Annotated in this window: 102 protein-coding genes (1 of these 102 only partly in view); 62 read left to right on the top strand and 40 right to left on the bottom strand. The window is 63.3% G+C overall.

The window, feature by feature from the left end:
* The 4 genes from Q7J58_RS08505 to Q7J58_RS08520 all read right to left on the bottom strand — a co-directional run.
* Positions 1-293, bottom strand: a 293-nt coding sequence (locus tag Q7J58_RS08505) for a transposase family protein (protein WP_304826178.1), incomplete at its 3' end; no start/stop codon positions are given.
* 500 nt (positions 294-793) lie between these two features.
* Positions 794-1,573 carry a peptidylprolyl isomerase gene (locus tag Q7J58_RS08510; protein WP_304826181.1) on the bottom strand — a complete coding sequence of 260 codons (780 nt, stop codon included), beginning with the start codon at positions 1,571-1,573 and terminating at the stop codon, positions 794-796.
* Positions 1,574-1,708: 135 nt separating this feature from the next.
* Positions 1,709-1,987, bottom strand: a complete 279-nt coding sequence (locus Q7J58_RS08515) for a BolA family protein (protein ID WP_304826184.1) — start codon at positions 1,985-1,987, stop codon at positions 1,709-1,711.
* Complete coding sequence (locus tag Q7J58_RS08520) at positions 1,984-2,532, bottom strand: septation protein A (protein WP_304826187.1); 549 nt, start codon at positions 2,530-2,532, stop codon at positions 1,984-1,986. The genes Q7J58_RS08515 and Q7J58_RS08520 overlap by 4 nt, the downstream gene beginning before the upstream one ends.
* Here Q7J58_RS08520 and Q7J58_RS08525 point away from each other — a divergent pair.
* The 4 genes from Q7J58_RS08525 (at position 2,473) to Q7J58_RS08540 (ending at position 7,180) form a co-directional block, all read left to right on the top strand.
* Positions 2,473-3,648: a DUF533 domain-containing protein gene (locus Q7J58_RS08525; RefSeq protein ID WP_304826189.1), complete on the top strand. Its 1,176-nt coding sequence runs from the start codon at positions 2,473-2,475 to the stop codon at positions 3,646-3,648. The two genes, Q7J58_RS08520 and Q7J58_RS08525, sit on opposite strands and share 60 nt — an antisense overlap.
* Before the next feature lie 35 nt (positions 3,649-3,683).
* Positions 3,684-4,004 (top strand): hypothetical protein, encoded by a 321-nt coding sequence (locus Q7J58_RS08530; protein WP_304826191.1) that lies wholly within the window; start codon positions 3,684-3,686, stop codon positions 4,002-4,004.
* Complete coding sequence (locus Q7J58_RS08535; protein WP_304826194.1) at positions 4,001-4,603, top strand: DedA family protein; 603 nt, start codon at positions 4,001-4,003, stop codon at positions 4,601-4,603. The genes Q7J58_RS08530 and Q7J58_RS08535 overlap by 4 nt, the downstream gene beginning before the upstream one ends.
* A 213-nt stretch (positions 4,604-4,816) precedes the next feature.
* Positions 4,817-7,180 (top strand): hypothetical protein, encoded by a 2,364-nt coding sequence (locus Q7J58_RS08540; RefSeq protein ID WP_304826197.1) that lies wholly within the window; start codon positions 4,817-4,819, stop codon positions 7,178-7,180.
* 7 nt (positions 7,181-7,187) lie between these two features.
* Here the strand turns inward: Q7J58_RS08540 and Q7J58_RS08545 are convergent, their stop codons facing one another.
* The 4 genes from Q7J58_RS08545 to Q7J58_RS08560 form a co-directional block, all read right to left on the bottom strand.
* Complete coding sequence (locus Q7J58_RS08545) at positions 7,188-8,231, bottom strand: LLM class flavin-dependent oxidoreductase (RefSeq protein ID WP_304826200.1); 1,044 nt, start codon at positions 8,229-8,231, stop codon at positions 7,188-7,190.
* Between the two features lie 180 nt (positions 8,232-8,411).
* A complete protein-coding gene (gene cysK / locus Q7J58_RS08550; protein ID WP_304826202.1) occupies positions 8,412-9,332 on the bottom strand; it encodes a cysteine synthase A in 921 nt (306 codons plus the stop codon).
* Positions 9,333-9,370: 38 nt separating this feature from the next.
* Positions 9,371-9,787 (bottom strand): peptide-methionine (R)-S-oxide reductase MsrB, encoded by a 417-nt coding sequence (msrB, locus tag Q7J58_RS08555; protein WP_304826205.1) that lies wholly within the window; start codon positions 9,785-9,787, stop codon positions 9,371-9,373.
* A 66-nt stretch (positions 9,788-9,853) separates the two neighbouring features.
* On the bottom strand, positions 9,854-11,365 hold the full coding sequence (locus Q7J58_RS08560) for a YdiU family protein (RefSeq protein WP_304826208.1): 1,512 nt from the start codon (positions 11,363-11,365) through the stop codon (positions 9,854-9,856).
* A 242-nt stretch (positions 11,366-11,607) separates the two neighbouring features.
* Between Q7J58_RS08560 and Q7J58_RS08565 the strand changes: the two genes are divergently transcribed.
* The 18 genes from Q7J58_RS08565 (at position 11,608) to Q7J58_RS08650 (ending at position 31,502) form a co-directional block, all read left to right on the top strand.
* Positions 11,608-13,251, top strand: coding sequence for a 3-(methylthio)propionyl-CoA ligase (locus Q7J58_RS08565; protein WP_304826211.1), 1,644 nt, complete (start codon positions 11,608-11,610; stop codon positions 13,249-13,251).
* A 34-nt stretch (positions 13,252-13,285) separates the two neighbouring features.
* The gene (locus tag Q7J58_RS08570) at positions 13,286-14,623 is read left to right on the top strand and encodes an ABC transporter substrate-binding protein (RefSeq protein WP_304826213.1); all 1,338 of its coding nucleotides are present in this window, start codon (positions 13,286-13,288) and stop codon (positions 14,621-14,623) included.
* Positions 14,624-14,773: 150 nt separating this feature from the next.
* Positions 14,774-16,003 (top strand): branched-chain amino acid ABC transporter substrate-binding protein, encoded by a 1,230-nt coding sequence (locus Q7J58_RS08575; protein WP_304826216.1) that lies wholly within the window; start codon positions 14,774-14,776, stop codon positions 16,001-16,003.
* A 155-nt stretch (positions 16,004-16,158) separates the two neighbouring features.
* Complete coding sequence (locus Q7J58_RS08580; protein WP_304826219.1) at positions 16,159-17,184, top strand: branched-chain amino acid ABC transporter permease; 1,026 nt, start codon at positions 16,159-16,161, stop codon at positions 17,182-17,184.
* A 4-nt stretch (positions 17,185-17,188) separates the two neighbouring features.
* Positions 17,189-18,481, top strand: coding sequence for a branched-chain amino acid ABC transporter permease (locus Q7J58_RS08585; RefSeq protein ID WP_304826222.1), 1,293 nt, complete (start codon positions 17,189-17,191; stop codon positions 18,479-18,481).
* Between the two features lie 53 nt (positions 18,482-18,534).
* Positions 18,535-19,329, top strand: coding sequence for an ABC transporter ATP-binding protein (locus Q7J58_RS08590; protein WP_304826515.1), 795 nt, complete (start codon positions 18,535-18,537; stop codon positions 19,327-19,329).
* 13 nt (positions 19,330-19,342) lie between these two features.
* Entirely contained in the window at positions 19,343-20,038 is a 696-nt protein-coding gene (locus Q7J58_RS08595; protein ID WP_304826225.1) for an ABC transporter ATP-binding protein, read from the top strand.
* A 199-nt stretch (positions 20,039-20,237) separates the two neighbouring features.
* Entirely contained in the window at positions 20,238-22,346 is a 2,109-nt protein-coding gene (locus Q7J58_RS08600) for a 3-hydroxyacyl-CoA dehydrogenase NAD-binding domain-containing protein (protein ID WP_304826228.1), read from the top strand.
* A 131-nt stretch (positions 22,347-22,477) separates the two neighbouring features.
* The gene (locus Q7J58_RS08605) at positions 22,478-23,653 is read left to right on the top strand and encodes an acetyl-CoA C-acyltransferase (protein ID WP_304826231.1); all 1,176 of its coding nucleotides are present in this window, start codon (positions 22,478-22,480) and stop codon (positions 23,651-23,653) included.
* A 48-nt stretch (positions 23,654-23,701) separates the two neighbouring features.
* Positions 23,702-24,103 (top strand): PaaI family thioesterase, encoded by a 402-nt coding sequence (locus Q7J58_RS08610; protein ID WP_304826518.1) that lies wholly within the window; start codon positions 23,702-23,704, stop codon positions 24,101-24,103.
* Between the two features lie 63 nt (positions 24,104-24,166).
* Entirely contained in the window at positions 24,167-25,528 is a 1,362-nt protein-coding gene (locus Q7J58_RS08615) for an acyclic terpene utilization AtuA family protein (protein WP_304826233.1), read from the top strand.
* A 1-nt stretch (position 25,529) separates the two neighbouring features.
* Entirely contained in the window at positions 25,530-25,862 is a 333-nt protein-coding gene (locus tag Q7J58_RS08620; RefSeq protein ID WP_304826236.1) for a hypothetical protein, read from the top strand.
* Between the two features lie 47 nt (positions 25,863-25,909).
* The gene (locus Q7J58_RS08625; protein WP_304826239.1) at positions 25,910-26,878 is read left to right on the top strand and encodes a tripartite tricarboxylate transporter substrate binding protein; all 969 of its coding nucleotides are present in this window, start codon (positions 25,910-25,912) and stop codon (positions 26,876-26,878) included.
* A gap of 151 nt (positions 26,879-27,029) precedes the next feature.
* On the top strand, positions 27,030-28,853 hold the full coding sequence (locus tag Q7J58_RS08630) for an acyl-CoA dehydrogenase (protein ID WP_304826242.1): 1,824 nt from the start codon (positions 27,030-27,032) through the stop codon (positions 28,851-28,853).
* Positions 28,853-29,155, top strand: a complete 303-nt coding sequence (locus Q7J58_RS08635; RefSeq protein ID WP_304826245.1) for a Dabb family protein — start codon at positions 28,853-28,855, stop codon at positions 29,153-29,155. The genes Q7J58_RS08630 and Q7J58_RS08635 overlap by 1 nt, the downstream gene beginning before the upstream one ends.
* Before the next feature lie 80 nt (positions 29,156-29,235).
* The gene (locus tag Q7J58_RS08640) at positions 29,236-30,027 is read left to right on the top strand and encodes an SDR family oxidoreductase (protein WP_304826248.1); all 792 of its coding nucleotides are present in this window, start codon (positions 29,236-29,238) and stop codon (positions 30,025-30,027) included.
* Complete coding sequence (locus tag Q7J58_RS08645) at positions 30,028-30,456, top strand: PaaI family thioesterase (RefSeq protein WP_304826251.1); 429 nt, start codon at positions 30,028-30,030, stop codon at positions 30,454-30,456.
* A gap of 29 nt (positions 30,457-30,485) precedes the next feature.
* The gene (locus Q7J58_RS08650) at positions 30,486-31,502 is read left to right on the top strand and encodes an NADP-dependent oxidoreductase (protein ID WP_304826253.1); all 1,017 of its coding nucleotides are present in this window, start codon (positions 30,486-30,488) and stop codon (positions 31,500-31,502) included.
* 39 nt (positions 31,503-31,541) lie between these two features.
* Here the strand turns inward: Q7J58_RS08650 and Q7J58_RS08655 are convergent, their stop codons facing one another.
* The 3 genes from Q7J58_RS08655 to Q7J58_RS08665 are packed head-to-tail and all read right to left on the bottom strand — an operon-like array spanning position 31,542 to position 35,296.
* A complete protein-coding gene (locus tag Q7J58_RS08655) occupies positions 31,542-33,389 on the bottom strand; it encodes a TRAP transporter large permease subunit (RefSeq protein ID WP_304826256.1) in 1,848 nt (615 codons plus the stop codon).
* 3 nt (positions 33,390-33,392) lie between these two features.
* Positions 33,393-34,400: a TRAP transporter substrate-binding protein DctP gene (gene dctP, locus Q7J58_RS08660; RefSeq protein ID WP_304826258.1), complete on the bottom strand. Its 1,008-nt coding sequence runs from the start codon at positions 34,398-34,400 to the stop codon at positions 33,393-33,395.
* A 14-nt stretch (positions 34,401-34,414) separates the two neighbouring features.
* Positions 34,415-35,296, bottom strand: coding sequence for a TRAP transporter TatT component family protein (locus Q7J58_RS08665; RefSeq protein WP_304826261.1), 882 nt, complete (start codon positions 35,294-35,296; stop codon positions 34,415-34,417).
* A 191-nt stretch (positions 35,297-35,487) separates the two neighbouring features.
* Between Q7J58_RS08665 and Q7J58_RS08670 the strand changes: the two genes are divergently transcribed.
* The 7 genes from Q7J58_RS08670 (at position 35,488) to Q7J58_RS08700 (ending at position 42,190) form a co-directional block, all read left to right on the top strand.
* Positions 35,488-37,194 carry an alkaline phosphatase D family protein gene (locus Q7J58_RS08670; RefSeq protein ID WP_304826264.1) on the top strand — a complete coding sequence of 569 codons (1,707 nt, stop codon included), beginning with the start codon at positions 35,488-35,490 and terminating at the stop codon, positions 37,192-37,194.
* Positions 37,195-37,303: 109 nt separating this feature from the next.
* Positions 37,304-39,013, top strand: a complete 1,710-nt coding sequence (locus Q7J58_RS08675) for an acyl-CoA dehydrogenase family protein (RefSeq protein ID WP_304826267.1) — start codon at positions 37,304-37,306, stop codon at positions 39,011-39,013.
* 34 nt (positions 39,014-39,047) lie between these two features.
* On the top strand, positions 39,048-39,983 hold the full coding sequence (locus Q7J58_RS08680; protein WP_304826270.1) for a glutathione S-transferase family protein: 936 nt from the start codon (positions 39,048-39,050) through the stop codon (positions 39,981-39,983).
* A gap of 11 nt (positions 39,984-39,994) precedes the next feature.
* Positions 39,995-40,474 (top strand): GNAT family N-acetyltransferase, encoded by a 480-nt coding sequence (locus Q7J58_RS08685; protein ID WP_304826273.1) that lies wholly within the window; start codon positions 39,995-39,997, stop codon positions 40,472-40,474.
* Between the two features lie 23 nt (positions 40,475-40,497).
* A complete protein-coding gene (locus Q7J58_RS08690; protein ID WP_304826276.1) occupies positions 40,498-41,406 on the top strand; it encodes an SDR family oxidoreductase in 909 nt (302 codons plus the stop codon).
* A gap of 77 nt (positions 41,407-41,483) precedes the next feature.
* Positions 41,484-41,786 carry a type II toxin-antitoxin system MqsR family toxin gene (locus Q7J58_RS08695; protein WP_304826278.1) on the top strand — a complete coding sequence of 101 codons (303 nt, stop codon included), beginning with the start codon at positions 41,484-41,486 and terminating at the stop codon, positions 41,784-41,786.
* A 2-nt stretch (positions 41,787-41,788) separates the two neighbouring features.
* Complete coding sequence (locus Q7J58_RS08700) at positions 41,789-42,190, top strand: type II toxin-antitoxin system MqsA family antitoxin (protein ID WP_304826281.1); 402 nt, start codon at positions 41,789-41,791, stop codon at positions 42,188-42,190.
* Positions 42,191-42,233: 43 nt separating this feature from the next.
* Here Q7J58_RS08700 and Q7J58_RS08705 read toward each other — a convergent pair whose 3' ends face one another.
* Complete coding sequence (locus Q7J58_RS08705) at positions 42,234-43,349, bottom strand: DUF72 domain-containing protein (RefSeq protein ID WP_304826284.1); 1,116 nt, start codon at positions 43,347-43,349, stop codon at positions 42,234-42,236.
* Positions 43,350-43,372: 23 nt separating this feature from the next.
* Positions 43,373-44,944 carry a Fic family protein gene (locus Q7J58_RS08710; protein WP_304826287.1) on the bottom strand — a complete coding sequence of 524 codons (1,572 nt, stop codon included), beginning with the start codon at positions 44,942-44,944 and terminating at the stop codon, positions 43,373-43,375.
* 737 nt (positions 44,945-45,681) lie between these two features.
* On the opposite strand from Q7J58_RS08710, the gene Q7J58_RS08715 reads away from it, so the two are divergent.
* From Q7J58_RS08715 to Q7J58_RS08750, 8 genes are all read left to right on the top strand, one after another.
* The gene (locus Q7J58_RS08715) at positions 45,682-46,659 is read left to right on the top strand and encodes a hypothetical protein (RefSeq protein ID WP_304826290.1); all 978 of its coding nucleotides are present in this window, start codon (positions 45,682-45,684) and stop codon (positions 46,657-46,659) included.
* A 206-nt stretch (positions 46,660-46,865) separates the two neighbouring features.
* Complete coding sequence (locus tag Q7J58_RS08720; protein ID WP_304826293.1) at positions 46,866-47,300, top strand: hypothetical protein; 435 nt, start codon at positions 46,866-46,868, stop codon at positions 47,298-47,300.
* A 482-nt stretch (positions 47,301-47,782) separates the two neighbouring features.
* Positions 47,783-48,565: an NERD domain-containing protein gene (locus tag Q7J58_RS08725; protein WP_304826296.1), complete on the top strand. Its 783-nt coding sequence runs from the start codon at positions 47,783-47,785 to the stop codon at positions 48,563-48,565.
* Between the two features lie 137 nt (positions 48,566-48,702).
* Positions 48,703-49,743 (top strand): PDDEXK nuclease domain-containing protein, encoded by a 1,041-nt coding sequence (locus Q7J58_RS08730; RefSeq protein WP_304826299.1) that lies wholly within the window; start codon positions 48,703-48,705, stop codon positions 49,741-49,743.
* A 138-nt stretch (positions 49,744-49,881) separates the two neighbouring features.
* The gene (locus Q7J58_RS08735; protein ID WP_304826301.1) at positions 49,882-52,296 is read left to right on the top strand and encodes a Tex family protein; all 2,415 of its coding nucleotides are present in this window, start codon (positions 49,882-49,884) and stop codon (positions 52,294-52,296) included.
* 75 nt (positions 52,297-52,371) lie between these two features.
* Positions 52,372-52,566: a type II toxin-antitoxin system VapB family antitoxin gene (locus tag Q7J58_RS08740; protein ID WP_304826304.1), complete on the top strand. Its 195-nt coding sequence runs from the start codon at positions 52,372-52,374 to the stop codon at positions 52,564-52,566.
* 246 nt (positions 52,567-52,812) lie between these two features.
* Positions 52,813-53,916 (top strand): patatin-like phospholipase family protein, encoded by a 1,104-nt coding sequence (locus Q7J58_RS08745; RefSeq protein ID WP_304826307.1) that lies wholly within the window; start codon positions 52,813-52,815, stop codon positions 53,914-53,916.
* Positions 53,917-53,988: 72 nt separating this feature from the next.
* Positions 53,989-54,993, top strand: coding sequence for a rhodanese-related sulfurtransferase (locus Q7J58_RS08750; protein WP_304826309.1), 1,005 nt, complete (start codon positions 53,989-53,991; stop codon positions 54,991-54,993).
* 9 nt (positions 54,994-55,002) lie between these two features.
* Here the strand turns inward: Q7J58_RS08750 and Q7J58_RS08755 are convergent, their stop codons facing one another.
* On the bottom strand, positions 55,003-56,139 hold the full coding sequence (locus tag Q7J58_RS08755; RefSeq protein WP_304826312.1) for an iron-containing alcohol dehydrogenase: 1,137 nt from the start codon (positions 56,137-56,139) through the stop codon (positions 55,003-55,005).
* A 111-nt stretch (positions 56,140-56,250) separates the two neighbouring features.
* On the opposite strand from Q7J58_RS08755, the gene Q7J58_RS08760 reads away from it, so the two are divergent.
* Positions 56,251-57,234 (top strand): alpha/beta hydrolase, encoded by a 984-nt coding sequence (locus Q7J58_RS08760; protein ID WP_304826315.1) that lies wholly within the window; start codon positions 56,251-56,253, stop codon positions 57,232-57,234.
* Positions 57,235-58,101 (top strand): YbgC/FadM family acyl-CoA thioesterase, encoded by an 867-nt coding sequence (locus Q7J58_RS08765; protein WP_304826318.1) that lies wholly within the window; start codon positions 57,235-57,237, stop codon positions 58,099-58,101.
* A gap of 41 nt (positions 58,102-58,142) precedes the next feature.
* Here Q7J58_RS08765 and Q7J58_RS08770 read toward each other — a convergent pair whose 3' ends face one another.
* Entirely contained in the window at positions 58,143-59,087 is a 945-nt protein-coding gene (locus Q7J58_RS08770) for a site-specific integrase (protein ID WP_304826320.1), read from the bottom strand.
* 347 nt (positions 59,088-59,434) lie between these two features.
* Here Q7J58_RS08770 and Q7J58_RS08775 point away from each other — a divergent pair, with 347 nt between their 5' ends.
* A complete protein-coding gene (locus tag Q7J58_RS08775; protein ID WP_304826323.1) occupies positions 59,435-60,541 on the top strand; it encodes a DNA-binding protein in 1,107 nt (368 codons plus the stop codon).
* Positions 60,542-60,558: 17 nt separating this feature from the next.
* On the opposite strand, the gene Q7J58_RS08780 is transcribed toward Q7J58_RS08775, so the two are convergent.
* Positions 60,559-61,440, bottom strand: coding sequence for an NRDE family protein (locus tag Q7J58_RS08780; RefSeq protein ID WP_304826326.1), 882 nt, complete (start codon positions 61,438-61,440; stop codon positions 60,559-60,561).
* Positions 61,441-61,453: 13 nt separating this feature from the next.
* Complete coding sequence (locus tag Q7J58_RS08785; protein WP_304826329.1) at positions 61,454-62,419, bottom strand: folate-binding protein; 966 nt, start codon at positions 62,417-62,419, stop codon at positions 61,454-61,456.
* Between the two features lie 111 nt (positions 62,420-62,530).
* Between Q7J58_RS08785 and mltG the strand changes: the two genes are divergently transcribed.
* The 13 genes from mltG (at position 62,531) to Q7J58_RS08850 (ending at position 74,146) form a co-directional block, all read left to right on the top strand.
* Positions 62,531-63,541 (top strand): endolytic transglycosylase MltG, encoded by a 1,011-nt coding sequence (mltG, locus tag Q7J58_RS08790; RefSeq protein ID WP_304826521.1) that lies wholly within the window; start codon positions 62,531-62,533, stop codon positions 63,539-63,541.
* A 40-nt stretch (positions 63,542-63,581) separates the two neighbouring features.
* Positions 63,582-64,241: a dTMP kinase gene (gene tmk / locus Q7J58_RS08795; RefSeq protein ID WP_304826331.1), complete on the top strand. Its 660-nt coding sequence runs from the start codon at positions 63,582-63,584 to the stop codon at positions 64,239-64,241.
* Complete coding sequence (locus tag Q7J58_RS08800) at positions 64,238-65,299, top strand: DNA polymerase III subunit delta' (protein ID WP_304826334.1); 1,062 nt, start codon at positions 64,238-64,240, stop codon at positions 65,297-65,299. The genes tmk and Q7J58_RS08800 overlap by 4 nt, the downstream gene beginning before the upstream one ends.
* Positions 65,300-65,360: 61 nt before the next feature.
* Positions 65,361-65,732 (top strand): PilZ domain-containing protein, encoded by a 372-nt coding sequence (locus Q7J58_RS08805; protein WP_304826337.1) that lies wholly within the window; start codon positions 65,361-65,363, stop codon positions 65,730-65,732.
* 90 nt (positions 65,733-65,822) lie between these two features.
* The gene (locus tag Q7J58_RS08810) at positions 65,823-66,638 is read left to right on the top strand and encodes a TatD family hydrolase (protein WP_304826340.1); all 816 of its coding nucleotides are present in this window, start codon (positions 65,823-65,825) and stop codon (positions 66,636-66,638) included.
* On the top strand, positions 66,574-67,341 hold the full coding sequence (locus tag Q7J58_RS08815; protein WP_304826342.1) for an ankyrin repeat domain-containing protein: 768 nt from the start codon (positions 66,574-66,576) through the stop codon (positions 67,339-67,341). Before Q7J58_RS08810 ends, Q7J58_RS08815 begins: the two co-directional genes overlap by 65 nt.
* Before the next feature lie 138 nt (positions 67,342-67,479).
* Positions 67,480-67,968, top strand: coding sequence for a tripartite tricarboxylate transporter TctB family protein (locus Q7J58_RS08820; protein WP_304826345.1), 489 nt, complete (start codon positions 67,480-67,482; stop codon positions 67,966-67,968).
* Between the two features lie 15 nt (positions 67,969-67,983).
* Complete coding sequence (locus Q7J58_RS08825) at positions 67,984-69,495, top strand: tripartite tricarboxylate transporter permease (RefSeq protein WP_304826348.1); 1,512 nt, start codon at positions 67,984-67,986, stop codon at positions 69,493-69,495.
* A 375-nt stretch (positions 69,496-69,870) separates the two neighbouring features.
* A complete protein-coding gene (locus tag Q7J58_RS08830) occupies positions 69,871-70,716 on the top strand; it encodes an ABC transporter substrate-binding protein (RefSeq protein WP_304826351.1) in 846 nt (281 codons plus the stop codon).
* 3 nt (positions 70,717-70,719) lie between these two features.
* Positions 70,720-71,406 (top strand): ABC transporter permease subunit, encoded by a 687-nt coding sequence (locus Q7J58_RS08835; RefSeq protein WP_304826354.1) that lies wholly within the window; start codon positions 70,720-70,722, stop codon positions 71,404-71,406.
* A gap of 12 nt (positions 71,407-71,418) precedes the next feature.
* Complete coding sequence (locus Q7J58_RS08840) at positions 71,419-72,132, top strand: ABC transporter permease subunit (RefSeq protein ID WP_304826357.1); 714 nt, start codon at positions 71,419-71,421, stop codon at positions 72,130-72,132.
* Positions 72,133-72,222: 90 nt separating this feature from the next.
* On the top strand, positions 72,223-73,305 hold the full coding sequence (locus tag Q7J58_RS08845; protein ID WP_304826359.1) for a M14 family metallopeptidase: 1,083 nt from the start codon (positions 72,223-72,225) through the stop codon (positions 73,303-73,305).
* Between the two features lie 40 nt (positions 73,306-73,345).
* Entirely contained in the window at positions 73,346-74,146 is an 801-nt protein-coding gene (locus tag Q7J58_RS08850; RefSeq protein WP_304826362.1) for an ATP-binding cassette domain-containing protein, read from the top strand.
* A gap of 17 nt (positions 74,147-74,163) precedes the next feature.
* On the opposite strand, the gene Q7J58_RS08855 is transcribed toward Q7J58_RS08850, so the two are convergent.
* Entirely contained in the window at positions 74,164-75,108 is a 945-nt protein-coding gene (locus Q7J58_RS08855; RefSeq protein ID WP_304826365.1) for an adenylate/guanylate cyclase domain-containing protein, read from the bottom strand.
* A gap of 357 nt (positions 75,109-75,465) precedes the next feature.
* Between Q7J58_RS08855 and Q7J58_RS08860 the strand changes: the two genes are divergently transcribed.
* A complete protein-coding gene (locus Q7J58_RS08860; RefSeq protein ID WP_304826368.1) occupies positions 75,466-75,798 on the top strand; it encodes a hypothetical protein in 333 nt (110 codons plus the stop codon).
* Positions 75,799-75,853: 55 nt separating this feature from the next.
* Here the strand turns inward: Q7J58_RS08860 and Q7J58_RS08865 are convergent, their stop codons facing one another.
* From Q7J58_RS08865 to Q7J58_RS08880, 4 genes are all read right to left on the bottom strand, one after another.
* A complete protein-coding gene (locus Q7J58_RS08865; RefSeq protein ID WP_304826371.1) occupies positions 75,854-76,807 on the bottom strand; it encodes an LD-carboxypeptidase in 954 nt (317 codons plus the stop codon).
* A 120-nt stretch (positions 76,808-76,927) separates the two neighbouring features.
* On the bottom strand, positions 76,928-78,346 hold the full coding sequence (gene tadA, locus Q7J58_RS08870; protein WP_304826374.1) for a tRNA adenosine(34) deaminase TadA: 1,419 nt from the start codon (positions 78,344-78,346) through the stop codon (positions 76,928-76,930).
* A gap of 62 nt (positions 78,347-78,408) precedes the next feature.
* Entirely contained in the window at positions 78,409-81,576 is a 3,168-nt protein-coding gene (locus tag Q7J58_RS08875) for an efflux RND transporter permease subunit (RefSeq protein ID WP_304826377.1), read from the bottom strand.
* Positions 81,577-81,584: 8 nt separating this feature from the next.
* Complete coding sequence (locus Q7J58_RS08880) at positions 81,585-82,697, bottom strand: efflux RND transporter periplasmic adaptor subunit (RefSeq protein ID WP_304826380.1); 1,113 nt, start codon at positions 82,695-82,697, stop codon at positions 81,585-81,587.
* Between the two features lie 261 nt (positions 82,698-82,958).
* Here Q7J58_RS08880 and hpnC point away from each other — a divergent pair, with 261 nt between their 5' ends.
* The 5 genes from hpnC (at position 82,959) to hpnE (ending at position 90,614) form a co-directional block, all read left to right on the top strand.
* On the top strand, positions 82,959-83,879 hold the full coding sequence (gene hpnC / locus Q7J58_RS08885; protein WP_304826383.1) for a squalene synthase HpnC: 921 nt from the start codon (positions 82,959-82,961) through the stop codon (positions 83,877-83,879).
* 22 nt (positions 83,880-83,901) lie between these two features.
* The gene (locus Q7J58_RS08890; RefSeq protein WP_304826386.1) at positions 83,902-85,020 is read left to right on the top strand and encodes an efflux RND transporter periplasmic adaptor subunit; all 1,119 of its coding nucleotides are present in this window, start codon (positions 83,902-83,904) and stop codon (positions 85,018-85,020) included.
* Positions 85,021-85,032: 12 nt separating this feature from the next.
* A complete protein-coding gene (locus tag Q7J58_RS08895; RefSeq protein WP_304826388.1) occupies positions 85,033-88,191 on the top strand; it encodes an efflux RND transporter permease subunit in 3,159 nt (1,052 codons plus the stop codon).
* A 109-nt stretch (positions 88,192-88,300) separates the two neighbouring features.
* On the top strand, positions 88,301-89,167 hold the full coding sequence (gene hpnD / locus Q7J58_RS08900; RefSeq protein ID WP_304826391.1) for a presqualene diphosphate synthase HpnD: 867 nt from the start codon (positions 88,301-88,303) through the stop codon (positions 89,165-89,167).
* Positions 89,168-89,228: 61 nt separating this feature from the next.
* Entirely contained in the window at positions 89,229-90,614 is a 1,386-nt protein-coding gene (hpnE, locus tag Q7J58_RS08905; RefSeq protein ID WP_304826394.1) for a hydroxysqualene dehydroxylase HpnE, read from the top strand.
* Here the strand turns inward: hpnE and Q7J58_RS08910 are convergent.
* Positions 90,605-94,123 (bottom strand): YhaN family protein, encoded by a 3,519-nt coding sequence (locus tag Q7J58_RS08910; RefSeq protein ID WP_304826397.1) that lies wholly within the window; start codon positions 94,121-94,123, stop codon positions 90,605-90,607. The genes hpnE and Q7J58_RS08910 overlap by 10 nt on opposite strands.
* A 15-nt stretch (positions 94,124-94,138) precedes the next feature.
* Positions 94,139-95,446 (bottom strand): metallophosphoesterase, encoded by a 1,308-nt coding sequence (locus tag Q7J58_RS08915; RefSeq protein ID WP_304826400.1) that lies wholly within the window; start codon positions 95,444-95,446, stop codon positions 94,139-94,141.
* 167 nt (positions 95,447-95,613) lie between these two features.
* Here Q7J58_RS08915 and Q7J58_RS08920 point away from each other — a divergent pair, with 167 nt between their 5' ends.
* Entirely contained in the window at positions 95,614-98,043 is a 2,430-nt protein-coding gene (locus Q7J58_RS08920) for an AAA family ATPase (RefSeq protein ID WP_304826403.1), read from the top strand.
* A gap of 131 nt (positions 98,044-98,174) precedes the next feature.
* Positions 98,175-98,648 carry an SH3 domain-containing protein gene (locus Q7J58_RS08925; protein ID WP_304826406.1) on the top strand — a complete coding sequence of 158 codons (474 nt, stop codon included), beginning with the start codon at positions 98,175-98,177 and terminating at the stop codon, positions 98,646-98,648.
* Positions 98,649-98,717: 69 nt separating this feature from the next.
* Here Q7J58_RS08925 and Q7J58_RS08930 read toward each other — a convergent pair whose 3' ends face one another.
* From Q7J58_RS08930 to Q7J58_RS08950, 5 genes are all read right to left on the bottom strand, one after another.
* Positions 98,718-99,821 (bottom strand): glycine betaine/L-proline ABC transporter ATP-binding protein, encoded by a 1,104-nt coding sequence (locus Q7J58_RS08930; protein ID WP_304826408.1) that lies wholly within the window; start codon positions 99,819-99,821, stop codon positions 98,718-98,720.
* Positions 99,814-100,701, bottom strand: a complete 888-nt coding sequence (locus Q7J58_RS08935; protein ID WP_304826411.1) for a proline/glycine betaine ABC transporter permease — start codon at positions 100,699-100,701, stop codon at positions 99,814-99,816. Before Q7J58_RS08935 ends, Q7J58_RS08930 begins: the two co-directional genes overlap by 8 nt.
* Positions 100,702-100,818: 117 nt before the next feature.
* Complete coding sequence (locus tag Q7J58_RS08940) at positions 100,819-101,856, bottom strand: ABC transporter substrate-binding protein (protein ID WP_304826414.1); 1,038 nt, start codon at positions 101,854-101,856, stop codon at positions 100,819-100,821.
* A 290-nt stretch (positions 101,857-102,146) separates the two neighbouring features.
* On the bottom strand, positions 102,147-102,812 hold the full coding sequence (locus tag Q7J58_RS08945) for a glutathione S-transferase family protein (protein WP_304826416.1): 666 nt from the start codon (positions 102,810-102,812) through the stop codon (positions 102,147-102,149).
* A gap of 34 nt (positions 102,813-102,846) precedes the next feature.
* On the bottom strand, positions 102,847-103,590 hold the full coding sequence (locus Q7J58_RS08950) for an HAD-IA family hydrolase (RefSeq protein WP_304826419.1): 744 nt from the start codon (positions 103,588-103,590) through the stop codon (positions 102,847-102,849).
* 19 nt (positions 103,591-103,609) lie between these two features.
* Here Q7J58_RS08950 and hemH point away from each other — a divergent pair, with 19 nt between their 5' ends.
* Positions 103,610-104,701, top strand: a complete 1,092-nt coding sequence (hemH, locus tag Q7J58_RS08955) for a ferrochelatase (protein ID WP_304826422.1) — start codon at positions 103,610-103,612, stop codon at positions 104,699-104,701.
* Between the two features lie 312 nt (positions 104,702-105,013).
* Here the strand turns inward: hemH and Q7J58_RS08960 are convergent, their stop codons facing one another.
* The 11 genes from Q7J58_RS08960 to Q7J58_RS09010 form a co-directional block, all read right to left on the bottom strand.
* Positions 105,014-105,949, bottom strand: coding sequence for a DNA adenine methylase (locus tag Q7J58_RS08960; protein WP_304826425.1), 936 nt, complete (start codon positions 105,947-105,949; stop codon positions 105,014-105,016).
* Entirely contained in the window at positions 105,939-107,405 is a 1,467-nt protein-coding gene (locus tag Q7J58_RS08965; protein WP_304826428.1) for a hypothetical protein, read from the bottom strand. The genes Q7J58_RS08960 and Q7J58_RS08965 overlap by 11 nt, the downstream gene beginning before the upstream one ends.
* 269 nt (positions 107,406-107,674) lie before the next feature.
* Positions 107,675-108,013 carry a type II toxin-antitoxin system RelE/ParE family toxin gene (locus Q7J58_RS08970; protein ID WP_304826430.1) on the bottom strand — a complete coding sequence of 113 codons (339 nt, stop codon included), beginning with the start codon at positions 108,011-108,013 and terminating at the stop codon, positions 107,675-107,677.
* Positions 108,010-108,279 (bottom strand): type II toxin-antitoxin system ParD family antitoxin, encoded by a 270-nt coding sequence (locus Q7J58_RS08975; RefSeq protein WP_304826433.1) that lies wholly within the window; start codon positions 108,277-108,279, stop codon positions 108,010-108,012. The genes Q7J58_RS08970 and Q7J58_RS08975 overlap by 4 nt, the downstream gene beginning before the upstream one ends.
* Positions 108,280-108,693: 414 nt before the next feature.
* Positions 108,694-109,032, bottom strand: a complete 339-nt coding sequence (locus tag Q7J58_RS08980; protein ID WP_304826436.1) for an XRE family transcriptional regulator — start codon at positions 109,030-109,032, stop codon at positions 108,694-108,696.
* Between the two features lie 46 nt (positions 109,033-109,078).
* Positions 109,079-109,390, bottom strand: coding sequence for a type II toxin-antitoxin system RelE/ParE family toxin (locus Q7J58_RS08985; protein ID WP_304826524.1), 312 nt, complete (start codon positions 109,388-109,390; stop codon positions 109,079-109,081).
* 259 nt (positions 109,391-109,649) lie between these two features.
* Positions 109,650-110,522: an alpha/beta hydrolase gene (locus Q7J58_RS08990; RefSeq protein ID WP_304826439.1), complete on the bottom strand. Its 873-nt coding sequence runs from the start codon at positions 110,520-110,522 to the stop codon at positions 109,650-109,652.
* Positions 110,523-110,571: 49 nt separating this feature from the next.
* A complete protein-coding gene (locus Q7J58_RS08995; RefSeq protein WP_304826441.1) occupies positions 110,572-111,714 on the bottom strand; it encodes a branched-chain amino acid ABC transporter permease in 1,143 nt (380 codons plus the stop codon).
* A gap of 40 nt (positions 111,715-111,754) precedes the next feature.
* Complete coding sequence (locus Q7J58_RS09000) at positions 111,755-112,741, bottom strand: branched-chain amino acid ABC transporter permease (RefSeq protein ID WP_304826444.1); 987 nt, start codon at positions 112,739-112,741, stop codon at positions 111,755-111,757.
* Positions 112,738-113,556 carry an ABC transporter ATP-binding protein gene (locus Q7J58_RS09005; protein WP_304826447.1) on the bottom strand — a complete coding sequence of 273 codons (819 nt, stop codon included), beginning with the start codon at positions 113,554-113,556 and terminating at the stop codon, positions 112,738-112,740. Before Q7J58_RS09005 ends, Q7J58_RS09000 begins: the two co-directional genes overlap by 4 nt.
* Positions 113,553-114,006, bottom strand: the 3' portion of a protein-coding gene (locus Q7J58_RS09010) for an ABC transporter ATP-binding protein (protein WP_304826450.1). The gene runs 314 nt beyond the window's last position; 454 of the gene's 768 nt are visible here — the last part of the coding sequence; its start codon lies off the right edge, out of view — the gene reads right to left on this strand; the stop codon is at positions 113,553-113,555. The genes Q7J58_RS09005 and Q7J58_RS09010 overlap by 4 nt, the downstream gene beginning before the upstream one ends.

A 114,006-nucleotide genomic window follows, 5' to 3' on the forward strand; every position in this document is an offset into this window, starting at 1 on the left:
CACGGAACCGGCACCAATGTGGTCTTGCCACAGGCGGTGCAGGCCACGCGGGGTACATCGGCGTGCAGCCACGCTTCGTACTGAAAGAAGTCCAGGTGCCGCCAGGATTTGCTGATCCTGTCGTGTACGCCTTGGTCAGCCTGGCCGCAGTGTGGACAACTCAGACGCTTGGCGTTGCATTGGACATCGAAGTCGATGCGGTGCTTGGCTGTATCGAGTTCGACGTGCTTGACTTGCCAGGGCGATTGCAAACCAAGGGCTGTGGTGAACAGGGCTTCTGTACTCAGGATCATGCTATTTGTTGTGGTCATTGAACTGATATCCGCAAATTTACGCTATCCATGAACCCCAGCACACCCAGCTCGGTCAGGTCAAGTTCCACTCAGAACGTCATAGAGCCGTCAAGGCCAGAAGTTCCGCCCTGACCCTGAAAAGTTCGCCAACGACCCCGTAAAAAAGAATGGCGCAATCGGCGAACTTCAAGCCGCCGACATCCTAGCCAAACACGACAACCTGCAAATCGTGCATTTGCCACCGGGAACTGGGAACACTCTAAGCAAAGCCGGTGGTCGGCCGGATAAACGGTGCCCGTGGCCGCCATGGCATAGCTGCGTCTGGGGTTGGGGTCAGCTCGTTCCGCTTTTGAGTTGTGCAACAAAGCCCCGCCACCGCCAAAGGCCCGATCAAAGCAAGAACCAGCGCTTTGTCAACGGTGACTGATGGCTACATGTGAAAAAAGCGGCCAAGGCCGCTTTTTTTAGAATTAAAAGTCCAACGCCCAAAGCGTTCAAACTCACTCCACCTTGGCTTTTTCACGCAGGTTTTGCTGAAATTCAGACAGCTTTTGCTGTTGCATCTGCTGCGCAATCTGCGGCTTCACCTCGTCAAAGCTGGGCAGCTGGGCCTGGCGCACATCGTCCACGCGGATGATGTGCCAGCCAAACTGGCTCTTCACCGGTGCGTCGGTCATCTGGCCCTTGCCCAGCTTCACCATGGCTTCGGAAAACTCGGTCACGTAGCTGCCAGCGGCCGCCCAGTCCAGATCGCCGCCGTTGGCACCGGAGCCTGGGTCTTTGGACTGCTTCTTGGCAATGTCTTCAAACTTGGCTCCGCCCTTGATGGACGCGATGATGGCCTTGGCTTCGTCTTCTTTTTCCACCAGGATGTGGCGGGCACGGAATTCCTGGCCCGCGTTGGCGGCGGCAAACTTGTCGTACTCGGCTTTGATCTCGGCGTCGGTCACCGGGTTTTTCTTCTGGTGGTCGGCAAACAGGGCACGGATCATGATGGTCTGGCGGGCCAGTTCCATCTGGGTTTTGTACTCGGCGCTGGTTGCAATGCCGCGCTTCTGGGCTTCTTGCATGAAGATTTCACGCAACACCACTTCTTCCTTCAATTGGGCGCGCACCGCGTCGTCCACTGGACGGCCCGAAGCCGCCACTTGCTGGGCCAGCGCTTCCACGCGTGCGGTGGGCACGGCCTTGCCGTTCACGATGGCCACGTTTTGGGCCGCAGCCCAGGGAGCGGCTGCAATCAAAGCGGCCGCGGTCAGGGCCGACAGGGAAAATTTCATGGTGTTCCTCGGGGGGTGAAAAAAAGGTGGGAGCCGACGCGCAGGGCCGGGTTTCAGCAAAAAGGTTTCAAGATGCAAGCGGGCATGTCGGGGCAGAGGGCGGGTTTACAAGCCCACCCAGCGGTGGCCTGGGGTTCAAGCCTTGATTTCAATGGCCAACGCGTGCAGGCCGGCGTCGGTGAAATTTCGCAGCGCATCATACACAAGGGGGTGTTGGGCAACGCGGCTGCGTCCGGCAAAGGCTGGGCCGCCAATGCGCACCCGGAAATGGGTGCCGTAACCCAAGTCGTTGGCGCCCGCGTGGCCCGCGTGTGCGGCGCTTTCATCGATCACGTCCAGCCAGGTGGGAGCCAAAGCCTCGCGCAACCGGGCTTCCAGCGCGGGGGCGGTGGGAATGCAGTTTTGATCGCTCATGATTTTTCAGCCCCGTTGCTGTCGTCTTTGATGTAGCGCGCAATGTAGAGGCCCTGGCCCACGATGAACACCACCGGGAAGATGTAACCCCAGAGCTTGAAGTTCACCCAGTCTTCGGTCGAATAGTAGGCGGCCACATAGCCATTGATGGCGGCCATGAACAAGAAGTAGCCCACCCAGATCACGGTGAGCCTGCCCCACACGGCGGTGGGCAGAGTCAGCTGGCTGCCCAGCAGAATTTGCAGAAAGTTCTTCTTCCAGCCCCAGAGGGCGGCGCCCAGTACGATAGCCATGCTGGCGTAGAGCACCGTGGGTTTCCACTTGATGAAGCGCTCGTCTTGCAGCACCAGGGTGAGCACGCCAAACACCAGCACCAGCACCAGCGTTACCTTTTGCATGGTTTGGAGCTTGCGGTCAATGCCATAGATGATGCCGGTCTGCAGCACGGTGGCCGCCATGAGCACGGCGGTGGCGGTGTAAATGTCTTGCAGCTTGTAAGCGGCCACAAACAAGGCTATGGGGAAAAAGTCAATAAGAAATCGCATGGGCCGATTATCGGGGTTGCAGCGAAGGTGGGTGGCGGCGCCCAGGAAGCAACCACAACCGACGGCCCCGAACGTGACCGCGGAACTCGGTGCCTCCCCCGTGCTCAACAGCATGGCCATTCAACCTCATATCCACGCCCTATGAACACCTCAGAACAAAAAGCCATTCTCACCGTGTCGTTGCTCGCCGCTTTTGCCGACGGCCACAAGGCCGACGCCGAGCGCGAGGCGATTCGCCGCCTGGCCGACTCCCTGGGGCACGAATCGGGCGGGGCTGGTCTCGCCCAGTTGTACCAGGACGTGTTGCTCAAGCGCGTGTCGCTGGCCGACGCGGTGGCCGGGTTGACCGATCCCGGACAGCGCCAGTTGGCCTATGAAATGGCGGTGTGTGTGTGCGACGCCGATGGCCGCCAAAGCCCGGCCGAGACCGCTTTTCTGGCCGATCTGAAGGCTCGCCTGAAGCTGGACGCGGGTGAGGCGCAGGCCTTTGAACGGGAAGAGGGCGCGCTGCTGGACGCCACGGATGCGGCCGTGCCTGTGCTTGCCGCCGCGCCACAGGCAGCCAACAAACCGCCAGCGCCCGTGCAGCAGGTTCCTTCAGCGCTGGACGTCGATCTGGACCAGTCCATCTTGAACCACGCCATGCTCAACGGCGCGCTGGAGTTGCTGCCGCAGTCGTGGGCGTCCATGGCCATCATTCCGCTGCAGGTGAAGATGGTGTACGGCATTGGCAAAGCCCACGGCGTGGAGCTGGACCAGGGCCACATCCGCGAGTTCATTGCGGCGGTGGGCGTGGGCCTGACCTCGCAGTACCTGGAGCAATTGGGCCGCAAATTGCTGGGCGGCCTGCTGGGCAAAGTCGCCGGGCGCACGGTCGGCCGCCTGGGCGGTGCTGCCACGGGCATGGCGTTTTCGTTCGCCACCACCTATGCCCTGGGCCAGGTGGCCAAGCGCTATTACGCTGGGGGCCGGGTGATGAGCACCGCTTTGTTGCAAGAAACATTTCAAGGGTTGCTGGGCCCCGCCAAACAGATGCAGGCGCAGTATCTGCCGCAAATCCAGCAAAAAGCCCAGACGCTGGATGCGGCCAAGGTGCTGGCGATGGTGCGCGGGTGACACGGTTCAATGGATGGCGCCGCTGGGCCGGCCTGATGGCGCTGGTTCTCGGCGCTTTGTTGGTGACTTTTTTTGGCGCACGTGCCTGGCATCAATGGACGTACGCGCAGCGGGTCGCCAGTGGCGAGGTGCACGTGCAGACGCTGCGCGGCTGGATGACCCTGTCCTACATAGCACGGGTGTACCACGTCCCAGAAGCTGAGTTGCGCGCAGCCCTGGGCGCTCCAAGTACGGGTTTTGACGAGCGCAGCCTGAAGGACTGGCTGGCCCAGTCGGGCACCGATCCTGTAGAGGGACGGCGGCGTGTGGAAGCGCTGATCTTGCAAGCATCGGCGCGCCAGGGGACCCCGCCTTGAGCGAAATCAGCGATCTGTTGCTGACGCTGTTGTTGAACCAGGGCGCAGCCTTGCTCGCAGGGGTGTTGTTTTTTGCCGCGCTGGGGGTGCCGCTGCCCGCGACGTTGTTGTTGCTGGCCACCGGTGCCTTTGTGCGGCATGGCGTTTTGCCCGTGGTGTGGACGGTGGCTGTTGCGTGGCTGGGGGCTGTGCTGGGCGATGCCTGCAGCTACCTGCTCGGTCGCTGGGGTGCTCACCGTCTGCCGGTGCGGATCACCACTGGGCCTGCCTGGCAGCGGGCAAGCACCTTGTTTGGGCGCTGGGGTGCAAGCAGTGTGTTTCTCACCCGCTTCCTGCTGACGCCACTGGCCTTGCCCGTGAATTTGCTGGCGGGCTCGACCCGCTATGGTTTATCCCGTTTTTTGGCGGCTGTGGTGTTGGGTGAAGCGGTCTGGGTGGTGCTTTTTGTCGGTCTGGGTTACACCTTTGCCGACCGTTGGGAATGGCTCGCACAGTTCGCCGGGGACTTGGTGGGTGTCTTGCTCGGTGCGGTGGTGCTGGGCTTGGGTGCGTTTCTGCTGTTGCGTCGGGCGCAGCGGGCCCATGCTGGCTCCGTGTGAGGGCTTGTTTGTGAGCAAGTGACAGGGCGACAGGCTCACCCTGTGAGACGGATTCGGCGCAGAATGAATTTTGAGCACGAAGCACGAACACACCCAGGGACGCACGCCATGTCTGTATATGAGAACTCCGAATCTCCAACCCGTCGGGGTCTGTTGACCCCTGTTGCCTTGGGCAGGCCGTTGGTCCGGTTCGCCGCATGGGTGAGCGTGTGCTTGGTCATTGCCTTTGGCTTGGTGGGGTGCGGCGGTGGGTCCAGCGCAGACACGGGAACGCCCGCCCCCAACACCCCCACCGCCACGGAACTGGCCCAGGCGGCAGCGGCCCAGTTCAGTGCCACCGTGCTCACCGAAACCACCCAGGTCAGCCTGAGTTGGAAAGACACCGTCCAGGGCGCCAGCGCTTACCGGGTGGAACGGCTACAAACCGCCACCCAATGGAGCGGCCTGCAAACCGTTCCTGCGCAAGGCGGCAGCGGCCAGACCCTGGCGACCACCACGGCCGCAACCGCACAAGGCACCTACCGGGTGGTGGCCGTGCTGGCCAGCCGCACCGTGGTGTTGCGCACCGGCTCCGGGGCCGACAGCGTGGTGGTGCAGACCAGTGCCACCGCACCTTCCAACGACAACCCACCGCTGGACACCGCCTGGCTGGCCTCGGTGGGCATTCGGCTGGGGCCTGATGACGCCTTGAGCGAACCGGTGGGTGGCACGGTGCCGCTGTCGTTGCGCATGCCTTCGGGGTGGACGCCGCGCTCGGTGAAGTGGTACGCCAACCTGCAGGCTTTGCCCGCAGCAGGCACCGCGGCCACGGGCTTTGCCACCCTCTGGAACACGCAGGGGCTGGTGGATGGGACGTACCTCATCACCGCGCGGGTTGAGGTGCAAGCCGACAGCTTTGTCGAATGGCGCCGCACGGTGCAGGTGAGAGCCACCACGGTGGCGGCCTCGATCACGGTGTCGGGCACACAGGGTGTGGTGTCGGTGCAGGTGGGGGCCAGTTCCACCCACGGCATTGCGTCGGTGCGCACCTGGCTGAACGCCACCGACCTGGGCACGCTCACATCGCCCAATGGCTGCAGCGGGCGCGACTGCACGACCCTCAACGCTTTTGTGTACAGCCTGGACACGCGCACCCTGCCCGCGGGCGCCTACACACTGACCAGCACCGTCACCGACACCCGGGGCGATGCGGTCACGGTGAGCCGCAGCGTGAACTTTGCCAACCCGCCCGTGCTGGCCATCACCCAGCCCCGCGATGGGCAGTGGGTGCATGGCCAGTTGTTGGTGGAGGGCAGCTCCACCGCCGAGCACAGCGTGAGCACCCGCATCACCCTGGGCAATGTTCCGGTGGCCACCAGCACATCCCCCAGCTGGAGCGCCACCTATTCGCTGGCGGGTCTGCCCGCCGGGTCGTACCTGCTGACCGTGCGTGCCACCGATGCCCAGGGGTTGTCCAGCACCCAGCAACGCACCGTGGTGGTGGTTTCCGACCCGCTGATGGTGCAGGCGCCGCTTTTTGACATGGGTGCCTCTGCCCGGTTGATCGCAGCGCAGGGCGGCGATGTGCTGTGGCAGGCGGGCGACGGAACGGTCAACCGGCGCAAGGCCAACGGTGACAACGTCGAGATGAGCGGCTCTTCAGGCCTTCGGTACGCCAACGATTGGCAACTGGACCAAGGCCATGTGGTGGCTTATGGGCAAGGCAATGACTGTGCTTCACCGCTGTTTGTGTGTGTGTACGCCTGGGGGCCGGACGGGCAGCGGCGCAACCTGTCTGCGCTGGTGAGCGGCAGCCGCTCGTACGACCAGCACCCGGTGCTGCGCTATCCGTGGGTGATGTGGATCGCCCAGTCCAGCACCAGCCGCTATGCGGTGCAGCACCTGAATCCACACACAGGGGCTGTGGCCCAGTACCAGATTGCGCAGCCTGCCAGCGTCACCGGCACGCTGGGCAACTGGCAGTACGACCTGGCTGTGTCGCCCCAGCTGGGTGCAGCCGACGCGCTGACCGCGTTTTTCTGGGGAACGCTGTCCACCAGCGGCAGCCCTGTGGGGCCACGGGCCGACGTGTTTCGCTGGGATTCGACCAGCCAAAGCACCCAGGCCCTGACGGCATCGGATGACCAGCAGGTGTATGTGCAGACCGATGGCCAGCGGGTGGCGTGGCAAAAGCGTGCGCCGGGCAGTGTGGACGCGCCATACCACCTGCAGGTGGCATCGGCCACAGCCACCACCGCAGCCGCCACCACGCTCAGCACCGACATGACGCGGTTTGTGCTGAAAGACGGTCTGCTGGCCTGGCACGAAGGGGTTTCTGGCGCGGTGACGGGCCAACGCTTGAGGGTCCACACCGGCACCGAAGCGGTCACGCTGTCCACCGACCGCACGGCCAGCTTGCTGGCAGTGGCCGGGCAGGCGGTGGTGTGGTCAGAAGGTGGAAAGCTCTACGCCTGGCGGGCTGCCACGGGAACGCGGTTGCTGCTGGACGCGACCCCGGGGGGGCTTGTCAGCGATGGAACCGCGGTTTACCTGGCCTCTGGCCAGCAGGGCAGCGTGTACCGGTTGGTCTTGCCCTGACGCGTCCTCAAGCGGTTGTGGCTGTCAGGGCGGGCTGCGCTGGCGGGCCACCGGCCATCACCTCAGCCGCAATGCTCAGCGAACGCAGCCGCAGCTCGGGCTCGTAGACATCGCTGACCAGCATGAACTCGTCGGCATCGGTGGCTTGCGCCAGCGCTGCAAAGCCTTCGCGCACCGTGTCAGGCCCGCCAATCACGGCGGCGGCCAGAAAGTCGGCAATGCCGGCGCGCTCTTGCGGGTGCAGGTGCTCCATGAAGCCGTGCACCGGCGGCGGCAGCTGGCCGCGCCGCCCGGTGAGGATGCCCAGTACGCGCTGGTAGGTGCTGCTGGCCAGGTACTCGGCTTCGTCGTCGGTGGGGGCGGCGATAAGGGGCACACCCACCACCACGTAGGGTTTGTCCAGCGCGGCGGACGGCCTGAACTGGCTGCGGTACACATCGAGCGCCTGCAGCAGCAAACGCGGTGCAAAGTGCGAGGCAAAGGCGAAGGGCAGGCCGCGCTGGGCCGCCAGTTGCGCTGAAAACAGGCTGGAGCCCAGCAGCCAGATGGGCACGTTGGTGCCGGCGCCGGGCATGGCCATGAGCCGCTGGCCGGGTTGCGCCGGGCCCAGCAGCTGCTGGAGTTCGGCCACGTCGCGCGGAAAGTCGGCTTCGGTTTCCACCCGGTCGCGGCGCAGGGCACGCATGGTCAGGGGATCGGTGCCGGGCGCTCGGCCCAGACCCAGGTCGATGCGGCCCGGGTACAGCTCGGCCAGGGTGCCAAAGGCTTCGGCCACCACCAGCGGCGCGTGGTTGGGCAGCATGACGCCGCCCGAGCCCACGCGCATGCGTTGGGTGCCGCCCGCAATGTGGCCCACCAGCACGGCGGTGGCCGAACTGGCAATGCCGCTCATGTTGTGGTGTTCGGCCAGCCAGTAGCGCTTGAACCCCAGCATTTCAGCGTGCTGCGCGGTGCGCAGCGCCACGGCCAGCGCGTCGGCCACGCTGCGGCCCTCGCGCACGGCCACCAGGTCGAGCATCGACAGGGACATGTCGGTCAGTGTTTTCGTCATTGGTTCTCCATGGTGCAGCAGCACCGCCATCCGGCAAGATCAGGAATCCACAGCGCCGGAGCGCTGCCCGCCACGCACGAAAAAACGCCACCCAAGGGCACCGCCGGGCTGGCTTTGCCAGACGGCCAGTGCCGCCCCCTTGAGGGGGGTGACGCGAAGCGGCGCGGGGGGTATTTCAAGTCAAGCCGGCAGGAAGCCGTCCACCGACAGGTAACGCTCGCCAGTGTCGTAGTTGAAGCCCAGTACCACGGCGTTGGCCGGCAGTTCGGGCAGTTTTTGGGCAATGGCGGCCAGCGTGGCGCCGGAAGAAATGCCCACCAGCATGCCTTCTTCGCGGGCGCAGCGGCGCGCCATCTCGCGGGCGGGTTCGGCGTCGACCTGGATCACGCCGTCGAGCAGGGTGGTGTTCAGGTTGCCAGGAATGAAGCCGGCGCCAATACCTTGGATGGGGTGGGGCGCTGGGCTGCCACCCGAGATGACGGGCGACGCCACCGGCTCCACCGCGTACACCTTGAGCTGCGGCCAGTGGGCCTTGAGCACCTGGGCGCAACCGCTGAGGTGGCCACCGGTGCCCACGCCGGTGATGAGGGCGTCGATGCCCTCGGGAAAGTCGGCCAGAATTTCTTGCGCCGTGGTGCGCGCGTGCACGGCGGTGTTGGCGGGGTTGTTGAACTGCTGCGGCATCCAGGCACCGGGTGTGGCGGCCACAATGTCTTCGGCGCGGGCAATGGATCCCTTCATGCCTTTTTCGCGCGGCGTGAGGTCAAACGAGGCGCCGTAGGCCAGCATGAGGCGGCGGCGCTCAACCGACATGCTGTCGGGCATGACGAGGATGAGTTTGTAACCCTTGACGGCGGCCACCATGGCCAGGCCGATGCCGGTGTTGCCCGAGGTGGGCTCGACGATGGTGCCGCCGGGCTGCAGGGCACCGCTGGCTTCGGCGTCTTCCACCATGGCCAGCGCAATGCGGTCTTTGATGGAACCGCCGGGGTTGCCGCGCTCGGACTTGATCCACACCTGCTGGGTGGCGCCAGCAAACAGCCGCTGCAGGCGCACATGCGGTGTGTTGCCGATGGTTTGAAGGATGTTTTGGGCTTTCATGGGGGGTGTCCTGTGTGGGTTGGCCGCTTATTCGCTGCTTATTCGCTGCTTTTGGCCTGGTGTTCCAGCGAGGCCGAGTTCATGCAGTAGCGCAGGCCGGTGGGGGCGGGGCCGTCTTCAAACACGTGGCCCAGGTGCGCACCGCACTGGCTGCACACGGTTTCTACCCGGGTCATGCCCAGGCTGCGGTCGGTGATTTCGGTGATGGCGCCGGGAATGGCCTGGGAAAAACTGGGCCAGCCACAACCGGCGTCGAACTTGGTGTCGGCGTCAAACAGGGGGTTGCCGCAGCAGATGCAGTGGTAACTGCCGTCGGCCCAGACCTGTTCGAATTTGCCGGTGAAGGGCCGTTCGGTGGCGGCGTGGCGGGTGACTTCAAACGCGTGGCGCTCGGCGCCTTTGCTGGCCAGCAGGTCGCGCCATTCGGCTTCGGTTTTTTGAATGGGGTAGGTCATATCAATCTCCTCAGGGGCACCGGTACGGGCGTTCAAGCGGTCGCGCACCGGCAGGGTTGGGTCGTTTCAGGACGAGCAGCTGATTTCAATGTGAGTGGCCCATTCTGGCGGAAAGTCGGACAGGTCGTCGCAGCCGGGCAGGGCGTCAAACGGTTGTTCCAGCGCCGCCTGCAAACGCTGCAGGCGAGAAAAGTCGCCCTCGCGGGCGCGCTGAATGGCGATTTCACCCAGGTGGTTGCGCAGCACCACCTGCGGGTTGGTGCGCAGCATGCTGGCTTGGGTGGCCAGCGGGTCAAAGCCGGGCTGGCTTTGCAGCCGGGTGCGCCAGGCTTGCGCCCAGGCATCGAAAGCGTCACGCTGCAAAAACAGGTCGCGCACGGGCTCCAGGGCGCGGCGCGCGTCGGCTTCTGCCGCACCCGGTGCCGCAAAGTCCGCCACCGCGTGGCTCAGGCGGCGCCAGGCGATCGTGAAGTCCACCGCGTCTTTCGCCATGAGTTGCATGAATTGCTCGGTCAGCGCTTCGTCACCGGGGAGCAACTGGGCCAGGCCCAGCTTGGCGCCCATGCGCTGCTGCAAGGCCGCCGGGAACACGGTTTTGAAGGGTTCCAGGGCGTCCAGCGCCTGTTGCTGCTCGTCCATCAGAGGCAGCAGCGCCTGGCCCAGGCAAAACAGGTTCCAGTAGGCGATGTTGGGCTGGCGGTGGTAGGCGTAGCGCCCACCGCTGTCGGTGTGGTTACAGATGTGGGCCGGGTTGAAGGCGTCCATGAACTGGAACGGACCGTAGTCGATGGTCAGTCCCAGGATGCTCATGTTGTCGGTGTTCATCACGCCGTGGCAAAAGCCCACCGCCTGCCACTGCGCCACCATGTGGGCGGTGCGCTCGCTCACGGCTTCGAGCAGGTGGGCGTAGGGGTTGCCTGCGCGCTCGCGGCAGTGTGGGTAGAAATGGTCGATCACGAAATCGGCCAGCTGGCGCAGCTGCGCGTGCTGGCCGCTGTGTGAAAAATGCTCGAAATGGCCGAATCGGATGAAGCTGGGTGCGGTGCGCGTGACCACGGCGGCGGTCTCGATCTCTTCACGGCGCACCGGTGCATCCGACCCGGTGATGCACAGCGCCCGGCTGGTGGGAATGCCCAGCGCGTGCATGGCCTCGCTGCACAAAAACTCGCGTATGGAACTGCGCAGCACGGCGCGGCCGTCGCCCATGCGGGAATAGGGCGTGAGCCCGGCGCCCTTGAGCTGTACCTCCCGCGGGCCCTGCGGCGTGGCCAGTTCGCCCAGCAAAATGGCGCGGCCGTCGCCCAGCTGGCCAGCCCAGTGGCCAAACTGGTGACCGCTGTACACGCTGGCCAGCGGGCGCATGCCGGGCAACAGCTGGTTGCCGGTGAAGGCGTGCAGGGCTTCTTCGCTCTGCAGCCAGGCGGGGTCCAGGCCCAGTTCGTGCGCCAGGGCCTGGCTGGTGCCGACCCAGTAAGGCGCGGGCAGCGGGGTGGGGCGCAGTTCGGTGTGAAAGTCGGGGCCGAGTTCGGCGAAGCGGTGGGACCAGCGGCTGGGGAGGTCGGCAAATGGAGCGTGCATGGATTTCATTGTCCCCGAGACGACTTGAGCCCACACGCGGGCGGGCTATCCGGGGCAACCCGGGTGCAGCCTGCCGGCCAGCTGCGGCATGATACGAACGATTGTTCTTTTTTTACAGGACATGCGCAAAACCGCCTGGGTGTTGTTCCTTCGCCTTGCCGCACAGCTTGTGTTGCCGGCGGCTCCCAGCCCTGACCGTTTTGCACAAGTCTTTTTTTAGTTTGCCACCCAAGGAGAACCCCATGCTGGGACAAATGCAAAGCCAACCGTTGCTGATTTCATCGCTCATCACCCACGCCGAGCGCCACCACGCCAGCACCGAAATCGTTTCACGCCGCGTGGAAGGCGACATCCACCGCAGCAACTGGGGCCAGATCGCCCGCCGCGCGCGCCAGGTGGCCAACGCGCTGGACAGCCTGCACCTGGCCTTTGGCGACCGCGTGGCCACGCTGGCCTGGAACGGCTACCGCCACCTGGAGCTGTACTTTGGCGTCAGCGGCACCGGCCGGGTGCTGCACACCCTGAACCCGCGCCTGCACCCCGAACAACTGGCCTGGATCATCAACCATGCCGACGACCGCGCCATTTGCTTTGACATGACGTTCCTGCCGCTGGTGCAGGCCGTGGCGGCCAAGTGTCCCGGGGTGAAGCACTGGGTGGCCTTGTGCGATGCCGACAAGTTGCCCGCCGAGAGTGGCCTACCCGGCCTGTTGAGCTACGAAGCCTGGATGGGCACCCAGACCGACAGCTACCTCTGGCCCGACCTGGACGAAAACAGCGCATCGAGCATGTGCTACACGAGCGGCACCACGGGCAACCCCAAGGCCGCGCTGTATTCGCACCGCTCCACGCTGCTGCACGCGTACGGTGCGGCGCTGCCCGATGCGTTGGGTTGCTCGGCCCGCGACAGCATCCTGCCGGTGGTGCCGATGTTCCACGTCAACGCCTGGGGCCTGCCGTACTCGGCCGCGGCCGTGGGTTGCAAGCTGGTGTTCCCCGGGCCGGCGATGGACGGCAAGTCGGTCTACGAACTGATCGAATCCGAGAAAGTGAGCATGGCCGCGGGTGTGCCCACGGTGTGGCAGATGCTGCTCGGCCACCTGCAGGCCGGCGGCCTGAAGTTCAGCACCCTCAAGCGCACGGTGATCGGCGGCTCGGCCTGCCCACCGGCGATGATCAACGCCTTCAACGACACCTATGGCGTGGAGGTGCTGCACGCCTGGGGCATGACGGAAATGTCGCCGCTGGGCACGGTGTGCACGCTGAAGAACGCGCAACTCGCCCTGTCGCCCGAGGAACAACTCAAGGTGCGCCTCAAGCAGGGCCGGGCGGTCTACGGTGTGGACATGAAGATCGTGGACGAAGCGGGCAAAGAATTGCCCTGGGACGGCAAGACCTATGGCGACCTGCTGGTGCGCGGCCCCTGGATCATTGCCAGCTATTTCAAGGGCGAGGGCGGCGACCCGTTGCGTTACGACGCCGCCGGCAAAGGCTGGTTCCCCACCGGCGACGTGGCCACCATCGACGCCGACGGCTTCATGCAGATCACCGACCGCAGCAAGGACGTGATCAAGTCCGGCGGCGAGTGGATCAGCTCCATCGACGTGGAGAACATCGCCATGGCGCACCCGGCCGTGGCCATGGCCGCCTGTGTGGGCATGAAGCACCCCAAGTGGGACGAGCGCCCCATTGTCGTGGTGGTGAAAAAACCCGGTGCCGAGGTGTCGCGCGACGAACTGCTGGCGTTTTACGAAGGCAAGATCGCCAAGTGGCAGGTGCCCGACGATGTGGTGTTTGTCGACGCCATTCCCCTGGGCGCCACCGGCAAGATGCAGAAGATGACGCTGCGCCAGCAGCTCAAGGATTACGTGCTGCCGGGGCTGTGAGCCGACCTCGCGCGCTTGGGTCGACAATGGGTCCATGACGAAACCGCCGCCGTTTTCGCACCCGCAAGCCCAACCGGCCGCCCAAACCGCCGTGGCGCGGCACACGGTGCGACCGCCGCGGCGCCGCTGGTTGGGTGCGCTGTGCTCGGGTGCGTTGGTGTTGTTCGCCGCCTGGGACGCGCAAGCGGCCAACCCGCTGCCCTTGCAGGGCCAGACGGTGCGCATTGCCTTCATCGATCCGCTGTCGGGGCCGGCGGCCGACATTGGCCGCAACAGCCTGCGCAGCTGGCAGTTCATGGCAGAGCACAAAAGCGGTGCCGCCAACCCGGCGGGTGTGCGCTTTGTGGTGGCTGGGTTTGACAACAAAGGCTCACCGCAGGAAAGCCTGAACGCGCTCAAGGCCGCCATCGACCAGGGATTTCGGTACATCGTGCAAGGCAACGGCTCGGGTGTGGCCGCGGCGCTCTCCAGCGCCATCGCTCGGCACAACCTGCGCAGCCCCGAACGCGCTGTGCTCTACATCAACTACGCGGCCATGGACCCGGAGTTGACCAACGAAAAATGCAATTTCTGGCATTTCCGTATCGACTCCGACACCGCCATGAAAATGCGCGCCATGACCGGTTTCATGGCTGCGCAACCCGAGCTGCGTCGGGTCTACCTGCTCAACCAGAACTATGCGCACGGGCAGCAGTTTTCGCGTTATTTCCGCGAAACCATGGCGCAACAGCGCTCCGACGTGCAGATCGTCGGTGACAGCCTGCACCCGCCTTTTCAAGGCCACGATTTCACCGCCGATGTGCGCAATATCCAGGCCTCGGGTGCCCAGGCATTGGCCACGGGCAACTGGGGCGCTGACCTGCGCGACCTGGTGAAAGCGCTGCACAAGCAGGGCGTTTATCTGCCCATCTACGCGTATTACCCGGCACTCAAGGGCGTGCCCGCGGTGTTGGCCGATACCGCCGGGCGCATGCCGGTGTACCAGGTGGCCCACAACCACAGCAACCAGCCAGGCCCGATTCATGCGCTGGCCGCCGCTTTTCGCCAACAGCACGGTGAAGATCTGACGATTTACGCCAGCTACGACGGCATCGAAATGCTGAGCCACGCCATGGCGCACGTGGGCTCCACCAACCCCGCGCAGGTGGCGGGGCGTCTGAGCGGCATGATTTTCAAAGGCTTCAACGGACCTGTGCAGATGCGTGCTGACGACCACCAGCTGCTCAAAGGTCTCTATGTGTCGCGGTGGCAAAAAGTGGATGCCACCTACCCCCGAAGCGCCGAGGAAACGGGCTATACCTTCGCCCCCGTGCAGTACATGGACGCGACCCAGATCAGTGGTCCCACACGCTGCCAGATGCAGCGCCCCTGAAGCGCCCAACGGGTGCTCCGAATGTATGCAAATGCTACGGTTGTGCTAGCGCACAGTCACTTGCGCGATAGCGTCTAGGGGCAATCCCTGAGCGCTACCCCACACCAAAAAGGTACGCTGAGGTTTTCCTCACCACCCAGGAGACCGTCCATGAATTTCGCTCTTAAATCGATAGCCGTTGCCGCGCTGTCCCTCACGCTGTCCAGTGCGTTCGCCCAGAAGGGCGAGACGGTCAAGATCGGCTGGATCGATCCCCAGACGGGCCTGATGGGTCCGGTGGGCAACAACCAACTCAAGAGCTGGCAGTTCTTTGCTGAAAAGTACTCACAAAACAACCCCGCCGGCGTGAAGTTCGAGGTCGTGGGTTTTGACAACAAGCTCAGCCCCGCCGAGAGCCTGACGGCCATGCAGGCGGCCATTGACCAGGGCGTGCGTTACCTGGCCCAGGGCAACGGCTCGTCGGTGGCCGGCGCCCTGATCGACGCGGTGAACCGCCACAACGCGCGCAACCCCGGCAAAGAAGTGATCTTTCTGAACTACGCGGCGGTGGACCCCGACTTCACCAACAGCAAGTGCAGCTACTGGCACTTCCGCTTCGACGCCGACACGTCCATGAAGATGGAAGCCCTGACCACCTACATGAAGGACAAGTCGGACGTCAAGAAGGTCTACTTGTTCAATCAGAACTATTCGCACGGTCACCAGGTGGCGAAGTTTGCGAAGGAAAACCTTAACCGCAAGCGCCCCGACATCCAGATCGTGGGTGAAGAACTGCACCCCTTGGCCCAGGTGCGCGACTTCGCCCCCTACATTGCCAAGATCAAGGCTTCGGGTGCGGACACCGTGATCACCGGCAACTGGGGCTCCGACCTGGCGCTGCTGGTCAAGGCGGCCAACGAAGGCGGCTACGACGGCAAGTTCTACACCTATTACACGGGCGTGACCGGCACCCCCACCGCGTTGGGCAAGGGCGGCGAAGGCCGCGTGTACCAGGTGGCCTACAACCACTACAACATGGGCGAGCCCATGAAGACCTGGATGGCCGAGTTCAACCAGCGCTTCAAGGACGACATGTACACCGCGGCGATTCCCAACGTCTACGCGGCGCTGGGTGATGCCATGGCCAAGGCCAAGTCGACCGATCCGGTCAAGGTGGCGGCCGCGCTGTCGGGCCTCAAGTTCAAGGGCTTCAACGGCGAGGTCGAAATCCGCAAGCTGGACCACCAGCTGCAGCAGCCGCTGTACATCACGCGCTGGCAAAAGACCGATGCCAAGCACCCCTACAGCCCCGAAAACACCGGCATGACGCTGATGCCTGTGCAGGAATACCCGGCCTATGTGGCCAGCACCCCCACCAGCTGCCAGATGAAGCGTCCCTGATTCCCGGGTGTGACCCCTTGCCTTCGGGCCGCGAGCACATGCGGCCCGAAGGTATGCTGTCCGGCTGATTCGTCAAGCGGTCCACCTGCGGGGTGACTGCCGCTCATTTCATAGTTCTCATGGGCCTTCGGCACAGGCCCGGAAAGTCGCACTCCATGGAGTTCTTCATCATCTCCATGCTCAACGGGTTGAGCTATGGGCTCCTGCTGTTCATGCTGAGTTCGGGCCTGACCCTGATCTTCAGCATGATGGGCGTTCTCAATTTCGCCCACGCCAGCTTTTACATGCTGGGCGCCTACATCGGTTATTCGATCGGGCAGGTGGTGGGCTTCTGGCCGGCGCTGCTGATCGCACCGCTCGCCGTGGGCATGCTGGGCGCTTTGTTTGAGCGGCTCAGCCTGCGCAAGGTGCACAAGTTCGGGCATGTGCCCGAGCTGCTCGTCACCTTCGGCCTGTCCTACATCATTCTCGAACTGGTGCAGCTGGTGTGGGGCCGCACGGCGGTGCAGTTCCGTCCGCCCGAAGTGCTGCAGGGCTCGGCGCTCACGCTGGTGAGCCACGCCACCGACGGCCTGAGCCTGGTCTGGGGCCGGGCGCCGGCCGAGATGTGCGGCGCAGCGGTTCAGACCATCTGCTCGCCATTCCCCGCCACCCGTGCGTTCATGATGTTGGTCGCCGTCGTGATGCTGGCCAGCGTCTGGCTGCTGCTCACCCGCACCCGCGTGGGGCTGGTGATTCAGGCCGCACTCACCCACCCCGAAACGGTGGAGACCCTGGGCCACAACGTGCCGCGTGTGTTCATGCTGGTGTTCGGCGCCGGTACCGGGCTGGCCGGGCTGGCCGGCCTCATTGGCGGCAGCACCTGCGTGACCGAGCCGGCCATGGCCGCCACGCTGGGTTCGCTCATTTTTGTGGTGGTGGTGGTGGGCGGTCTGGGGTCGCTTTCCGGCGCCTTTCTCGCGTCGATCATCATTGGCGTGGTGCAAACCTTTGCTGTGGCGCTGGACCATTCGCTGATTGGCCTGTTCCAGGGCATGGGGCTGCAGCTGTCTGACGCCTGGCAAGACAACTCGGTGCTCAAGCTCACCATCTCGCAGGTGGCGCCCATCCTGCCTTATCTGTTCCTTGTCCTGGTGCTGATCTTCCGGCCCAAGGGCCTGTTGGGCACCCGGGAGACCTGACACCATGGCATCCACTCACTACAGTTTCAAACCCTACAACGTCGGCCGTTGGGTGATCTGGTCGCTCTTTGCGCTGGTTCTCCTGTTCGCGCCCAAGGTGTTCACCAGCAACCTGTCGGTGTCCATGCTGGCGCAGATGGGCATCGCGATCATTGCCTGCCTGTCCTACAACATGCTGCTGGGGCAGGGCGGCATGCTCAGCTTCGGGCATGCGGTGTACACCGGGCTGGGTTCCTACATGGCCATCCATGCCCTGCTCCGGGTGTCCGAAGGGGCGCTTTCGCTGCCGGTGAGCATGGTGCCCCTGGTGGGCGGACTGGCGGGCCTGTTTTTTGGCATTTTGTTTGGGTATGTCACCACCAAAAAAGCCGGTACCACGTTCGCCATGATCACCCTGGGCATGGGCGAACTGGTGTTTGCCATGTCGCTCATGTTCTCGGAATTTTTCGGTGGCGAAGCCGGCGTCACAGCCGACCGCATGGTGGGCGATGCGGTCATGGGCATCACCTACGGCCCGGGCGTGCAGGTGTACTACCTGATTGCGGTCTACACCTTTGTCAGTGTGGCGCTGATGTTTGCCTTCACCCGCACCCCGCTGGGCCGCATTCTCAATGCCGTGCGCGACAACCCCGAGCGCGTCGAGTTCATTGGCTACAACACCCAGATGGTGCGTTATCTGGCGTTCATCATTGCCGGCTTCTTTGCGGGTATTTCCGGTGGTTTGGCCGCGATCCAGTTCGAAATCGTCACCGCCGAGGTGGTGGGACCGATCCGGTCGGGTGGTTACCTGCTGTTCACCTTCCTGGGTGGCGCCACGTTCTTTTTCGGGCCCATCATCGGCGGCATTCTCATGGTGCTGGCCTTTGTGCTGTTCTCTGAAATCACCAAAGCCTGGCTGCTCTACCTGGGCCTCATCTTCCTGTTCATGGTCATGTACGCCCCGGGTGGCATTGCCAGCCTGATCATGATGAACCTGCGGGTGGCCGCCTTTGGCCGGCTGCGCGAGCTGTGGGTGAGCTACCTGGCCCTGGCGCTGACCGCGCTGGTGGTGCTGGCCGGCGCGGGTGCGCTGATCGAAATGGTCTACCACCTGCAGCTCAGCACCGCCATGGGCGACACCGTGAAGTTTCTGGGTGTGACCCTGCACACGCACGCGGCCGACAGCTGGTTTGGCGGCGTGTTCGTCATGCTCACCGGCATGGGCCTGTTTGAACTCACGCGGCGCATGTTCATGCAGCAGTGGTCGGCCATTCAGACCGACATTGAAAAAGAAATCAAGCGCCGGGAGACCCAATGAGCATCCACCGATCCACCCCTGCCCCGTCCGAGGCTGCGCACTTCGAGCAGTCGATGAGCCACGTCCACGCCGGTGGCTTTGCCCTGGAGCTGCGCGACTTGCGCAAGAATTTCGGTAAAACGGAGATCATCCGCGGTGTCGACCTGGCGGTGCGCAGCGGCGAACGCGTGGCCATCATTGGCCCCAACGGCGCCGGCAAATCCACCTTGTTCAACCTGATCTCGGGCCGGTTTGCCCCCACCAGCGGCGACGTCCTGCTCGGCGGGCAGCGCGTCAACGGCAAGAAGCCTTTCGAGATCAACCGCATGGGGCTCTCGCGCAGCTTCCAGATCACCAACATCTTCCCCAAGCTCAGCGTGTTTGAAAATCTGCGCTGCGGCGTGCTCTGGAGCCTGGGTTACAAGTACAGCCTGTTCCGCTTTCTGGCCGATCTGGACGATGCCAACGCGCGTGCCGAAGAGCTCATGCAGATGATCCGCCTGGACAAGAAGCGCGACGTGCTGGCCATGAACCTCACCTACGCCGAACAGCGCGCGCTGGAGATCGGCATCACCATCGCGGGCGGTGCCGGCGTGATCTTGCTCGACGAGCCCACGGCCGGCATGAGCAAGAGCGAGACCACCCGCTTCATCGACCTGATCCGCGAGGTGACGGTGGGCAAAACCCTGCTCACGGTGGAGCACGACATGGGCGTGGTGATTGGCCTGGCCGACAAGATTGCGGTGGTGGTGTACGGCGAGGTGATCGCCTTCGACACGCCCGAGGCGGTGCGGGCGAACCCCAAGGTGCAAGAGGCGTATCTGGGTTCGGTGCTGGCCGATGAACAAGCGGCCTCCGTGGGCCACTGAAAAGGCGCGAACCATGCTGAAAATTGAAAACCTTCACGCCTATTACGGCAAAAGCCACGTGCTGCACGGTGTGTCGTTCGAGGTGGGCAAAGGCGAGATCGTGGCTTTGCTGGGCCGCAACGGTTCGGGCCGCTCCACCACCGCCAAAGCCATCATGGGCCTGGTGGACTGCACCGGCACCATCGCCTGGAAAGACCAGTCCATTCAGGGCAAAAAACCGTTTGAAATTGCCCATTTGGGCCTGGGCTATGTGCCGGAAAACCGCGACATTTTTCCCAAGCTCACGGTACACCAAAACCTGCTGCTCGGGCAAAAGGGCAAAGGTCAGGGCTCGCGCTGGAGCTTTGACGACATGTACGCCATTTTTCCCCGCCTGAAAGAGCGCGAACACACCGAAGCCGGCGTGCTCTCGGGCGGCGAGCAGCAAATGCTCACGCTGTGCCGCACCCTCATGGGCGACCCGGATCTGATCATCATTGACGAGCCGACCGAAGGCCTGGCGCCCAAAATCGTGGAGCTGGTGGGGCAGTACCTGCAAACCCTCAAGGCGCGTGGTGTGTCGGTGTTGCTGATCGAACAGAAACTCACCATTGCCATGGCCATTTCAGACCGGGCGCTGGTCATGGGCCACGGCAGCATCGTGTTCCAGGGCACGCCGGACAGCCTGCGGGCCGATCCGTACACGCGCAAGGAATGGCTGGAGGTCTAGAGTTCCCCCCGCGCCGCTTCGCGTCACCCCCAAAGGGGGCGAAGCCAGTTCCGCGGCATCCTGCATGGGAGCACGCGCCCCGGCTGCGGCACCGAGACCCGCAGGGGACAAGCGGGCCTTGCCGCATTGCACAAACTGCCTAAAATCGCACGACCGTTCTTTTTTTGCCTGTTTTCCCGTATCCAACAGAGGAGATTCCATGAGCGCTGAGTACCAGGTCCACGGCGACGTCGCCGTCATCACGCTGAACAACCCGCCGGTCAACGGCCTGGGCTTGTCCACCCGCCAGGCCATCGTCGATGGGCTTGAAAAGGCCGAAAACGACGCCGCAGTCAAGGCCATCGTGCTGACCGGTGCCGGCAAGGCCTTTTCAGGCGGTGCCGACATCCGCGAGTTCGGTTCGCCCAAGGCGATCCAGGAGCCGAATCTGCTGTCGGTGATCGTCCGCGTGGAAAACACCACCAAGCCGGTGATCGCCGCCCTGCACAGCGTGGCCATGGGCGGCGGTCTGGAGCTGGCGCTGGGTGCGCATTACCGCATCGCTGCCCCCGGCTGCAACGTGGCTTTGCCCGAGGTGAAGCTGGGCCTGATTCCTGGCGCCGGTGGCACGCAACGCCTGCCGCGCGTGCTGGGTGTGGAAGCCGCGCTGAACATGATCGTCAGCGGCGAGCCGGTCAAGAGCGAGATGCTGGCCCAGCTGCCCGGCCAGAAGCTGTTTGACAAGCTGGCCGCCTCGCCCGAGTCGCTGGCCGAAGAAGCCCTGGCCTTCGCCCGCGAGATGGCCGCCAAACACGCCGACGGTTCTGCCTTCCCGCTGGTGCGCAACCTGCCCTGCAAACACAAGGACGGCGACGCCTATTTCCAGTTCGCGCGCAACATGGTCAAAGGCATGGCCAAGCACTTCCCCGCGCCCGCCAAGTGCGTGGACGCCATGGAAGCCGCGACCCAGAAGAAATTCGTGGATGGCATGGCCTTCGAGCGCGAGATCTTCATCAACCTGATGTGGACGCCCGAGTGCCGTTCGCTGCGCCACCTGTTCGTGGCCGAGCGCGCCGCGAGCAAGATTCCCGACGTGCCGGAAGACACGGCCAAGCGCACCATCGCGTCGGTGGCCGTGATCGGTGCCGGCACCATGGGCGGCGGTATTTCCATGAATTTCCTCAACGCCGGCATTCCGGTGAAGATGCTGGAGATGAAGCAGGAGGCGCTGGACCGGGGTGTGGCCACCATCCGCAAGAACTACGAAGCCCAGGTGAAAAAGGGCAAGCTCAAGCAGGACAAGTACGAACAGCGCATGGCCTTGCTGAGCACCACGCTGAGCTACGACGAGATCGGCGCGGCCGACCTGGTGATTGAAGCCGTGTTCGAAGAGATTGGCGTCAAGGAAGCGGTGTTCAAGGAACTCGACCGCGTGATGAAGCCCGGCGCCATTCTGGCCAGCAACACCTCGACGCTGGACGTGAACGCCATCGCCCACTTCACGAAACGCCCGCAAGACGTGGTGGGCATGCACTTCTTCAGCCCGGCCAACGTGATGAAGCTGCTCGAAGTGGTGCGCGGTGACGCGACCGCCAAAGACGTGCTGGCCACGGTGATGGCGGTGGCCAAGAAGATCAAGAAGACGGCGGTGGTGTCCGGCGTCTGCGACGGCTTCATCGGCAACCGCATGATCGAACAGTACGGCAGACAGGGTGGCTTTTTGCTGGACGAGGGCTGCACGCCCGCGCAGGTGGACAAGGCGGTGGAGAAATTTGGCTTTGCCATGGGCCCGTTCCGCATGGGGGACCTGGCCGGCAACGACATCGGTTGGGCCATTCGCAAGCGCCGCTACCAGGAAAAGCCGGACATGAAGTACAGCAAAACCGCCGACCTGCTGTGCGAGAAAGGCCGCTTTGGCCAAAAAACCGGCGCTGGCTGGTACGACTACGTGCCGGGCAAGCGCGATGCGATTCCGAATGCCGAGGTCGAGCAGATGATCGCCGACCACCGCGCCGCGATGGGCATCACGCCGCGCAAGATTTCGGACGAAGAAATCGTTCAGCGTCTGGTGTTCTCGCTGGTCAACGAAGCCGCGCACATCCTGGAAGAGGGCATTGCCAACAAGGCCAGCGACATCGACGTGGTCTACATCTTTGGCTACGGCTTCCCGGTGTACCGCGGCGGCCCGCTGAACTACGCCAACGAAGTGGGCCTGTTCAACGTGGTGCAGGCCATGAAGCGCTTTGCCAAAAACCCGCTGGACGATGCGAAGTTCTGGGAGCCTGCGCCTTTGCTGGCCCGATTGGCCGCTGAAGGCAAAACCTTCTGAAGATGAACACCCCCTGCGCCGCTTCGCGTCTTCCCCCAAGGGGGACGCTCCCAGTGACCCGGCAAAGCCGGCTCCATGGGAGCCCTGGAAGCGGCGGTTTCGCTCCATTTGAATTTCACTAGGAACCCATCATGACCAATGCCGTCATCGTTTCCACCGCCCGCACGCCCCTGGCCAAGAGCTGGAAGGGCGCCTTCAACATGACCCACGGCGCCACGCTCGGCGGCCACGCGGTGCAGCACGCTGTTGCGCGCGCTGGCATCGACGCTGCTGAAGTCGAAGACGTGATCATGGGTTGCGCCAACCCCGAGGGCGCCACCGGCGCCAACATCGCGCGCCAGATCGCCTTGAAAGCCGGCCTGCCCATCACCGCATCGGGCATGACCGTCAACCGCTTCTGCTCGTCCGGCCTGCAGACCATTGCGCTGGCCGCGCAGCGCATCATCGCCGGCGAGGGCGATGTGTACGTGGCCGGGGGCGTGGAAAGCATTTCCTGCGTGCAGCAGGAGATGAACCAGCACATGCTCAAAGACCTGGCGCTGGAAAAGCAGAAGTCCGAGATCTACTGGAACATGCTGCAAACCGCCGAGCAAGTGGCCAAGCGCTACGGCATCGGCCGCGACGCCATGGACGAATACGGCGCCGCCAGCCAGCAGCGCGCCACTGCTGCTCTCGAAGCCGGCCTGTTCAAAGCCGAAATTGCGCCCATGACGGTCACCGCTGGTGTGGCCGACAAGGTCATGGGTCTGATGACCAAGCAGGTCACGATCGAGAACGACGAAGGCATTCGCGCAGGCACCACGAAAGAAGGCATCTCCGGCCTGCGTTCGGCCCTGCCGGGTGGCCTGGTCACCGCCGGCAACGCCAGCCAGTTTTCAGACGGCGCCGGTGCCTGTGTGCTCATGAACGAAACCCTGGCTGAAAAGCGCGGCCTGCAGCCGTTGGGCCGCTTCCTGGGTTTTGCCGTGGCTGGTTGCGAGCCCGACGAAATGGGCATCGGCCCCGTGTTCGCCATTCCCAAAGTGCTGGCCCGCCTGGGTTTGACGATGGACGACATTGATCTGTGGGAGCTGAACGAAGCGTTTGCGGTGCAGGTGCTGTACTGCCGCGACAAGCTGGGCATTCCGCACGACCGCCTCAACGTCAATGGCGGCGCCATCGCCGTGGGCCACCCCTACGGCGTGTCGGGCCAGCGCCTGACCGGCCACGCGCTGATCGAAGGCAAGCGCCGCGGTGCCAAGCGCGTGTGCGTGACCATGTGCATCGGCGGCGGCATGGGTGCTGCGGGTGTGTTTGAAGTCTTGTAAGGACTTCCGGTGAGCGACGTCACCGTCAGCCCCGAGGTGTTTCTGGCGATGGGTCGCGAGGTCCTGGCCTCGCAGCCTTTTTCCACACTCATCGGTGCCGAGCTGGCGGCGCTCTCGCCAGGCCGTTGCGAACTGCAGGTGCCGATCACGGAAGCGGTCAAGCAGCAGCACGGCTTCGTGCACGGTGGCGTGCTCAGCTACGCCGCCGACAACGCGCTCACCTACGCGGGCGGCACGGCCCTGCGCGTGCCGGTGGTCACCTCCGAGTTCAAGATCAACTACCTGCGCCCGGCCATCGGCGAGCGCCTGATCGCGCGCGCCGAAGCCGTGCACACCGGCAAGTCGCAGGCGGTCTGCCGCTGCGATGTGTTCGTGGTGAAAGACGGGGAAGAGAAGCTCTGTGCGGTGGCGCAGGGCACGATCGCCGCGCTGCCCGCGTCGCCAACCTGAGCGGGCGCCGGTGCCGGGGTTCACCCCATGTCCACCGCTCGCCTGTCGCACCATACTGCCACGATGACTCCCTACCGCATCGGCTCCGGTGCCGGCTACGCCGGTGACCGCATCGACCCCGCGCTGGACCTGGCCGAGCGCGGTGAACTGGATGCCCTGGTGTTCGAGTGCCTGGCCGAGCGCACCATCGCCCTGGCCCAGCTGCGCCGTGCCCACGATCCGCAGGCCGGGTACGACCCGATGCTGAAAGCCCGCATGCGCGCCGTGCTGCCGGCCTGTGTGCGCAACGGCGTGACCCTCATCACCAACATGGGCGCTGCGAACCCGATGGCGGCCGGGCAGGCCGTGCTGGACGTGGCGCGCGAACTGGGCCTGCCGCGCCTGCGCGTGGCGGTGGTGACGGGCGACGACGTGTTGCCCTGGATGCTGGCGAACGATGTGCCGCTGATGGACACGCCCGACAGCGTGCGTTCGCTGGATGGGCGCCTGATTTCTGCCAACGCTTATCTGGGCGCCGATGCTTTGTTGCCCGCGCTGCAGGCGGATGCGAACGTGATCATCACCGGTCGCGTGGCCGATCCCTCGCTGTTTCTGGCGCCGCTCATGGCGCACTTTGGCTGGGCCGACGACGACTGGCACCACCTCGGTCAGGGTCTGCTGGTCGGGCACCTGCTCGAATGCGCGGCCCAGGTCAGCGGCGGCTACCTGGCCGACCCGGGCCATGTGGACGTGCCCGATCTGCACCGCGTGGGTTTCCCGCTGGCCGAGGTCTCGGCCGATGGCAGTGCCGTCATCACCAAGCTGCCGGGCACCGGCGGGCGCGTAGACCGGCTCAGCTGCACCGCGCAGCTGCTGTACGAAGTGGAAGACCCCGCGCATTACCTGCAGGCCGATGTGGTGGGGGATTTCTCCGGCGTGCGTTTCAGCCAACTGGCGCCCGACCGGGTGCAGGCCCAAGGCGCCAGCGGCCGCGCCCGGCCCGAGCAGCTGAAAGCCACGCTGGGTTACCGCGACGGTTTCATCGGCGAGGGCCAGATCTCCTACGCCGGCCCGGGCGCCCGCGCGCGTGGCGAACTGGCGCTGTCCATCCTGCGCCACCGGCTGGACGACGCCACGTTGTCCCACGGCCTCAGCGGTCTGGAACACCGCGCCGAGCTGATCGGCGTGAACGCGATGCACGGCCCTCAGCTGGGCGCGGACCGCGAACCCTACGAGGTGCGCGTGCGCCTGGCGGTGCGCTGCGCCAACCGTGCGCAGGCCGAAGCCGTGGGCCAGGAAGTGGAGGCGCTCTACCTCAACGGCCCGGCGGGTGGCGGCGGCGTGACGCAGTCGGTGCGCGAGGTGATCGCCGCCGCCTCGGCCCTGGTGCCGCGCAACGCGGTACAGCCGCGCTGCGACATCCTCGAACTGAGCGCGGAAGCTTGACATGACAGTACCGTCAAAAAAAACAGCCCCCCACCGCACGCTGCGCGACATCGCACTCGCCCGCTCGGGCGACAAGGGCAACCGCGCCACGCTCAGCGTGATCGCGCTGGAGCCGGCCGACTACCCCGAGATGGAGCGCCTGCTCAGCGTCGAGCGGGTGCAGGCCCACTTTGCGGGCGTCGTGCAAGGCCCGGTGCAGCGCTACACCTTGCCCGATCTTGCCGCGGTGCATTTCGTGATGTTCGACGCCCTGGGCGGCGGCGTCACGCGCTCGCTGGCCCTCGATGCCCACGGTAAAACCCTGGGTGCGGCGGTGCTGGATCTGCCGCTCTGAGCCCTACACTGACCCCGCCTTTTTACAACCACCCGAAGGAGACTCTGATGCGTTCTGTGTTCCGACTGCTTGCCACCGCCGCCGCCGCGCTGGCGTGTTCATCCGCCGCGCTGGCACAGGCCTGGCCCGACAAACCCATCAAGGCCGTGGTGCCCTTCGCGGCGGGCAGCGCCACCGACACCATCGGCCGGGCCTTTGCACAGAAGATGCAGGAAGCCCTGGGCCAGCCCATCGTGATCGACAACAAGCCCGGCGTGAACGGCATGCTGGGTGCTGATGCGGTGGCCAAGGCAGCGCCCGACGGTTACACCATCCTGATCGGCACCAACAGCACCAACGCAGCGCTCAAGAGCCTGATGAAGCAGCTGCCCTACGATCAGGACAAGGCTTTTGCGCCCGTGGCCTACATGGGCTCGGTGCCATTGATCATGTCGGTCAACAACGATGTGCCGGCCAAGACGCTGAAGGAACTGGTGGACATGGCCAAGGCCAAACCCGGCAGCATCAACTTCGCCAGTGCCAGCACCTCGCAACTGGTGTCCACCGAGATGATGGCCGGCATGGCCGGCATCCAGCTCACCAACGTGCCTTACAAGAGCGGACCGGCGGCGATGACGGACCTGCTGGGGGGTGTGGTGCACATGTTCAGCGCCGACTTTGCCGTGATGCTGCCGCAGGTGAAGGCGGGCAAGGTGCGTGGCCTGGCCGTCACATCCTCCAAACGCTCGCCCGCCGTGCCCGACCTGCCGACGGTCAACGAAGCCCTGGGTCTCAAAGACTACGAGCTGATCGCCTACTTTGCGGTGTTTGCGCCGGCTGGCACGCCCGCCGACATCGTGGCCAAGCTCAACAAGGCGGTGAACGAAGCGGCCAACAGCAAAGAGATTCAGGATCGGTTCGCCGGCATCGGCTTTGCCGTGGACCCAGGCACACCCGCAGACCTGGCCAAGCGCAGCGTGACCGAAACCGCCAAATGGGCCAAGGCGATCCGCGACGCAAAAATCGAACCCCAGTAACGGGTGCGCGGGGCGGTGCCGGCTGGCACTGTCCCGCAGCGGACTGTCTCGCGAGGGACGAAATTCACGGTCCTGTCGGGACTTGCCTCTTGTTCTCGCGCCTGCAGGCGGCACACTTGAAATCCACTGCCACTCCGCACGAACCGTTGCCATGAGCCTTCGCCCCACCATCGATTTTTTGCTTCACAACTGGCTCGGTGTCGAATCGCTCAACCAGCGTGAGCGTTTCGCTGACCACAGCCGTGAAACCTTTGACGCGGTGCTGGACACCTGTGAACGCATTGCGCGGGAAAAATACGCGCCCTTCAACCGCCTGGTAGACACGCAGGAACCGCACTTTGACGGCGAGCAGGTGACGCTGCCGCAGGCCACGCACGACGCGCACAAGGCCTATGCCGAGAGCGGCATGCTGAGTGCGGCGCAAGACTACGACGTGGGCGGCATGCAATTGCCCTACACGGTGGAAGCGGCATCGAATGCATTTTTTGCCATGGCCTCGGTCAGCATGGGCAGCGGTATGCTGACCACGGGCAACGCCAACCTGCTGATGAAACACGGCACCGAGGCGCAGAAGCGCGTGTTTGCGCTGAACGAATTCAACGGCCGATTTTCCGGCACCATGTGCCTGAGCGAACCGCAGGCGGGTTCCAGCCTGAGCGACGTGGTGACCCGCGCCGTGCCCGACGGCGAGGGCTTTGAGGCCGATCCACTCGGCCCGCGCTACCGGCTCAAGGGCAACAAAATGTGGATTTCGGCCGGCGAACACGAGCTGACCGAAAACATCATCCACCTGGTGCTGGCCAAAATTCCGGACAAGCACGGCCAGCTGGTGCCGGGCGTCAAAGGCATTTCGCTGTTCATCGTGCCGAAGAAGCTGGTGGACACCGAAGGTACCCTGACCGGTGAACGCAACGATGTGGCGCTGGCTGGCCTGAACCACAAATGCGGCTGGCGCGGCACCACCAACCCGCTGCTGAACTTTGGCGAGGGCAAGTACCCCGTGAAAGGCGAAGCGGGCGCCGTGGGCTACCGGGTGGGCCAGCCGGGCAGGGGCCTGCAGTGCATGTTCCACATGATGAACGAGGCCCGCATTGGCGTGGGCATGGCGGCCACCATGCTGGGCATGGCGGGCTACCACGCGAGCCTGGACTACGCAAAAAACCGGCCACAGGGCCGCCCCATTTCCAGTGGCGGCAAAGACGCCGCCGCGCCGCAGGTTCGCATCATCGAACACGCCGACGTGAAGCGCATGCTGCTGGCGCAGAAGAGCTACTGCGAAGGCGCGCTGGCGCTGGAGCTGTATTGCGCCCGCCTGGTGGACGAGATGCACACCGCCACGTCAGACGTGGCCGACGACGCGCGCCTGCTGCTCGAAGTGCTCACCCCCATCGCCAAAAGCTGGCCCAGCGAGTGGTGCCTGGAGGCCAACAGCCTGGCCATTCAGGTGCACGGCGGCTACGGCTACACGCGCGATTTCCCGGTGGAACAATACTGGCGCGACAACCGCCTGAACATGATCCACGAGGGCACCCACGGCATCCAGGCCATGGACCTGCTGGGCCGCAAGGTGCTGATGGAAAACGGCAAGGGCCTGCAGTTGCTGGCCGGTCGCATCAACGCCACCATCGAACGCGCCATTCAACAGCCCGAACTGGCCGCACACGCCCACGCCTTGGGTGCCGCCCTGGCGCAGGTGGGCGCTGCCACGAAGGCCGCCTGGGCCACCGGCAACCCGCAAGACGCGCTGGCCAACGCCGTGCCTTACATGCAGGCCTTTGGCCACACGGTGCTGGCCTGGATCTGGCTGGACGTGGCGCTGGCCGCGCACGCAGCGGCAGATTCACCGGCCCGCACCGGGCGCCTGGGCGCCATGCGTTTCTTTTTCCACTACGAACTGCCCAAAATTGGCGCCTGGCTGCAGGTGGTGAGCCACCGCGACCCGACTTGCGCGAACCTGCCCGAGGAGGCTTTCTGATGCTGCACCACATCGTCATGTGGAAACTGAAAGACCACGCCGAGGGCGCGGACCGCTCGACCAATGTGCGCAAGGCCCAAGCATTGCTGCAAGCCTGCGCCGCGCTGGTGCCAGGCGTTGTGAGGTTTGAGGTGGGCACGGCCCAGCCCGGGCTGGAATGCACCTACGACCTGGTGCTCAACACCACCTTCACCGACCACGCCGCCCTGGCGGCCTACCAGAATCACCCCGACCATGTGGCGATCAAGCCGTTCATGAAGGCGGTGGTGCAAGAGCGCCAGTGCATGGATTACGAGACTTGAGATAAACGGCTGAGAACGTGCCCCCACCCCAACCCTCCCCCAGCGGGGGAGGGAGCCTTACAAACCCACAAGGAGACAACATGACCCGAAACATCCAGCAACTCTTCGACCTCACAGGCAAAACAGCCCTCATCACCGGTGGCTCTCGCGGCCTGGGCCTGCAAATGGCTCATGCGCTGGGCGAAGCCGGTGCCCGGGTGGTGATCAGCTCGCGCAAGGCCACCGATCTGGAAGAAGCCACGGCCGAGCTGCAGGCTGCGGGCCTGGATGCGCGCTGGATCGCCGCCGACTGCTCGCTCGAGGAAGACATTCGCCGCCTCACCAGCGAAACCCTGCAGCGCGTGGGCGACGTGGACATTTTGGTGAACAACGCCGGCGCCGCCTGGGGCGCCCCGGCCGAAGACCACCCGCTCGAAGCCTGGGACAAGGTGATGAACCTGAACGTGCGCAGCTACTTTTTGCTGAGCCAGCTGATCGCGAAGGCCAGCATGATCCCGCGCAAGAGCGGCAGCATCATCAACACCGCCTCCATCGCCGGCCTGGGCGGCAACCCCTCGGGCATGAAAACCATTGCCTACAACACGTCCAAAGGCGCGGTGATCAACTTCACCCGTGCGCTGGCCGCCGAGTGGGGCGAACATGGCATCCGCGTCAACGCCATCTGCCCGGGCTTCTTCCCCAGCAAAATGACACAAGGCACGCTCAAGGCCATGGGCGAAGAGAAGCTGGCTTCGCACGCGCCCCTGCGCCGCCTGGGCGACGACGAAGACCTGAAGGGTTTGACGGTGCTCTACGCCTCCGACGCCGGCAAACACATCACCGGTCAGTGGCTGGCGGTGGACGGTGGCGTCAGCGTGATCACGGGAGGCTGAGTGGAATTTTCGGTTCACATCCCTTTTGTCGAACATCTCGGCTTTGAATTGCGCACGTTCGAAGGCGGCGAGGCGGAAATCGCTTTTGCGCCCCGGCCCGAGCATGAAAACTCGTTCAACGTGGTGCACGGCGGCGCCAGCATGACCCTGCTGGACGTGGTGATGGCGCACGCCGCGCGCAGCGTGGAGCCCGCCATGGGCTGCGTCACCATCGAGATGAAAACCAGTTTCATGCGTGCCGCCAAAGGCCCACTGCTGGCCAAAGGGCGCCTGTTGCACCGCACCGCCACCATGGCGTTCACCGAAGGCAGCATTTTTGACGCGGCCGGCAAGCTCTGCGCCCACGCCACCGGCACGTTCAAGTTCGTGGCCCGCCTGCCTGTGGGTGGTAAATCCACCCAAGCCCTCAACACCATCAAGACCGACTGATCGGCCTTTTACCCCCGGAGACACCCCCCATGCCCACCAACCAACAAATCGTGCTCGACAACCGCCCCCAAGGCGAAGCCACGGTCAGCAACTTCAAGCTGGTCACCACCGAAACCCCGGCTTTGGCCGACGGACAGGTGCTGGTGCGCCACCACTACCTGAGCCTGGACCCCTACATGCGCGGGCGCATGAACGACAGCAAAAGCTACGCGGCCTCGCAGCCGCTGGGTGAGGTCATGATCGGCGGCACCGTGGGCGAGGTGGTTGAATCCAAACACCCCAAGCTCAAGGCGGGTGACCCGGTGGTCGGCATGGGTGGCTGGCAGCAATACAGCGTGGTGGACGCCACGCAACCCGGCGCGCTGCGCAAGGTGGACACCACCCACGTGCCGCTGTCGTATTACCTGGGCGCGGTCGGCATGCCCGGCGTGACCGCCTGGTACGGCCTGGTGAAGATCATCAACCCCCAAGCCGGTGAAACCATGGTGGTGAGCGCCGCCACGGGCGCGGTGGGCAGCGCCTTTGCCGCCCTGGCCAAGGCGCGCGGCTGCCGCGTGGTGGGCATTGCCGGTGGGCCGGACAAGTGTGCTTATGCGGTCGATGAATTGGGTTTTGATGCCTGCATCGACTACAAGCTGCACCCAGACATGTATTCGCTGGCCAAGGCGCTCAAGCAGGCCTGCCCGAACGGCGTTGACGGCTATTTTGAAAACGTCGGGGGCATGGTGCTCGACGCGGTGTTGCTGCGCATGAACGCCTTTGGCCGCATCGCCGTGTGCGGCATGATCGCCGGCTACGACGGCCAGCCCCTGCCGCTGGCCAACCCGGCGCTGATTCTGGTGAACCGCCTGAAGATGGAGGGCTTCATCGTCAGCGAGCACATGGAGGTGTGGCCCGAAGCCCTGACCGAGCTGGGCACGCTGGTGGCCACCGGCAAGCTGCGCCCGCGCGAGACCATTGCGCAGGGCATCGAGAACGCGCCCGAGGCTTTCCTGGGCTTGCTCAAAGGCAAGAACTTTGGCAAGCAGCTGGTCAAGCTGATTTGAGTGGTTGGGCGGGCAGAACAACGAGCACGTGTTCTGCGTTTAAACGCCCAGCACCACACCCGGCAGCCAAGTCGACAAAAACGGCAGCAGCGACAACGTAAGCACACCCAAAAAGATGGCCAGTGCTGCGGGCAGCACGGCCACCGCCACCTCGCGCAGCGATTTGCGGAACATGGCCGATGAAAAATACAGGTTCATGCCCGAGGGCGGCGTCAAATAGGCCAGCTCCAGATTGGCCAAAAAGATGATGCCGAAATGCACCGGGTGGATGCCGTAGGCCAGCGCAATGGGCAGCAGCAGCGGCACCAGCACCACGATGGCGGCGTAAATTTCCATCAGTGCGCCGGCCAGCAGCAAGAACAGGTTGAGCGCAATCAAAAACGCCCATTTGTTGGGCAACACCGATTGCACCCATTCAATGGCCAGGTCGGGAATGCCCGCGTCCACCAGGTAATTGGTCAGTCCCAGCGCCATGCCCAAAATGAGCATGATGCCGCCGATGACTTGCGCGCATTCGGTGAATACGCGCAACACGCCGCGCCCGTCCAGTTCGCGGTGCAGCAGGCATTGCGTCAGCAGCGCATAGGCGGCGGTCAAGGCGGCGCTTTCGGTGGGGGTGGCAAAGCCGCCCACCAGCGAGCCCACGGCCACCACGGGCGCCAAAATTTCCCACTTGGCGGCCCAGGCCGCGCTGCGGGCGCCGGCCATGTCGGGGCGCGCTGCGGCCAAGGCTTCGGATTGGGTAGTCAGGCCGCCTCGGCGCAAATAGCCGCCCACCACCAGCAGAAAAAACACCATCACCAGCGCGGGCAACACGCCGGCCAGAAACATGGTGTTGATGGGCACGCGGGCGATGATGGCGTACATGATGAGCGGCACCGACGGCGCCAGCAGCACGCCCAGCGCGCTGGCGCTGGTGACCAACCCAATGCCGCGCCGCTCGGGAAACCCGGCCTTCATCAGCAAGGGCAGCAACAGGCCGCCCAGCGCCAAGATGGTGACGCCACTGCCGCCGGTGAGCGCTGTGAAGCACGAACACAGCACCGCAGCGGCCACCGCCGTGCCTTTCACCCCGCCGCCAAACAGCGCGGTGAACAGCACGCCCAACCGGGCCGCTGCGCCGGTGCGGGCAAACACCAGACCGGCCAGCGTGAACAGCGGCAGCGCGGGCAACGACGGGTTGACCGTGATTTGGTAATGGCTCAGCGGCACGGCGGCCAGCGGTTGGCCTTCGCTCCAAAACAGCGCCAGCGCCAGCCCGCCCAACACGGTAAACACCGGCGCGCCGCACAACAGCAACAGCAGCAGACCCAAGGCAAAAGGCCACAGCGCCAGCGTGTGGCCGTCAAACTGCCCGGCAAACAGCCAACCCAGCAGCGGCAACAGCAGCGTTGCCACACGCAGCGAAAGTTGAAAGCGCCCTTCAGGCCATTCCAGCCGCCAGGCAAAGCGCAGCCCCAGCCACACAAACCCCAAGGGCATGGCCGCAATGAACACAACGCCCGGTATGCCGTAGGCAATGGGGCGCGGCACCTGCATTTCGGCCAGCCAAAAACTGGCGCTGGCCTGCGCCAGCATGCCGCAGAGCAGCGCCGAACCGGTGCGTGCCCACAGGGCCGCCAGGCGGCGCAGGCGCGGGTCGGCTGAGCCCGCCAAGCCAGCACCCAGCGACGTGAGGTGCCCGCCGCGTTCGGCCACCAGGGCGCCAAACATGGCCAACACCAGCCCGGCGTGTTGCACAAACACGGGCGCGTTGGCAATGCCCATGCCCAGCAGCGGGCGCATCAGCATCTCAATGAGCGGCAGGGCCAGCATCAGCGCCAGCGCAGCCCCGGCCAACACGGCGTCAAACGGCCACAGCGCCGGGCGGCGCAGCACGGTCACCATGGCTCAGCGCTTGCCAGCGCGGTAGTCTTTCAGATGCCCCACCACCTCGTCAAAGGTGTCGGCAGGCACCATGCGCCCGCGTATCTGCGGGTGCAGGCGCTCGGCCAGCGCGGTCCAGGCCTGCAGTTGTTCGGCGTTCGGGGTGTTCACCGTGAGCCCGCGTTTTTGCATGGCGGCCACGGCTTCGTCCACCTCTTTGCGTGCCTGCGCGCGAATTTCAACACCCGCTTTGGCGCTCGCGGCGCGCATGGCTTGCTGGGTGGCGGGTGTCATCGCGTCCCACGACTTTTTGGTGACGACAAAGGCGCCCACAATCGGCGCCCAGTTCAGGTCGAGCATGTGCCCGGCGGTGTTGTAAACCTGCGTGGCCAGCGCGAAATAGGGCGTGGAGGGCACGGCGTCGATCATGCCGGTCTGGATGGCGGGCAGGATGTCGGCGGTTTCCAGTGGCACCGGCGTGTAGCCCAGCCGCTTCATGATTTCTTGCTGCTCCACCTCGCCGCCCCAGGCAAAAAACTTCATCGACTTGTAGTCGTCGGGGTGGCGTGCGGGTTTTTTTGAGAAAAACCGCACCCAGCCCGCATCGCCCCAGGCCAGCACCACAAAGCCCTGCGCCAAAAACTTCTGCTCCATCGCCGGGCGAATTTTTTCGCGCACATAGTCCACCTCTTCCCAGCTGCGAAACATCAGCGGCATGGCCTGCAACGCGGCAATGGACGGCTCAATTTCGCGCAAGCCGACCACCGACATCAGCGCACCCTGCATCTGGCCAATGCGCATGCGCCGCACCATGTCGGCCTCGCCGCCTTGGCTGCCGTCGGGAAACACCAGGTATTTGCCGCCGCCTTGCGCCGTGCGCCAGGCTTCGCCCACCAGCATCAGCTGGCGGTGGTACAGCGAGTTTTTGGGCACCAGGGTGCCTATGCGCAGCTGTTGTTCTTGGGCCGACACCCCGGGTGCCGCCGTCAGCAGCGAGGCGCCCATCAGCAGCGCGGCAAGCAGTTTTTTCATGCGTTGTTTCAAAATTAAAAAAGATCGGGAGATTGCTCAAGCAGCCAGGTCGCGCGCCGCCGCATGATCTGGTTTTGCAGCGTCAGCGGGCTGCCCGTGGCGTCGGGCACGGCCAGGGCTTGTTGCAGCAGTTGCTCAAAGGCTGAGCGGTCACCGGCGGGCAGGGCCAGGCCCTCGGCCTTGGCCACAAACGCCGCCACGCTGCGCCCTTGGGCCAGGTGCAAGGCTTCGTCAAACCAGCGCGCCGCCTGCGCTTTGTCGCCACCGGGGCGCGAGGCTTCAAGGGTGGCTCGCAAACTGGTCAGGGCACCATTGCCCCAGCCGGGCGCGGAGGCGTCGGCCAGTGCAGCCAGGCGCACCACCAGCGGCAGGTCGGCCACCACATCAGGCTGGTCTTTGGACTGGGCAATCCAGCTGCCCCAGGCGGCGGCCGCCCAATAGGCCAGCCCAACATCGTCCGGGGCCAGCCGCAGCGGCGCCTGTGGGTTGGCCAGTGCTTGCACCAAGCCGGGGTGGCGTTGCTCCAGTGCCGTGATGGCGTGGTTTCTGGCCCGTTGGTACAAAGCAGCGGCGCGCTGGCGCAGGCGGTGCGCGGCAGCGCTGTCTTGCGCTTCCAGGCGGTCGGCCTCCAGCGCCACAAAGGCGTAGGTGTATTCGGTCATGCGCGCGGCCAGGCCCTCGGCCAAGGCGCCATGCCCCGGGGTTTGGGCCAGCACCGCTTCAGACAATTTGAAATAAAACGGTGCCGCATCGCGGGCCAGTTCGGGGTCGTTTTCGGCCCCTTGGCTCTGGCCCGCCAGCTCGCTGGCCAGGCTGTTGATGACCAAATGGCGCGGCGAGCAGCCCGACAAAGCCACCGCCAACAAAACCATCAGGGGCCAAGAAACAAACACCATGCTGCGTCCGATCGTGTTGCTGAAGATGGCCACTGTATGAACGGCCTGTTACATGGGCGTGACATCCGGCGCACCCTTGGCCTGGGGCACTGGCTTTCTCACTGCCTCGCAGGTTGAACCGACCGTTGACACAGAGCTTTCATGGGAACGACGTAGCGTGTGGCACACCCCTTCACTTTCACCCACATCGCATGAACACACACCCTTCACGTCGCGCATTCGTCATCCGGGCGGCTGGCATTTCGGCCGCGATCGCCAGCGGCGTGTCGCTCTCGGCTTGCGGCGGCAGCGACCCAGAACCCGAGTTTCTGTATGGCGTGGCCAGCGGCGACCCGCTGGCCGATCGGGTCATTCTCTGGACCCATGCCCAGTTCCCGTTCCTCAGCGACGCGGTGAACCTGCGCTACGAAGTGGCCCAAGACGCCAGCTTCAGCACCGTGGTGAGCCAAGGCACGGTGCGCGCCAGCGCTGACACGGGTTACACCGCCAAGGTGGACGCCACCGGCCTGAGCGCTGGCACGGTGTACTACTACCGTTTTGTCTACGGCAACACGCGCTCCCCGGTGGGCGTGACGCGCACCTTGCCCGCCACCGCCAGCAGCCTGAAACTGGCCGTGATGAGCTGTTCCAACTACCCGGCGGGCTACTTCAATGTGTACGGCGAAGTGGCCAGCAGCGATGCCGAATGCGTCATCCACCTGGGCGACTACATCTACGAATACGCCGCCGACGGCTATGCCTCGGGCACCGCCGCGTCCATGGGCCGCACGTCCAAGCCCGCCAACGAATTGCTGAGCCTGAGCGACTACCGCGCCCGCCACGCCCAATACAAAAGCGACCCCGACAGCAAAAACCTGCACGCCAAACTGCCTTTCATCTGCATTTGGGACGACCACGAAATCGCCAACGACGCCTACAAGGACGGCGCTGAAAACCACAGCCCAGCCACCGAAGGCACCTGGGCGGCGCGCAAAGCCGCCGCCCTGCAGGCCTACCACGAATGGATGCCCATTCGCACCGGCAGCGACAAGGCCAAGATCTACCGCAGCTTCAACTTTGGCGGCTTGGCCAGCCTGCACATGCTGGACACCCGCTTGATTGGCCGCGAAGCGCAAATCGACATTGCCGCCCTGGCCGGCTTGAAGGGTGCTGATGCCAGAAACACCGCATTGGCCGCGTTCAGCTCGCCCACCCGCCAACTGCTGGGCACCGAACAACTGCAGTGGCTGCAAGGGCAAATGGCCGCCAGCACCGCCACCTGGCAAGTTCTGGGTCAACAGGTGCTGATGGGGCGCATGGAGTTCCCGGCCTCGGTGCTGGCGGCACTCAACACGTCCGACACCTCGACCGAAGCGCAAGCGGCAGGCCAGAAGGCCGTGACCGACTACCTGACCGCCAAGGGCACCCCGGCCAACTTGCGCACCCCCACCCAAGCCGCTCTGATGGACACGGCGCAGAACCCCAAGCTGGGCTACAACCTCGACGCCTGGGACGGCTACATCGTGGCCCGCGAAACCCTGCTGGGCACCGCCGCCCAGCTCAACAAACGCCTGGTGGTGCTCGCTGGAGACACCCACAACGCCTGGCACAGCGACCTGACCCTGATGGGACTGGCCAACCCGGCGCTGGCCGGTGTGAAAGTGGGTGAAGAATTTGCCACCAGCTCGGTCAGCTCGCCGGGCCTGGAGGAATACCTCGTCACCCTGACGCCGGCCCAGATCAAAGGCATTTTTGAAGGCGTGGTAGACGACCTGAACTGGATGGACGCATCGCGCCGGGGCTACCTGAAAATGACCTTCACCGCCACCGAAGCCAAAGGCGAATGGTTCTTTGTGGACACCATCACCAGCCGCAGCTACACCGCCAGCCTGGGCCATACGGCCCGTTGGGCGGTCTGACAGCCACCGCGCTGAAACAGCCCCGCTGGAGTTGGGCCGTCAAACGGGCGACGCAGATTCGCCGGGTTTTGCCCTAAGGTGTTGTCTTTCTCATTGGGGAGACACGCCCATGCCCGCCACCCACGAAGTCTTCAACCAGCCCGCGCCGCTGGTCGATGTGAACCTCTTTGCCGGCAACCGGCCGCTGCAGGCGGCGCTGGCCTTCAACGCACCCGCCCTGGACACGGCCCACCTGCACGCCCTGGGTCAACAAGTGGGCAGCGCCGACATGCAGAACCATGCGCGCCTGGCCAACGTGTTCACGCCCCAGCTCAAAAGCCACAGCCGCTTCGGCCACCGCATCGATCAGGTGGAGTTTCACCCCAGCTACCACGCGCTGATGACGGCGGCCACGGCGGCCGGTTTGCACGGCACGCCCTGGGCACAAACCCGCCGTGACGCCGGGCCGCCCCAAGGCGCGGCAGCCCCCTCGGGGGGCAGCGAACCACACGAAGTGGGGTGCGTGGGGGCTCACACCCTCCGCGCCGCCGGTTTCATGCTCTTCACCGAGCTGGAACCGTCCATGCTGTGCCCCATCTCCATGACCTACGCGGTCACCCCGGCCCTCAAAGACAACCCCGCCATCTATCAAGACTGGGCACCGCAGCTCACCAGCCGCGCCTACGACCCGGCCTTGAAGCTTTGGAAAGACAAAGCCGGTGTGACCATGGGCATGGGCATGACGGAAAAGCAGGGCGGCTCGGACGTGCGCGCCAACACCACGCAGGCCGTGCCCGACGGGTCGGACGGCTGGGGCCAACGCTTCAGCGTCACCGGCCACAAGTGGTTCTTTTCAGCGCCCATGTGCGACGCCTTCTTGATCTTGGCGCAGACGCCCGCAGGCCTGAGCTGCTTGTTTTTGCCGCGCGTGCTGCCCGATGGTTCGCTCAACCAGCTGCACATTCAGCGCCTCAAAGACAAGCTGGGCAACAAGGCCAACGCCAGTTCCGAGGTGGAATTCACCGGTGCCACCGCCTGGCTGGTGGGCGAAGAAGGCCGGGGCGTGCCACAGATTCTGGCCATGGGCACCCTGACGCGGCTCGACTGCGCGCTGGGCACCAGCGGGCTCATGCGCCACGCCCTGTCGATCGCGCTCCACCACACGGCGCAGCGCAGCGCCTTTGGAAAAAAACTGATTGACCAGCCGCTGATGAAAAACGTGCTGGCCGATCTGGCGCTCGAATCCGAAGCGGCCACCGCGCTCTCGCTGCGCCTGGCCCGCAGTTTTGACCGCTCCGGCGACGCCCACGAACAGGCCATGCAGCGCCTGCTCACGCCGGTGGCCAAGTTCTGGATCTGCAAACGCGGCAGCCACTTTGCGCAAGAGGCCATGGAATGCCTGGGCGGCAACGGTTACGTGGAAGAGGGCGGCGAGGGCATCATGGCGCGCATTTACCGCGAAATGCCGGTCAACAGCATCTGGGAAGGCGCGGGCAACATCATGGCGCTGGACCTGTTGCGCGCTCTGCGCAAGGCCGACGCTGGCGCCGCGCTGGCCCACGAACTGGCCCCCGCCCAGGGCATGCACCCCGCGCTGGACCACCTGGTCGCCAGCCTGCCCAACCGCGTGGAGCTCATGGCCACCGAAATGGAAGCCCGCCGTCTGGCACAAGACGTGGCCCTGGCCGTGCAGGCCACGCTGCTGGCGCAAACCGCCCCCGCCGCCGTGTTCAGCGCCTTTTGCGATTCGCGCCTGGCGGGCCACTGGGGCCACAGCTTCGGCTCGCTGGGCGCGGGGGTGGACTTTGATGCCATCATCGCCCGCGCCATGCCCACCTGAACGTTCAACGCCCAACGCTCAACGCACCACCACCATGTCCGATCTCATCCTCCACCACTACCCCAGCTCGCCCTTTTCAGAAAAAGTGCGCCTCATCCTGGGCCACAAGCAGCTGGCCTGGCAGAGCGTGGTCATTCCGCGCGTCATGCCCAAGCCCGACGTGCTGGCCCTCACCGGCGGTTACCGCCGCACGCCGTTTCTGCAAATCGGTGCCGACGTGTATTGCGACACGGCGCTGATCTGCGATGTGCTGGAACACCGCCAGCCCACACCCACGCTCTACCCCAACCACCTCAAGGGCATGGCCAGGGTACTGGCCCAGTGGGCCGACAGCACCCTGTTCTGGGCCGCCATGGGCCACAACCTCAGCCCCACGGGCGCGGCCGCCCTGTTTGCCGGGCAGCCCCCCGAAGCCGCCCAGGCCTTTGCCGCCGACCGGGGCGCCATGCGCGCGGGCATGTCCAGCCTGCGCCCCGGCGACGCCACCGCTGCTTACAAAAGCTATTTGCGGCGCCTGTCCACCCTGGTGGAAGACCAGCCCTTTTTGTTGGGCGAACGACCTTGCGTGGCCGACTTCGCCGCTTACCACCCGCTGTGGTTCAGCCGCGTGGTCAACCCGGCCATGGCCGGCATTCTCAACGCCACCCCGGCGGTCATCGAGTGGATGGACCGCATGGCCGCCATCGGGCATGGGCAGATGAGCAAGCTCAGCGCCACCGAGGCCATTGCCATTGCCGCAGCCGCCCAACCGGCGCCCCTGGGCGACGATGTTTTTCAGGACGAACACGGCATTGCGCTGGGCAGCCGCGTCACCGTGGCTGCCGAAGCCTTCGGGCAAGAGCCCACCGAAGGCATCTTGCGCGCCGCCACCCGCACCCGCTACACGCTGGAGCGCACCGACGAGCGCGCGGGCACCCTGCATGTGCACTTTCCGCGCATCGGCTTCGTGTTGCGGGCCGTGCGCGCTTGAGCCCGACCGCTTTGGGCCCAACCGTTGCTCCCTCGGTGGTTTGGCGCTGCCTGCCGTTTGATGCGCTGCGCCCGCGCACGCTCTACGCCCTGCTGCAGCTGCGCAGCGCCGTGTTTGTGGTGGAACAAACCTGCGCGTTCCAAGACCTGGACGGCGCCGACCCAGCCTGCATGCACCTGCTGGGCGAGCGCCTGAGCCCGGGCCATGAGCCCGAATTGCTGGCCTACACCCGCCTGGTGCCCACCGGCCTCAAGTACCCCGAGGCCAGCATTGGCCGCGTGGTCACCGCGCCCGCCACACGCGGCACCGGCCTGGGCCATGTGCTCATGGCCGAGTCGGTGCGTTGCCTGCACAGCCTGTGGGGCGTGCAGCCCATCCGCATCGGCGCGCAGGCGCATCTGCAAAGCTTTTACCGCCAACACGGCTTTGAAGCCGTGGGCGAGCTGTACGACGAAGACGGTATTGCGCACACCGAGATGCTGCGCCTTTGACAACAACCCCCAGGAGACAACACATGATCGACAACTTCAAACACAAAACCGCCGTGCTCACCGGCGCCGGTTCGGGCTTTGGCCTGGAATGCGCCCGCATCGGCGCCAGCCTGGGCATGAACCTGGTGCTGGTGGACGTGCAGCAAGACGCGCTGGACCGCGCCGCCGCTGAAATGACCGCCGCCGGTGCGCAGGTGCTCGCCCGTCGGGTGGACGTGTCCAACGCGGCGCAAATGGAAGCGCTGGCCGCCGAGGTGCAACAACGCTTTGGCGCGCCGCACTTTGTGTTCAACAACGCCGGCGTGGGCTCGGGCGGGCTGATCTGGGAAAACTCCGTCAAAGACTGGGAATGGGTGCTGGGCGTCAACCTCTGGGGCGTCATCCACGGCGTGCGCCTGTTCACCCCCATGATGCTCGCCGCCGCCAAGGCCGACCCGGCCTACCAAGGCCACATCGTCAACACCGCCAGCATGGCCGGGCTGTTAACCCCGCCCAACATGGGCATCTACAACGTGAGCAAACACGCCGTGGTGAGCCTCACCGAAACGCTCTACCAAGACCTGAAACTGGTGAGCGACCAGGTGAGCGCCAGCGTGTTGTGCCCGTATTTCGTGCCCACCGGCATCAGCCAGAGCCACCGCAACAAACCCGCCGAACTCGTGGACGAGACGCCCACGCAAAGCCAGCTGATCGGCCAGGCCATGAGCGACAAAGCCGTGAGTTCCGGCAAGATCACCGCCGCCCAGGTGGCCGAGATGGTGTTCCAGGCCATGCGCGCCGACCAGTTCTACATCTACAGCCACCCCAAAGCGCTGGGCAACGCCCGGCAACGTTTTGACGCCATCGTGGCTGGCACCAACCCAGCCGACCCGTTTGCGGAGCGGCCTGAGATTGGGGTGGGGTTGCGGGCGGCGCTGCGGGCGGGCGGATAACGGCCTCGAATAACCTGACCCCATGTCCTGCTTCAGAAAATGGGAAAAATTCACCGATTAGGTTATATTTCTAGCCGATGGAAAAAATCACACCGCACTGCAAGCTGCCAGCCGTCAAAGCCTTGGTGGAGGCGGGCCAGGTTAGGGCCACAGCCAGCGCCTTCAGCGGGGCGCGTGAGCTCGGCATTGATACTCTGGACGGGATGTGTGCTGTTGTCCTGGCGCTCACTTCCGCCGACTTTTACAAAAGCATGACAACCCATGCCGATCACCGTGTGTGGCAGGACGTGTACAGAGGCAAGACGGCAGGCGGTGATGAGGTGTACCTGAAGCTGACCGTCATTGATGACGTGTTGATCGTTTCATTCAAGGAGCTATGACCATGAAATGCCCATGCTGTGGCGCGGCCGAACTGATCCATGACACGCGCGACATGCCCTACATCTACAAGGGCGAGAACACCACCATCCCGGCGGTGACCGGAGACTTTTGCCCGGCTTGCGGTGAAGTCGTCTTGACCCGCGAGCATGGCGACCGTTACAGCGAGATGGTCGGCCTGTTTCAACGTCAGGTGAATGCCGCTTACGTCGATCCCAGCTACATCGCCAAGGTTCGAAAGAAGCTCGATCTTGATCAGCGGCAGGCCGCTGAACTCTTTGGCGGTGGCGTCAACGCCTTCTCGCGCTACGAGAACGGCAAGACCAAGCCGCCACTGTCCCTGGTCAAGCTGTTCAAACTGCTGGATCGTCATCCTGATCTGCTCGCAGAGGTCAGAACCGCCTGACCTTCGCGAAACTCGCCGTTCTCAGACCTCTGAGTCGAGAACCTCACCGAAGCGCTGTTCCCAAACCTGAATTCGCCGCCACCCCCTGCGCCAACGCCCGCGCCGACAGCGGCGCACAACCCTCAGCCTTGTTGCTGATCGTGACAAAGGCGTTCTGCCCCGCGCCCGTCACGCCGCGCACCGTGCGCACGATCAGCGCCCGCGTCTCTTCGTCCACATCGTGGATACGGTCGTAGGGTTCGTAGGAGCGCTGCGCATCCTCGTAGCCATAAGCACCGTGCAGCGGGTTCAGGTTCCAGCGGCACACCATCGGCCCCGGCCAGAGCGCACGCAGCAGCGGCAGCTGCTCGGCCATGCGCGGCATCTTGGCGTGCAGGCCCAGGCAATAGGTGGCGCCGGTTTCCTTGAGCACGTCCGCCAACAGCGGCGCCATGACCGGCGAAAGCCATTCCGGGTCGCGCACCTCCACCGCCACCACGCCATCGGGCGTGGCGCCGCGCACATCGGGCAGCGCCCGCAGCAAGGCGCGCAGCCGCGCCAGCACCAGCGGCAGGCGCTGCAATTGTGAAAAAGGCAGCGGGCTGAGCTGAAACACCAGCGCACCCACCTTGTCGCCCAGCCCGGCCAGCGCGGGGGCAATGAATTCCTGCGTGGCCAGCGCCGGGTCCAGAAACGCCGTGTTGGGCTGGCGGCCCTGGCCCTGTTCGCCGCGCACCAGCGCGTCCGTCACCAGCGCGGGCGCCTTCACCACAAACCGGAAATCGTCCGGCACCTGGCTCGCATAGCGTGCGTACTGCGCCTCGGTCAGCGGGCGGTAAAACGACCGGTCAATGCCCACGCAGCGCAGCAGCGGGTGCTGCGCGTAAGCCGTCAGGCCGTTTTTGGCCAGCACCGCATCGCTGTAAGGCCCCTCGTCCCACACGATGCCAGCCCAACCGGGGTAGCTCCAGGTCGAAGCGCCCAGGCGTATGCGCGGGTTCAGGCTGGCGGCCAGAGCGCGGGTGGTCTCGTCGTGGGGCAGGGTGCGGACTTCGCCCGAGCGGCGGCGGGTAACGGCTGGCGCGGCGGGGTCTTCGTCCACCGAGTCGGGCGCGGTGGCGAGCGGTTTGGGTTGGGTGGGCGGCGGTGCGGGTGGCGCGCCGAACAGGTCATCTTGCATGTTGTGTTGGGACCAGTCGCCGCTCACCGGCGCGGCGCAGCCCCCACGCCGTCCTCAAACACAACACGAACCGCCTCCACCAAGTGGCCCTGCACGCCATAAAAGGCCCCGCCTTCTTCAAAAATCGCAGGCAGCGCCTGGCACAGCTTGCCGCTGACCACCCAATGGTTCTCGTACAGCGAGCGGATGATGCGGTCGGCGTCGGCGTCGGGCATCTCTACCCAGCGCTTGATGGCGGCGCGGGCCTCGCCGTGCTGGCGCAGCAGCAGCGCCTCTTGGGCCATTTCGTGTTCTACGGTCTGGCGCAGCAAGTCGCTCAGGTAGTGCACATGCGCCGTCAGGTCCAGGTAACGCCAGACGTGTTGCGCGTCATCCGCCTGCAAAAACTCGAAGTTGGTTTCCACGCCATCGGGGCACACCCGGTGCGGCCCAAAGCGGTAGCCGTCGGCATAAGCCCGCATGAACGGCTTGGACACACCCTCCAGCACCTGGTCGTATTGCGCCCGGCCTTGGGCCGATCCGGCAATCGTCGCCGACACCGGCACCACAATGTTTGGCGGCACCGCCTTGTCTGCCGCCAGCAGGTGGTTCACCAGAAATCGGTGAACCCGCCCATTGCCGTCGCTCAGCGGGTGCAGGTACACAAAAGCAAACGAAACCGCCGCCGCACGCGCCACGCTGTCGGCGCCCCGCGTGCGCCGCTCGGTCAGCCGCAGCGCGTCCAGCATGCCGGGCACCCGGTCTTCATCCGGGGCGATGTAGTGCACGATTTGCGCCCGAAAAGTGCTTTGCCCCACAAACACCGGCGACTGGCGCATACCCACCCGCAACGCGTGCTGCCCCAACACCACCTTCTGCAAGGTCAGCAGGTTTTCGGGCGCCATGGCGTCGTCCAGCCGCCCGCTGAACTCGCCCATGGCCGCTGCAAAACGGCGAACCTTGTCGTCCTGGTCGGCTTCGTGCTCCACCGCAAAACTCGCGCGCGACTCCTTGAACGTCAGCCAGGCCGCGCTGCGCAGCAGCAACTCCGGGCCAAAGGCATCGTCCAGCCTTTGCACGCCTGCGGCCACGTCGTACAGCCAGCCCCGCTCGGCTTGCGGCCCCAGATACACCAGCGGGCACAACGCAGGCGACCCCGGCAGGTTGTTGTTGACCCGCCAGCGCCGCACCCGGTCCGCTCGTGTCGCGGTCAGGTACTGCCCGGCATCCATCGCGTCCACATAAGCCACATTGGCCGCCGCGTCCGGCACATCCAGGCGCCGCCCGGTGAACCACTCGTACAGAAACGCGGTGCGGCGGGCGTAGCGGCCCGTGGGTTCATCGCGCACCCAGGCCGCCACGTCCTCTGGGTCCAAGGCGGCAAACAGGCGCGAGAAAAACTCGAAATGCAGCCGCTCGTATTTCAGGCCGAACTCGAAATGCCCCCGAAAACTGTCCGACGGTTGGTACTGCGCAGGCCAAGTGAGCAAGGCCTGGCCATCCACAACCTCGCGCTGGCGCACGGCCCCCAGGTGGCTGCGGATGAGCAGCGGCTGCACCAGGCGAATGCTGTGGAGCTGGGCCAAGCGCTGGAAACCCACAGAGGTATCGGTCATCGCGTTTTTTTGGGTAGAGGAGGCTTTATTTTGATAGAAAAATGGTGATTTTTTACCAAAACGATAGACAGGGTCTTCCCCCGGGCAGCTGGTTCGACCCCTACCGGACGGTTTGGACCCAGCCGCTGCAGCGGCTGGCGAACGAGGCGGAGGCGGGTAGGGCGCTGCAAATGACTAGCAACCGTCACAAGTTGTTGCAGAATGCAACTCTGAACGGAAAACAAAACAACACGTTCCAGCCTAAAGGGAGGCCATGAAACATCCATATACATCACCGCGACGACGCCGGGCCGAACCATCGGGCCGAGAGGCTTTGTCGTTCAGGACTCACAAACCAACTGGCAGAAAGCTAAGCAGCGAATCATGCGCTGGCGCACAAAGATGCCAGTACACCTGCAGAAGCAGCGAAGATGCTAGGGAGGGCTGAAGCTATGCAAACCCGTGTCGCTGAGTTTTTTCGTGCCATTAGCGAGCGCCAAGCTCTGGTGCATTATTTCTTGTTGTAATTTTTTGCAGCGACGACTTTGTTGATTCTGTTATACCTAAATGTTTTGTACAGTCCACGGAGGTAAGTATATGGTTTCAAAGGATTCTTTGATAATAGTGCAACCGATTTCATCGGACTGCAGCCGGTCATATCCGGTGAAAAGTTGTCTACATCAAATTTAGTACCCACATGCAGACAAGACCGAAGCACTATGGAAGACTCTAAAAAACTATACCTATCAGAATTTGCCGTGAATCTTTTCTCTGCCCGCTGGCTAATGACATCTGCAAGCCAGTTTATGACTGGAGGAACGATGGGGGCTAACGAGCAAGATGCTGCCAATAATTGCCATATATATTTAATATGCAAATCCCCAGCAATTTCATTCTCAAAAGACTCCCTTACCTATGAGAGCGGCAAGCTCAGCGTAACAACCAATTATCGAGTCGAAGGAGAATTTAGAGAGCAAGAATTTTTATTCGAATTCCCGCTGCTTGACGGAGCAACTCACGTCAAACTCTCTAAATACCCCCACAAAGAAATACTCACGCTAGATTCGGCAGGAACTGAAGTTAGACACCTTCCAGCCAATATCGTGGCAATGGGCATGGGCTGGCATCTTAAAAACTCTGAACTTAGAAATTTAGAAGTTCTATACATCGGTCAAGCTTTCGGTGATGGTTCAAGGACAGCTTTCGAAAGGCTAAAAAGCCATTCAACGCTCCAAAAAATCCTTGCACAGGCACAATACGAGTCTCCCGATTCAGAAATCCAAATCCTGACATTTGAATACGCACCATACCGAATAATTCACCAAATGGACGGAAGAGCAGGAAACGTCATTTCTGACTATAGAGATCTGAATAGATTCAGAAGAATTCGAGACAATCATCTATCTAAATATGAGCAAATCTGCCTAATCGAAGCAGGCCTGATTCGTTACTTTCAGCCAAGATACAATGCAATGTATAAAGACAACTTTCCGAACGACAAGCACAAGATTCTAGAGGGGTGCTATAACTTGGATTTCTCTGGTTTAATCGTAGAGATAAATACTGAAGAATTAAGATTTAGCATTTTCTCCGAAACAGTAAACCCAAGAGATCATCACATTTGTCAAATTGACCTGCATGACCCTGAAAAACGGTGGGGCTTCTTTCATTGCGGACGAGGTGACGGCACTTTCTTTAAAATACCAGGGGTTATAACGCGGAGTCCAAAGTGCTAAGTTATTTATATAAATTTTTTCACTCTGGGAAGAAGTGGATTTTTAGCCTAAATTATTGATTTATATAGAAATATTATAATAAAAAATTTTTATGGATGACTTAACAAGTCACTCAACACCGCATGTTTCGCTCTCTGGACTTGCAAAAGCTTCGCTTTTGCTCTCCTATTAGTTCAATCGTTAGGCTTCACATTTCACCGACTAAAATGTTCAAACGAATCAAAGAACACCTCTTAGAGAACGTTGCTGGTTGGCTCGTAACGGGACTGGCAACCGCGAGCGTCTTCATCATCACCTGGGGCTTTCCGAGCGCATGGGATAACTTTGCGAACTGGGCAACAACAACATTGTCACCAAAAACCCTTTTCGCCCTTTTGTGTCTTTCACTGCTGGTCAGTGTGGCATTGCTCGCATTCTTAATTCCAAAGCTTGGGGAAGAGCGAAGAACCCTTCTTGGTGGCATCTACTGGGACAAAAACAAGAACCCTTACTGCCCATCGTGCAAAACGCCGGTGGCGAAGTATGGTGAATTTAACTTCGGCGACCACGGGTACTACTGCTCAGTTTGCAAAGAAGTCTTCGTTCTGGCGGACGCTTCAGGCAAACCAATCACGCCTGCCGAAGCGCAGAGCAGACTATGAGGTCTAACCTTAGGCTCAACCGGTCTGGATACTTACTCTAGCGAAACTCTGCAAAATCTAGTTTTATATAATATTGACCTATAAAAATCAATAACTTACAAATACAAAGTACTCTGAAAAATAGCAGAACTTCGGGGTCAAGAACTTCGGGGTCAGGTCTTGTATTGATACATCCAGCTATGCAATATCACTCCATGTCAATACCCTTGAATAGTGAATTCTCTGGCGATCTGCGCAATACAAAGCCTCACCCCAATGTTTGTGCAACCGCTGGATTGGCAAATGGAGTTGTTGCAATACAAGACCTGTCTCTGTATTTTTGACCCTGTATTTTCTTGATAATTTCTCTTGTCATTTTGTTCCCGCGTAGTCTTGAGGATAAGGGTGGACCTGATCCTTAATTCTCCAATTAATTGATTCAAGCCACATTTCATTTGGCAAATTAATCTATTCAATTACAGCACAAATAAGAAATTATATAAATGGACCTTTCACCACTCATCAACCAAATATTCGGCGCTCTGTGGTATCTGATACCAATAGTAATCCTTGCAAGCATTTTAAAATCATCATGGTTTAAAGGTGTAGCTGGCGAGTTTGCCGTCAATTCGTCTGTCAAATTTCTACTTGACAAAGAAAAATACCATCTAATCAAAAATGTTACCCTGCCAACAGAAGATGGAAGTACGCAGATTGATCACATCCTCGTTTCTGAATTTGGTGTATTTGTGGTTGAAACTAAAAACATGAAAGGATGGATATTTGGAAGCCCCACCCAAAAAACATGGACTCAGAAGATTTATAAACATTCTAATAAATTTCAGAATCCATTGCATCAGAACTACAAGCACTTAAAAACCCTTGAAACTTTGCTCGGACTTAATGATCAGCAATTGCATTCCGTGATTGTCTTTGTTGGAGATAGCACATTTAAAACGGAAATGCCTGAAAATGTAACCTATGGCGGAGGATATGCCCGGTATATTAAATCAAAAAGAACACCGGTTCTAACAGCCTCGCAAGTTGTAGAAATCACGAAAAAAATAGAGCAAGGAAGACTTGCGGCATTATTTAAAACAAATCGTGAGCATGTTATGCATGTAAAAAATATTGTCGCCGAAAAAGAAAAGAGTGATATCCCAGGTTGCCCAAAATGCGGCAGTACGATGGTTATTCGGGAAACAAAGCAAGGCCAAAATGTTGGTATGAAATTTTGGGGTTGCACAAAGTTTCCTCAATGCAGAGGAACCATGAATATCAGATAACAGTTTGAAGGCAATCGACGGGAACCACCGAGTAGAGGGATCAGCCGCTCCAAGTTCTGGCCACCCAGCCTGTGGCAAGCTGCAACCCGTTCGCTCTTTCTAGACAAACGATATGAACGCATCAAGGAGGCATTGAGATGAGCGATCAACCCGCATCCCTCTCGCCCGCGCCCGACGGCTACGCCGACTGGCTGCACGACCTGAAAAACCGCATCCACAGCGCCCAGCAGCGTGCGGCGCTGGCGGTGAACCGCGAGCTGGTCTTGCTGTACTGGCAGATCGGGCGCGACATTCTGGTGCGGCAGGCTGAGCAGGGCTGGGGCGCGAAGGTGATCGAGCGGCTGGCGCACGACCTGCGCACCGCCTTCCCGGAGATGAAGGGGTTTTCTCCCCGCAACCTCAAGTACATGCGGGCTTTTGCCGAGGCATGGCCCGAGGCGGCATTTGTGCAGCAGGCTGTTGCACAAATTCCCTGGGGCCACAACCTGGTCTTGCTGGACCGGTTGAACACGGAGGCTGAGCGCCGCTGGTATGCGTCCAAAACCATCGCGCACAACTGGTCGCGCAATGTGCTGGCGATGCAGATTGAAACCCGCCTGCTGGAGCGCAGCGGGTCGGCGGTCACCAATTTCCCGGCCAGCTTGCCCAAACCGCAGTCCGATCTGGCCCGCGAGTCGCTCAAAGACCCGTACCGCTTTGACTTTCTCGGCCTGAGCGACGAGGCGCAGGAGCGGGACATTGAGCGTGCCTTGGTGAAGCACGTCACCGAATTTCTGCTGGAGCTGGGTGCGGGCTTCGCCTTCGTCGGGCGGCAGGTGCTGCTGGATGTGGGCGGCGACGAATTTTTCATCGATCTGTTGTTCTACCACCTCAAGTTGCGCTGCTATGTGGTGATCGAGCTCAAGGCTGGCAAGTTCAAGCCCGAGCATTTGGGGCAACTGGGCTTTTATCTGACGGCGGTGGATCGGCAGGTGAAGCATGAACTCGACAACCCGACCATTGGCCTGTTGCTGTGCAAGAGCAAAAACAAGGTGGTGGCCGAGTACGCCCTGGGCGACAAGGCGCAGCCCATGGGCATTGCGGAGTACAAACTGCTCGAATCCCTGCCCGAAGAGTTGCAAACCAGCTTGCCCAGCATCGAGCAGATTGAACGGGAACTGGGGAACCTGGCCGAATGAGCCCAGGCCCTTCCGAGCGAGCGGAAAACCGATGTGATGGACGGCGCGCCGTTTCCAGCACACCGAAATCGACCGCCGCCCCTGTGTGGCAAACTTCCCCGCTTCGTTTGAACTAGGGCGTTTGGCGCCCCTTGGGACATGCAAAAAATCATCGCGCAGATCGCGCAAGAAATCCGGGTTGGGGTGCACCAGGTGCAGGCGGCGGTGGAGCTGCTGGACGGCGGGGCCACGGTGCCGTTCATTGCCCGCTACCGCAAAGAGGCCACGAACGGGCTGGACGATATTCAGCTGCGTGAGCTGGAGGTGCGGCTGGGCTACCTGCGCGAGCTGGAAGACCGGCGCGGTGCGGTGCTCAAGGCCATTGACGAGCAGGGCAAGCTGACCGACGCGCTGCGCGCCGCCATTGCCGCCGCGCCCACCAAGCAAGAGCTGGAAGACATTTACCTGCCGTTCAAGCAAAAGCGCCGCACCAAGGGGCAGATTGCCCGCGAATGCGGCTTGGAGCCGCTGGCCGACAAGCTGTTTGCCGACCCGACGCTGGACCCGGCCACCGAAGCGGCCGCGTTCACCCAGCCCGCGCAGGTGTTGGACGATGGCAAACCCGGCCCCGATTTTTCGAACGTGCCCGCTGTGCTGGACGGGGTGCGCGACATTTTGAGCGAGCGCTGGGCCGAAGACGCCGCGCTGCTGCAGAACCTGCGCGAATGGCTGTGGGCCGAGGGTTTGCTGAAAAGCACCTTGGTGGCGGGCAAAGATGAAAACCACCCTGACGTGGCCAAGTTCCGCGACTATTTTGATTACGCCGAGCCGATGGGCCGCGTGCCGTCGCACCGCGCTTTGGCGGTGTTTCGGGGCCGTTCGCTGGAAATATTGGACGCCAAACTGGTGTTGCCCGATCCGCCCGAGGCGCAAGCTGCCACCGGCGCTTCGCGTTTGGCCGTGCCTTCGCTGGCCGAGGGCCGCATTGCGCTGCACCTGGGCTGGAGCCACAAGGGCAGGGCGGCCGACGACCTGTTGCGCAAATGCGTGGCCTGGACGTGGCGCGTGAAGCTGAGCCTGTCGAGCGAACGCGACCTGTTTGCCCGCCTGCGCGAGAGCGCCGAGGCGGTGGCCATCAAGGTGTTTGCCGACAACCTGCGTGACCTGCTGCTGGCTGCACCGGCGGGGCCGCGTGTGGTGATGGGGCTGGACCCGGGCATTCGCACGGGTGTGAAGGTGGCGGTGGTGGACGCCACGGGCAAGCTGGTGGACACGGCCACGGTGTACCCGCACGAGCCCCGGCGCGACTGGGACGGCTCGCTGCACACGCTGATCAAGCTGTGTGACAAGCACGGCGTGAACCTGATTGCCATTGGCAATGGCACCGCCAGCCGCGAAACCGACAAACTGGCCGCCGATTTGATCAAGCTGATTCAGAAGGGCGCCGAGCCCGGCCACCCTTGCCATGGCCTGCAAAAGGTGGTGGTGAGCGAGGCGGGCGCTTCCGTTTACAGCGCCAGCGAATTTGCTTCGCTGGAAATGCCGGACGTGGACGTGAGCCTGCGCGGCGCGGCCAGCATTGCCCGGCGCCTGCAAGACCCGCTGGCCGAGCTGGTGAAGATCGACCCCAAGAGCATTGGCGTGGGCCAGTACCAGCACGATGTGAACCAGAGCGACCTGGCGCGCACGCTGGACGCGGTGGTGGAAGACTGCGTGAACGGCGTGGGGGTGGACTTGAACACGGCCAGCGTGCCTCTGTTGTCCAAGGTGTCGGGCCTGTCGGGCAGCGTGGCCAAGGCGGTGGTGCGGTGGCGCGAGGCCAACGGCGCTTTCAAGAACCGCAAGCAATTGATGGACGTGGCCGGCCTGGGCGCGAAAACTTTTGAACAAAGCGCGGGCTTTTTGCGCATTCGCGGGGGCGACAACCCGCTGGACATGACGGGCGTTCACCCCGAAACCTACCCGGTGGTGGAGCAGATCATGGCCAAAACCGGCCAGCCGGTGGCCGCGCTCATGGGCCGGGCCGACATGCTGAAAACCCTGCGGCCTGAGCTGTTTGCGAATGAAAAGTTTGGCGTGATCACGGTCAAAGACATCTTGACCGAGCTGGAAAAACCGGGCCGCGACCCGCGCCCTGACTTTCAGGTGGCCCGCTTCAACGACGGCGTGAACGACATCAGCGACCTGCGCGAGGGCATGATTTTGGAAGGCACGGTGAGCAACGTGGCGCAATTTGGCGCGTTCATTGACCTGGGCGTGCACCAAGACGGCTTGGTGCATGTGAGCCAGCTGGCCCACAAGTTCGTGAACGACGCCCGCGAGATCGTCAAGACCGGCGACATCGTGAAGGTCAAGGTGATGGAGGTGGACGTGGCGCGAAAGCGCATTAGTCTGTCGATGAAGCTGGGCGACGCGCCCGCGTCTTCGGGGCGCGACGGTGGCCCGCGAGACAACCGCTTTGAACCCGCCCGCCAAGGCCAGCGGCCCGGCCCCCGGGGCGCGCAGGCCTCGGCACCCGCGCCCGCTTCGGCCATGGCGTCGGCCTTTGCCAAGTTGCAGGGTGTAAAGAAGTGAGTATGCGGGGGCAGAAGCACCCGAACAGTGCAATGTGATTCAAGATGTCATCTTGATTGATAAATGGAGTTTGTTATGCGAACCACGGTGTCCATTGACGACGCGCTGTACCAGCGGGCTCTTGAGGTGGCCGATCCCGCCATGGACAAAGCCGATTTGTTTAAGGAAGCCATCAAGGCCTTCGTCCGTATCCAGGCTGCCAAGCGCCTAGCTGCCTTAGGAGGGGAGCAGCCTGACATGGCCGATATTCCCAGAACCCCGCCACGATGAACCGCATTTGCTCTTGGACGCATGCCCCCATCCCAACCTTCCCCCAGAGGGGGAAGGGGCGGGACATTACCCGTTGCGGTGCCCCTATCCCAACCTTCCCCCAGAGGAGGAAGGAGCAAGAAACCCCCGGCTGTGAGACGCCTGAGCGTGCCATGTCTGGCTCCCTCCCCCTCTGGGGGAGGGTTGGGGTGGGGGCTCTGCGCGTGGTTCAACATGAGAATGGCTGCTAAGCCTTAACCCGCACCCATGCCATCAACACCCCGCGCCCTGCGCCTGTACGCCGGTCCCAAAGCACGCCAACACCTGGCACAGCACGGCCTGCGCCCGCAAGACGTGGGCATCATTCCCGCCGCAGCGGGCGGGCCGAAGGGGTTGATTCTTGGGCCGCTGGACCGCTTCATTTTTGGCCAATGGTTGCCACAGAGCCAGCAGCCGGTGCACTTGGTGGGCGCGTCCATTGGCGCGTGGCGCATGGCCACGGCGTGTTTGGACCAATCGGTGGCGGCCTTTGAGCGGCTGGAGCGCGACTACATTGCGCAGCATTACGAGCCGCACCCCGGTAAAAAACGCCCCACGGCCAGCCAGGTGAGCGAGCAGTTTGGCCGCAGCCTGCAGCAGTTTTACGGCGGGCGCGTGCAAGAGGTGCTGAGCCACCCGCGTTTTTTGCTGCATTTGGTGGCATCGCGCGGGCGCCATGTGCTGGCGCAAGAAGGCCCGCTGCGCACGCCTTTGGGTTATGCCGGTGCGTTTGCCGCCAATGCCGTGCACCGCAAGGCGCTGGGGGCCTGGCTGGAGCGGGTGGTGTTTTCTTCGCACAGCGCCACCGGGCAGGCGGCGGTTTTGCCTTTTGGCACCCAGGACTTTCGCACCCGCCAGGTGCCGCTGAACAGCCACAACTTCATGGACGCTTTGCAGGCCAGTTGCTCCATTCCGTTTGCGCTGCGCGCGGTGCACGGCATTGCAGGCGCGCCGCCGGGGGCGTATTGGGACGGTGGCATCACCGACTACCACCTGCACCTGCGCTACCGGCCGCCCGCCACCGCGCCCATCGTGCTGTACCCGCATTTTCAGCAGGCGGTGGTGCCCGGCTGGCTGGACAAGGTGTGGAAGCGCCGCCACCGCGCCAGCCCGGCGCTGGACAACATGCTGTTGCTGGCACCCGACCCCGCCTGGGTCAAAACCTTGCCCAACGGCAAACTGCCCGACCGCAACGACTTCACCCACTATGGCCAAGACCTGGCCGGGCGCATGAAAGCCTGGCAAGGCGCCACCGCCGCCAGCCAGCAACTGGCCGATGAGTTCGCGCAGTGGCTGGAGCAGCCTGATTTGTCGTGTGTGGAGCCGATTTGATGTCGGAAGCCGGAACGAAACCTAGCCGTACATAGCTGGAACAACCCAAACCGGGAAGAGGATAATTCCCCTATGACTTTTGTGACTAATCCCCCTTCAGCCCACACCGCCACCGCCGTGGTCCCTGCCGACACCCCGCCAGCGCGTTACCTCACCGCCGCGCTGTACAAGTTTGTGGACCTGCCCGACTACCAGGCCCTGCGCGAGCCCTTGCTGGCCTGCTGCGAAGCCCACCAGGTCAAAGGCACGCTGCTGCTGGCGAGCGAAGGCATCAACGGCACCATTGCCGGGCCCGAGGCGGGCGTTCGCGCCGTGCTGGCCCACCTGCACGCCGACCCGCGCCTGGCCACCCTGCAACACAAAGAAGCCTGGGCCGACAAGCCGCCGTTTTTGCGCATGAAGGTGCGGCTGAAAAAAGAAATCGTCACCCTGCGCGTGCCCGAACTGGACCCCAACAAAACCGTGGGCCAGTACGTGAAGCCGCAAGACTGGAACGCCTTGCTGGCCGACCCGAGCGTGGTGCTGATCGACACCCGCAACGACTACGAAGTGGTCATTGGCACGTTCAAAGGCGCGATCAACCCCAACATCAAAACCTTCACCGAACTGCCCGCCTGGCTGGACGCCCAGCCCGCGCTGCAAGGGCCGAACAAACCCAAGGTGGCCATGTTTTGCACCGGCGGCATCCGCTGCGAAAAGTCCACCGCGCTCATGAAAATGCACGGTTTTGACGAGGTGTACCACCTGGAAGGCGGCATCCTCAAATACCTGGAAGAAATTCCACCCGAGCAAAGCACCTGGGAAGGCGAGTGCTTTGTGTTCGACGAACGCGTGAGCGTGGGCCACGGCCTGCAACCCGGCCCCTACGGCCTGTGCCGCTCGTGCCGCTGGCCGCTGAGCGCCGAGGACAAGGCGTCACCGCACTACGTCAAAGGCGTGAGCTGCCCGCAATGCCACGACAAGCGCACCCCCGAAGAGAAAGCCCACCTGGCCGAACGCCAGCGCCAGGTGGAACTGGCCGAAGCCCGGGGCGAGGTGCATGTGGGTGCGCGGCTGCACCACCATCACGAGCATTGAAGCAAAGCCTCACATAGAAGATTCCAGCATCGCCCGGTAATCCGCCACACTGGCCAGGCGCGGGTTGGTCTTGTGGCAGTGGTCGGCCAGGGCACCTTCAATCACCTTGTCGAACAGGTCGGGCGTCACGCCCATCGCGGCCAGGCCTGACGGCAGGCCCAGGCGGGCGTTCATGTCGCGAATGGCGGGGCCCAGGTCGGCCGCGCTGCCCAGGCCCATGGCTTGGGCCATGCGCTCCAGGCGCCGCTCTTTCTGCACGCTCTCGGCCCCTGCATTAAAGGCAATGACCGCTGGCAAAAACATGGCGTTCAGCGTGCCGTGGTGCAGGCGCGGGTTCACGCCGCCCAGGCTGTGGCTGAGGCTGTGCACGCAGCCCAGCCCTTTCTGGAACGCCATGGCGCCTTGCATGCTGGCGCTCATCATGTTCAGGCGCGCTTCGCGGTCTTGTCCGTTTTGTGTGGCGCGTTCAATGTGTGCCCAGCCGCGCTGTAGGCCGTCGAGCGCTATGCCGTCGGCCGGGGGGTTGAACGGTGCGGCCATAAAGGTTTCCATGCAGTGGGCGATGGCGTCCATGCCGGTGGCGGCGGTCAACAGGGGCGGCAGGCCGAGCGTGAGTTCGGGGTCGAGCAGGGCGGTTTTGGGCACCAGGTGCCAGCTGTGAAAGCCCAGCTTGCGGCCATCGTCCACGATCACAATGGCGCCGCGCGCCACCTCGCTGCCGGTGCCGGCGGTGGTGGGCACCGCAATCAGCGGCGGCACGCGGTCGGTGATTTTGGGCGATCCGCCTTCGATGGTGGCGTAGGTTTTCAGCGGGCCTTCGTGGGCGCTGGCAATGGCCACGCCCTTGGCGCAGTCGATGGCGCTGCCACCGCCCAGCGCAATCAGCCCGTTGCAGCCCTCGCGCTGGTACACCGCCACGGCCGCACGCACGGCGGCTTCGGTTGGGTTGGACGGCGTTTGATCAAACACCGCCAGCGGCAAGCCGGGCAGGGCGGCCCGCGCTTTGTCCAGCAGGCCCACGGCTTTCACGCCGGCGTCGGTCACGATCAGCGGGCGGGTGATGCCCACCCGCTGGCACTCGGCCTGCAACTGCGCCAGCGCGCCGAACTCGATCAGGATGTTGGTCACATACAGAATTTGGGCCATGGGTGTCTCGTGTTCTGGTTAAAAAAACAAAACTATACGGCTGCGCCCGCCCGGTGCCTATGCCACCCACGCGACGACCGGTCCCGCAAAAGACAGCCACAATGCCCACCCATGTCGCACCACCCAAATCCCCGGGCCCTGCTCACGCCGCTCATGCGCGGCCTGCTCGACCGCATCGCCCGCGCCGGGCACCCGCCCATGCATGCGCTGTCGCCCACCCAAGCCAAACAGTTTTACGAAGCAGGTGCCACTGTGCTCGACATAGCCCCCCACAAACTGGCGCGTGTTGAAGACCTGAAGATACCGGCCCGCGATGGCTTTGCGCTGCCCGCCCGCCTGTTTGCCCCGCAGGCTGAGCAGCCGCTGCCGGTGCTGTTGTACCTGCATGGCGGCGGCTTTACCGTGGGCAGCGTGGCCAGCCACGAACGGCTGTGCCGCCATCTGGCGCACTTGGCCCACTGCGCCGTGGTGTCGGTGGACTACCGGCTGGCACCGGAATGGAAATTCCCCACCGCCGTAGAAGACACCTGGGACAGCCTGGCCTGGTTGCGCGAACACGCGGCGGCGTTGCGGCTGGATAGCTCTCGCATCGCCGTGGGTGGCGACAGCGCGGGCGGCACGCTGGCAGCGGTCACGGCCATTGGCGCCCGCGACGCAGGCTGGCCGCTGGCATTGCAATTGCTGTTTTACCCCGGCTGCGCTGGCCACCAAAACACGCCTTCGCACCACACCTTTGCCAAAGGCTTTCTGCTGGAAGAGCAGCACATCAGCTACTTTTTTAACCACTACCTGCGTTGCCCCGCCGACCGGGACGACTGGCGATTTGCCCCGTTGGACGGGGTGGATACGACCGGGCACGTGCGCGAGCTGGACGGTGTGGCGCCCGCCTGGGTGGGCCTGGCCGAATGCGACCCGCTGACCGACGAAGGTTTGCTGTACGCCGACCGCCTGCGCATGGTCGGTGTGCCGGTGGACCTGGAGATTTACGCCGGGGTGGTACACGGATTCATCAACTTCGGTCGCGCCATTCCCCAAGCGCTGACCGCCCACAACGACGCCGCCCGCGCGCTGCGCCATGCTTTTGGAGACACCTGAATGAGCACCCTGAAACGCACCGACTTTCGCTTTTTCCACCGCATGCGCGTGCGCTGGGCCGAGGTGGACATGCAAAAGATCGTGTTCAACGCCCACTACCTCATGTACTTCGACACCGCCATTTCGGATTACTGGCGTGCGCTGTGTCTGCCGTACCAGGACACCATGGACGCGCTGCAAGGCGACCTGTACGTGGTGAAAGCCACGGTCGAATTTCACGCCTCGGCGCGGGTGGACGACCAGATTGAGGTGGCCATGAAGTGCAGCCGCATTGGCAGCTCGTCCATGACCTTCACCGGCGCCATTTTCCGGGGCGACGAGTATCTGATCACCGGCGAAATCGTCTACGTGTTCGCCGACCCCGCCACCCAAAAATCGCGCCCGGTGCCGCAGGCCCTGCGCGACATCATGCTGGGTTTTGAAGCGGGCGAAGCCATGAGCGCGGTGAAAGTGGGCGCCTGGAGCACGCTGGGGCCTGATGCACAGCGCATCCGGACCGAGGTGTTTGTGCAAGAACAGCGCATACCCAAAGAGCTGGAATGGGACGCGGCCGACGCCAGCGCCATGCACGCCGTGGCCTACAACCGCCTGGGCGTTCCCGTGGCCACCGGGCGCTACCTGGACAAGGGCGATGGCACGGTGAAAGTGGGTCGCATGGCGGTGAACCGCGTGCTGCGCGGCGGCAGCCTGGGCCGCGACGTGCTGCACGCCCTGATGCACGCAGCCCTTGAACACGGCGCAACCGAGGTGGTGCTGTACGCCCAGCGCAGCGCCCAAGGTTTCTACACCCGTCTGGGCTTTGAATGCCGGGGCGAGCCGTTTGTGGAAGCGGGCATTGACCATGTGGAGATGGTCAAAAGCCTTTGAGGGCACTGCGTACCTGTGGGGGGCCACCGCTGCGGCCCTGTCTATCCACCCTTGCCAAGCCCTTGCTCGAACCGGGCTTGCAGATTGGCACCGGAGACCTCCAGGTAGCGCATGGCCGACTTGACGTCTTTCCAGCCCACGTATTCCATCAGTTCCTTGATGTCCCAGCCGCTGGCTCGGGCCCAGCCTGCGAAGCCGCGGCGCATGGAGTGGCTGCTGTATGCCTGGGGCGAATCGACACCCGCTTCTGTGAACAGGCTGCGCAGCACCGGGATCAAGCTGCTGGCATGCAGGCCTTCCTCACCCAGGTGCCCCCAGCGGTCGATTTTTCGGAACACGGGGCCCTCGGTCAAACCGGTCAGCTCGATCCAGTCGTTGAAGGCGCTCACGGGACACAGGCGCGATAACGCCGGGCATTTGAAGACGCGCCCCTGCAGCTGCCGGTCGGTCTTGCTGCGACCCAGGTAACAGGTCATGCCCTGGTCGGGGGTGACTTCGGTGTGTTCCACGCGCAGATGGACCAGCTCGTCGGAGCGAAAGCCACGCCAAAAACCCAGCAGCATCAGGCTGCGGTTGCGCGTGTGGCGAAGCAAGGCCTGCTGGTCACCGGTGCTGCGGGCCTGCTCAATGGCAGCGCCGAGCCACGCATCCACCTGCTGAAGCACCACCAACTCCAGAGGCCGTGCCCGCTTGTCTGGCACGGCGTGGACCGCACGAATGCCTTTGAGAACCTGGCGCACCAACGGCGACTTGGTGGGGTCTGGAAAGCCGTGGTCGGCATGCCAGCGCGACAGCGCCGCCAATCGCTGGCGCAGCGTGTTGATGGCGTGTGTCGCGGCGTGGTCGGCCAGGTAGCGGGCCATGGCCTCGGCGGTGGACGGCAGCAAGCCCTTCCACTCGATTTCGAAATGGCGAACAGCGGAAGCGTAACTTTTGCGCGTGTTGTCGCGCTCTGCCGCCTGGAGGTACTGGTCCACACGGTTCATGGGCGGGCGCTGTGGCGGGCGTGAAAAAACCGCTGGAGGTTTTGGCTTGGGATCTTGATCTTCATCGTGGCGCGCATTGTCTACCGTGGCTGGTCTGAAAACGTGTTTTTCGATCACTTCGATCACTTCGCGCCCTCACGCAGCCCGCTTCTCACTTTCCCCACCCCTAAAACGCCTTTTCATCGCACGGCATGCGCCAGCGCGCCTGTCCACGTGGATTTCGCGGATCACCACAAATAATCAACCATTACTCTATGTGATTTTATATAGAAATGAAATTTTCTAGAAGATAAAATAGTATGTAATATCATATTACGTACTGTAGTATGAAATAACCGAGGCAACCCATGGCCAGAGCCGGAATCTACAAATCTGAGGTGGTGCGCGCACGCGATAGGCTGCTGGCCAGCGGGCGCTATCCGTCGATTGATGCGGTGCGCGAAGAACTGGGGAATACCGGCTCCAAGGGCACCATCCACCGCTATCTGAAAGAAATCGAGGAGGAAGAGGGCCCCGCCACCGGCAGCCGGGTGGCCGTGAGTGAGGCGATCCAGGACCTCGTCGGGCGCCTGGCCTCCCGGGTGAACGAGGAAGCGCAAGAGCGCGTCACAGCCGCCCAGGCCCAACACGCCGAGCAGATCAGCCAACACGAGCAAGCCGCAGCGGCCCTGAAAGCAGAAGCGCTGTCAGCCCGCCAACAGCTGGAGCAAACCCAGCGCATGCTGGTCAGTGAAAAGGCGGGGCACTGCAAAGCGAACGAGGCGTTGAGCCGCAAAACCCTGGAATGCACCCAGCTCACCCAGCAGGTGTTGGACTTGCAAGAACGCCTTGCAGCTGAGGAGCGGCACCGCCAGTCGCTGGAAGAAAAACACCAGCATGCCCGCCAGGCCCTGGAGCATTTCCGGCAATCCAGCAAGGAGCAGCGCGAACAAGACCAGCGCAAGCACGAGCAACAGATGCAATACCTGCAGGCCGAATTGCGCTCGGTGAACGAAGTTTTGGCAGGCAAACGGCAAGAAGCCGTTCACGCCCTGCAAGAGAACGCGCGGCTGTTGGGCGATTTGTCTCGCGCACAGAGCGATCTGCACACCGCACAAGAAGAGGTGCGATCCCTGCGGCCGCTGAAGGATGCGCTGGGTTTTGCACAGGGGCGCACCGAGGCGCTGGGCCAGCGTCTGGTGGAGCAAGATGCAGCACTGGAGCAGCTCAGCACCGCCAAAGACCGGCTACAGGCCTGGGGCGATGGGTTGCTGGCCGAGAAACAGCAGTTGGAACTGGCGCTGGCTGTGGCCAGGGCGTCGGTGGCGGCGCAAGAAAACATCGTGGCCAGCGTGCTGGACCGCTTTGTGGCGGCTGCAACGGCTTCTGAAGCGGCGGTTAAAAAAACGGAAGTTGAAGCCGAGGGGGAAGAGGATGGGGGAGAGGAAAAAATGCCACCGAAAACACAGGCTTGAACCCGATTCTGCGGTTTTCACCACACCAGTGTTTCGCTGCGGTGCTCGGGCTGCAAGCCCCCAACGGGCTTGGGCATATTCGGTGCAGCTGCGCTGTGCGCATGGGTCCATTCGTCCAGCTTGACCTGCCACCGCCCAGGCGTGCGTGCATGCGGCTGGACGCGCACCACCAAGCTGCTGCGGGTGCCGTAGCCGCGCTCAGGCATGCGCACGAACGGACTGGACAGGTGGCGCTCCAACGCCAGCGCCACGCCGGTGCTGGGTAAATCCGCGTCAGCGGCCTGCTGCTCGTCAACCAAAGCCGGGGGCAAGTGGGCCCACCAAGGGGTGCCGTTTTCAGCCTGCCCCAGTTTCTCAAGCGATGAGCCCAGCGCCTGCGTCAGCCGCTGCGTCTTGGGCCACGGGGTGTTCAACGTGGCGTTGGACAAGCCATAAATACCAGCGCCCAAGCGTTGCGTGTGCAGCCGGGTCGTGTGGGTCGATGGCGCTTGGTGCGGGTTCTGGGGGTCGCGGTTGCCCAGCCAGGCCCAAAAACGCTGGTGAAAATCGCCCACGACCAGGTTGAAGCCGCCGTAGGCCCCGGGGTCGATGCTGGACTGCAGGGCGTCACCGTCCAGAGCGCCAGCGAGCCAACGCGTGGGCAACTCACCCCGGCTGCGCTGGGCGGTGCCCGGCTGAGCGTCGCGCACATTGGTCAGCATGGCCACGCGTCCGTTTGGGCTCACACCCAGCCAGGTGCCGCCGTCGCGCAGGTCGCGCCCGGCCACCACGTCGGAGCCTGAAGGCAAAGACCAGCGGTGCAGTCCCGCGGTGGGGCGGTCCAGAAACTCGTCGCGGTTCGCTGCAATCAGCAGCGGGCAGGCTGCGTGGGCGTCAATCGCAAAGGCGATCAGGCACATGGGTGGATTGCCATTAAATATCGTTGAGCAAAGGGTAGGGCAGTGGCAGCAGGGCCAGCGCCGGGCCTTGCGGGCCCACCGCGTTGAGCATGCCCGCCTCAGCCGCGCGCGTCTGCATGGACACCACGGCATGCCAGCCGCCGCCCGGGCAAGGCGCAGCGGCGGCCACGGTGCCGCAAGGTTGCTCGGTGTCGCTGCTGTGAAACACCTCTTGCCCCACGGCCAGCGGTGCATCGGCTTGCACCAGGTAGGCCCGGCGCTTGAGCGTGCCCCGGAACTGGCTGCGCGCCACCACCTCTTGGCCGGGGTAGCAGCCTTTCTTGAAGTTCACACCCCCCACCGATTCATAGTTGAGCATTTGCGGCACAAAAGCTTCGAAGATGGGCTGCGTGACCGCGGCCACGCCGCTCATCACATCGAGCCAGGCCCAATGCGCCGTCTCCAACAGCGGGCCTGTGGGCTGCGGCGCAGCACCGTCCTGCACAGGCAGCACCCACAAGGCTCGTGCCACGCCAGCGCCGGGGTACAGGCGCACACCATGCGCGCCATCGGGCCCGGTGGTGTGGCTCCACGGCGTTTGCGGCACATCCACCGGCGTCGGCCCTGCCACGCCCCACAGGGCGAACGCATCGCTGGCATCGCTGAGCTTGGCCTGCGCGCGCAGCACAAACATGGACAAGCGCTTGAGGGTGGCGGGCAACAGGTCGCGGCTGCAGACCAGCAAAATATCGTCGTGGCTGAGCTTGAAGCCCACAAAGCTGGCTTGCATGCGCCCTTTGGCCGAGCAAAAAGCGGCCAAACGCGCTTCGGACAAGCCCAGGAGTGAAAAGTCTTGTGTGAGCTGGCCGTGCACAAACTTCGCGGCATCGGCGCCATGGACGCGAATCACACCCAGATGGGGCAGGGGCGCTGCGCCCACCAGGGTTTGGGCATCAAAGACGCGCGCGAAATCGGGGGCTGTAGCGGGTGCGTTGCTCATGGTGGTGGTTCCATCGTCGTTCAGATGGCTGGATTATGATCACCCGCCCATTGCAGCGTACCCCGCTGTGCACGTACCCCCTCTCCTTTCCCAGACGCCCAACCTCCTGTGATACGCCTGCTGAAACTGCTGCTTGCCCTGACAATTCTGGGTCTGGGTGCCGCTGCCGCTGCTGCTGGTGCCTGGTGGCTGCAGCGCCCTCTGCAGATGCCCAACACCGTGAGCGCCGAGGCACCGCTGGAGGTGACCATTGCACCCGGTAGTTCGGCCCGTTCCGTGGCCGACACGGTGGTCAATGCCGGCGTTCAAGGGCCTTCCGTGCTGCTGTACGCCTGGTTTCGACTCTCGGGTGAATCGCGCCAGATCAAGGCGGGCAGTTACGAACTGGCTCCGGGCACCACGCCTGCCAGTTTGTTGTCCAAACTGGTGCGGGGTGAACAGGCGCTGCGCAGCCTGACCCTGCTGGAAGGCTGGAACATCCGCCAGGTGCTGCAAGCGGTGCGCAGCTCGCCCGACCTAAAGCAAGACATTGACGGCTTGAGCATGGCCGACCTGATGGCGCGCATTGGCTACCCTGGGCGCCACCCCGAGGGGCGGTTTTTCCCCGACACCTACCGCATGGCGAAAAACACCCCGGCCTCTGCTGTGCTGCGGCAGGCCGCTCAGGCCATGGAGCAACAGTTAAACATCGCCTGGGCGCAGCGCGCACCCAACAGCCCCCTGCGTTCGCCAGACGAAGCCCTGATTCTGGCCAGCATCATTGAAAAAGAAACCGGGCTGGAGAGCGACCGTGCCATGGTCGGCGGCGTGTTCAGCAACCGCCTGCGCATCGGGATGCGGCTGCAAACCGACCCCAGCGTCATCTACGGACTGGGCGAACGCTTTGACGGCAACTTGCGGCGGGTGGACCTGCAAACCGATACCCCCTACAACACCTACACCCGTGCCGGCCTGCCGCCCACGCCCATTGCCATACCGGGGCGTAACTCGCTGAAGGCGGCGGTGATGCCTGCGACCACCGACGCCATGTATTTCGTTGCCCGGGGCGATGGAGCCAGCTATTTCAGCGCCACGTTGCAAGAGCACAATGCGGCGGTGCGGCGCTACATTTTGGGTCGCTGAGCGGTCTTTTGCCTGGCATCCCCCGATACCCACTGTTTATATGGCACAGCCCGGACTTTTTATCAGCTTTGAAGGCATCGACGGCGCGGGCAAGTCCACCCACATTGAGGGCTTGGCTGACGCGTTTCGTGCGCAAGGTCGCAGCATCACGCTCACCCGAGAGCCCGGTGGCACCCCATTGGCCGAGAAATTGCGCGCGCTGGTGCTCAACGATGCCATGGACCCGCTGTGCGAAGCGCTGCTGATGTTTGCCGCACGGCGCGACCACTTGCAGCAAGTGATTGAACCCGCACTGGCTCGGGGTGAGGTGGTGTTGTGCGACCGGTTCACCGACGCCACGTTTGCCTACCAAGGCTATGGGCGCGGTTTTGACTTGGGTGTGCTGCGCCAGCTGGAAACCTGGGTACAAGCCCGACCCGACACCGCAGACCCATTGCGCCAGCCCGATCTGACCGTCTGGTTTGATCTGCCGCCCGAAGTGGCTGCACAGCGCCTGGCATCGGCGCGGGTACCCGACCGTTTTGAATCCCAGCCTGTGGCATTTTTTGCCCGCGTGGCAGCGGGCTACGGCCATCGAATGACCGAACAACCCGACCGGTTTGTCCGCATTGCGGCCGAACAGCCGGTGGACGTGGTGTGGCTCAGCGTGCGGCAGGCGTTTGTGCAACACGGCTGGCTGGCGCCAGAGGAGTCGACATGAGCACCGCGCCTGAAAAGTCCACCGCCGCGCCACTGGCGCCCTGGCTGCAACAGCAACTGCACAGTCTGCTGGCCCAACGCGGCCATGCCTTGCTGCTGTCAGGGCCGTCGGGCCTGGGTCAGTATGAATTGGCGCTGGCGCTGGCGCGCACCTGGTTGTGCGAACAGCCGACAGAGCAGGGCGCTTGCGGCCATTGCGGCAGCTGCCACGCCATCGACGTGCGCACCCACGCCGATTTGTGCGTGCTCATGCCGGAAACGCTGAGCCTGGAGCTGGGCTGGCCGCTGGATGAAAGCGCGCAAAAAGAGATAGACGACAAAAAGCGCAAGGCCAGCAAGCTGATTCGGGTAGAAGCCGCCCGCGACGCCGTGGGTTTCACGCAGTTCACCCGTTCGCGCGGCAGCACCAAGGTGGTGTTGGTGTATCCGGCCGAGCGTATGAACACAGAGGCCGCGAACACCTTGCTGAAGACACTGGAAGAACCGGTGGGCGAGGTGCGTTTTGTGCTGGCCACCGAAGCTGCGCACCAGTTGCTGCCCACCATTCGCAGCCGCTGTCAGGGCCATGCCATGATCTGGCCAGCGCCCGACGACGCTTTGAACTGGCTCCAGGCGCAAGTCAGCGCCCTGGGCAAACCCGGCACGGACGCGGCCACACGCGAACAAGCCGAGGTGTGGTTGCAAGCCGCTGGCGGGCGCCCCACCGACGCACTCGACTGGGCGCGCGGTGGCTTGAACGCGCAGGTCTGGACCCAACTGCCACAAGCCCTGGCCCGGGGCGATTGGAGCCTGTTGGCCGACTGGCCCGCAGCCCGCCAATTGGCTGTGCTGCAAAAGCTCTGCCACGATCTGATGGCCACCGCCGCAGGCGCCATGCCCCGGTTTTTCCCGGCCAACACGCTGCCCAAAGCTCCGCGCTGGGCGGTGCTGGCCACTTGGTCGCGCGAACTCATGGGGGCCGCCCGCACGGTGGAACATCCATTCAATACAGGTCTGATGCAGGAAGCCTGGGCCGCTCGTACCCGACAGCTACTCAACCCTGGCGGCGGAGCCATCTGACCAGCGCCACCGCAGGATGGCGCGCATGGGCAGGACCTGAATGCCGCTAAACTCACCGTCCATGAGCACCGCCCCTTCTCCATCGGCCAACGCAGCACGCCCCAGCGTGATCCAGCTTTCCATCAAGGAAAAAGCGGCGCTGTACGCGGCCTACATTCCTTTGTTTGCCGATGGGGGCATTTTCATACCCTCATTGCGGGACTACCGCCTGGGCGACGACGTTTACGTGTTGCTCACGCTGCCCGACGACCCTCAGCGCTACCCGGTGGCGGGTAAAGTGGCCTGGATCACACCCGCGAAGGTATCGGGCTCGCGCACACGTGGCGTGGGCATCCGTTTTCCAGCCGATGAGAAATCGCGGCTGCTGAAAATCAAAATCGAAGAAATCCTGGGCGCCAGCCTGGGTTCCGAGCGCCCTACGCAAACCATCTGAGCGGTCGATGCGCTGCTGTTTGCGACAGGGCTGCGCCCATGGCTGTCGTTGTCGGCTGTTTCATGGTTTTTCACAGCAGGTTTTGTTCGCATGTTCACAGACTCCCATTGCCACCTGAACTTTCCTGAACTGCGGGAACAACTGCCCACCGTCCTGGCCGCCATGGCGCAAGCGCAGGTCAACCGGGCCCTGTGCATCTGCACCACGCTGGAAGAGTTTGAGGGCGTGCATGCTTTGGCCCGTGACCACGCCAACCTGTGGTCCACCGTGGGGGTGCATCCCGACAACGAAGGCGTACAAGAGCCCACCCTGCACGATCTGATCACCCGGTCCGAGCGACCCAAAGTGATCGGCATTGGCGAAACCGGGTTGGATTACTACCGACTCAACGGCCGCAGCGTGGGCGACATGGCTTGGCAACGCGAACGGTTTCGCACCCACATCCGTGCAGGGCGTATCACCGATTTGCCGCTCATCATCCATACGCGCAGCGCGTCCGTCGACACCCTGGCTATCCTGCGAGAAGAGGGCGGCTTTGTCGAGGCAGTCGATCCCCATGTCCGTCAAGCCCGATCACGCGGGGTGTTTCATTGCTTTACCGAAACCGAAGCTGTGGCCCGTGCAGCGCTGGATATGGATTTTTTCATCTCCTTTTCCGGCATTCTCACGTTTCGCAATGCAGCCGATCTGCGCGAAGTGGTTCGCTTCGTACCCATGGACCGCATCCTGATTGAGACCGACAGTCCCTACCTTGCCCCGGTTCCCTACCGCGGCAAAACCAATTCGCCAGCCTACGTTCCTCATGTGGCCCGGCAAATTGCCGAACTCAAAGGGATATCCCTTGAGGCGGTTGCTGAAGCCACCAGTCGCAACTTTGACGTTTTGTTTACCCGTGTGGCAGGTTGATCAAGTGAGTATGAGAAATGACATGAACACAAGCGTTAAAAAAAACGTCAAGAACCTTGTTTTTGCCGGGTTGTTGCTGGCTGCTTGTCATGCATTTGCGGGCTCTTTCGACGACTATTTCAGAGCCGTGCGACAAAACGACGAGTCCAAAGTGATTGCCCTCACCCTGCGTGGTTTCGACCTGAACACACGCAATGAAAAAAACGAACACGCGCTGCTGCTGGCCTTGCGCGAGGGTTCACTCAAAGTCGCCGATTTTCTGCTTGCGCAAAACAGCGTAGACGTGGAAGCCCACAACTCGCAAGGGGAAAGTCCGCTGATGATTGCAGCACTGAAAGGCCAGCTCGTCCAGGCGCAACGCCTGATAGAGCGGCGCGCCGAGGTCAACAAACCCGGCTGGACACCGCTGCACTACGCAGCTTCAAACGAAGCGCCTACCAGCGTGGCCATGGTGCGGCTGCTTCTGGAGCACCACGCATACATTGATGCCGAGTCGCCCAACCGAACCACCCCCCTGATGATGGCTGCGCACTATGGCAGCCCAGCTGTGGTCAAGCTGTTGCTGGAAGAGGGCGCGGACAGCTCGGTCAAGAACGAAAAAGGCCTGACCGCTGTTGACTTCGCCAACCGTGCTGGCCGCAAAGAGGCCGCCAGCATCATTGCCGCCTTCGTTCGAAGTCAGCAACCTGCGGGTCGTTGGTAAACCATCCACAAGAAGGCATGGCCCATCTCGCCAGGAACCACGCCCACCGCTGTCGCACCACAAATAGGTGTAACCCACATAAGTGCGATGGCCAGCGCACCACAAAATCGCTTCATATCCACAAAATGAGGAGATGTCGTGAAGCTGGCAAGTCAAAGAGATTTTTTTTCTGGGGTGTTGTTTACTGCGGTCGGCATAGCCTTCGCAGTAGGCGCAACCAATTTCACAGTGGGCGACGCAGCCCGCATGGGTCCTGGTTATTTCCCGTTGATGCTGGGCGTCTTGCTTGCCCTTTTGGGTTCGGCCATCACCGCCAAGTCGTTTGCGACGGGTTTACCCTGCGGTGACAAAGTGGGGCACATCGCTTGGCGACCTCTCGGCTTCATCCTCGGTGCAAACATTGCCTTTGGCGCCTTGCTGGTGGGACTTCCATCCATCGGCTTCCCCTCCATGGGCCTTATTGTGGCGATTTATGCCCTGGTGATCATCTCCAGCATGGCCCGCCAAGGCTTCAGTATCAAGGAAACCCTCGTTCTCGCAACGCTCCTGTCTGTTGGCAGCTTCATCGGGTTTGTGTACCTCTTGAAATTACCGCTCCCGGTTTGGCCAGCCTTTTTCAGCAACTGACCCGGGGCCAGCAAAATGGAACTCATCGACAATCTTGCGCTCGGTTTTGGCGTTGCTTTCACGTTTCAAAACCTGATCTATGCCTTCATAGGATGCCTACTGGGCACGCTGATCGGCGTCTTGCCGGGCATCGGCCCACTGGCCACCATCGCCATGCTGCTGCCAGCCACCTACGGTCTTCCCCCGGTGGCTGCACTCATCATGTTGGCTGGCATTTACTACGGCGCCCAGTACGGCGGATCGACCACAGCCATTCTGGTCAACCTCCCGGGTGAAACGTCTTCGGTCGTCACGGTCATTGACGGTTACCAGATGGCGCGCAAGGGCAGGGCAGGTCCTGCGCTTGCTGCCGCTGGTCTCGGTTCCTTCTTCGCGGGCTGTGTAGGCACCTTGGTTCTGGCCGCCTTTGCTCCGCCATTGACCGAAGTGGCACTGAGTTTTGGTCCTGCAGAGTATTTTGCACTCATGGTCGTGGGCTTGATTGGCGCGGTGGTCATGGCCTCTGGCTCGCTGCTCAAAGCGCTGGCCATGATTCTGCTCGGTCTGCTCATGGGGCTTGTCGGCACCGACGTGAATTCTGGCGTCGCCCGGTTCAGCTTTGACATTCCTGAACTTACCGACGGTATCAGCTTCTTGGCCATCGCCATGGGCCTGTTCGGCTACGGTGAAATCATCAACAACCTGTCACAGCCCGAGGAAAAGCGCGATGTGTTCACCGGCAAGGTCACAGGGATCATGCCCACAGCCGAAGACTTCAGAAACATGGTTCCGGCCGTTTTACGCGGTACAGCATTGGGCTCGGTGCTGGGCATCTTGCCTGGCGGCGGTGCCGTGTTGTCGTCGTTCACGGCATACACCATTGAGAAGAAAACCAAGCTGCGCCCCGGTGAAGTCCCGTTTGGCCAAGGCAATATCCGTGGAGTGGCATCACCAGAGGCGGCCAACAACGCAGGTTCACAAACGTCTTTTATTCCACTGCTTACGCTGGGCATCCCACCCAATGCGGTGATGGCATTGATGGTCGGCGCCATGACCATCCACAACATTCAGCCTGGACCCCAGGTCATGACCAGCAACCCCGAGCTCTTCTGGGGTTTGATCGCATCGATGTGGATCGGCAACCTGATGCTCGTTATCCTGAACCTGCCGCTGATTGGCTTGTGGATCAAGTTGCTCACCGTGCCATACCGTTGGTTGTTTCCGGCCATCGTGCTGTTTTGTGCCATCGGGGTGTATTCGACCAACAACAACAGCTTTGACATATGGGTCGTCGCCTTGTTCGGACTGATTGGTTACCTCTTCATCAAACTTGGATGCGAGCCTGCACCGTTGCTGCTTGGACTGATTCTGGGGCCCATGATGGAAGAGTACCTTCGTCGCGCACTTCTGATTTCACGCGGCGACTGGTCTGTGTTTGTTACCCGTCCCATCTCAGCCTCGTTGTTGGCGGTAGCCGTTGTGCTGCTTATCCTGGTGCTGATGCCATCTATTAAAAAGAAACGCGAAGAAGCGTTTGTGGAAGACTGATCCGACAGATTTCAGCACAAACCCCGCCGCGGCGGGGTTTGCTTTTTGGTGTGCCCAAAGTCACGCTGCGTATGGATCGGCGTGAGCATTGACGACCGACGGCACTGTTCAGCAAAGGCCACAGGACAGCGGTAGACAGCCATGATCGTGGGTTTCGGTGTCATTTTGATATTCCACGATGTATATTATGTATAGTTAATTTTGCGAAACCAGACAGGTCTGAATATTGCTGGGACATGTGAGTCGACAGCATGGCATGCGGGGAAACACCAGCATGGTGCATACAGAGAATTGGTCTGCCCCAGCCTACAATTAAGCGCCTTGCCGATGACCAATTTGGCAAACCACTATTTGAATAAATCTTTAAGGACTTCCATGAAGAACCTGTTTTTATCTCTGAGTCTGATCGGTGCCGTTGCTTTGGTAGGTTGTGGAAAAACCGAGGCTCCAGCACCTGCCGCTCCTGCACCGGAAGCTGCATCTGCTCCGACAGCAGCACCAGTGCCAGCAGAACTGCCCGAATTGAAAGTCGCCATCGATCCCACCTACGAGCCCTTCACGTTCAAAACCTCAGACGGCAAGCCCACCGGTTTTGATGTGGACATCGCGGAAGCACTGTGCAACGAAATCACGCGCAAATGCGTCTACGTTGAACAGGTTTGGGACAGCATGATCCCTGGCCTGCAAGCTAAAAAGTACGATGTGATCATCAGTTCCATGTCGATTACAGACGATCGCAAGAAGGTGGTCGACTTCACCGATAAATACTACAACACGCCCAGCCGCATTGTTGTCAAAAGCGAAACCGCCTTTACCGACCTGAACTCGCTCAAGGGTAAAAAAATTGGTGTTCTGAAAGGCTCTACCCAGGAAAAATACGCCATGGGTGACCTGAAACCCGTGGGTGTGAAAGTAGTTCCTTACGAAGCACAAGATCAGGTCTATCTCGACATCAAATCGGGTCGCCTTGACGGCACGGTGGCCGACTCGGTGGAGGTTACAGGTGGCTTTCTGAGCAAGCCAGAAGGTCAAGGTTACGGCTTCGTTGGGCCTGTACTCAACGATGTGAAGTACTACGGTTACGGCGTCGGCATTGCACTGCGTCAGGGTGAAACGGGCCTGCGTGACGAGTTGAACGCGGCCATCAAGGCGATCCGCGCCAATGGCGTGTACGAGACGGTCAGCAAGAAGTACTTCGACTTCGACGTGTACGGCGAATAAAGTTTGACCGGCTATTACGCGTCCATCCTTCAAGGCGCCCTCCTCACGGTGGGCGTCTCGTTGGCCGCGCTGGTGGTGGCTGTCTTGCTCGGCTTGGTTGGCGCGGCAGCCAAACTCTCAGGCCGGCCCGTGCTGGTGTCACTGGCAACTCTTTACACAACTTTGGTGCGTGGGGTGCCTGAGTTGGTGCTGATGCTGCTGATTTTTTACGGCGGTACCATCGGCCTAAACCATCTGCTTGAAGCCTTGGGCAGTCAGGCCACGGCCGATATCAATCCTTTTGTGGCTGGCGTGCTCACCATTGGGTTCATTTACGGCGCATACATGACCGAAACCTTTCGAGGGGCCATTTTGTCTATACCGAAAGGGCAAATGGAAGCTGCATGGGCTTTTGGCATGGGCCGAGTTCGTACGTTTGTCCGTATCACGGCCCCCCAGATGGTGCGCTATGCCCTGCCCGGCTTCACCAACAACTGGCTGGTGCTGATCAAGGCAACTGCCCTCATCAGTCTTATTGGCTTGCAGGAAATGACCTATCTCGCCAAACAAGCCAGTTCAGCCACGAGAGAGCCGTTCACCTTTTTCCTGTTTGCCGCAGGTTTGTTTCTGATTTACACATCGGTGTCCTTGTGGGCACTGCGCAAGCTGGAGCGCCGCTTCAGCATGGGCGTTAAGCGCGGGCGGGTCTGAGGTGGTGCGCTCATGAAATGGCAAGTCATCTTTGAGCCCGACACCTTGGCTCTCTATGGCGAAGGTGTCGTGACCACCCTTACCCTGCTGCTGTCTTCGCTGGGTGTGGGTGCTGTGCTGGCGGTATTTTTTGCACTCGCACTCACCAGCTCCATAGCGCCACTGCGGGCTTTGGTCGGCGTCTACACCTACGTGATTCGGGGCACCCCGCTGTTGATTCAGGTTTATTTGATCTATTACGGCCTGGCGCAACTGGAGTGGATTCAGTCTCGCTGGGACGACGTGTGGCCTTGGACGCACTTCAAGGAACCCTTTTTCTGTGCCTTGCTGGCATTCAGCCTCAACACCGCCGGCTATACCGCTGAAATGCTGGCGGGGGCCATCCGCGAAACTGCGGCCGGTGAAATCGAAGCTGCGCAAGCCATGGGTATGAGCCGCGTCCAGGCGATGCGTCGCATTGTGTTGCCCAGCGCTTTGCGCCGCACCTTGCCGGCCTACAGCAACGAGGTGGTCATGATGTTGCACAGCACCAGCTTGGCCAGCACCGTGCCCGCCATGCTGGACGTGACCGCAGCCGCCAGCCGCATCTACTCTGATTTTTACCTGCCTTTTGAAGCGTACTTGTTCGCTGCGGCCATTTACCTTTGCATCACCTTCAGCCTGGTCGGCCTGTTCAAATTGGCCGAACGGCGTTTCCTGGCCCACTTGGCACCGCGCAGACACTGACGTGGTTGACCTTCACCAGTTGTCCCACCTTCCATGCAGCGTACCGAACACCCTTTGTTGAGTCCGAGTCTGGGCAGTCAGAAGACGCTCGTGAGTTTTCAGTTTGGACACTCCAGCGCAAGGCCCAAGGTGTACCTGCAGGCCAGCCTGCACGCCGAAGAGTTGCCCGGTATGCTAGCGGCGCACCACCTGAGAGCGCACTTGGAGGCTGCAGAGCGCGATGGTCGGCTGGTTGGTCAGGTGGTGCTTGTGCCGGCAGCCAACCCGATTGGTTTGGCTCAGCGGTTGGACCACAAGGCCATGGGACGGTTTGATCTGGACACCGCGCAAAACTTCAACCGTCATTACCCTGATCTCGCGCTGGCGGTATGGGACCGCGTGAAAACCCGTCTGGGTGCCGATGCCCAAACCAATGTCACCACCGTTCGCGAGTGTGTGGGTGCTTGGTTGCAAGCATGGCAACCCCTGACCGAGCTGGACAGTTTGCGCCGTCAGTTGTTGCTGTTGTCACACGATGCCGACGTGGTGATCGACTTGCACTGCGACTGGGAAGCCGCCCTGCACCTTTACAGCGAAGAAGCCTGCTGGCCGCCCTTGGAGCCGCTGGCGCGCTTGCTCGGTTGCAGGGCCGTTTTGCTGGCCAAAGAGTCGGGAGGTGGACCTTTTGACGAACGGCTCTCCGGCCTTTGGTGGCAACTCGCCGACCAGCTCAAAGCCGCCGGGATCGGTGTACCTCTGCCACAAGGCTGCGCCAGCACCACGGTCGAACTCCGCGGAGAGTCTGACGTGAGCCACCGACACGCCACGCAGGACGCGGCCGCCTTATTGGCCTATCTTGAACACTTGGGCGTGGCTCAGGTTGCGGCACCACACGAACTCCCTGCCCTGCCCTGCGTCCCAACGCCTTTGGCCGGTTCACAAACCTTGCGTTCACCCGTTCCAGGTGTGTTGGTTTTCCTGGTGCAACCGGGTCAGGTGCTGGCCATGGGCGATGCGGTCGCCGAGGTGATTGACCCAACGGCTGCTGGCCAATCGCGCGTGCACACGGTGCATGCGGACGTCGCCGGCGTGCTCTACGCCAGGGTCAAAGAGCGCTATATCGTTGCCGGTGGCGAGGTAGGCAAAATCGCTGGCAGCACGCCTTTCCGATCCGGTGACCTGCTAGGCGCCTAGCGCCGTAACCGGTACATCTTCCAACAATGAACCGCCCTTTATGAACGCTGACGACACTGCGACCACACCCACCTCCAGCCCTCTGCTGGCGGTAGAGAATATTCACAAGCGGTTTGGATCCAACGAAGTGCTCAAAGGCGTGTCGCTACAAGCAAGTGCGGGCGACGTGATCAGTCTCATCGGCAGTTCAGGCTCGGGAAAAAGCACTTTGCTGCGTTGCATCAACCTGCTGGAAAAACCCAATACTGGGCGTATTGTCCTGTCCGGAGAAGAGTTGCAACTCAAGGCGGACCGGCACGGTGAGTTGCAGGCTGTCAACGCGGCACAGTTGCAACGCTTGCGCACCAAGCTGGCCATGGTGTTTCAGCATTTCAACTTGTGGGCACACATGACCGTGCTCGAAAACATCATTGAAGCGCCTGTGAATGTACTGGGTATTTCCCGCGATAAGGCGGTAGAAACCGCACGGCGCTATCTGGAGCGGGTGGGTCTGAACGGCGTGGAAGACCGGTATCCTGCCCACATGAGCGGTGGTCAACAACAGCGTGTGGCCATTGCACGTGCACTGGCAGTGGAGCCGGCGGTCATGCTGTTTGACGAACCCACCAGCGCACTCGACCCCGAGTTGGTTGGAGAGGTCTTGCGTGTGATGAAGCTGCTGGCCGAAGAAGGCCGAACCATGCTGGTGGTAACACACGAAATGGGTTTTGCGCGCGAGGTGTCTTCACACCTTATCTTCTTACATCAGGGAAAAATCGAAGAACAGGGTGTACCGGCCGAGGTGTTGGCGCGCCCGAAAAGCGAGCGTCTGGCGCAGTTTCTGTCGGGCAATCTCAAATAATCGAACGATCCGCGGCTTCACACCTGCACAGTACGATCGCCAAAAGCGAGTCGATCGTCGACCAACCTGAAACTGACGGTGGGCGTATTGAAGTCCGAGAATGGCGCACCCATAGCAATTTCACCACGGCTGTGCAACAGGCATTCCTGACGTCTGAGCGCAACGGTATTTTCGTGTCCTTCGAACCGCACCCAAGTGCCATAGCTGCTGGTGTCTTTCAGTACGTAATTGCCCGAGCAGCTGTCGATCCTCGCATGCAAGCGCGAGACGCGGGGATCGTTGACCACAAAATCGGCTTCGGGTACACGCCCAATTCTCAACGGAAAATCCGTCAGTTTGAAGGCGCAGGAAGCACCCAAGTGCTTCAGTTCAAGGCCGACAAAAGTCGACTCGGAGGTCATGTCCAGTTGAAACAGATCGGAGGGCAGCGTCAGAAACTCAGACAACATCTCAGGCTGCCACTCGATTCTGAAAACGTCACAGGGCTCGACCCTTCCCTTGATCTGCATTGGTCCCAGGAGGCGGCTGCGCACGCCATGGCGAACACCCAGATTGCGAACCACCTGACCCGTCACCAAGATCTGCTCAGGACCAGCCAAATCACTCAGACGTGAAGCCACGTTCACCGAATCACCAAAACAGTCTCCATCGAACTGCAGAACCTGGCCCCGAGCCATACCGATCTGCATTAAAAGCTTAGGGTGGTGGGGCCAATGCGCTGTACGCTGCGAGTGCTCTTGCTGAATCCGGATAATGGTTTCTACCGCCTGTAGGTTGCTGCTGAAGGACAGCAGAACACCATCGCCCAGCATCTTGACCACGTCGCCACCGTTCTCAAGACCAACAGATCCGATCCAATGGGTCAACTTCATGATTGCTTTCGCAGCACGGTCATCGCCCAATGTTTCAAACACAGAGACGCTACCGGTCAAATCGATGAATGCGACAGTCAGCTCAGCCATATTTCAGAAGTCATTCGGCTGAATTACAACACATTGTTACGAATCGATCGAGCCTCTTACAGAAGGGTTTCTTGTGTGCAGGATGCGCCGTTTGCGCCTTGAGAACAACCGTTGGGCAGATCTCAGGTCAGTCCAGAGCATTCAGATCGGCAGGTATACGGACGAATGGCTGAGAGGCTGAGCTCGGACACCGCGCAGAGTGGATGCTGCCAGCGCAGACTGTCCCACCGTCCACGAGGTGGCAAAAGTGCAAGATTCCAGCGTTGCTTTTCGTTGGACACAGGTATTCACGGTTGCACACACCGGCTTAATGGCGTACCCTAACAACATAAGCATAAAGTCGTTGAGGTTATTTACATGCGCTGGTTCAAACCGGGTATACGAAACAGTATTTCGGCCCTTTTGGGGTCCGAGGTCCGTAAAAATTCACCAGAAGCACTAGAGCCGGTGAGAAAAGCCATGCTGGCAGCGCTGGGTGAAGATGGCGCGTTGATCAATCCGCAACTCACACGTCGCTTGAACTACTTGGCCGATGCACATGCACTCTGGTTTGCTCGATCAGAAATGATGTCGGTGCTTAGCCAACTGCATGGCGAAGCCAAAGCTGTCGACACCGTGCAAAACCTTTCACCGGTTTTTCGAGGGCTGGTACCCAACAGCCTGATTGAGTCCTGCCGCTTGCGTCGCTAGGAACCGATCGGACTTGGACACCACCGGCTGCAAATCGACCGCAGCAGGGGCAATATCATCCCCAATACAACAGGGCATCGCGCCCTTGCACCATCAGTTCTACCTGATGACCTACGGGTAGCAACACTTTGGTGGGTACATGTCCAAAAGGAAGGCCTGTGAATACGGGTGTGCATGTTTGTGAGCGCAACCATTTCACAACCGTTTGCAGTTTGAACCCCCGGTCGTGTGGGCTTGGCTGGTAACGGTTGAATGAACCGAGCAGCACCGCTTTTTGTTGATCCACAATACCGGCGTGCAACAACTGGGTGAGTTGCCGCTCAATCCGATAAGGGTGCTCGTTCACATCTTCGAGAAACAAGATGCCGCCTTTGATTGCGGGCAAATACGGGGTCCCTACCAGCGAGCACAGTACCGTCAGGTTGCCTCCCCACAGGGTGGCTTTGCTTACCCGCAGTTCGTGCGACTCGTTATCGGCGATCTTGTTCTTTTGCTGTAGCAGCGCGGCCAAGGCGGGCACGTCACCCGCAGGCAAGCGCCAGCCAGAGCCTTCGCCGTGGCCACAGATCAGATCGTCAAAGCAGGCCTCCATGATCTCGTCTGGCCCCCCCTCGGCGCCAAAATCTTCACCCAAAGCGGGTCCTGCCCAGGTGACAGCACCGGTTTTGGCATGCACAGCACATTGAAATGCCGTGAAGTCGCTGAGGCCGACAAACTGGGTGCCGCGTTCGATGGCCTTGGCCAGTGACTTGTAGGGCAGGCCCCCCAAGATGCGGGTGAGACCGTATCCTCCGCGTGAGATCAGTGCCACATCAGCGCCGCTGGCCGCAGCGCGGCCAATGGCAGCCAGGCGGGTTTCGTCATCGCCTGCGAAACGCAGATGGCTGCACAGGGCCGCCTCGTCAATCTCTACATCGTGCCCCAACACCTTGAGGCGGGCCACACCCCGGCGAAATGCGGCTTTGTCGCGCACGGCGCTGGAAGGGGAATAAATGTAGATATGGCTCATGGGGTGTGGCGGCTGGCAAAGAGGGGCATTATCCTGGAAAGGTCAGCAGGACGAATGCGAGCTCAGTGTCACGGCTAGGCGCCTGCGCGACAAAACCCCCTCTTTTGCCGTACGGGCAGCCTAGAAGTGTGCGCAGGCCATCTGGGCGAAGGCTTCGCTGTGTTCTGGCACAAAATGACCTGCTTGGGGCAGCAGCACAGGCTCTGGGGCATTGCGGATGAGCCGATGCAAGCTGCGCATCACCGGCTCGCCCAGCACCGGGTCTTTTTGGCCAATGACCATGAGGCTTTGGCCCCGCCAGCTGTCTTGCCAAAACGCACGGGCCAGTTGCGAGACGGCGGCGCCATCGTCTTGGGCATGCTCGGGCACCAAAGCCGCAAAGGCGCGCAACGCGGCACGGTGACCTTGGTCGGGAAACGGTGCGTTGTAGGCTGCGCACTCCCCGTCGCTCAGGCGCGGGTTGCTGCGCGCGAACAGGCGGGCGATGTCAAAGGCAGGCTTTTCAGCACACATCTTTCGCCAGGCCAAAAAGCCGGGCGACAAGGGCGTATCTCCTGTGGCCAGCATGGTGTTCATCACGAGCAAACCCCGGTAGCGCTGTGGTGCGGCCATGGGCAGCGTCAATCCCAGCAAACCTCCCCAGTCTTGCACCACCAGCACCACATTGCGAAGGTCCAGCCGTTCGATCAATTCCAACAACACCTGGCGATGCCAAAGGAAAGTGTGGGCCGCTTCCTTTTTGGGTTTGTCGCTTTTGCCAAAGCCAATCAGATCGGGTGCGACCACCCGACCGCCTGCCGCCGTGAAAACGGGAATCATCTTGCGGTACAGGTAACTCCAAGCGGGGTTGCCATGCAGGCAAAGCCAGGTCCGGGGTGCGTCGCTGGTTGGAGTCGAAGGCTTTTCGTCTAGGTAATGCAGGCGCAATCCGTTGAGCGATGGGAGATCGCTGATGTAATTTGGCGCCCACGGGTAGCCGGGCAGATGGTCAAACCTTGCCTGGGGTGTGCGCAGAGCGTCTTCGCGCAATGGGTGCGCATTGCGGCGGTGTTCATCGCGCCGCTGACGGAAAAAATCGGCCAGCAGGCGTGAGCAGTCCGCGGCCAACACACCGCCCTGCACCGCTGTGTGGTGGTTCAGACGGGCCTCTTCGAACAGGTTCAGTACCGAGCCAGCCGCGCCGGTTTTCAGGTCGGTTGCGCCAAACACCACCCGTTTGAAACGGGCATGCAACAAGGCGCCGCTGCACATGGCGCAAGGCTCTAGGGTCACAAACAGTTCGCAGTCGTCCAGTCGGTAGTTGTCAAGAACGCGGGCGGCTGCGCGCAAGGCCTCGATTTCGGCATGCGCCGTGGGGTCGCATCCAGCAATGGGCGCATTGCGACCCGCTGCAATCACACGGTCTTGGTGCACGACGACGGCACCCACAGGCACTTCGCCATGGGCTGCCGCCTCGCGCGCCTGGGCCAACGCCAGGCGCATGAAATGTGCATCGCGGCTTGTTCCGCTGCCGTTGTCGTTCTCGATTTCAGTTGGCATGGCTCATTCCATTGAACCCAGCCGCCTGTTGGCCCTGGCAAGGACACTGGGTCTATCTTGGTTCAGGCGGCGGGTTGCGGTTCGCGCTTCACGCGAAACCACGCAGCATACATGGCGGGCAGCGCCAGCAGCGTGAGCACCGTGGCCACGATCAGGCCACCCATGATGGCCACGGCCATCGGGCCCCAGAACACGCTGCGCGAGAGCGGGATCATGGCCAGCACGGCGGCTGCGGCGGTCAGCACGATCGGGCGCATGCGGCGCACGGCGGCCTCCACAATGGCATCCCAGGCGGGCACACCGCGGTTGCGGTCTTGCTCGATCTGGTCGATCAGGATCACCGAATTGCGCTGGATCATGCCCATGAGCGCAATCACGCCGAGCAACGCCACGAAACCGAACGGGCGGTTCAGCAACAGCAGCGCCCCGGCCACGCCCGCCATGCCCAGCGGACCGGTGATGAACACCAGCAGTGAGCGGCTGAAGCTTTGCAACTGCAGCATGAGCAGCGTGAAGGTGATGAACAGCATGATGGGAATGCCCGCAGCAATGGACGACGATCCCTTGCTGCTTTCTTCCACCGCGCCAGCCACTTGCACCCGGTAAGCGCTCAAGCCGCGTTGCGCCCAGCCGTTCTCAATGGCTTTGAGCGCCGGCAACAGCTCGGCGGTGACGGTGGCGCCTTGCAAGCCCTCAACCACGTCGCCCTGCACCGTGATGGCGTAGTCGCGGTTTTCGCGCCACATCACGCCGGGCTCCCAGTCGAACACCGGGCGCGCAATCTGCAACAGCGGAATGCTCTGGCCACCGGCGGTGGGCAGGTAGGCGTTGGCCAGACTGGAAATGGCGTCGCGCTCATTGAGCGGCTGGCGCAGCACGATGTCGATCAGCTTGTCGCCGTCGCGGTACTGGCCCACGGTGCTGCCACTGAGCAAGGTGCGCCCGGCCTGCGCGATGGACTGGCTGCTCACGCCCAGGGCGCGCGCCTTGGCCTGGTCCACGGCCAGACGCAGCACCTTCACCGACTCGTTCCAGTTGTCGTTCACGCCGCGCATGTTGGGGCTGGCGCGCACGGCGGCTTTCACCTCGTCGGCCAGGGTGCGCAGCACGGCCGGGTCGGTGCCGACCACGCGGAACTGCACCGGGTACGGCACCGGCGGGCCGTTGGGCAGCAGCTTCACGCGGCCGCGCACCTCGGGGAATTCGGTGGCCAGCAGTTCGGGCAGGGCCTTGCGCAGGCGCTCGCGGGTTTTCAGGTCTTGCGGCAACACGATCATTTGCGACACGTTGGTCTGCGGAAAGATCTGGTCCAGCGGCAAATAAAAACGCGGCACGCCCGAGCCGACCCAGGTGCTCACGCTGGTCACGCCCGGCTCTGCCGCCAGGCGGGCTTCCACCCGGCGCGTCACCTCGTCGTTGGCGGCCATGCTGCTGCCTTCGGGCAACCACACGTCCACCATGATCTCGGGCCGGCTGGAGTCGGGGAAGAACTGCTGCTGCACCTGACCCATGCCCACCATGCCCAGCACAAAGGTGCCGATGGTCAAACCAATGGTGATCCAGCGGTGCTGCACACACCAGTTCACGGTAGCGCGAAAGCGGTCGTAAAACGGACCGTCAAACACCTCGTCGGCGGGTCCCACATGGGGTTTCACTTTGAGCAGCTTCACGCCCAGGTAAGGCACAAAAAACACCGCCACGATCCAGGACAGCACCAGCGCAATGACCGTGACCGCAAAAATGGCAAAGGTGTATTCGCCCACGGTGGAATTGGCCATGCCGATGGGCAGAAAACCCGCTGCGGTGATCAGCGTGCCGGTCAGCATGGGCATGGCCGTGGCCTCCCAGGTGAAGGTGGCCGCGCGCATCATCGTGTAGCCCTCTTCGAGCTTGCGCACCATCATCTCTACCGCAATGATGGCGTCGTCCACCAGCAAACCCAGCGCGATGATGAGCGAGCCCAGCGAGATTTTGTGCAAGCCAATGCCCCAGTACTGCATGGCCAGAAAGGTGATGGCCAGCACCAGCGGAATGGTGATGAACACCACCAGGCCGGGCCGCATGTCCAGCGTGTAGCGGCGCAGGCCGTGCCCGCCTTCGCGCTTGTGCAGGCCCAGCGCCAGAAAACTCACCGCCAGCACAATCACCACCGCTTCAATCAGCACCTTCACAAACTCGTTGACCGAGCGCGTGACGGCGCTGGGCTGGTCTTGCACCTGCACCAGCGTCATGCCCGCAGGCAAAGCGGCTTTGATCTCGGTCACCGTGGTTTCCAGGGCCTTGCCCAGCGCAATGATGTCGCCGCCCTTGGCCATGGAAATGCCCAGGGCAATGCTGTCGATACCGTTGTGCCGCACCATCACCTGCGGTGGGTCGGCGTAGCCCAGGCCAATTTGTGCAATATCGCCCAAGCGTATTTGGTTGCCGTTGGCGGCGCGGATGGGCATGGCGCGCAACTGCTCCACCGAGGTGAACGCACCGGCCACCCGCACCTGCACCACGTCGTGGGGTGCCTGCACCGCGCCAGCGGATTCGACCGCGTTTTGCTGCCCCAGCGCGGCCAGCACCTGCTGCAGGTCCAGCCCCAGCGTGGCCAGGCGTTTCATGGAGAGTTCGATGTACAGCTTTTCATCCTGCACACCAAACAGCTCGACCTTGTTCACGTCTTTCACACGCAGCAGGCGCTGGCGCACGTCGTCGGCCACCAGTTTCTTGTCCGCCGGCGAAAAGCCTTCGCCCTGCAAGGCGTAAATAACGCCGAACACATCGCCAAATTCATCGTTGAAAAACGGCCCCACCACGCCCGGGGGCAGCGTGCCGCGCATGTCGCCGATTTTTTTGCGCACGGTGTACCAGGTTTGCGGCACGTCGCTGGCGGGCGCGTTGTCCTTGAGCTGGAAGATGATGAGCGCTTCACCTGGCTTGGAATAACTGCGGATCTTGTCTGCGTAGGGCACTTCCTGCAGCGTCTTTTCTACCCGGTCGGCCACCTGTTCGGCCACCTGTTGGGCGGTGGCGCCGGGCCAGTAAGCCCGCACCACCATGGCGCGGAAGGTGAACGGTGGGTCTTCGTCCTGACCGAGCTGGAAGTAGGCGGCCACGCCCAGCAACATCAGCACGATCATCAGGTAGCGGGTGAAGGCCTGGTGGTCCAGCGCCCATTGCGACAGGTTGAAACGCGACACCCAGGACGTCTGGGCGGCTTGAGACGGTGGTTTGGTGGGGTGCATGGCGGACCTCACTGCGTGGCGGCTGCGGTAAAGCGCGTCACCTTCTGGCCCGGCTGCAACACATGCACACCCGCAGCCACCACCTCATCGCCGGGCTTCAAGCCGCTGGCGATCACCATCTGGTTGCCGTCGGCCCCCGCCACCACCACCGGGCGCGGCTGCACCGTGCTGGTGGTGGCATCAAACACCCACACCGAGGTGCTGGACGGTGCGCCCGCCTCCGAACGCATCAGCGCGCTGGTGGGTAGTTTCACCACCTCAGGCGCTGAGGCCCCGGCCCAGGCAAACGCCACGTAGGCGGTGGCGCCCAGCGGCACCGGCGTGCCTTCGGGCAGCGCCAGCTTGACCTGGTAGGTGCGGGTGGCGGGGTCGGCACTGGCCGCCACTTCGCGCACACGGGCCTGCAGCGGTGCAGCGGCCACGGGCATGCCCGAGCCCGCCCACAGCCGCACCTGTGCGGCTTGCCCGGTGCTCAGCTGCGCCAGCCGGTCTTCGGGCACCGCCACCACCACATCGCGCGCACCATCGCGCGCAATGCGCACCACCGGTGTGCCCGCCGCCACCACCTGGCCGACCTCGGCGTCCACCGCCAGCACCACGCCGCTCGCGTCGGCCAGCAACCGGGTGTAGCTGGCCTGGTTGCCCTGCACCATCCCTTGGGCTTGCGCCTGTTTCAGCGTGGCTTCGGCCGCTTGCAGCGTGGCCTGGCGCCGTTCAATTTCGGCCCCGCTCACAAAGCCCTGGGCCTTCAGGTCGGTGAAGCGTTTCAGGTCGGCAGCGGCCAGATCGCGCTGGGTTTGCGCAGCGCTCACTTGAGCCTGAGCCGCCTGGCTGGCCAGAGCCAAGTCCTGTGCGTCCAACTGCGCGAGCAACTGACCCGCCGCCACGCGCTGCCCCACCTCGGCGGGGCGCTGCACCAGCTTGCCACCCACCCGAAAGCCCAGCCGCGATTCGGTGCGCGCACGCACCTCGCCGGCGTATTCGCTTTGCGCGCCCAGCGCTGCGGTACCCACGGTGAGCAGCTTCACAGAACGGATCGGTTCCTGCGGCGCCTCGGGGCGCGAGCAGGCAGCCAGCGCAAGTGCGGCTGCCACGAGGAGAACAAAATGCGGTGTTTTCATGGGAATGATGAACAAGCGGTGGTGAAATTGGTCAGCCGAAACTTGGATCAGAACGCCCAGCACTTTCAGCCTGAACGCGTACGCAAAGCCAGCATGGCAACCCCGTTAAATTAATGACTGACTGGTTAGTAAGCAAAATTGTAGTGCAATTGGACGCCTTTAAGCCTGTCAAACTCTCACGCCCAGACATCTATCCCACACCGCAAGTCCCACATGCCAGATCCATTGCCGACCCACTTACCGGGTGCACCGACCCAGCCCATGGCAAACGCCCCGTTGTCGGCACAGGTCGCGCATTACGAAAATTTTCCGGTGGCGTCGGTGCTCTGCCCCAGGCACCTGCGCCCGGCCATCGTGGCCATTTACCACTTTGCCCGCACGGCCGACGACATCGCCGACGAGGGCGATGCGTCGGCCCAGCAGCGCCTGGCCGAACTGGCCGCTTACCGCGCCGCCCTGAACGCCTGTCTGAGCGGAAACCCGGCGCAGGGCCGCTGGGCCGGCGTTTTTGGCCCGCTGGGCCAGGCCGTGGCGCAACACACCCTGCCCGCCCAACGGCTGCACGACCTGCTGAGCGCGTTTGAACAAGACGTGCGCCACACCGCCAGCGGCCACCGCTACGCCCACACCGCCGAGTTGCTGGACTACTGCCGCCTGTCGGCCAACCCAGTGGGTCGGCTGCTGTTGCACCTGTACGGTGTGCACGACGCGGTGTCGCTGCAGCAAAGCGACCAGATCTGCAGCGCCTTGCAACTCATCAACTTCTGGCAAGACATCAGCGTGGACCTGCCCCGGGGCCGGGTCTACTTGCCCAGCGACAGCTTGCAGCGACACGGCGTGCAGCTCAGCGACTTTTTCAGCGACGGTGTGCCACCAGCCACCACCGCATCCCAGTCCCGCCGCAACGCCCAGCAAGCGCTGGTTGCCGAGCTGTGTGCCCACGCCCGCGGCCTGATGCACATGGGCGCCCCCCTGGTGCACCGCGTGCCGGGCCGCGCCGGATGGGAACTGCGCCTGGTGGTGCAAGGCGGGCTGCGCATACTCGACGCCATTGCCGCCGCCGAGCACCGCACCTGGCAGACCCGCCCTACGCTGAGCAAGGCCGACGTGCCGCGCCTGCTCTGGCGCGCGCTGTGGATGCAGCCTCGGCCGGCAACCGACAAAACAAAGAAAACCGTCTAAAAACCGCACCTCAGGAAGACCGATGACACAACCCAGTCTGCACCCCTACAGCACCTGCCAGACCGCCGCATGGAGCGCGCTCACACTCAGCCTGGTGCTGGGCCTGAGCAGCGCCTGGGCACAAACCAGCACCGCCCCAATTGCGACCCCACCCGCTGCCGCGAGCCCGGCGCGCGCCCTGGTGGGCGTGGCCCGGCTCGACAGCGTGTGGGTGCAGCCCGAACGCGAGGCACCGGCCAGCGTGGTGGCGCGCAACGTGTCGCGGCTGTCGGCCGAAACGGCGGGCACCCTGCTGCGCTGGACGGCCGATGTGGGCGCCACCGTGAAGCGCGGCGATGTGCTGGCCCAAATCGACCCGCGTGACGCCGAGCTGGGCGTGCAACGCGCCCAGGCCGCGCTGGACGCCAGCAACGCCCGGCTGAAGCTGGCGCAAGCGCAGTTGCAGCGCTCCAAAGAGCTGGTGGCGCAAGGCTTTTTCTCGCAAGAAGCGCTGGCCCAGCGCGAAACCGAGGTGGCGCTGGTGCACACAGAAGCCAGCGCCAACCGCGCCCAACTGGCCACGGCCCAGCGCCAGCTCGGCAAGACCACCCTGCGCGCGCCCTTCGACGGCAGCGTGACCGAGCGCCTGGCGCAAGCCGGTGAAGCCGTGGCACCGGGCAATGTGTTGTATGTGATGGCCGACAGCGGTCCAGCCGAATTGGCCACCAGCTTGAGCCCGGCCGACGTGGCCGGTCTGCGCGCTACCCAGGCCGCACGCTTTGAAACCCCGGGCGCCAGCCATGCCGTGCGCCTGCTGCGGGTGGCACCCACCGTCACCGCACCCGCACGCACGCAGGCCGCCCGCCTGGCGTTTGCCGACGCGACCACAGCGCCAGCGGCCGGCACCAGCGGCACCCTGCGCTGGCAAGAAGCTGCCCCGCACCTGCCCCCGGGCCTCATGGTGCGGCGCCAGAATGTGCTGGGCGTTTTTGTGCAGCAAGGCAGCGGCGCCCAGGCCACGGCGCGTTTTGTGCCGCTGCCCGGCGCGCAAGAAGGCCGCGCCACCGCCGTGGCCTTGCCGGCCGATACGCCGGTGATCGTGCGCGGCCAGGCCGCGCTGCAGCCCGGGCAAGCCATCGATGCCCAGGCCGTTGGCCAGTGAAGCGGAGCCTTTATGAAATTCATGCGCGCCCTGCTCACCAACCACCCGTTGGCCAACATCGCCTTTGTGGTGGTGCTGCTGCTCGGTCTGGTCAGCTACAACACCATGCCCCGCGAGCAAGACCCCGAAATCAACTTCAACTGGGTCAGCGTCACCGCCGTGCTGCCCGGGGCCAGCGCCGAAGAGGTGGAACGGCTGATCACCAACCCGCTGGAAGACGGCATCAAGGGCGTGGCCGATGTGCGCTTCGTCATCAGCAATTCGCGCGAAAACGTGGCCAGCATGTTGGTGCGGTTCCGTGAAATCAACGAACGCACCTTTGACAAGCGCATGGCCGATTTGCGCCGCGAAATCCAGAACAAAGCCGCCAGCGAGCTGCCCAAAGAAGCGCGCGACCCGATGATTCTGGAAATCACCACCAGCAACGGATTCCCCACCGCTGCGCTCATGCTGCTGGGCCAGGCCGACGACGAAACCCTGCGCCAGAACGCCCGGCGCATCAAAAACGACCTGGAGCGCCTGGGCGGGGTGGACCAGGTGTACGCCTCGGGCCTGCGTGAGCCGGAAATCCTCATCAGCCCCAACGCCCAGGCGCTGGCCGCGCGCGGGCTGCTGGCGTCCGACGTGGCCGACACCGTGTCGGCCTGGTGGCGCGACACCTCGGGCGGCACCCTGAAAACGCAAAACGGCGCCTGGTCCATCAGCGTCAAGGGCGTGCTCACCGACCCGCAGACGCTCGAAGGCCTGCCGGTGGCATCCAGCATGCGCCCCGGTGTGTCGGCCCGGCTGGGCGAGGTGGCGCGCATCGAGCGCGCCCGCGCCCCGGCCTCGCAATACGCCGCGTCCAACGGCCAGCCCGCCGTGTCGTTGGCCGTCACCAAAAAGTCGGGCACCAACACCCTGGAGCTGGTGGACCGGCTCAACGCCTACCTGGCCAGCCAGAACAGCGTGCTCGCCGCCGCCGGCCTGCAACTGGTGCTGACCGACGACCAGACCGTGCCCACACGCGACGCCATCAACGTGATGCAGACCAACGCGCTGGTGGGCATGCTCATGGTGCTGGCGGTGTGCTGGGCGTTTCTGGGCTGGCGCATTGGGCTGCTGGTCACGCTGGGCATTCCGTTTTCGCTGCTTGGCACCTTTGCCGTGCTCTCGGCCATGGGCTACACGGTCAACGTGTCGGTGCTGCTGGGTGTGGTGATTGCGCTGGGTATGCTGGTGGACGACGCGGTGGTGGTGGTCGAATCCATCTTCTACCGCATGCAGCGTGGGCAGCAGGCCCTGGCCGCCAGCCTGGACGCGATTGGCGAGGTGTGGAAACCGGTGCTGGCCTCAGTGGCCACCACCATGGCGGCGTTTTTGCCGCTCATGCTGCTGCCCGGCATCATCGGCAAGTTCATGTTTGTCATTCCCTTCGTGGTCACGCTGGCGCTGGCCATCTCACTCATTGAAGCGTTCTGGATGATGCCGGTCCACGTCAGCGCCATCGGCGTGCGCTTTGACCGCCCTTCGCGCGTGCAGGCCTGGCGCGAGCGTTTCAACCGCGGCATTCGCTTGCGTTACGGCCAGGCACTGGGCTATGTGTTGCGCCGGCCCAAGCGCTCGGCGCTGGTCAGCAGCCTGGCGGTGGCTGCGGCCGTGGCGTTGTTGGTCACGGGTGTGATCCGGGTGCAGTTCTTTGCGTTCGACCCGATCCGGGCGTTCTACGTCAACGTGGACATGCCGCAAACCGCCTCGCTGGAAGACACCTTGGCAGAAACCCAGCGCGTGGAAGCGGCCGTGCGCGAGCAACTGCGTGGGGTGGGCCTGGATGGCGAAGCCCGGGCTGTCACATCCACCGCCGGCCTGAAGTTCACCGAAACCGAGCCGGTCTATGGCGATTTGTACGGTCAGGTGTTCGTCTCGCTCAACCCCCGCACCGACGACTCGCGCGACGTGCAACGGGTGGTGGAAGACATGCGCCAGCGCATTGAAAGCCTGAGCGGCCCCGGGCGCAAGAGCTTCACCGTGCTGTCGGGCGGCCCACCGGCCGGCAAGGCCATCAGCGTGAAGGTGCGCGGCGATGAATTCGAGCAGATTCAGGCCGCCGCCGACGCGCTCAAGACCATCGTGGCCGCCGTGCCCGGCGCCAAAGACGTGCAAGACGACAACCTGCCCGGGCGCGCCCAGCTGCAACTGCGGCTGGACCGCGACGCCCTGCGCGAGGCTGGGCTGAATGCCGCCCAAGTGGCGCGCTTGGTGCGCCTGGCGGTGGACGGCGAGGTGGTGGCCTTCACCCGCGACGAGGGCGACAAGATTGAACTGCGCGTGCGCTCCGACCAGGCCCTGCGTGGCCCCGACCAACTGCGCGCCGACCCCGCCAGCCTGCTGGACGAACCGATTGCCCTGCCCAACGGCCAAACCACCCGCCTGGGTGCGCTGGTGCATGCCGAGGCCACGCCCGGGCGCGGCTTCATTCGCCACTACAACCTGCGCCGCACCACCACGGTGGAGGCCAATCTGGACAAAGAGATCACCGACACGAAAGTGGCCAACGACCTGATCAAGGCCGGCTGGGAAACCATCCGCGCGCAACACCCGGGCGTGGATCTGGACTTTTCGGGCGAGCTGGAAGACATCGAAGAAAGCCTGGCCTCCATGCAACAGCTGTTTTTGCTGGGCATGGGATTGATCTACCTGATCCTGGCCGCGCAATTCAAAAGCTACTGGCAACCGCTGATGATCCTGGTCACCGTGCCGCTGGCCTTCACCGGCGTGGCCTTTGGTCTGGCCATTTCCAACAACCCGCTGTCGCTCTACACGCTGTACGGCGTGATCGCGCTCACCGGCATCGCGGTCAACTCGGCCATCGTGCTGATCGACGCGGCCAACGACCGCCTGCAGCGCGGCATGAGCACCATCCACGCCATCATCCAGGCCGCACGCCGCCGTGTGGTGCCCATTCTGATCACCACCACCACCACCATCGGCGGCCTGTTTTCGCTCGCTTTCGGCATTGGCGGGCAAAGCCTGCTGTGGGGGCCGGTGGCGGCCAGCATCGTGTGGGGTCTGGCGTTTTCCACCGTGCTCACCTTGTTTGTGGTGCCGCTGCTGTTTCTGGCGTTCATGCGGCCCAAGAAAACGAAAAAAGTGGAGCGTTCGTGGGCCTTTTGGCGCCGTGGTCGCGCTTGATAGTCTCAGCCTGACCCCAGTAGCCGGAGCTTCCAGCTCCGGTTCATCTGGAGCTGGAAGCTCCAGCTACTGAATCCATCTGGTTTGGCTGATTACACTCAGAGCGCCCATGAATCCACAAGACTACGTTCAACAAAAAGCCGCCGCCTCGGGCAGCAGTTTTTATTACGCCTTTCTGTTTCTGCCACCTGAGCGGCGCGCAGCCATCACCGCGTTTTACGCCTTCTGCCGCGAGGTGGACGACGTGGTGGACGAGGTGAGCGACCCCGGCGTGGCCCAGACCACGCTGGCCTGGTGGCGACGCGAGGTGGCGCAGGCCTTTGCGGGCGAGCCCAGCCACCCGGTGATGCTGGCGCTGATGCCGCACACCACCCCGTTTGGCATCGAAGCCCGGCACCTGCTGGCTGTCATTGATGGCTGCCAGATGGACCTGGACCAAAACCGCTACTTCGACTTTCCCAACCTGCAGCAATACTGCCACCTGGTGGCGGGCGTGGTGGGCGAGGTGGCGGCCCGCATTTTTGGCCAGACCGTGCCCGAAACCACCGCCTTCGCGCACCGGCTGGGGCTGGCCTTTCAACTCACCAACATCGTCCGCGACGTGGGCGAAGACGCCACGCGGGGGCGCGTGTACCTGCCGGTGAATGAACTGCAGCGCTTTGACGTGAAGGCCCACGAACTGCTCAAGCGCGGCAAAGCACCGGGCACCGATGCGGCCGACTTTGAACGCCGTTTCACCGCGCTGATGCAATTCCAGTGCGAACGCGCCCTGCGCACCTACAACGAAGCCCTGGCCCTGCTGCCAGAAGCCGACCGCCGCAACCAGAAGCCCGGCCTGATGATGGCCAGCATCTACCGCACCCTGCTGCAAGAAATTGCCGCCGACCCGATGCTGGTGCTGACCCAGCGCGTGAGCCTGACACCGCTGCGCAAGTTCTGGCTGGCGTGGAAGGTGCAGGCGCTGGGGCGGCTGTAGACATGCCCCCCAAGCGTCTTCCCGTCTGCGGTGTGAATCCGGGGCTTCACCGCTGCGCACCATGAAACTCGCCATCGTCGGCGCGGGTTGGGCGGGCATGGCCTCTGCGGTGGAGGCTGCGGGCGCGGGCTGGGATGTCACCCTGTTTGAAGCCACCCGCACCCTGGGTGGGCGCGCCCGCGCCCTGCCCGCGCAGCGGCCCGACGGTGTGGCGCTCACGCTCGACAACGGCCAACACATCCTCATTGGCGCCTACGCCGAGACGCTGGCACTCATGCAGCGCGTGGGCGTGTCACCCCGCGAAGCCCTGCTGTGCCTGCCGCTGGCCCTGCCCTACCCCGACGGTACCGGCCTGCAAACGCCCCGCTGGGCCACCCGCTGGCCCGCGCCGCTGGACGCCGTAGCCGCCATTGCCACCGCACGCGGCTGGCGCTGGGCGGATCGCTGGGCGCTCGTTCGCGCATCCCTGGCCTGGCAACGCGCTGGTTTTGCCTGTACGCCTCAACTCACCGTGGCCCGCCTGTGTGCCGCGCTGCCCCAGCGGGTGATGGACGAACTGATTGAACCGCTGTGCGTGTCGGCCCTCAACCTGCCCGCCGCACAGGCCAGCGCCCAGGTGTTTCTGTGCGTCATGCGCGATGCGCTGTTTGGCGCCGGTTACGGCGGCTGGGCCGCGTCCAGCCTGCTGCTGCCCCGCACCGACCTGAGCGCGCTGCTGCCCAACGCCGCCGCGCAGTGGCTGCGCACGCACCACAACGCCAGCACGCGGCTGCGCCTGGGCGCCCGGGTGCTGGGGCTGCGGCCTCAAGCCGGTGGCTGGCAATTGCAGGGCAGCGGCTGGCAAGAGCGCTTTGACCGCGTGGTCTGGGCCACCGCCGCCAGCCCCGCCGCCCAAGCCATGCGCCAGGCCGCTCACGGCACACCAACCGAATCCTCTGTCCTGGCCGAAGCCTTGAACAGCTGGGCCAACACCGCCGAAGCGCTCAACTTCACCGCCATCACCACCGTGTACGCCTGGGCACCCGGTGTGCGCCTGTCTTCGCCCATGCTGGCCTTGCGCGCCACGCCCAACGCCCACGCGGCCCCGGCCCAGTTCGTGTTCGACCGCGGCCAGCTCAACCCGCAAGACGCCAGCGCCCAGGGCGTGCTGGCCTTCGTCATCAGCGCCAGCGAAGGCGAGCGCGACGACCTGCAGGCCCGTGTGCTGCAACAAGCGGCGCAGCAGCTGGGTCTGCACGCACTGCAACCCCTGCAAACCGTGGTGGACAAACGCGCCACCTTCGCCTGCACACCCGGCCTGCAACGCCCCAGCCAAGCCATTGCGCCCGGCTTGTGGGCCGCAGGCGACTATGTGGACGGCCCCTACCCCGCCACGCTGGAAGCGGCGGTGCGCAGCGGGCTGGCGGCTGCGCGGGCGCTTGAAACCCCACCCTCCTCTCAGAGATAAACCACATTCACCTGCTTGCCCAGCACCTGCTGGGCCAGGGGCACCAGGTGGTCGTGGTGGGTTAAGAACACCACTTGCATCTGGCGCGAGAGCTCGCCCAGCACCTGCAGGCCAGCGGTGGTGCGCTCGTCGTCAAAGTTGATGAACAGGTCGTCGGCAATCAGGGGCAGGCACAGGCCTTGGTCGGTTTGCAGTTCCAGCGCGGCCAGACGCAGTGCCAGGTAAAGCTGGTCGCGGGAACCTTCGCTCATGCCGGCCACGTCCACGGCTTGGCCGTTGGGGCGGATGCCGAACAGGCGCGGCGTGGCTTCTCCGGTGTCGACCAGCAGGCGGCTGAACGAGCCGCGTGTGAGGCCGCTGAAATGGGCCGAGGCTTTGGCGAGCATGGGGCCTTGCTTGGTTTCGCGGAATTTCTCCATCGACCACTTCAGCAAGCGCGCGGCGGTGTGCAGTTTCAGGTAGCGCTCGGCGGCGTCGCCCATGGCGGCCAGGGCTTCCTGGCGGCGCGCTTCGGCTTGAGCGGCGCTGTCGGTGCCGTCCAGGGCGTCAAAAGCGGTTTTTTGGGTGCCGTGGCGGTTGCTGCAGGCGGCGATGTCTTCCACCACCTCGCCCGCCTGGCGGGTCAGTTGTTCCAGTTGGGCTTTGAGTTCGTCGGGGTCGATGGCGGCGATGTCTTGGCGCAGCCCATCCAGCGGCAGGCCATCGGCGGCCTGGGCCAGGGCGGCTTCGGCGGCTTGCATGTTGCGCAAGGCTTGACGGCGCTGGTCCGACTGTTCCACGGCGCGGGCCAGGGCGGCCAGGGTGTGCTCATCCGGTTGGTTGGGCAGACCGGCGGCGCTCATCAAGGGGGCCAGGCGGGCTTGCACGGCCTGTTGTTGCTGTTGGGCGGCGGCCAGTTCGGCGTGGCTGCGTTGCAGGCTTTGGCGCAGTTCGGCCGCGGTGGCGTCGGCTTGTTGGGCCTGGGCCAGGCGGCGGGCGAGTTCTTGGGCGGTGTGTTCGGGCGGGTGGTTGCACAGTTCAGGGGCGAGCTGGGCGGCCAGGGCTTGTGCCGTGGCGGCCAGACCGTTCAGGTCGGCCTGCATGTGGTCGATGCGTTCGCTGCGGATGCTGCGGATATGGTCCAGCAGGCGCTCCAGCGCTTGCAGGGTGTCCAGGTCGGCTTCAACCTGATCGGCCAGCGCGGTGTCGGGGTAGCCTGCGGCGGCCACGGCGGCTTGCCAGGATTGTTCCCAGTCGTGCCAGGCGGCCTGGGCGGTCTGCAGGGTGGTTTGCAGGCTGAGCAAGCTGGTTTGTGCTTCGTGCCGTTGCTGCGTCAAGCTGTTGCGCTGGCCTTGGGCTTGTTCGGCTTGGCTGAGGTGGGCACGGGCGCGGCGCAGGCATTCGGCCAGTTCGGGGGCGTCCGACGGGTTGGCGGTTTGCGCATGGGCCTCTGGACTCTCTGGACTCAGCAGCGCCCACAGGGTCTGCTGGATGCGGGCGGCGTCCTGGGTTTGGGCGGCCTGCTGTTGTGTGGCTTGGCTGTGTTCGGCGTGCAGGTCCAGCACGCGCTGGCGCTGCTGCAGCCAGACGGGGGCCATGTCCAGCGGCAGTTCGGGCAGGCCGCAACTGCTCGCCAGGGTGTGCCAGTCGGCCAGGCGCTGGGCCATGCGTTGTTGCACGGTCTGCCAGCGGCTGGCCAGGTGGCTTTGTTCTAAGCGCTGCTGTTCCAGTTGTTCGGCTTTGGCCTGGCGGGCGGCTTCGTGTTGGGCGCGGTCGAGCCGGGCGTCGGCCAGGTGGTCGGCTTCTTGCAATTGCGCTTCAAAGCTGGCTGCGTGCTCGTGCAGGTGCTGCGGTGTTTGCTTGATATGGCTCCAGGTGGCGTCGCGGTTTCGGCGGGCTTGTTGCACATGGTCCAGCGAGACGGGTTGGAAGTCGCGCACCAGTTGTTCCAGCGCCTGCTCCAGGCGTTGCAGTTCCTGGTTTTTTTCATCCAGCGCGGTGTGGTGCGACTGGGCCTGTGCCGCGTCGCTGCGGTGTTGGCTCAGCAGGCTTTGCACCAGGGCGGCATCGGGCACCACCATGGCGCGCAGGGTGTCGGGCTCCTGGCGCCAGGGGCCCAGGGCGGCCAAAGCGGCTTCGGTGTGTTGGGCCAAGCGGGCGATGTGTTGGCGCGCCTCGCTCATGGCGGCGGCGTGGTCGCCCAGTTGCAGGGCCTGTTCCACGGCCAGGGCCAGACCGGGGTGCACCGCTCCGGCGCCCAGGCGGCCCAGGGCCTCTTGGGTGTGTTGCAGTTGTTGCTGGCGCTCGGCCATCTGGCGCTGTGCGCCGCGCAGGTCTTGGCTGAGCAGCACGCGCTGTTTCAGCAAACGCGCCAGGCGCGCGCGCACCGGTGCGCCGGGCAGGCGCTGGCGCACCGCGTCTTCGCTGTCCACCGGCCAGCCCAGGCCGCTGGCCAGCGCTTGCACGCGTTGCCACTCCAGGCGAATTTCGTCGGTGCGTTTGACGATGTCGGTGCGGTGGGCGCGGAATTGCAGGCGGCGTTCGTTCAGCTCGGTGATGTCGGGCGCCAGGGCCAGCAGGTGCAGGTCCACCGGCGTGGCGTGCAGCGCGGCCTGGGCCTGCTCGGCATCGCGTTGCAGCCGCTGCACATCGGCACCCAGCAGCGCCCGTGCTTGCTGGGCGTCGCGCAGCACATCGGGCGCGTTCTCGGGCAGCAAGGGTGTGTCGGCATGGGCCAGGGCGTCGTGTTCGGCCCGGGCGGCGTCCAGCGCCATGAGCATGGGGCGCACGCGGCGAATGCGCTCCAGGCGGCTGAGTTGTTGGCGAATATCCACGTCGCGTTGCCGGGCTTCGGCCAGGGCGGCGGCGGTGGCGGCCAGCGCGTCGTGCAAGGTTTTCCAGTCTTTGGTGCGCAGCGTGGCTTGTTTGAAGGCGGTTTGGGCGGCGTCCAGGGCGTCTTGCGCTTGGTAATAGATGCGCGCAGCAGACTTGCGCGGCGCCCAGAGGGCGTCGGCCTCTTGCTGCAATTTCAACAGCGCTTCGCCCAGGTGTTGCACGCCGGCGGCAGACTGAAACAGCATGCGGCCCATGTCGTCGGAGGCCGACAAAATGCCCGCGCCGCCTTGCACCAGGGTGCTGTGGTCCAGCGCGTACATGCGGTTGAAGGCGGTGGCCTGCAAGCTGCCCAGCCAAGGCTGCAGGGCTGTATCGGGCAGGGGCGCGTCGTTGGGCGTGCGCAGCGTGTTTTTGTTGCCTTTGGTGCGGTCAAACGCGAAGGGCTGTGCCGCATCGGGGCCGGGCCGTTGCTCCAGCACGCCGCCCAGGCGCAAATCGGGCATGGGGTGCAAAAACGCCAGCGGTGTGCGCGCGGGAATGCCAAACAGCCAGTCGCCTATGGCCGTGCGCACGGTGGATTTGCCCGCCTCGTTGGGGCCGACGATGAGGTGGATGTCGCGGTCTTGGTGCGGCAGGGCCAGGGTGCGGTCGGTGAATTTGCCGTACCGGATCAGCTTGAGTTCGCGGATGCGCATGGTGGGACCTGCGGATCAGGTGGGTGTGTTGGCGGATGCCGTGGCTGAAGCGCGGGCGTCTTGGCCCACCCGGGCCATCAGCACGGGCGTGGCCTGGCGGATGCGTTCGGGCACCTGGGCGGCGGGGTCCTGGCGCAGCAAAGACAGCTCGGGCGTGGCTTGCAGCACCTCGTGTGGCAGTTTTTCCAGCAGGGCCTGCCAGTCGGCCTGCAAAGCGCGCACAAAGTCGGGGTCGTCCTGGGCCGACAGCGCCAGACTCTCCAGCTCGGCCAGCGCGCCCTGGGTTTCGTCGTCGGCGCTGCTGCAGGCGGCAGCCAGGGGTTCGCTGGCCAATCGCACTTTTTCGATCCAAATGCGCTCGGCGTCCAGCGCCACGGCCTGCGCAATCACCTCCTGGCGCAACTGGCCCTCGTCGGCCACCAGGTCGGCATGCGCGGCAGAGCGGCCTTTGAACACCACCCGCACCGCCAGCGGCAGGTGCACCGGTGTGTCGCTCAGCAGGCGTTCCAGGGCCTGCCCCACCAGGCGCACGGCGCTGCGCCCGTCGGCCACCGGGGCAATGTCGATGTCCAGCAGGTGCCAGCGCAACACATCCACCGCCAGGCGCTCCACGGCGGTGATGTCGCCGTCTTGCGCCGTGACCAACAGCGCACCGCGCTCGCCCAGTTCGCGGATGTGGCGGCCTTGCAAATTGCCCGGGTAGGCAATGGTGACATCACCGCGCTGCACCCAATGCTCGTGCACATGGCCCAGCGCCCAATACTGGTAGCCCTTGGCCTGCAGTTCGACCACCGAACAGGGTGCGTATTGGGCGTGCTCGCTGTTGCCCTCCAGCGCCGTGTGCAACACGCCAATGTTGAGCCAGCCCGGCACCGGCGCGGGGTAACCCGGCAGCAGGTTCTCGGTGGTGGCCGCCACCTTGAAGCTGCGGCCGTGCAGCGCCACCTTGTGCTGCGCCAGGCAAAACGTGTCGGCCTTGCGCGCAGAGAACACTTGCACGTTGTCGGGCAAATCCAGGCTGCGCGTCATGTCGCTTTCGGCGTCGTGGTTGCCGTGCAGCAGAAACACCGGTATGCCGGCCTGGCGCAGCCGCCCCATTTGCTTGATGAAGAACAAGCCGGTGTTGAAGTCTTTCCAGTCGCCGTCGTACACATCGCCGGCAATGACCATGAAGTCCACCGGCTCTTCCATCGCGCACGTCACCAGGTTGTGAAACGCATCGCGGGTGGCGGTGCGCAGGCGTTCGGCGGGCGCATCGGGGTAAGCCGACAACCCCCGCAAGGGGCTGTCCAGGTGCAGGTCGGCGGCGTGGATGAATTTCATGTGGAACAACCCAGTCGTGTATCGTCAGCCTTGAATGATGCTGGATATTGTGGTCAATACCGTTGTGGAACCGATCTTTGCGCAAGTCCCAGGTGATTCAACTGGCCACACAGCGGCTTTGACACACATCAACGGCAACGGCCGGCCTCGCCGGTAGAAAGGTCTGCATGCCCACCACCGCACTCCAGCCCCAACAGCTTCGGCTGACCATCGACCCCGCCACGCTGGGTTTTCAAGACACCAGCGAGTTGCTGGCGCAGCCCGTGCCCTGGATTGGCCAGGAGCGCGCCGAAAAAGCCGCGCGCTTTGGCATGGCGATGGACCAGCCCGACTACCACCTGTTTGTGCTGGGCGAGGTGGGCAGTGGCCGGTCCACCCTGCTGCGCGAGCTGGCGCACAGCGTGGCCGCCACCCGACCGGTGCCGCCCGACCTGTGTTACCTGCACAACTTTGACACGCCGGAGCGCCCGCGCGCCCTGCGCATGCCACCCGGCCAGGGCCGTCAGCTGCGCCAGCTGATGCAGCAGCTGTGCAAAACCCTGCAACGCGAGGTGCCTTTGCGGCTGGACAGCGAGGACTTCAAGGCCGAGAGCGAGCGCATTGAAAACACCTACAAGAGCGAAGAATCGCGCGCCTTTGCCGCGCTGGAGGCGTTTGCAGAAGCCCGCCACTTTCACCTGTTTCGCGAAGAAGGTCACCTGGTTTTCACGCTCATGGGCGACAGCGGCAACGCGCTGACCGCGGCCGAGGCCCACAGCCTTTCGCGCGAGCGCCGCGCCGAAGTGGACCAGGCAGAAGCCGAACTGCGCGAACAGATTGGGCAGTTTCTGGAAAAAACCCGGCCCATGGCCCGCGTGATGAACGAAGGCCTGGCCGCGCTGCGCCGCCAGGTGGTCAAGCCCCTGCTCGACCACGCATTGCAGGACATCCGGGTCAGCCTGAAAAAGCAGATCAAGGACTCGGTGAAGCTCGGCCACTACCTCGACCGCGTGTTGCACGACGTGCTGGAGCACATTGAACTCTTCATCGTGCAGGACGAAGACGACGAACAACGCCTGGCCGCGCTGGAACAGCTGCTCATGCGCTACCAGGTCAATGTGGTGGTGGACAACAGCGGCCTGGGTGGCGCGCCGGTGATCGTGGAAGACAACCCGGTCACGCACGCGCTGTTTGGCAGCATCGAATACCAGGCCGAAGAAGACGTGTTGATGACCGACTTTTCGCGCGTGCGCGCCGGCAGTCTGCTGAAAGCGCACGGGGGCTTTTTGCTGCTGCACCTGCGCGACCTGCTCACCGACCCGCAAGCCTGGGAAAAGATGCGCCGCTACCTGCGCTGCGGGCGGGTGCAAATTGAAGAGCCCGGCGCAGCGCTCATGCCCATGGCGGCGGTGTCGCTGCAGCCCGAGGCGGTGGACGCCGAGGTCAAGCTCATCCTGATCGGTTCGGTGGAGCACTACTACGCGCTGCAGGAAGGCGACCCCGAGTTCGCCCGGCGCTTTCGTGTGAAGGTGGACTTTGCCGAAAGCTTCGCACCCACCGACGGCACCCGCCAGTCCACCGCCGTGTTTGTGGCCCACACCTGCCGCAAGCACGGTTTGCCGCCCCTTTCGGCCGCGGCCGTGGCCCGCCTGCTGGAAGACGCCCACCGCGAGGTGGACGACCAGGCCCGCCAGAGCGCCATTTTTGCGCGCACCGAAGCGCTGGTGGTGGAAAGTGCCGCACTGTGCCGTAGCCGTGCCGCCCACCGCGTGGATGCCGCCGACGTGGATGCCGCCCTGGCCGCGCGCCGGCTGCGCCACGACTACCCCGAGCAGCGCCTGCGCGAATCGATTGCCGACGGTGAACGGCTGATCACCTGCCAGGGCAGCGAAATCGGCCAGATCAACGGTTTGACACAGATCGACCTGGGCGACTGGCGCTTTGGCCTGCCGGTGCGCGTGAGCGCGCGCACCCACGCCGGCAACCAGGGGCTGCTCAACATCGAGCGCGAGGTGGACATGTCGGGCCCCATCCACGACAAAGGCGTGTTGATTCTGCACAGCTACCTCACCGCCCTGTTTGCTCACCTGGCGCCGCTGGCGCTGAACGCCTCCATCGTGTTCGAGCAGGAATACCACGGCGTGGAAGGCGACTCCGCTTCATGCGCCGAGCTGTTTGCGGTGCTCTCGTCGCTGGCGGGCGTGCCGCTGCTGCAGGGCATTGCCGTGACCGGTGCGCTCAACCAGCACGGCGAGGTGCTGCCGGTGGGCGGCATCAACGAAAAAATAGAGGGCTGGTTTCGCGTGTGCGAAGCCGCCGGGCTGGACGGCCAGCAAGGCGTGCTGATCCCCGCGCGCAACCTGCGCCACCTGATGCTCGACCCCGCCGTGGTGGACGCGGTGGCGCAAGGCCGCTTTCACATCCACACCGCCGCCCGGGTCGACGACGGGCTGGCGCTCATGACCGGTATGGCCTCGGGCCTGCCCACGGCACCGGGCGAACCGGTGAGCTACCCGCAAGAGAGCGTGCTTGGGCGCGCCGCCCACGCGCTGCTGGCCTACCGCCGCGCCTGCCAGCGCGCAGGGGCCACTGGTCGCTCGCGCCGCAACCGGCCCTGAAGCAGCGGCGGCCCCCCGCCCGGCAGGGTATGTTCAGGGGAACCTCTGGGGCGGGTGCTGTTCCCATGGGCTGGGTTTTTCAATGCTGGAACCCCCCACCCTTGCAACCGAGAGAAAAGGAGCCTCTGCTGATGACCTGGTCCACCCCCACCCGACGCCGCCTCACCGCTGCCAGCCTGTGCATCGCCGCACTCTGCGCCAGCCCCCTGCTGCAGGCCCAACCGGCCCAGCAGATGGTCAGTGTGAGCGGCAGCTCGCTCAACATGCGCAGCGGCCCCGGCACCAACGCGCCAGTCTTGTGGGAGCTGAAAAAAGGGTACCCGCTACAGATCACGCAGCGCCAGGGCAACTGGCTGCAGGTGCGCGATTTCGAGGGCGATACGGGCTGGGTGGCGCGCTCGCTCACAGGCAAAGCGCCGCACCACGTGGTGAAGGCCAAGGTGGCCAACATCCGCAGCGGGCCGGGCACGCAGCACCGCCTGGTCGGCAAGGCCGACTATGGCGAGGTGCTGCGCACCCAAGAAAAACGCGCCGACTGGGTGCGGGTGGACCGCGCCGAAGGCCCGGGTGGCTGGATCGCCAAGTCCCTGCTCTGGGGCTGGTGAGCGGCTGATGGTCTGAAAAAAAGCGGCGGGCCTCAAGGGCCCGCCGCTTTTTGGGGGTGTGAAGCCTGGTCAGACCGACGGTGCTGAAACCGCCTCCGGGTTGGGCGGCACGATGGCGCCGATGATGTCGCCCATGCTCAGCGTGCCCAGGTGCCTGCCTTTGCTGGTGACGACATTGGCAACCTCCTTGTTGTCGGCACTCAGCAGGCGGGCCACTTCTTCAATCACCAGGCTCGGGTCCACATCGGGGCCGTCCACCCGGGCGCCCGGCACCATGAGCGTGCGCGAGCGGATCACGCGGCCGCGGTTCACATCGCGCACAAAGCTGGCAATGTAGTCGTTGGCCGGTTTCAGCACGATCTGCTGCCCGGTGCCCTGCTGCACCGCTTCGCCGTCGCGCAGAATCGCAATGCGGTCGCCCAGGCGCAAGGCCTCGTCCAGGTCGTGGGTGATGAACACCACGGTTTTGCCAATCTCTTGCTGCAGGTCCAGCAACACGCTTTGCATGTCGCTGCGAATCAGCGGGTCGAGCGCGGAAAACGCCTCGTCCATCAGCAAGATGGGCGCGTCGTTGGTGAGCGCCCGGGCCAAGCCCACGCGCTGCTGCATGCCGCCCGAGAGCTGGTTGGGGTAGCTGTCTTCATAGCCTTTGAGTCCCACACGCTCGATCCAGCGCAGGGCGCTTTCGCGCCGTTTCTTCTGCTTGATGCCCTGCACCTGCAAGCCGTATTCGGCGTTTTCCAGCACCGTGTAGTGCGGAAACAGCGCAAAGTTCTGGAACACCATGGCGGTCTGCTCGCGCCGAAAACGCAGCAGCTCGCGCTGGTTCATCTTCACCACGTCCACCTCGCGCCCGTCCACCGGCACCCGCAGCTCGCCCGATGTGGGGTCGATCAGGCGGTTGATGTGGCGGATCAGCGTGCTCTTGCCCGAACCGGACAGGCCCATCACCACCTGAATGCCGCCCGCCGGCATGTCGATGTTGATGTCGCGCAGGCCCAGCACATGGCCGTGCGTGTCGCGCAGTTCCTGCTTGCTCATGCCTTGCTGCACGGCCTCCAGGAACTTGTCGGGCGTGGGGCCAAAGATCTTGTACAGGTGGCGAATCGAAATGCCCGTGGGCGTGGCCTGCGGGTTGGCAGACGGCGCGGCGGTTTGTAGGGAGTCAACCATGCACAACCTCCAGGTGCCGCTGCAGCCGCTTGCCATAGGCCTGCGACACGCGGTCAAAAATAATGGCGATGCCCACAATGGCCAGGCCATTGAGCACCCCCAGCGTGAAATACTGGTTGGAGATGGCTCTGAGCACCGGCTGGCCCAGGCCCTGCACGCCGATCATGGAAGCGATCACCACCATGGCCAGCGACAGCATGATGGTCTGGTTGACGCCCGCCATGATGGTGGGCAGCGCCAGCGGCAACTGCACCTTGCTCATCTTTTGCCAGGTGGACGCGCCAAAGGCGTCGGCCGCTTCCAGCAGGTCTTTGTTGACCAGGCGAATGCCCAGGTTGGTGAAGCGGATCACCGGCGGAATGGCGTAGATCACCACCGCGATCAGGCCCGGCACACGGCCAATGCCCAGCAGCATCACCACGGGAATCAGATACACAAAACTGGGCATGGTCTGCATCACGTCCAGCGTTGGACTGATGAGTTTTTGCAAGCGATCCCAGCGGCTCATGGCAATGCCAATGGGCAAGCCCACCACCAGGGCCACCAGGGTGCACACGAAGATCATGGAAATGGTCTTCATGGTGTCGTCCCACATGCCAAAGAACCCGATCAACAGCAAGGTGACCACGGTGCCGACAACGATCTTCCACGAGCGCGAAGCCAGCCAGGCAATCAGGGCGATCACGCCCACCACAGCGGGCCAGGGCGACTGGGTCAGCAGCCGCTCGGAAAACAGCAGAAAGTCGCGCAGGGGGTCGAACAAACGCTCCAGCGGCTCGCCATATTCGCGGGTGAAGTTGCGAAAGCTGCCGTCGATGGAGCGGCGCATGGCGCTGAGCGTCTCCGACCCCAGCGAGGGAAATTCATTGAGCCAGGGCATGGTCTCTCCTTGGGCTGAACAAAAAGAACGGCGACACGGCGCCTTGAAGGGCGCCGGCCGCGGGGCGACGAGGCCGGGTTGTGAGCACCCGGCCACGCCATCTGACAGCGGTGCGCTTTACAGCGCCGCCTTGATCTTTTCAGCCACGTCGGGCGACACCCAGGGGGTCCAGATTTCAGGCTGGGTTTTGAGGAAATGGGTCGCACCGTCGGCACCGGTGGCCTGGTTGTCGCTCATCCAGGCCAGCAGGCCGTTGACCGTGTCGTTGCCCCAGGCGCGCTGGTTCAGGTAGGCCACGGCCGGGCCGCCTTCTTTCTGGAAGCGGTCGGTCACCACGGTGAACACCTCGGCGCGGGCCCAGTCGGTCTTGGTCGGCTTGTCGCAGTCGGCCTTGGTGTTGCAGGCCTCAAAAGCGTCTTTGTCATGCGGCACGCCGGCGTCGAGCTTCACCATCGCGTACTTGCCCAGAATTGAGGTGGGTGCCCAGTAGTAGCCCAGCCAGCCTTCTTTGCGCTCGTAGGCCTTGGCGATGGAGCCGTCCAGGCCAGCGGCCGAGCCGGTGTCCAGCAGCACGAAACCTTTGGCCGTGCCACCCCAGGCCTTGAAGGCGTTGTCGGTCGTGATCTGGCAGTTCCAGCCCGACGGGCAGTTGTGTACCGCGCCCTTGCCTTTGTTCTCAGACGAGGGAAACAGCTCGGGGTGCTTCAGCGCGTCGTCAATGGTCTTGATGGCGGGGTGGGCATCGGCCACGTATTGGGGAATCCACCAGCCTTCGACGCCACCGTCCGTCAGCGAGCGGGCTGCGTAGTGCAGCTTGCCTTCGGCCACGGCGGCGTCCAGCGGCTGGCGCACGGCGTTGATCCAGGCCTCGGGCGCCACGTCGGGCTGGCCCTTTTCCATCATGGCGGTCAGCGTGGGCATGGTGTCGCCCGGCACCAGTTCCACCTCGCAGCCGTAGCCCTTGGACAAAATGATGCTGTCGATGTTGGCCAGCACTTCGGCCGATTGCCAGGTCATGTTGGCTACCGTGACCTTGCCGCAGACGGCAGCGGCGGACGGATCGGCCACGGCTGGCGCTTCGTCTTTTTTGCCGCAGGCGGCCATCAGTGCCGCCGAGGCGATCAGGGCCAAAGCCAGTTGGGGGGTGGGTTTCATGCGTTTTCTCCGGTGTCGCTGTGAGGAACCCACCGACGCGCGGCGCCGATGGATGCGATAAGCACACCCAACGACCTGGAGAAAACGAACGCTGCTGCAACCAAGGTGACCAGCCGCTCAACCAACAGGGCGTTGGATTGAACTTAGCCACTTAATATAGCTTTTTATCTATTTCGCACGCAAATACTGCGGCTTTTCATATAACGATATCTGAGTCTTTCACTCAACCTCTGCGCTGGTACCGGTTTTTGGCCAGGGTGCCACCGAACTTCGCCCCCCAGCTTGCCGCATCAAGCCTTTCCCAGGGCCTTGACCGCCAGCTGCGCGGGCCGCTCCATGCAGCGCACGATCCACTGGTGGGTGAGCGGGTGCACGGCCATGAGGCCATGGGCTGGGCGCGCCCAGTTGAGCACGCTGGCCACACACAGATCGGCCACGGTGAAGCGGTCTGCCGCCAGGTGGGCCATGCCAGCGCTTCGCTGGCGCTCCAGATGCTGCTCGATCACCCGGAATGGCACAGCGAGTCGGCGCTCGGCGGCCTCGGCCAGCTCCGGCTTGCGCCGCTCAGAAGGCATGACCATGCGGTGCATCAGCACGGTGAGCCCGTCGGCCTCGGCTTCGGTCACCACCCAGAAGCTCCAGCGCAGGGCCTCGGCGTCTTCGCGCGGGTTGGCCGGGGTGATGCCCACGCCATCGGGCTGGCCGTGGTGGCGCGCAATGTACAGCGCGCAGGCCATGCTTTCCCACACCACCACCTCACCGCCCTGCTCCGGCGGCCGCTGGTCCACCACCACCGGAATGTGGCCATTGGGGTTGAGCGCCAGAAACTCGGGCGTGCGGGTGGCACCGCCCTGGTACGGCAGGTTGACGTGTTGAAAGTTCAGGCCGAGTTCGGTGGCGGCCCACAGGGGGCGCACGGCGCGTGACGCGGGAATGCCGTAAATGGTGAGGCTCATGGTGGGGACGTGTGCAAATGTGTGAACAAAACGGTCAGCCCAGCTGGCGACACAGCGCCAGCAAGTCGGCCACGGTGGTGTGGGGTTGCTGCGGCCCATGGGCCCAGGGCTGGCCTTCGCGGTTCAGCCAGGCCGCCTGCATGCCGGCGTTGAGCGCGCCCACGCCGTCCAGGTGGGCATCGTCGCCAATGTGCAGCACCTGCGCGGCGCTCACCCCAGCGGCCTCGGCAGCGGCATGAAAAATGCGCGGATCGGGCTTGCCCACGCCGAATTCGCGCGCGCTGAGCGCCGCCACAAAATGCGCACCCAAGCCCACCCGGTGCACGTCGGCGTTGCCGTTGGTCACGGCCACCACCGGGAAACGGCTGCTCAGAAAGGTCAGCGCGGGCAAAGCGTCAGCAAACAGCTCCACGCGCTGGCGCTCGGCAAAAAACACCTCAAACGCCGGCTCGGCCAGCGCCGGGTCGTCGCCCGCGCGCTGCAACACCAGGCGAATGGACTCGCGACGCAGCGCGCTCATGTCGTGCGCCAGGTCGGGTCGGGTGGTGTTCATGTGGTTGCGCACCTCGCGCAGCGCACCGGGCGTGGTGCACAGCGCGGCGGTGGCGGGCGCGTGGTCGGCCAGCCAGGCCTGCAACACGTTTTCAGCCCGGGTGATGGTGGGCCAGATCGGCCAAAGGGTGTCGTCCAGATCGAGCGTGATGGCGCGGATGCGCGACACGTCGAGCCCGGCGGGCGTGGGGTGGTCGGTTGGGGGAGTGGCGTCGGGGGTCTTCATGTCTGCGGGAGAATAGCGCATGGCATTTCACAAAGAACCTCCCTTTTCGCATGGTCAAGCCGCGCGCACGGCCATTGTGCTGTGCAACCTGGGCACACCCGACGAACCCACCGCCCCGGCCGTGCGCCGCTACCTGGCCGAGTTTCTGGGCGACCACCGCGTCGTCGAAATTCCCAAGCCCATCTGGTGGCTCATCCTGCACGGCATCATCCTGCGCGTGCGCCCCAAAAAGTCGGCGGCGAAATACGCCACGGTGTGGACCCCCGAAGGCTCACCCCTGAAGGTGTGGACCGACAAACAGGCCACGCTGCTGCGCGGCTACCTGGGCGAGCGCGGCCACCAGGTCACGGTGCGCTACGCCATGCGCTACGGCAACCCGTCCATTCCTGCGGTGCTCGACGAGCTGAAAGCCCAGGGCATGACCCGCGTGCTGCTGGTGCCCGCCTACCCGCAATACAGCGGCACCACCACCGCCAGCGTGTTCGACGGCGTGGCGCTGTGGGGCCTGAAGGCCCGCCAGCTGCCTGAGATGCGCTTCATCAACCGCTACCACGACGACCCGGGCTACATCGAAGCGCTGGCCAAAAAGGTGCAACACCACTGGCTGCACCACGGCCAGAGCGAGCAGCTGGTGATGAGCTTTCACGGCGTGCCCCAGCGCACCCTGGAGCTGGGCGACCCCTACCACTGCGAATGCCACAAGACCGGCCGCCTGCTGGCCGAAAAGCTGGGCCTGGCCAAAGACCGCTACAAGGTCACGTTCCAGTCGCGCTTTGGCAAAGCCAAATGGCTGGAGCCCTACACCGAGCCCACCCTGATTGCCCTGGGCCAGCAAGGCGTAAAGAGCGTGGACGTGGTGTGCCCCGGCTTCACCAGCGACTGCCTGGAAACGCTGGAAGAAATCAACATGGAAGCGCGCGAGGCGTTCCTGCACGCCGGCGGCCAGCAGTTCAGCTACATCGACTGCCTGAACGACAGCCCCGACTGGATTCGCGCCCTGACCGACCTGGTGGAAAACCACCTGCAAGGCTGGCCGACGAAACAGGCTGATGACCCGATGGCGCTGAAGGCCAGCCGGGAGCGGGCTTTGGGGATGGGGGCGAAGGATTGAGGGGGCTTGGGTGGAGCTCTCCACCCATTGAAACCACGCATCTCGGCACGCTGCCGGACCGCTCTACGGCGGTTGCGTTTGTTGACCTGAAGCTTCTGGCTGACTGCGGACGGCCATTTTGAAACACTTGGCTCTGCACCATAGACCTGACAGTCCGACCTGCTCCCCGCCACCCTTCTCACCGAAGCTCATTCAGATCCTAGTTGCTCAAGCTAGATCTGTGGCGAATCCCTCCGCGCGCCAAACGGCAAGCTTGAGTAGCGTTGTCCGTGGAGCAGCAAAGCATGGGCGGTGGACCGTAGATTTGATCGCCTACTCAATTTGGACAGTCGAATGCACCAAGTCTGGAGAGCCCACGTAAACAGGGGGAGGAATCACTAGGTTCGAGATCACCAACTCCTGCGCTGTTCGAGATGACTTGACCTTGTAGTCCAAGTAGATGGGCTGCATCTGCTTTGATGCGTACAGTTCACGGATGCGCGGATGATCGTCGTAGCTGACCAGCCACGGATATCCTTGGGATGTGATGTATCCGGCCAGTATCACGTGGTCAGTATCTGTGTAGTGGTGGCGGTAGAGCTTTCGGCCCTGTGTGTAGTAGGGCGGGTCGATGTAAACGAACGAGAAGCCCGCAGAAATCTTGGCGGCGTTCTTCCGCAGAAATGTCAGGGCATCGCCAAAGTGAACCGATACGCGAGGTGCAAGAAGGGATGCCGCCTTAATCTGCCTGACCAATGCGGTCTTGTTGAAGCGGCAGTTAATTTTGTAGGCGGACGTCTGTGCCTGCCCTCCTATTGGCCCGGCCCCGATGATCCCAGAGAAGTTTGTTCGATTGAAAAACAGTCCAGCAAGCCCAAGTTGCAAAAGCGTATATGTTGACTTCGTCGGGTCGTCAACAGCTTTCGTTGCCTGAAGGGCATGCCATGTCTCCAGCGTCACTGGGCACGTCTCAATGGCCGCACACAAGGCCTCGGTCGCGTTAAAAACTGAATGCCAGAATGCAAAAACCAAGGGATCGCGTTCAACCAAAACCGCCTTGTCCACGAAGCCCATGCGTAACAGGTCCAGGGAGACTGAGGCTCCCCCTGCATATGGCTCGTAAAAGGTGCACCCAGCGAGAAGGTTCTCCTCCAGCACGCCGCTGATGTAGGTAGACAACAGTGACTTGCCACCAGGGTACCGGAGAGGACTCGGGGGATCTCTCGCTAATAGACCCGAGATATTGGGTTGTGCCCTTTTAGTTGCCATTGAGGATGTACTGAATGACTGCGCGGATGTTATTTGCGACGGAGGCGAGCGTCGGCGGGTCGGCCTCTTGGAATTTCATATGAGTCATCGAATCCAGGTAGTTTTTAGCACTTTTTGTGGTGCCGGACGCCAAGGTTTTGCACATGTTTTGCTCTACGAAAACGCCGTTGGCATGTACAGATGCAAATGTGATCAAGTCGCCAAGACCAGGGTCACGACCTGGTTGCTTGCCTTGCTTCTGCTGTGCCATTACGTCGCCCCACTTCTTGGCCTTCCGAATGCGATACACAAGGGCGCATTCAAAAGTGGCCCGCAACAACAGCGATGCAGCAACAGGCATCTTGATGTGGTTGATACTCTTCAGTTCCCCCGAGAGTTTGATCAGTATGTCGTCCTGAACATGACATTGCAGGTTTTCGAAAAAGACAGATGCCTTCGGCGTTTGAGGTTGCGTAGCAGTGCCTTGGGCCGTACCTTGAGGTTTCGTCGAAGTTTTAACAGCCGCTGCCGGTGCAGCAGACGGTTTGCTCGCTGATCCGCTGGCCGCTTGACCAGTCGCACTCCCCTGTGCGCCGCTCAACGTCCAACCCTGAGCTTTATTTTCTGCGAGCAGTTCCGCGAAGTACTCGGCCGGATCAGTTCGGGTGTCGCACTTCGGCTTCCCACCATTCGCAGGATCAGGAATCAAAAAGTCACGAGCGATCCGTTCTAACTCGTTCCGAAATTTCTCCTCAGCCAGCCCGCTGAGGATATTCTGATCGTCATCGAAGTGCGCTCGTAGTGCTTCCTTGGTTGCTGCAAGGGTGAACAAACGCGTGTATGGGTTCGTCTTCAGCTTCTCGTCTTCAAGGACGCGCCGCTCGTCGGGGGTCCATACCGCGAGTCCCAGAGCCAGTTTTAAGAGACGGTATGGTCTGATGAGTTTTCTGACTTGCCCTATTGACGTGCCAAGCAGCTGGGCAACCTCTTCAACGGAGTGAGTGTCCAGCAAGCGCACGGCACGGCGCATCTTGGCAACCGGCGACCAGGGCTTCGCGCTCTGCTCTGTGTGCCGCTTCGTCAAGATGGGTTCGGCTACGGCTCTGCTGGGGCTGACATCTGCCGGAATCGACCGTATGGCCGCCTTCGTCTGTGCGGAGGCTTTTGGGAAGCGTGATTTGAAGTTCGCAGGAACAAGCGCGGGACTAAGCAACATCTGGCAAGCGGCAACTCGCCGATTGCCTTCAAGAACAACCGCTTTCCCCGCTTCTTCGACCACGATGATGCGCTCACCGTAGAACAATCCATTATTGCGCTCGATGCCACGAGCCAGATCGAGCACGTCCTCAAGTTCAAGCAGCTTTAAGCGGATTTGCTCTTGGGTGGCGTTCTTTTCAACTTCGATGCGTGGATTTTGAGGGTCGAGTTGGAGTTTCTTCGGTTCGAAGCTCTGGGTCTTCCACTGCGCTTGTGCCATTCATCCTCCGTAGGTAATTTTTAGAAGTGTATCGCCCTACCCAAAGCCTTTGGGCGACCGCCTCAGAGCAAGACCAGTGCCCGCTCCGGGTCGGGATGTGCCCTCAAGCGCACCGCGACGATCAGCCCTAAAACCAACACTCGCCGCCCCTCTAAAAACCGCCTCGCCAGCTTCAGATGCACCGGCACATTCAGCGCCGGTGCATGTCCACAGCCCGCAATGGAGACCGGGGGAGCTGTCGGTGAGCAACGCCCACTGCTTCAGCCGGGTCAGGGCAAGGCCGGGTCGCCCTCCGAAAGCCAAGCCGGCATATCGCGCGCGCTGTGCAGCACCCGCCACACGTCCACATGGTCAGACTGCTCGGCGTAAAACACGATGTACGGATACCGGCTGAGCGGCCAACTGCGCAGGCCGGGCAGGTTCAGTTCTTGCGCGTAGCGCGGTGAACCTGTGCCGGGTTGGCGGCCCAGGTGTGTGTAGGCCTGCTCCAGCCCGTCGATGAAGCCCAGCGCCACATCAGGCCCAGCCTCCTGCAGGTAGTAGCGGATGGCATCGTCCACGTCTGTCACGGCCAGAGCCCGCAGCCTGACCGGCTTGGTCAAGCTCATGCGCCCTGTCGGGTGCTGTTCTTGCGCGGGGCCTGAACACCACCGCGAAGCCCTTGCCGCAAGCCGTCGAAATACGCAGGCGTTGCTTCCTGAACCGAAGGCGATGCCGCACCGGCCAGCAACAGGCCCCTCAAGTGTTGACGGTCCTGGTCGCGCCGGATCAGCTCGCGCACGTACTCGCTGCTCGTACCGTAGCCGCGCTGGCTGACCTGCTCATCCACGAAAGATTTCAGTGTGTCGGGCAAGGAGATGTTCATGGTGCTCATGGCCGTCAATGTAGGCAAAAAAGGCTTCCATGGCAAATTTTGCCAAACATGAAGAACTCGGCACCCCCCACGGCACGCCATACGCAGCGGCAAGCTAATCAGAGCACAGCCCAGATGGGCATTGCGGCAGGGTGCATTGGTGCTCGCGTTCAGAAAATACAGGGTCAGATTCGAATTTTCAGTAGCCACGCTGCAGAATCTAGAAATTAGAACCTGACCCCGATTATTTGAGTGCATCCACCGGAGAAAGATGCCCCAGAGAGCGCTGCGGGATGTGGTGGTTGTAGGTCCGCATGTAATTGTTCAAAGTGGCCTGCAACTCATCTCCTGATGCGAAGCGGATTTGCTGCACCACCTCGTTGATGCGGCATTCATGCAGCCATCCTTCGCTATTGCTACTTCAAGCCTCAGCCTTCAGGCCGGGGTGGATGACGTTGGAATGGCGCCCAAATCGGTAAAGTTGCTGATCTTGACCGAGCCGTCTGGAAACCGTGCAATCACATCCAGTTCCCCGCCCATAGCCTCGATGTGGCTGCGCAGTGTGGACAAGTACATGTCGGTTCGCTTTTCGAGCTTGGCAATCGATGGCTGCTGCACATGCAGCACTTCGGCCAGCATCTTTTGAGACAGGCCTCGGGCCTGTCGCAGTTCGTTGAGGGGCATTTCAGCCAACATCTGCCGGGCCATGCCATCGGCCTTCTCGCGTGCAGCCTGGCTCATACCTGCGCGCAGTTCTGTAAATTTTTTAGCCATCTATCGCTCCTTCACGTCGAAGTTGTACGAGGTGCTGGTCGTACAACTAGTCGGCCATCGGCACATTAACGTCGTACCAGCGATCATCGCCCGTCTTGTCGCCGCCAATCAAGAGAATCGCCATGCGGCGTGGATCGAATGCGTACAGCGTGCGAAACGGTCGCCCAGCATGTTGGGTGCGAAGTTCACGCATATGTCCGTGTCTGGAGCCATGGATACCGCTGCTGTGCGGGTGCCCCAACGCGGGTCCTCGTGTTTCCAGCAACTGCACGGAGGCAGCCACCGACACCTGCTCGTCTTCAGTTAGGCTGGCCCACCAGTTACCGAATTCGTCTGTGTATTCAACATCCCAAGTTATGCACAAATATAGCGCACAAAGAATATTCCATCAAGGGAATATTTGGCAATCATGACCCCTCCGGATCGGGATCTCTTCAGACAGGAGGAGGATGGAATGGCGGAGGTAGGGTGATGGTCACCTAGGTGCGAACGATCCCCACTACAAATCGCTTTTCGAGCTTGCGACGCCACGCGACATTGCGAAACAGGTTGAACTATTCATCATTGATCTCACGACCCATGAAGCGCGGCCCGACGATGCGCCCTCAATCCAATACTCACTGCCCCGCCAAAAACCGCCCAACCAGTTCCAGCTGCTCCGGCACATTCAGCGCTGGCGCATGCCCGCAGCCCGCGATGGTGACCACCAGCGCGCGCGGGCCGCGGTCGCGCATGGCTTCTGCGGTGTCGGGCAGCAGCAGGTCTGAATCGGCACCGCGCAGGCACAGCACGGGGACGGTGATGCGGTCGTAGTCGTCCCACCGGTCGTAGTCGGCCGGGTGGTGGGTGAACTGCATCACCATGGCCGGGTCGTAGTGCGGCGTCACGCGGCCGTTGGGCAGGCGGCGGGTGGAGCTTTCGGTGAGCAGCGTCCACTGCGCGTCGGTCAGGTAACCGTAGGGCTTGTAGACGGTGCGAAAGTAGGCTTCCAGCTCGCTCACGGTGGCAAAACTGGCCGGGCTGCCCGCGTAGCTGCGGATGCGGTCCACCGCCGCCGTGGCCAGCTGCGGGCCGATGTCGTTGAGCACCAGGCGCTGAATGCGCCCTTGCAAGGCGCCGGCTGCGCACACCATGCCAATGGCGCCGCCCATGGAGGTGCCCACCCAGTGAAAGCGCGCCAACCCCAGCTGGTCGGCCAGCGCGGTGGCCAGGCGGGCGTAAAACGCCAGGCAGTACTCCGCCTCGGGTACCGGGCTCCATTCGCTCAAGCCCCGGCCAATGGTGTCGGGACAGATGACGCGGTACCCGTAGCCCACCAGGTGCGCGGCCAGCGCGTCCATGTCGCGCCCGGTGCGGGCCAGGCCGTGCCAGGCGATCACCACCGGGCAGGCCGGGGGTTGGACCACCGCAGCGGGTGCCCAGTCCATGAAGTGGATTTCGCGGCCTTCGCAGTTCAGGTAACGCGACTGTGGGATGACGGGGGTGTTCATGGTGTTCAGACCCGGTGACTGGAAAGAAAGCCGCGTGTGGGCAAACAACTCAGGGGCGCCGTGCGGTGGGCTGCGCAGGGCTGGCCGCCCCACCCGCTGGCCGGGCACGCGGCGGGCGGGCGGCCCTTTCCCTCAGCTTGCCCACCACTCCACTGGGAAAGTAATACACCGACAGCACAAACAGCACGCCGAGCCAGAGCAACCAGCGGTCGGGCGTGAGCAAGGCGGGCAACAGCGGCAGGCCTTCGGTGGCGCCGCCGGCCAGGCGCAGCAGGTCTTGCAGGTAACTTTGGGCCAGCACAAACAGCACGCTGCCAATGACCGCGCCGTACATCGTGCCCATGCCGCCGATCACGACGATGAGCAAGATGTCGAGCATGATCTCGAACGAGAGCGAGGTGTCGGGCCCGTTGTAGCGCAGCCAGATGGCCAGCAAACAGCCTGCCAGCGTGGCGAAGCTGGCCGACAACACGTTGGACAGCGTGCGGTAGACCACGGTGCGGTAGCCCAGCGCCTCGGCGCGAAAGTCGTTTTCGCGGATGGCCTGCAGCACCCGGCCAAAGGGCGAATTCACGATGCGCAGCAGCGTCAGGAAAATGGCGGTGACCGTCCCGAAGATCAGGTAATAGGTGATGAAACGGCCATTCAGGTCCACCTCGCCCAGCGGCGTTTGCAGCGGCTCTTCCATCAGCGCAAAGCCGGGGGTCAGCAGTTCGGGCACCGAAAAGCTCAGGCCATCTTCACCGCCGGTGAAGTCGGACAACTGCGAGGCCAGCGTGAGGAACGCGGTGGCCACGGCGAGCGTGATCATGGCAAAAAAGATGGCCTTGACCCGCAGCGAAAACAGCCCGATCACCAGCGACAGCACCAGAGACACCAGTAACGCGGCCAGCACGCCCTGCCCCAGCGCCCACCAGCTCGGGCTCTCGGCGGCATTCAGCGAAATGGCCACGCCATAAGCCCCGATACCGAAAAACATGGTGTGGGCAAAACTGACGATGCCGGTGTAGCCCAGCAACAGGTCAAAACTGGCCACCAGCGCAATGAAGACCAGCACCTTGGCGGCCACGTTCAGCGCCTTGACGCCCGGAAACAGAAAAGGCGCGAAGGCCAGGCCCAGAAACAGGACCAGCAGCAGGGCCGCCAGCCAGCGGCTGCGCGGTAAATCGTTGGAAAGCAATCGGTTCAGCATGGTCAAACCTCGGAGATCGGGGAAGCGAAGGAGGTGTTCATCACCGGCTGGTCACCGGGTAAACGCCTTGCGGGCGCCACAGCAAGATGGCCACCATCAGCGCGATGTTGGAAAACAACGCCACTTTGGGAAACAAGAAGCCGGTGTAGTTGGCCATCAGCCCCACCAGCAACGCGCCAATGAGGGCGCCCAGCGTGGAGCCCAGACCGCCGATGATGATGACGATGAAGATGAGCACGTTGACCTGGTGCCCCATTTGCGGCGTCACGGTTTCCTGGTACAGACCCCACATCACACCGCCCAGCCCGGCCAGCGCACTGCCGGCCACGAACACACCCACAAACAGGCGTTTGATGCGGTAGCCCAGCGACTCGACCATTTCGCGGTCTTGCACGCCGGCGCGAATGAGCAGGCCGACCTTGGTGCGGTTGAGCGTCCAGACCATGGCGGCGAACACCGCGCCACCCACCAGCACCGCGAGCAGCCGGTATTTCGCCACCGCCGCGTCGCCCAGCAGAATCGAGCCGCGCAAGGCCTCGGGCAGCGGCAAGGGAATTTGCTCGGGGCCCCAGAACACCTTGATCAGCTCCTCGCCAATGATCATGCCGCCCATGGTGATGAGGATTTGCTTGAGGTGCATGCCGTACACCGGGCGGATGATCAGCCGCTCAAACGCCAGCCCCAGCGCACCCGCCACCGCCATGGCCACCAGCATGGCCGGGAACAGCGCCATCAGGTTGAGCCACAGACTGTCGGCCGTGGTGTAGCTGCCCATGCTGGCCAGCACGGTGGTGGCCACGAAGGCACCGAGCGCAATGAACACGCCGTGGCCGAAGTTCAGCACGTCCATCAGGCCAAACACCAGGGTGAGGCCCGAGGCGATGATGAACACGATCATGCCCATGGCCAGACCCGCCACGGTGAGTGTGAGCCAGGTGGACGGGCTGCCGGTGAGCGGCAGTGCGATCAGCGCCAGGGCGGGCACCAGCGCCATGGGCTTCCAGTCGAGTTCTTTGAGTTGTTTCATGCGTGACTCCCGAGAGAAAGGCCGAGCAAACGCGACTGCAAGGCTTCGTCGGCGGCGAGTTCGGCCATGCTGCCGCTGTGCACCACGCGCCCGTCGTCCATCACCGCCACCGTGTCGCCCAACTGGCGGGCGAAGTTGAAGTTTTGTTCCACCAGCAAAATGGTGGTTTGTGCCGCTTTGAGCTGGCGAAAGGCCTCGATCATGTTTTGAATGATGGCTGGCGCCAGGCCCTTGCTGGGTTCGTCGATCAGCAGCAGCTTGCGCGGCTCGATGATGGCGCGCGACACGGCCAGCATCTGCTTTTGCCCGCCGCTGAGCTTGCCCGCCGGGTGCAGCCAGAACTTTTTCATGGCCGGAAACAGGCCAAAAATCCATTCCAGCCGGGTGGTGTCGATGTCGTCCAGGCTGCGGGCGCCGCGCGCGGCCAGCAGCATGTTTTCGCGCACCGACAGGTCGGAAAAAATGCCCATGTTCTCGGGCACATAGGCCACGCCGCTGTGCGCAATGTCGGGCGTGGGTTGGCGGGTGATGTTCTGGCCATCGAGCTGCACCGAACCCTGGCTGGCCTGCCACAGGCCCATGATGGTGCGCAGCGTGGTGGTCTTGCCCGCGCCGTTGCGGCCCAGCAGCATGGTCAGTTGGCCCTGGGGCACGACCAAGTCGACACCGTGCAGGATGTGGTACGCGCCGATGTGGGTGTGCACCCCATCCAGTTTCAGCAAGGGCTGCGTCTGATCCGGTGCCGGGCCGCCCCAAGCCGGATCAGCCCCCTTGGGGGGCAACGACCCGCGCAGCGGTGGAGTGTGGGGGCTCATACAGTCGCCTCTTCTTTCTCTTCGGGGTTGATGCCCAGGTAAGCCTGCTGCACCACCGGCGACGCAATCACCGTGGCCGGGTCACCGTCGGCCACCAGCTCGCCGTTGTGCAGCACGATGATGCGGTCGGAGAGTTCGCGCACCACATCCATCTTGTGTTCGACCAGCAAAATGGTCTTGGACTTGTCGGCCTTGAGCTTGCGGATCAGGTCCAGAATCACCGGCGCCTCGTCCACGCTCATGCCCGCAGTGGGCTCGTCGAACATGAACACCAGCGGCTCCAGCGCCATCAAAATGCCCACTTCCAGCTTGCGCTGGTCGCCGTGCGGCAGGCTGGAGGCCAGCGCGTCGCGCTTGTCGGCCAGCGCCACGGTTTCCAGCACCTGGTCGGTGCGCTCCAGCAAGTCCTTGCGGTCGCTCCAGATGCGCCAGAGGTTGAGCCCGGCGCCC

The organism is Hydrogenophaga sp., from assembly GCF_030656115.1.
Lineage (GTDB): Bacteria > Pseudomonadota > Gammaproteobacteria > Burkholderiales > Burkholderiaceae_C > Hydrogenophaga.

Bases quoted from the DNA above. Each gene is read 5' to 3' on its own strand.
- Q7J58_RS08785 (WP_304826329.1), bottom strand. From the start codon at position 62,419: ATGAGCAACGCACCCGCTACAGCCCCCGATTTCGCGCGCGTCTTTGAT.
- Q7J58_RS08810 (WP_304826340.1), top strand. From the start codon at position 65,823: ATGTTCACAGACTCCCATTGCCACCTGAACTTTCCTGAACTGCGGGAA.
- Q7J58_RS08850 (WP_304826362.1), top strand. From the start codon at position 73,346: ATGAACGCTGACGACACTGCGACCACACCCACCTCCAGCCCTCTGCTG.
- Q7J58_RS08995 (WP_304826441.1), bottom strand. From the start codon at position 111,714: ATGCTGAACCGATTGCTTTCCAACGATTTACCGCGCAGCCGCTGGCTG.
- Q7J58_RS09000 (WP_304826444.1), bottom strand. From the start codon at position 112,741: ATGAAACAACTCAAAGAACTCGACTGGAAGCCCATGGCGCTGGTGCCC.
- Q7J58_RS08600 (WP_304826228.1), top strand. From the start codon at position 20,238: ATGAGCGCTGAGTACCAGGTCCACGGCGACGTCGCCGTCATCACGCTG.
- Q7J58_RS08780 (WP_304826326.1), bottom strand. From the start codon at position 61,440: ATGTGCCTGATCGCCTTTGCGATTGACGCCCACGCAGCCTGCCCGCTG.
- Q7J58_RS08935 (WP_304826411.1), bottom strand. From the start codon at position 100,701: ATGCCCTGGCTCAATGAATTTCCCTCGCTGGGGTCGGAGACGCTCAGC.
- Q7J58_RS08740 (WP_304826304.1), top strand. From the start codon at position 52,372: ATGCGAACCACGGTGTCCATTGACGACGCGCTGTACCAGCGGGCTCTT.
- cysK (WP_304826202.1), bottom strand. From the start codon at position 9,332: ATGAAAGCCCAAAACATCCTTCAAACCATCGGCAACACACCGCATGTG.
- Q7J58_RS08910 (WP_304826397.1), bottom strand. From the start codon at position 94,123: ATGCGCATCCGCGAACTCAAGCTGATCCGGTACGGCAAATTCACCGAC.
- Q7J58_RS08730 (WP_304826299.1), top strand. From the start codon at position 48,703: ATGAGCGATCAACCCGCATCCCTCTCGCCCGCGCCCGACGGCTACGCC.
- Q7J58_RS08915 (WP_304826400.1), bottom strand. From the start codon at position 95,446: ATGAAATTCATCCACGCCGCCGACCTGCACCTGGACAGCCCCTTGCGG.
- Q7J58_RS08855 (WP_304826365.1), bottom strand. From the start codon at position 75,108: ATGGCTGAGCTGACTGTCGCATTCATCGATTTGACCGGTAGCGTCTCT.
- msrB (WP_304826205.1), bottom strand. From the start codon at position 9,787: ATGACCTACCCCATTCAAAAAACCGAAGCCGAATGGCGCGACCTGCTG.
- Q7J58_RS08640 (WP_304826248.1), top strand. From the start codon at position 29,236: ATGACCCGAAACATCCAGCAACTCTTCGACCTCACAGGCAAAACAGCC.
- Q7J58_RS08720 (WP_304826293.1), top strand. From the start codon at position 46,866: ATGTTCAAACGAATCAAAGAACACCTCTTAGAGAACGTTGCTGGTTGG.
- Q7J58_RS08570 (WP_304826213.1), top strand. From the start codon at position 13,286: ATGACGAAACCGCCGCCGTTTTCGCACCCGCAAGCCCAACCGGCCGCC.
- Q7J58_RS08950 (WP_304826419.1), bottom strand. From the start codon at position 103,590: ATGAAGACCCCCGACGCCACTCCCCCAACCGACCACCCCACGCCCGCC.
- Q7J58_RS08865 (WP_304826371.1), bottom strand. From the start codon at position 76,807: ATGAGCCATATCTACATTTATTCCCCTTCCAGCGCCGTGCGCGACAAA.
- Q7J58_RS08590 (WP_304826515.1), top strand. From the start codon at position 18,535: ATGAGCCACGTCCACGCCGGTGGCTTTGCCCTGGAGCTGCGCGACTTG.
- Q7J58_RS08680 (WP_304826270.1), top strand. From the start codon at position 39,048: ATGTCCGATCTCATCCTCCACCACTACCCCAGCTCGCCCTTTTCAGAA.
- Q7J58_RS08670 (WP_304826264.1), top strand. From the start codon at position 35,488: ATGAACACACACCCTTCACGTCGCGCATTCGTCATCCGGGCGGCTGGC.
- Q7J58_RS08875 (WP_304826377.1), bottom strand. From the start codon at position 81,576: ATGCACCCCACCAAACCACCGTCTCAAGCCGCCCAGACGTCCTGGGTG.
- Q7J58_RS08515 (WP_304826184.1), bottom strand. From the start codon at position 1,987: ATGAGCGATCAAAACTGCATTCCCACCGCCCCCGCGCTGGAAGCCCGG.
- Q7J58_RS08940 (WP_304826414.1), bottom strand. From the start codon at position 101,856: ATGAAACCCACCCCCCAACTGGCTTTGGCCCTGATCGCCTCGGCGGCA.
- Q7J58_RS08580 (WP_304826219.1), top strand. From the start codon at position 16,159: ATGGAGTTCTTCATCATCTCCATGCTCAACGGGTTGAGCTATGGGCTC.
- tmk (WP_304826331.1), top strand. From the start codon at position 63,582: ATGGCACAGCCCGGACTTTTTATCAGCTTTGAAGGCATCGACGGCGCG.
- Q7J58_RS08520 (WP_304826187.1), bottom strand. From the start codon at position 2,532: ATGCGATTTCTTATTGACTTTTTCCCCATAGCCTTGTTTGTGGCCGCT.
- Q7J58_RS08970 (WP_304826430.1), bottom strand. From the start codon at position 108,013: ATGAGCTTGACCAAGCCGGTCAGGCTGCGGGCTCTGGCCGTGACAGAC.
- hemH (WP_304826422.1), top strand. From the start codon at position 103,610: ATGGCATTTCACAAAGAACCTCCCTTTTCGCATGGTCAAGCCGCGCGC.
- Q7J58_RS08610 (WP_304826518.1), top strand. From the start codon at position 23,702: ATGGGTCGCGAGGTCCTGGCCTCGCAGCCTTTTTCCACACTCATCGGT.
- Q7J58_RS08770 (WP_304826320.1), bottom strand. From the start codon at position 59,087: ATGAACCGTGTGGACCAGTACCTCCAGGCGGCAGAGCGCGACAACACG.
- Q7J58_RS08860 (WP_304826368.1), top strand. From the start codon at position 75,466: ATGCGCTGGTTCAAACCGGGTATACGAAACAGTATTTCGGCCCTTTTG.
- Q7J58_RS08880 (WP_304826380.1), bottom strand. From the start codon at position 82,697: ATGAAAACACCGCATTTTGTTCTCCTCGTGGCAGCCGCACTTGCGCTG.
- Q7J58_RS08510 (WP_304826181.1), bottom strand. From the start codon at position 1,573: ATGAAATTTTCCCTGTCGGCCCTGACCGCGGCCGCTTTGATTGCAGCC.
- Q7J58_RS08545 (WP_304826200.1), bottom strand. From the start codon at position 8,231: ATGACGAAAACACTGACCGACATGTCCCTGTCGATGCTCGACCTGGTG.
- Q7J58_RS08705 (WP_304826284.1), bottom strand. From the start codon at position 43,349: ATGCAAGATGACCTGTTCGGCGCGCCACCCGCACCGCCGCCCACCCAA.
- Q7J58_RS08895 (WP_304826388.1), top strand. From the start codon at position 85,033: ATGAAATTCATGCGCGCCCTGCTCACCAACCACCCGTTGGCCAACATC.
- Q7J58_RS08960 (WP_304826425.1), bottom strand. From the start codon at position 105,949: ATGGCAACTAAAAGGGCACAACCCAATATCTCGGGTCTATTAGCGAGA.
- Q7J58_RS08975 (WP_304826433.1), bottom strand. From the start codon at position 108,279: ATGAGCACCATGAACATCTCCTTGCCCGACACACTGAAATCTTTCGTG.
- Q7J58_RS08840 (WP_304826357.1), top strand. From the start codon at position 71,419: ATGAAATGGCAAGTCATCTTTGAGCCCGACACCTTGGCTCTCTATGGC.
- Q7J58_RS08750 (WP_304826309.1), top strand. From the start codon at position 53,989: ATGACTTTTGTGACTAATCCCCCTTCAGCCCACACCGCCACCGCCGTG.
- Q7J58_RS08690 (WP_304826276.1), top strand. From the start codon at position 40,498: ATGATCGACAACTTCAAACACAAAACCGCCGTGCTCACCGGCGCCGGT.
- Q7J58_RS08930 (WP_304826408.1), bottom strand. From the start codon at position 99,821: ATGGTTGACTCCCTACAAACCGCCGCGCCGTCTGCCAACCCGCAGGCC.
- Q7J58_RS08530 (WP_304826191.1), top strand. From the start codon at position 3,684: ATGGCGCTGGTTCTCGGCGCTTTGTTGGTGACTTTTTTTGGCGCACGT.
- Q7J58_RS08965 (WP_304826428.1), bottom strand. From the start codon at position 107,405: ATGGCACAAGCGCAGTGGAAGACCCAGAGCTTCGAACCGAAGAAACTC.
- Q7J58_RS08595 (WP_304826225.1), top strand. From the start codon at position 19,343: ATGCTGAAAATTGAAAACCTTCACGCCTATTACGGCAAAAGCCACGTG.
- Q7J58_RS08650 (WP_304826253.1), top strand. From the start codon at position 30,486: ATGCCCACCAACCAACAAATCGTGCTCGACAACCGCCCCCAAGGCGAA.
- Q7J58_RS08565 (WP_304826211.1), top strand. From the start codon at position 11,608: ATGCTGGGACAAATGCAAAGCCAACCGTTGCTGATTTCATCGCTCATC.
- Q7J58_RS08605 (WP_304826231.1), top strand. From the start codon at position 22,478: ATGACCAATGCCGTCATCGTTTCCACCGCCCGCACGCCCCTGGCCAAG.
- Q7J58_RS08775 (WP_304826323.1), top strand. From the start codon at position 59,435: ATGGCCAGAGCCGGAATCTACAAATCTGAGGTGGTGCGCGCACGCGAT.
- hpnC (WP_304826383.1), top strand. From the start codon at position 82,959: ATGGCAAACGCCCCGTTGTCGGCACAGGTCGCGCATTACGAAAATTTT.
- Q7J58_RS08945 (WP_304826416.1), bottom strand. From the start codon at position 102,812: ATGAGCCTCACCATTTACGGCATTCCCGCGTCACGCGCCGTGCGCCCC.
- Q7J58_RS08710 (WP_304826287.1), bottom strand. From the start codon at position 44,944: ATGACCGATACCTCTGTGGGTTTCCAGCGCTTGGCCCAGCTCCACAGC.
- Q7J58_RS08990 (WP_304826439.1), bottom strand. From the start codon at position 110,522: ATGAACACCCCCGTCATCCCACAGTCGCGTTACCTGAACTGCGAAGGC.
- dctP (WP_304826258.1), bottom strand. From the start codon at position 34,400: ATGAAAAAACTGCTTGCCGCGCTGCTGATGGGCGCCTCGCTGCTGACG.
- Q7J58_RS08625 (WP_304826239.1), top strand. From the start codon at position 25,910: ATGCGTTCTGTGTTCCGACTGCTTGCCACCGCCGCCGCCGCGCTGGCG.
- Q7J58_RS08805 (WP_304826337.1), top strand. From the start codon at position 65,361: ATGAGCACCGCCCCTTCTCCATCGGCCAACGCAGCACGCCCCAGCGTG.
- Q7J58_RS08655 (WP_304826256.1), bottom strand. From the start codon at position 33,389: ATGGTGACCGTGCTGCGCCGCCCGGCGCTGTGGCCGTTTGACGCCGTG.
- Q7J58_RS08575 (WP_304826216.1), top strand. From the start codon at position 14,774: ATGAATTTCGCTCTTAAATCGATAGCCGTTGCCGCGCTGTCCCTCACG.
- hpnD (WP_304826391.1), top strand. From the start codon at position 88,301: ATGAATCCACAAGACTACGTTCAACAAAAAGCCGCCGCCTCGGGCAGC.
- Q7J58_RS08825 (WP_304826348.1), top strand. From the start codon at position 67,984: ATGGAACTCATCGACAATCTTGCGCTCGGTTTTGGCGTTGCTTTCACG.
- Q7J58_RS08635 (WP_304826245.1), top strand. From the start codon at position 28,853: ATGCTGCACCACATCGTCATGTGGAAACTGAAAGACCACGCCGAGGGC.
- Q7J58_RS08980 (WP_304826436.1), bottom strand. From the start codon at position 109,032: ATGGCTAAAAAATTTACAGAACTGCGCGCAGGTATGAGCCAGGCTGCA.
- Q7J58_RS09005 (WP_304826447.1), bottom strand. From the start codon at position 113,556: ATGAGCCCCCACACTCCACCGCTGCGCGGGTCGTTGCCCCCCAAGGGG.
- Q7J58_RS08615 (WP_304826233.1), top strand. From the start codon at position 24,167: ATGACTCCCTACCGCATCGGCTCCGGTGCCGGCTACGCCGGTGACCGC.
- hpnE (WP_304826394.1), top strand. From the start codon at position 89,229: ATGAAACTCGCCATCGTCGGCGCGGGTTGGGCGGGCATGGCCTCTGCG.
- Q7J58_RS08725 (WP_304826296.1), top strand. From the start codon at position 47,783: ATGGACCTTTCACCACTCATCAACCAAATATTCGGCGCTCTGTGGTAT.
- Q7J58_RS08630 (WP_304826242.1), top strand. From the start codon at position 27,030: ATGAGCCTTCGCCCCACCATCGATTTTTTGCTTCACAACTGGCTCGGT.
- Q7J58_RS08765 (WP_304826318.1), top strand. From the start codon at position 57,235: ATGAGCACCCTGAAACGCACCGACTTTCGCTTTTTCCACCGCATGCGC.
- Q7J58_RS08760 (WP_304826315.1), top strand. From the start codon at position 56,251: ATGTCGCACCACCCAAATCCCCGGGCCCTGCTCACGCCGCTCATGCGC.
- Q7J58_RS08560 (WP_304826208.1), bottom strand. From the start codon at position 11,365: ATGCACGCTCCATTTGCCGACCTCCCCAGCCGCTGGTCCCACCGCTTC.
- Q7J58_RS08700 (WP_304826281.1), top strand. From the start codon at position 41,789: ATGAAATGCCCATGCTGTGGCGCGGCCGAACTGATCCATGACACGCGC.
- Q7J58_RS08800 (WP_304826334.1), top strand. From the start codon at position 64,238: ATGAGCACCGCGCCTGAAAAGTCCACCGCCGCGCCACTGGCGCCCTGG.
- Q7J58_RS08830 (WP_304826351.1), top strand. From the start codon at position 69,871: ATGAAGAACCTGTTTTTATCTCTGAGTCTGATCGGTGCCGTTGCTTTG.
- Q7J58_RS08735 (WP_304826301.1), top strand. From the start codon at position 49,882: ATGCAAAAAATCATCGCGCAGATCGCGCAAGAAATCCGGGTTGGGGTG.
- Q7J58_RS08620 (WP_304826236.1), top strand. From the start codon at position 25,530: ATGACAGTACCGTCAAAAAAAACAGCCCCCCACCGCACGCTGCGCGAC.
- Q7J58_RS08695 (WP_304826278.1), top strand. From the start codon at position 41,484: ATGGAAAAAATCACACCGCACTGCAAGCTGCCAGCCGTCAAAGCCTTG.
- Q7J58_RS08890 (WP_304826386.1), top strand. From the start codon at position 83,902: ATGACACAACCCAGTCTGCACCCCTACAGCACCTGCCAGACCGCCGCA.
- Q7J58_RS08675 (WP_304826267.1), top strand. From the start codon at position 37,304: ATGCCCGCCACCCACGAAGTCTTCAACCAGCCCGCGCCGCTGGTCGAT.
- Q7J58_RS08665 (WP_304826261.1), bottom strand. From the start codon at position 35,296: ATGGTGTTTGTTTCTTGGCCCCTGATGGTTTTGTTGGCGGTGGCTTTG.
- tadA (WP_304826374.1), bottom strand. From the start codon at position 78,346: ATGCCAACTGAAATCGAGAACGACAACGGCAGCGGAACAAGCCGCGAT.
- Q7J58_RS08755 (WP_304826312.1), bottom strand. From the start codon at position 56,139: ATGGCCCAAATTCTGTATGTGACCAACATCCTGATCGAGTTCGGCGCG.
- Q7J58_RS08920 (WP_304826403.1), top strand. From the start codon at position 95,614: ATGCCCACCACCGCACTCCAGCCCCAACAGCTTCGGCTGACCATCGAC.
- Q7J58_RS08745 (WP_304826307.1), top strand. From the start codon at position 52,813: ATGCCATCAACACCCCGCGCCCTGCGCCTGTACGCCGGTCCCAAAGCA.
- Q7J58_RS08925 (WP_304826406.1), top strand. From the start codon at position 98,175: ATGACCTGGTCCACCCCCACCCGACGCCGCCTCACCGCTGCCAGCCTG.
- Q7J58_RS08585 (WP_304826222.1), top strand. From the start codon at position 17,189: ATGGCATCCACTCACTACAGTTTCAAACCCTACAACGTCGGCCGTTGG.